Consider the following 87,148-nt stretch of genomic DNA (forward strand, 5'->3'; position numbering starts at 1 on the left):
GAGACGTATAGCAATGTTAGGTAAATGGCTTCCTGGTTTATTTGGTAGTAAAAATGACGGTATAGTTTCAACAGATTTAAGAGTGGGAGATGCTACCCAAATTGAGGGAAATCTACCTTCATCAATCCGCGATCGCTACACATTACCTGCTTACACTACAGCACAGCAAGTATTGGATGAGGCTGAGGTGGCTGGCACTTTGAAGGCACAGAAGTGGCTACATACAAAGTTCTCCCGGCACAAGCTCAAACAGTTGCAATCTTTGGCAGAAATGTATAAAAACCAATTGGCATTATTCCCAAGAAGCCATGAAGGTTATCGAAAAACTTTCACTATCGGGCTGATGCCTGGGGTGATATTTACGAGTGTGTTCTTAATGTTGGTTAATGCTGGTGTAGCATTGGGAGTCAGGTAAAATGACATTTGAATTAGAGCGCTTAAGTTCTAGCGCTGTGATTAATGCGGAGATTCCAAACCGAATGATGACACTCTTGGTAGTTCTAAAAATAATCAGCAATCCTCACAGCAGCAGATTGACTGGTATGAAGAAATTAGAAAATGGGCAATAGAATTAGGAAGAAAACCGCATTTCCAAGAAATCAAACAGAAGTGGCATGAATTAACAGGGCAAGAATTAAATGAAAAGGGGGTGACTCTATTACTAGAAAATCTCGGCTACCCAGACAATTAAACTGGAAAGCTCGATATGGTAATCCGAAAGAGTACAGAAAGCAAGTAGCGATCACTCACCGAAAAACTCACAATTATTGTGTGTTCAAATATACACGGTTCTTCGGCGATTGTTTAGCTCTTAAATACTTGATGGAGCTTTCGGCAGAATACTTTGGATTAATTGGAGTTGAATAAAATGTATAACGAATACGACGATTTGAGTTTTGAAGAACTCGTTAGAGATTGAACTACAGCATATCTCAGTATCTAAGCAGTCAACAGGGATAAGGCATCTCACCCGTTTGACAATAAAAATTAGTGGGCACAAAATGGACAACAGCGAATGGATACCGATGGTAAGCTAGAAAGTACATAACAGTTAAATCAATGATGTCCCATGAACGTTGTCACACCAAAACGATTTACTATTGACGAATATCATCGGCTGATTGAACTGGAATTTCTAAAGGAGAGCGATCGCATCGAGTTGATTCGCGGAGAACTAATTCAGATGGTAGCCAAGGGTACACCTCATACAGTCTGCGGTTCTATCTTATGCCGCCAATTGGATCGGTTGTTGGGCGATCGCGCCGTGATTCGCGGACAAGATCCGATTACTTTGCCAAATCAAAGTGAACCTGAACCAGATGCGGCGATCGCACGTGGTAAAGATGAAGATTATCTCGCCCATCATCCCTATCCCGAAGATATTTTTTTAGTAATTGAAATTTCGGACTCAACCCTAGATTACGACCAAACAACAAAGTTAAAAATCTACGCAGAAGCCGCAATTTCTGATTATTGGATTGTCAACTTAAATGTTCGCCAACTTGAGCGTTACAGCCAACACTATCAAAATGCTCAAGGTGAATTTAATTATCTCAGCAAGCAGATATCTTTACCACATCAGTCATTAGCAATTCCTGGATTTGAAGATGTTTTATTAGACTTGAATCGGATTTTTCCCACGGTTGTAAATGCCTAGAAATACGCAATTTCCCCTTTCGCACCCAACAGTAGAAACGTTACGAGGCAGCGTCTCTTAAGATCAAGCACAGAAGACCAACGATAATCAGGATTGCTTTCATACAACGAGTTAATCTTACATTGTTGTATTAAGAATCAAGTTTACTTTTGCTGTCTCTATACAAAGTTGTAGTCCCTTTCAACAGCTGCCAACAGCTTTGCCTGCAAGGATGACAGATACGGTTTAGCAAAATCCCCAACCCCTGCAACAGCCAATCCACAGCCTCGTCACGGCTGGCCACTTGATGCAACTGCCGTAACTTGAGGGGGCGACAAGAATAGTCAAAGTATTACACGGAGAGGCATTCAAGTAAGATATCCTCTCAAAAAAAAACGGTTCTTATGCCCCCTCAAGTTTTTGGTTCTTCTTGTGGCATTTCTTCGTTTTAAACTTACAAAAAAGAAAATTATTCATCTGTTGAAATCGCTATAATTAGCAATCTAATGTATTTTCTAGTTCCCAGGGAGTGATGTAGCTACTATATTCATTCCACTGTTGGTGCTTCAATTTTAAATAAGCTGTGATTAAACGTTCTCCGAGGCTGTGGGTAAGAACTGTGTTTGCTTTTAGGCAGCGTAATGCATCTAATAAGTTTGTTGGTAACTGTTTTACCCGATCTAAGGGAAGCGGATTTGTATAACTATTATTATCATAACGTGGCCCTGGATTGCGTTTTTGGGAAATTCCATCAAGTCCAGCAGCAATAAGTGAAGATTTTTATAAGTAATCGGACAGAAATATTTACACATGAGATTTTAGACTGGATAAGGGTTTCAGGTCAAAATTGTGTAATTAATTTTGTCTTACTACTTAATAAGAAAGGTATTATAAAATTAGTATAAAGCAATCAAGTTTTTATATGAAGGTTAGTTAAATTTTTGCTTAACTGTCTTAACTGTCCTTGCACGTTGTCCATAGCTATAAGAAGATATTTAGGTGTAAAAAGTGTAGTACCCCTACTGTTTATTTACTTATAGTTTCTAATACTACCTTGGCTTATTTGACTGTCTAACTTAATTAAACGAGTCTACTTAAAAAATAAAGAGCCATATAAGTTCTAATTTTTTGGCTTTGCTGATGTAAAAATAGGAGAATCAAATAATGGTTAGCGATTTTAAAAAACGCAAATTGGCAAACCTATTCAGAATGTACGATAGAGACAATAGCCAATTTTTAGAAGAAGAAGACTTTACTGAAGGTGCAGTACGCTATGCCCAACGAATAGGGATAGAACCTGAATCAGATCAAGGTAAAAAATTGCTTGAGATAGAACTGAGAGTTTGGAATAACATCAAGAGATTTGATAGAGATGGCGATGGTAAAGTAAACCTTGATGAATATGCTGAAGGTTATGAAGCTATAATCAACGAAGGAAAACTAACGGGAATTTTGCAAGGATTTGTTCAGATTCTTGTATCTAACTTAGATAAAGACCGCGATGGGAGATTATCTCAGCAAGAGTTTGAGTTATTGTTCGTCGCTGATGAAGGTTCAGAAGTTTTTGAAAAGCTCGATATTGAGGGGAAGAGTTCTCTGAGTAAGGACGAAATTTTGCATCACCTGACGGTGTTTTACACCAGTGAAAATCTCTCGGAACCTGGTAATTCCTTTTTTGGTACTGTAAAATAGCCCGTGGTAGCAGATAGCTTTCATCCAGAAATTTTGAAAGAGTATTTTTATAACCAGTAAGCTTTTCTGGGTTCGAGATTTAGAGGCAATATTTAAGCGCACCCTATTGTTAGATACAAAACCAGTACTAGTAGGAAGTTACAAGCGATTTAAATTTTAAAAATAGATTAAATTGTTGGGAAGCAATTTTGATAGCTAGTTGTTAATTCATCTCAACCCAGTTGGAGCATTGTTATATTTAGATGATATTATCTTTGTAGAAAGACTATTTCTTAACTAGTGAAAACTATTCTAATTTTAATTACAACATTTTTAAAAGAAGTAGGTTGATGTAAATTGGGAATTTTTTACTTAAAAAGACTATATCGGCACATGATGTATATTATTGCCAAGAATGTCAGGATTTTAAGGAATTATAATGGATAAAAATGTAGAAAAAGTTTACCCACTCTCTTCTGGACAAGAAGCAATGTGGTTTATCTACCAAATTGCTCCAGAGAGTGTTGCTTATAATATATTTATTACCGCAAAAATTAATTCATATTTAAATATTGCTGCTGTCAATCGTGTTTGGCAAAAGATTATTGAACACTATCCTATTCTCCGAACCACATATACTATTTATGAAGGCAAACCCGTTCAGCAAGTTAATCGACAACATAAATTTAATCTTGATGTAGCAGATGCCAGCAATTGGAATGAAAACCAATTAAAAGAGAAAATATTTGCTATAACTGACCGTCCTTTTAACTTAGAAAAAGATTTAGCTTTGAGGGTTAATTTATTTACTCGTTCAGCAGAAGAACACATTCTCTTGCTAACAATGCACCACATTGCAGGTGATATGTGGTCTTTTGATTTACTGCTGAGTGAATTTCAAGCTTTGTATGCTAAAGAAATTGAGCAAGATAGTCAAAAGCAGACAGAAACACAAGATTTTTTTACCAACAATAAATCTTATCTAGATTTTGTCAACTGGCAATCAGAAATGCTCTCTAGTTCCAAGGGAGAAAAACAGTGGCGATACTGGGAAAAGCAATTAGCTGGCGACTTACCAATTTTGAATTTGCTCCCAGATAAAAACCGCCCCCCAGTACAAACTTATCAAGGAGCTTCTTATATTAAACAGCTAGATGAACAGCTAAATCAAAAACTCAAACATCTAGCTGTAGCTTCTGGAACAAGCCCTTACCAGATTATGCTCACAGCATTTTACGTGCTACTTTATCGCTACACCAATCAACAAGACATCCTAGTAGGTAGTCCCATGAGAGGTCGATGGGGCAAAGAGTTTAAAGAGATTGTTGGCTACTTCGTCAACCTGACCGTTTTACGAGTTGCTATCAGGGAAAATGCTACATTCAGCGAACTTCTTGCCCAAGTCAGTAAAACAGTTAGAGAAGCTCAAAAGCATCAAGATTACCCTTTTTCTTTGTTAGCAGAACAACTCCAGCAACAGCGCGATCCTAGTCGTTCTCCTTTGTGTCAAGTTAGTTTTACTTGGCAAGCTCAAGGTTGGTGCGAACCAAAAGAGAATTCATTGCACATTCAAGAAGAAGTGCTTCAGATGGAGCCATACTTGCTTGGACAAAGAGGTGCAAACCAAGATTTGAGTTTAATGGTGAGAGAAGCTAAGGGAGTTGTCGAACCCTGTTGGCAATACAATACTGACTTGTTTGAGGCTATCACAATCAAGCGCATGGCAAGGCATTTTGAGACATTGCTGGAAGATATTGTTGCTAACCCACAGCAGCAAATTTCAAAATTACCTCTGCTGACAGAAGTTGAACAACATCAACTGTTAGTTGAGTGGAACAATACTCAGGCGAACTATCCGCTAGATAAGTGTATCCATCAATTGTTTGAGGAACAGGTAGAGAATACACCAAATGCAGTAGCGGTGGTATTTGAAAATCAACAACTTACCTACCGCCAGTTGAATACTCGCGCTAATCAATTGGCGCACTACTTGAAGTCTTTGGGTATAGGTACAGATGTGCTGGTAGGGTTGTGTGTGGAGCGATCGCTAGACACAATTATCGGCATATTAGGCATTGTCAAAGCTGGTGGTGCTTATGTTCCTCTCGACCCAGAGTATCCCCAAGAACGTCTAAGTTTCATGCTCGCAGACAGTCAGGCGCAGGTTTTATTGACCCAACGCCTACTAGTTGAGAAATTAGGCAAGCATGAGATACCTGTAGTTTATTTAGACTCTGACTGGCAGAAAATAGCTCAATTAGATGACAATAATCTAGAAAATACAACGACTGCCAACAATTTAATCTATGCGATCTTCACTTCTGGCTCAACTGGTAGAGCTAAAGGTGTGGCTATTGAACACAGGCAATTACTCAATTATCTTAATGGAATTCAGGAAAAACTGTTCTCGGAAGCAGGTGGACAATTTGCTTTAGTCTCTACATTTGCTGCTGATTTAGGGAATACCGTCATCTTTCCTTGTTTAACTAATGGTGGATGTCTGCACATTCTATCGGAAGCCAGAATATCTGACTCAAACGCCTTTTTAGAGTACTGCCAACAAAATCCTTTTGATTATCTCAAAATAGTTCCTTCACACTTAGCGGCTTTGTTATTTTCTGCTAAACCTGAAACGAGATTACCCTGGCGGCGATTAATTTTAGGTGGTGAAGCCACCAGTGGAAATTTAGTGGAGAAACTGCTAATTCATGCACCGCAATGTCAGATATTCAACCATTACGGGCCGACTGAAGCCACTGTTGGTGTACTCACTTTTAAAGTGGAGTCTCACCTAATATCTAATACAGCTTCTCCTACACAAACTGTTCCTTTAGGTCGTCCTTTAGCGAATACACAAATTTATCTCTTAGATCGCTATCTTCAACCAGTACCCATAGGTGTACCAGGAGAATTGCATATTGGTGGTGCATCTTTAGCACGAGGCTACCTCAATCATCCAGAGTTAACACAAGAAAAATTCATCTCTAACCCCTTTAGCACTGATCCTCATTCCCGTCTCTATAAAACTGGAGATTTAGCCCATTATTTGCCCGATGGCAATATCGAATACTTAGGACGCATAGATAATCAAGTAAAAATCCGGGGTTTTCGGATTGAATTGGGAGAAATCGAAGCAGTCTTAGGACAGAATCCTCATGTGCAAACCTCTTGTGTCATCGCTCGTGAAGATAACCCAGGAATTAAACGCTTATTTGCTTACATAGTGCCGCAAAAAGAGGTGACACCAACAACAGACGAACTGCGGCAATTTCTGAAAGCTAGGCTGCCGGAGTACATGATTCCTAGTGCTTTCGTCATCTTAGAAGCCCTACCTTTAACTCCCAATGGCAAAGTAAACCGCCGCGCATTACCTGCACCAGACTTGCGTGAGGGGCTAGAACTGAGTTTTGTTGCGCCGCGCACCCCGGAAGAAGAAATTTTAGCCCAGATTTGGTCTCAAGTTCTGCGAGTGGAGCAAGTAGGTATACATGATAACTTCTTTGAACTCGGTGGCGATTCCATTCTCACTATTCTAATCATCACTAGAGCAAGGCAAGCAGGATTGCAACTGACTCCCAAGCAATTATTTACTCATCAAACCATCGCCGAATTAGCGGCAGTGGCAGAAAAAATCAAAGAGGTACTAACAGAAGAAGAATTAGTCAATAATTTATCTTCTGATTCTAAAACTGATGGTTGTACTACCGAAGATTTTCCGTTATTACAACTGAACCAAACAGAACTAGATCAAATATTTGCAAATCTATGAAATCAGATATTAAAAACACAAACAGACAAAATATTGAAGAAATTTATCCCCTATCTCCGATGCAACAGGGGATGCTGTTTCATAGTTTGTACGATCCAGAATCAGGCGTATATTTTGCTCAGGTAAGTTGCACTTTGACGGGGAATTTGGATGTGCAAACCTTTGAGCAAGCTTGGGAGAAAATAGTAGCAAAGCATTCCATCTTCCGCACGGCTTTTGTTTGGGAATCTTTGAGCCAGCCTGTACAAGTAGTGTATCGGCAGGTGCAGGTTACTGTCGAAACCTATAACTGGCAGGAGTTATCTGTACAAGAACAGCAACAGCAATTAGAAATTTTCTTAGAATGTGACCGACAAAAGGGCTTGCAATTATCTCAAGCTCCATTGATGCGCCTACATCTGATCCAATTAAATAGAAATACTTACCAATTTGTTTGGAGTAGTCATCATTTATTACTAGATGGTTGGTCTTTACCATTAGTTTTTCAAGACCTGTTGAACTTCTATCAAGCAATTTCTCAGGGTGAAACTTTCCGTTATCAACCAACTGTCACCTACCGCAACTATATTGCTTGGCTACAAAAACAGGATCAAAAACAAGCTGAAAAGTTCTGGAAACAAAAACTCCAAGGGTTTACCGCACCCACTCATTTGACAGTGGAGAAACCCCTATCAGATAAATACGGTATCAGCTATGGTGAACAAAAAATTCAGTTCACAGCGTCGCTAACAACGGCACTCCAGTCTTTTGTACGCCAAAATCGCTTGACTCTTAATAATTTAGTACAAGCAACTTGGGCATTATTACTGTCTCGCTACAGCCAAGAAACAGATGTAGTTTTTGGTATGACTGTATCTGGTCGGGAGCCTTCTATTGTTGGAATCGAATCAATGGTGGGACTATTTATCAACACCATGCCCATACGAGTTCAAGTTGCAGCAGACACCCAAGTGCTGGCTTTATTGAAAGATTTACAAGTGCAGCAGGTAGAGTCTGAGCAATACTCCTATAGTTCATTAGCAGAGATTCAAGGGTGGAGTGAAATCCCTAGAGGAACACCTTTGTTTGATAGTATTGTTGTCTTTGAGAATTTTCATGTTGATGCTGCCCGAAAATCACACAATGATAGTTTCACTATAGAGAATATTCACTTATCTCAACATACTAATTATCCTCTAACAGTTGTTGCTTACCCTGGTCAGCAATTACAGATAAGGATGAGCTACAATACCAGCCAATTTGATGATGCAGCGATCGCCCGAATGTTGGGCCATTTCCAAACATTGATAGAAGGCATAATCGCCAACCCACAGCAGCGAGTTTCTCAATTGCCAATGCTAACAGCAGGTGAGCAACAGCAGTTATTAGTTGAGTGGAACAATACTCAGGCGGAGTATCCCCAGAATCAGTGTATCCATCAGTTGTTTGAGGAGCAGGTGCAGCGTACCCCCGATACAGTGGCGGTGACGTTTGGCAATCAACAACTGACTTATCAACAATTAAACACCCAAGCTAACCAATTGGCGCATTACTTAAAATCTTTGGGTGTAGGTGTAGATGTGCTGGTGGGGATTTGTGTAGAACGCTCACTAGAAATGATTGTGGGTATACTCGGCATTCTCAAGGCGGGTGGTGCGTATGTCCCGCTTGATCCAGAATATCCCCAAGAGCGTTTGAGCTTTATGTTAGAAGATGCTCAACTTCCCGTGCTGTTAACTCAACAGCATTTAGTAGAGTCTGTTTCTCAACATCAAGCGCGTGTCATCTGCATAGATACCGATTGGGAAAAAATTGCTCAAGAGTGCAAGACAAACCTGGAAAACACCGTAACACCTAATAATCTGGCTTATGTCATTTACACTTCAGGTTCTACAGGTAAGCCCAAAGGTGTTTTAGTCAATCACGCTAATGTAGTGCGTTTATTTGCAGCGACAGACTTTTGGTATCACTTCAACTCTCAAGATGTCTGGACACTGTTCCACTCTTATGCCTTCGACTTCTCTGTTTGGGAAATTTGGGGAGCTTTGTTCTATGGTGGACGACTGGTAGTAGTACCGTACTTAGTGACGCGATCGCCTGAATCATTTTATGAGTTATTGTGTCAAGAAAAAGTCACTGTTCTCAATCAAACACCTTCAGCCTTCCGCCAGTTAATTCAAGCCGAACAATCTATAGGAACTGCTAACGATTCAAGCTTACGCTTGGTAATTTTCGGTGGAGAAGCCTTAGAACTCCAGAGTTTGCAGCCTTGGTTTGACCGACATGGCGACTCCTCACCCCAGTTAGTGAATATGTACGGGATTACAGAAACTACCGTACACGTTACCTATCGTCCCTTGAGCAAAGCTGATTTGCATGATACGGCTAGTGTCATTGGATGCCTAATTCCTGACTTACAGGTATATCTGCTAGACCAAAATTTACAGCCAGTACCAATTGGTGTCAGGGGTGAGATGTACGTCGGTGGTGCTGGGGTGACTCGTGGCTATTTGAATCGTCCTGAATTGACTCAACAAAGGTTTATCTCTAATCCTTTTGCGGAGGTAGGAGGGAGTAGATTATATAGGACAGGTGACTTAGCTCGTTATTTACCTAATGGCGAGTTAGAGTATTTAGGGCGCATTGATAACCAAGTCAAGATTCGCGGCTTCCGTATTGAGTTGGGAGAAATTGAGGGATTGCTGGCGCAACACCCAGCCGTTTGGGAAAACGCGGTGGTAGTGCGAGAGGATGAACGGGGGGACAAACGTTTAGTTGCTTACATAGTGCCAAAGCCGGAACAATCTACCACAGTCCAAGAATTACGCCAGTTCTTGGGCAACCAACTGCCAAGCTACATGATACCCAATGCCTTCATGTTGCTGGAATCTTTACCTCTTACCTCTAACGGAAAAATTGATCGCCGCGCCCTACCAAAACCAGACTTAGACAGCACACAACTAGAAAAATTTGTTGCCCCACGTAGTCCTATTGAGGAAATGCTGGCACAAATTTGGGCGCAAGTGCTGAAAATAGAGCAGGTAGGGATTCATGATAACTTCTTTGAACTGGGGGGACATTCCCTACTAGCGACGCAATTGGTTTCCCGCATCCGCAATTTGTTCAAAGTGGAACTACCATTGCGTGAGTTGTTTACTAATGCCACAGTAGCTCAATTAGGGCGATCGCTCCAGCAGTTGCAACAACAAGATATCGCCCTGACTTCTGTACCCATCCTCAAGCGAACGGAGAATGCAGAATTACCACTGTCATTTGCCCAACAGCGTTTGTGGTTTTTAGACCAGTTAGAGCCGAACAGCCCCTTTTACAACACCCACATCGCTTTACGTCTAGTAGGAACTCTCAAAGTTGCCGCCTTAGAACAAAGCTTACAAGAAATAATTCATCGCCACGAAGCTTTACGCACCAACTTTATCACCGTTGACGGACAAGCAACACAAATCATTCAAACACAAACAAATTGGAAAATCTGTGTTGTTGATTTGCAACATCTGCCAGCAAGCGAAAAAGAAATAGCCACACAGCAATTAGCCCAACAACAAATTATTCAACCCTTTGACCTAGCAACACAAGCATTAGTCAGGGCAACATTAGTAGTATTGTCCGAGACAGAACAGGTGTTGTTAGTGTGTATGCACCACATTGTCTCTGATGGCTGGTCAATGGGTGTGTTTGTTCAAGAACTAACGGCGCTATACGATGCTTATTCTCAAGGTCAGTCTTCCACTTTAGCGCCACTATCGATTCAGTACGCAGATTTCGCCATTTGGCAAAGACAGTGGTTGCAAGGGGAAGTACTGCAAAGCCAATTGAGTTACTGGCTTCAACAATTGGCAAATGCACCAGCTTTATTGTCGCTTCCCACTGACCGACCCAGACCGCCTGTGCAAACCTTCGTTGGCGCACGTCAACAGTTTCCACTCTCCCTTGAACTCACTCTTCGGCTGACACAACTGAGTCAGCAACAAGGAGTGACTTTGTTCATGACGCTGTTGGCAGCTTATGATACATTACTTTACCGTTATACGGGTGTGGCAGATATTTTGGTGGGGACACCAATTGCTAACCGCAATCACAGTGAGACTGAAGGGTTGATTGGCTTTTTTGTCAACACTTTAGTGATGCGGACTGATTTATCTGAAAATCCTAGTTTCTCATCGTTACTCACTCGTGTTCGGGAAATGGCTTTGGGAGCATACGCTCATCAGGACTTGCCGTTTGAAATGCTGGTGGAAGCATTACAGCCAGAACGAAACCTCAGCCATACACCACTGTTCCAGGTGATGTTTGCGCTGGAGAATTCGCCCATATCTCAATTGGAGTTAACTGGGTTAACTGTCAATCAACTCAAGGTAAAAAGCCCAACTGCCAAGTTTGATTTGACGTTATCAATGGAGAACACTGCTACTGGACTGGTGGGAGTGTGGGAGTACAACACTGACTTGTTTGATACAGGCACTATTGAGCGGATGGCTCTTCATTTGGCGACATTGCTTGAAGGAATTGTGGCGAATCCACAGCAGTGCATTTCTCAATTGCCTTTGTTGACAAAAACTGAGCAACAACAGTTATTGATTGAGTGGAATGATACTCAAGTAGATTATCCCCAGGATAAATGCATCCATCAGTTGTTTGAGGAACAGGTTCAGCGTACTCCTCATGCAGTGGCGGTAGTCCGGGAAAATCAACAACTAACTTACTATGAATTGAACTGCCGTGCTAACCAGTTGGCGCACTACTTAAAGTCTTTGGGTGTGGGAGCCGATGTATTAGTCGGGTTGTGTGTAGAGCGATCGCCCTTAATGATTGTGGGATTACTTGGCATTCTGAAGGCGGGTGGCGCTTATGTCCCACTTGACCCTGAGTATCCCCAAGATCGCTTGAGCCTCATGGTCGAAGATGCCCAACTTTCCGTACTCTTGACTCAACAGCATTTAGTTGAAAAGCTACCTGAGCATCAAGCACAGCTTGTTTGTTTGGATACTAACTGGCAATCTATTTCTCAATCGAGTGATACTAATTTAGTTAATAGCACCAGCCGCGAAAATTTAGCTTATGTGATCTACACTTCTGGTTCTACAGGCAAACCCAAGGGAGTGATGATTCGACATCAATCCCTAGTGAATTTTACGCTGATGGCAATTGTTGAATATAAGTTAAGCAATTGCGATAGCGAAGCGCCACCGCAAAGCACAGATCGCATACTACAGTTTTCCTCTATTAGTTTCGATACGGCGGCAGAAGAAATCTACCCCTGCCTGAGCTGTGGTGCAATGCTAGTGCTGCGAACCGATAAGATGTTAAATTCCGTGGAGATGTTTGTCCAAAAATGCCGGGATTGGAATTTAACAGTGTTAAATTTACCAACAGCATACTGGCATCAGCTCGCTTTTGAATTAGCTAGTACCAATTTGCTATTGCCCGATGCCATCCGCTTGTTGATTATTGGCGGAGAGCAGGCGCTTGAGCAACGATTAAGAATGTGGCAGTGTCATATAGGTAACTACCCTCAGCTAATAAACACATATGGTCCCACTGAAGCGACTGTAGAAGCAACGCAATGCAAATTGCTGGATTCAGCCACAACAGAAATTGATAAGCAAAAGATAGCAATTGGACGACCCATTCATAATACTCAGATATACATCTTAGATCAATACCTACAACCAGTTCCCATTGGTGTAGCAGGAGAATTGCACATTGGCGGTGCGGGATTGGCAAGAGGCTACCTCAACCGTCCAGAGTTGACACAGGAAAAATTTATCCCCAATCCTTTTGAAAAGGCAGAAGGGAGTAGATTATATAAAACTGGGGATTTGGCACGCTATTTACCTGACGGTAATATAGAATACTTAGGACGCATTGACAATCAAGTTAAAATCCGTGGCTTCCGCATTGAATTGGGAGAAATTGAAACCGTCTTGAGCCAATATCCCCATGTGCAAGCTTGTTGTGTCATTGCCCGCGAAGATATCCCAGGAGAGAAGCGCCTAGTCGCCTACATAGTGCCGCGAAAAGAGGTGACACCCATAACTAGCGAACTGCGTCAGTTCCTTGCCAATAAAGTGCCTGGATACATGGTGCCTCAGGCGTTTGTAATGTTGGAGTTCTTGCCACTAACTCCTAATGATAAAGTAGACCGTCACGCCCTACCCGCACCGGATTTACAAAGCGACGCAGATAAATATATTGCCCCACACACCCCCACCGAAGAAATGCTGGTGCAAATTTGGGCGCAAGTGCTGAAAGTAGAGCAAGTAGGCATTCATGACAACTTCTTTGAACTGGGTGGACATTCGCTACTAGCAACGCAATTAGTTTCACGTATCCGCAAGATTTTCCAAGTAGAACTACCATTGCGTGAGTTGTTTGCCACAGCCACAGTTGGTGAATTAGCAAAATCAATTGAGCAATTGCAGAAACAGGAGTTAAAACTGGTCGCTCCATTAATCTTGCCAAGAGCAGAGAATGTAGAAATACCACTGTCATTTGCTCAACAGCGTTTATGGTTTTTAGACCAGTTCGATCCAAACAGTGCTTTATACAATATCCCCTTTGCGTTGCGCGTAGTAGGAACTTTGCATCAAGTTGCGCTACAACAAAGCTTGCAACAAATCATTCAGCGTCACGAAGCTTTATGCACCAACTTCATCGCTATTGATGGAGAAGCAAGGCAAATTATTAGGGAGCAGGAAGATATATCTTGGACGGTATCAATTGTTGATTTGCAACATCTGCCTGGAAACGAGCAAGAAATAGCTGTACAGGAATTAACGCAACAGCAAGCTTTGCAACCCTTTGACCTAGCAAACCAAGCATTAGTTAGGGTGACTTTACTGGTGCTGTCAGAGACAGAACACATCTTATTAATGTGTATGCACCACATTGTCTCAGATGGCTGGTCAATAGGTGTGTTTGTCCAAGAATTAACAGCTTTGTATAACGCTTACGCTCAAGGTCAGCCAACCACTTTAGCACGACTACCGATTCAGTATGCAGATTTCGCCATTTGGCAGAGACAGTGGTTGCAAGGCGATGTACTTCAAAGTCAATTGGATTACTGGCAAAAACAACTCAAAGACGCACCCACTTTATTACCGCTTCCCACAGACCGACCTAGAGGAGCAGTGCAGACATTTGCAGGCGCACATCAAGAGTTTGCACTCTCTGTTGAGTTAACTCAGAAACTGACCAAACTCAGTCAACAGAAAGGTTGTACCCTCTTCATGACCTTGTTGGCAGCATTTGATACATTACTTTACCGCTACACAGGTGTAGCGGATATTTTGGTGGGTACACCAATTGCTAACCGCGATCGCAGTGAAATAGAAGGGTTAATTGGCTTTTTTGTCAATACTTTAGTTTTGCGGACTGATTTATCAGGCAATCCCAGCTTTAACGAGTTACTGGGTCGTGTTCGGGAAATGGCAATGGATGCCTATGCTTATCAGGACTTGCCTTTTGAAATGCTGGTAGAAGCATTGCAGCCAGAACGAGACCTCAGCCATGCACCACTATTTCAGGTGGATTTTCTGCTGCAAAATGACCCCCTCTCAACCGTAGAGTTGACTGGGTTAACTGTCAGTTCGTTGCCAATAGAAACTGCAATGGCAAAATTCGATTTGACTCTAGCGATGCAGAATACTCCTACTGGATTGGTGGGCGTGTGGGAGTACAACACTGACTTGTTTGACCATAGCACCATCGAGCGGATGAGGAGTCATTTTGTGACTCTGCTGGAAGCGGTTGTGGCTAATCCCCAAGAGCGAATTGACCAATTGCCTTTGTTAACGGCAGTTGAGCAACAGCAGATACTATTTGAGTGGAATGACACTCAAGGTGATTACCCTGAAGATAAATGTCTCCATCAATTATTTGAGCAGCAAGCAGAACTCACACCTGATGCTGTTGCAGTGGTGTTTGATAATGAACAACTGACTTATCAGGAGTTAAACACCCAAGCGAATCAATTAGCACATTATCTACAATCTTTGGGCGTGGAACAAGAGGTTTTGGTGGGGATTTATTTAGAGCGATCGCTATCCATCATCGTGACATTGTTAGCTGTCCTCAAAGCTGGCGGCGGTTATGTTCCTCTAGACCCTGATTATCCCCAGCAGCGATTAGCTGATATATCCCAAGACTCACAAGTTGCTATACTAATCACCCAGCAGAAATTGCTTGATTCCTTGCCAGTCCAAGGGGTAAAAGTCATCGTCTTAGATGCGGAATCTGAGACACTTAACTCTCAAAGTCAAGAAAATTTGGTGAGTGGAGCAAAACCAGAAAACTTAGCTTGTCTGTTGTACACTTCTGGGTCTACTGGCAAACCTAAAGGCGTGACGTTGACTCATGCAGCTTTGGTGAATCATAGCAGTGCCATTAGCGAAGTATTTGGTCTGACTAGTAGCGATCGCGTCTTGCAATTTGCTTCCCTTGGCTTTGATGTGGCGGTAGAAGAAATCTTCCCCACTTGGTATAAAGGCGGAACCGTGGTCGTTCGACCAGTACAAATGTTCTCTGACTTTGCCAATCTTGCCAAATTTATTGAACAACAAAAGCTGACTGTCTTAAATATCACTCCAGCCTATTGGCATGAATGGACAGTGGCGGTAGCTCAATCCTATGCCACTGTGCCGCAATGTTTGCGCTTAGTGGCTGTGGGTGGGGATGCAGTGCTACCAGAAACTGTTACCATGTGGCGGGAGTTAGTACGCGATCGCATCACTTGTCTGAATGTCTACGGCCCCACTGAAGCATCAGTAACAGCCGTAGTCCACGATCTACTACATCCCGAATCAGGAAAAACTAATACAGTCCTCATTGGGCGTCCCATCGCCAATACACAAATCTACATCCTTGACCGTAATCTTCAGCCAGTACCCGTTGGTATCAGAGGCGAACTGCACATTGGGGGTGTGCGTTTAGCAAGAGGCTATTTCAACCGCCCAGAATTGACCCAGGAAAAATTTCTCCCCAACCAATTTAAAGATCCCAAATGCGATCGCATCTACAAAACTGGGGATTTGGCACGCTACTTACCCAATGGCAACATCGAGTGCTTTGGACGCATCGACAATCAGGTAAAAATACGAGGCTTCCGTATCGAGTTGGGAGAAATCGAAGCCGTACTCAACCAACATCCCGATGTGCAGACATCTTGTGTCATCCTCCGCGAAGATACTCCTGGGGATAAACGCCTAGTCGCATACATAGTACCTTATGCCCAAGAGATCCCCGCAATTAGCGAACTGCGCCAGTTCATTTCCAATCGTCTGCCGCTTTATATGGTTCCAAGCACTTTCGTGGCTCTGGAGTCACTACCACTCACAGCACACCGTAAAGTAGACCGCCGCGCCCTACCCGCACTAAATTTACAGAGCGAACAAATAGACAACTATGTTGCACCACGCACCCCCACTGAAGAAACGCTGGCAGAAATTTGGGCGCAAGTGCTGAAACTAGAGCAGGTAGGCATTCATGATAATTTCTTTGAACTAGGGGGACACTCCTTACTAGCAACACAATTGGTTTCCCGCATCCGCAACATTTTCAAAATAGAACTACCATTACGTAGCATTTTTGCAGCAGCAACAGTTGCCGCATTGGCGGATTTGATTGGGCAATTGCAGCCACAAAATTTAGAACTAACTTCTCCATCCATCTTGCCAAGGGCAAAAGATGCGGAATTATCACTGTCATTCGCTCAACAGCGTTTGTGGTTTTTAGAACAGTTACAGCCGAATAGTGCCTTATATAACATTCCTGAAGCTTTGCGTCTAGTAGGAACTCTGAATCAAGCTGCCTTAGAACAAAGCTTGCAAGAAATTATTCAGCGTCACGAAGCCTTACGCACTAACTTCATCGCCGTTGATGGACAAGCAAGGCAAATTATTCAAACACACACAGATTGGCAAGTTTCCGTTGTTGACTTACAACATCTGCCTGTAAACCAGCAAGAAATAACTGTACAGCAACTAGCGCAAGAACAAGCTTTGCAACCATTTGACCTAGCAACGCAACCATTAATCAGGGCGACGTTACTAGTGCTAAATGAGGCAGAACATATCTTGTTAGTGTGTATGCACCACATTATCTCTGATGACTGGTCAATGGGTGTGTTTGTCCAAGAATTAACAGCGTTGTACAATGCTTACGCTCAAGGTCAGCCAACCACTTTACCACTACTACCAATTCAGTATGCAGACTTTGCACTATGGCAGAGACAGTGGTTGCAAGGCGATGTACTGCAAAGCCAACTGGATTACTGGCAAGAGCAACTCAAAGATGCCCCAGCTTTATTAGCACTGCCCACAGACCGACTCAGAGGGGCAGTACAGACTTTCGCTGGCGCACACCAAAAGTTTGAACTTTCACCCCAGTTAACCGAAAGGCTGACACAACTCAGTCACCAGCAAGGGGCAACTTTGTTCATGACGCTGTTAGCAGCTTATGATACTTTGCTGTACCGCTACACAGGTGTAGCAGATATTTTGGTGGGTACACCAATTGCTAACCGTAATCGCAGCGAAATAGAAGGGTTAATTGGCTTTTTTGTCAATACCTTAGTGATGCGGACTGATTTATCTGCAAATCCCAGTTTTTGTGATTTACTGGGTCGTGTTCGGGAAGTAGCTTTAGGCGCATACGCTCATCAGGACTTGCCCTTTGAAATGCTGGTGGAAGCATTACAGCCAGAACGCAACCTCAGTCATACACCACTGTTCCAAATGGCGTTTATGCTTCAGAATGCACCCATGTCTGAAGTAGAAATGACGGGACTAACTATTACTCATCTGTCCACAGAAAGTGTAAATGCTAAGTTTGATTTGACTTTAGCAATGGGCAGCACTGATGAAGGATTAGTGGGTGTATGGGAATACAATACTGACTTATTTGATGCAAGCACGATCGCCCGGATGGCGGGTCATTTTGTCACATTGCTGGAAGCAATTGTGGCTAATCCCCAAGAGCGCATTTCCCAACTGCCTTTATTGACAACAGTTGAGCAGCAGCAGTTATTAATCGACTGGAATGACACACAGGTAGATTATCCCGCAGATAAATGTATCCATCAGTTGTTTGAGGAACAGGTAGAACGTACACCGGATGCAGTAGCGGTGGTGTATGAAAATGAACAACTCACCTACCATGAATTAAATTGTCGTGCCAACCAATTGGCGCGCTACCTGAAGTCCTTGGGTGTGGGAGCCGATGAGCTAGTGGGTATTTGTTTAGAGCGTACACCCTTGATGATGGTGGGACTAGTGGGTATTCTCAAAGCCGGTGGGGCATATGTGCCGCTTAACCATGAAGATCCCAAAGAACGCCTAGAATTTATGCTGGCAGACACTCAGGTAAAAGTGCTATTGACTCAAGACAAATTAGTAGAATCTCTTCCTCAACATCAAGCCCGTGTGGTCTGCTTAGATACTGACTGGCAAATTATTTACCAAGAAAATCAGGATAATCTCAACAGCACAGTCAGTGCAGAAAACCTAGCTTATGTAATTTACACCTCCGGTTCTACAGGCAGACCCAAGGGAGTAGTCGTCACACATCAAGCTGTAAATCGATTGGTCTTAAACACCAACTATATACAGTTAACACCCGATGACTGTATTGCTCAAGCGGCAAATATTGCTTTTGATGCTGCTACGTTCGAGATTTGGGGAGCATTGCTGCATGGAGCAAGACTAGTCATCATTACCAAGTCTGTATTACTTTCGCCTCAAGAATTTGCTGTGAATCTGCGCTCCCACAAAGTTAGCGTCTTATTCTTAACCACAGCTTTAGTCAATCAATTAGCAAATTTGTTACCGCAAGCATTTGCTTCTATACGATATCTGCTATTTGGAGGGGAAGCGGTTGACCCCAGATGGGTGCAGGAAGTCCTAGATAAAGGCGCACCACAGCACCTACTCCATGTCTATGGCCCTACAGAAAATACTACGTTTTCTACTTGGTATTTGATAGAGGAGTTAGTAGACACAGCCACAACTATTCCTATTGGTCAGGCAATTTCTAATACGAAAACCTACATCCTTGACCAAAACTTACAACCTGTACCTGTTGGTGTACCGGGAGAATTGTACCTTGGTGGTGTGGGATTGGCACGCGGCTATCTCAACCGACCAGAGTTAACCAATGAGAAATTCATCCCCAATCCTTTTGCGAAAGCAGGAGAGAGTAGATTATATAAAACGGGGGATTTGGCACGGTATTTACCAGATAGTAATATTGAATACTTAGGGCGCATTGATAACCAAGTAAAAATCCGGGGTTTCCGTATCGAGTTGGGAGAGATTGAAACTGTACTGAATCAACATGAAGATATACAGACATCTTGTGTAATTACCCGTGAAGATATCCTTGGACAGAAGCAGTTAGTCGCCTATGTAGTGCCGCAAAAACAGGTGACACCGACAAGCGACGAATTGCGGCAATTCTTAAAAGCTAAACTGCCAGACTACATGGTTCCCAATGCTTTCGTCATTCTGGAAGCTCTACCCCTGACTCCCAACGGTAAAGTAGACCGCCGCGCCCTGCCTGCACCAGATTTAGATACTGAAATAGCAGATAAATTTGTTGCGCCCCGCAACTCTATTGAGGAAAAAATTGCCCTGATTTGGTCGCAAGTGCTGAGGTTAGAGCGAGTAGGCATTGATGATAATTTCTTTGAAGTAGGAGGACATTCTCTACTAGCTACTCAGGTAATTTCTCGCTTACAAGAAGCCTTTGGAACTTCGTTACTGTTGCGTTATCTCTTTGAATCACCAACGATCGCTCAGTTAAGTGAAGTAATTTCCAGTCAGCTAGAAACTGGTTCTAATCTAACAGTAACGCCGATTGTACCTGTTTCCAGAAATGCAGATATACCCCTGTCATGGGCGCAGGAAAGGTTGTGGTTTGTCAATCAGTTAGAAGGTGAAAGTGGTGCTTACACAATAGATTTAGCTTTGCGTTTAGTGGGGCAACTCAATGTTAAAGCTTTGGAACAAGCTTTTGCGGCGATCGTGCAACGCCATGAACCTTTGCGGACTCGCTTTGGGATCAAGGATAATAAGCCAGTACAGGTAATAGACCCCTATACAACCTTCACGTTACCAGTGGTCGATTTACAGAATCTGCCAGACCCCATCAAACGAGTTGAGCAACTGGTGGCGGAAGAAGCCTGCAAACCATTCGATTTGGCTAATGGTTCTGTGCTACGAGTCAAGCTGTGGCAAGTTGCTCAAGACGAGTATGTATTGGCATTCGCAATTCACCATATTGCAGCTGATGGTTGGTCACTGGGTGTGCTGATCAGTGAATTATCAGCCTATTATCGAGCGATCGCCACAGGTAATCCTATAACGTTACCAGAGTTACCCATACAGTATGCCGACTTTGCTGTGTGGCAGCGTCAATGGCTGATAAATGAAGTGCTAGAGCGTCAGTTAAGCTACTGGAAGCAACAATTAACAGGTGCGCCACCTCTGTTAGAACTACCCACAGACCGTCTCCGCCCAGCTATACAGACTTTCCGAGGTGGTACAGAACGACTGCAATTAGATGCCAACCTAACGCAACAGCTGAAAAAGCTCTCTCAAGAGTCTGGAAGTACGCTGTTTATGACATTGCTAGCGGGTTTTGTAGCGTTAATGTCTCGCTACAGTGGACAAACAGATTTGGTAGTTGGTTCACCGATCGCCAATCGCAACCGCACAGAAATAGAAGGGTTAATTGGCTTTTTTGTCAATACCTTGGCACTGAGATTCGATTTATCCCAAGAACCAACTTTTGAAGCTTTACTGGCGCAGGTGCGACGGGTAACTCAAGAGGCTTACGACCATCAGGATTTGCCCTTCGAGATGTTAGTCGAAGAATTGCAAGTAGAGCGGAACTTAGATCGCAATCCTTTGGTACAGGTGGTATTTGCCCTCCAGAATGCTCCCTTTGCGCCTTTGGAACTACCTGGTTTAACAGTTGAAGGGATGGCTTCAGGACTTGACTCAGTTCGGCTTGACCTAGAAGTTTACTTATGGGATGCACCTGAAGGACTTGGGGGCTTCTGCTCTTACAACCGTGATTTATTTGATGCGGCAACGATCGCCCGGATGATGCAGCACTTCCAGATTTTACTAAAAGCGATGTCTGACGACAAGCCGCTGAGCGTCTACGCCGCAAATCCGCAGCAGCCAGTAGCATTACTCCCCTTACTCAGCGAGCCAGAACGCCATCAATTGTTGGTAGAGTGGAACTCGACTCAGGTGGGTTATCCTCAAGATAAGTGTATTCATCAGTTGTTTGAGGAGCAGGTAGCACGTACCCCTGATGCAGTGGCGGTAGTATTTGAGAATCAACAACTGACTTACCACCAATTGAATTGTCGAGCAAATCAGTTAGCCCATTACTTACGGTCTTTGGGTGTGGAAGCGGATGTACTAGTAGGGCTGTGTGTGGAGCGTACGCCCTTAATGGTCATAGGACTGTTGGCGATTCTCAAAGCTGGTGGTGCTTACGTACCCCTTGACCCAGAGTATCCTAGCGATCGCCTCAGCTTTATGTTAGAAGATACGCAAGTTAGAGTACTTCTGACCCAAGAGCGACTGCTAGATAAACTACCCCAACATCAAGCAAAACTGGTATTTTTAAATGAAGTTTGCTCACAAATTGATTCCAATAACCAAGATAACTTGACTATTGAAGTCACAGCTTCTCATCTAGCAAATGTAATCTATACTTCCGGTTCCACAGGTAAACCTAAAGGTGTGATGGTTGAGCATAGGGGATTGTATAACTTAGCTCTAACACAGATTCAGGCTTTTGGTGTGCAGTCTAATAATCGCGTTCTTCAGTTTGCCTCCTTTAGTTTTGATGCCTGCATATCCGAAATCTTGATGAGTTTGGGGTCAGGGGCAACACTTTACCTGGCAACAAAAGACTCAATCATGCCAGGTACGCCGTTAATTGAGCGATTACGTAATGATGGCATTACTCATGTCACCCTACCACCATCAGCCTTAGCAGTCGTACCAACTCAGGAACTTCCAGCACTGCAAGCGATTATTGTTGCTGGTGAAGCTTGTTCGCCTGAACTCGTCAAACTTTGGTCAGTGGGGAGAAACTTCTTCAACGCTTATGGACCGACAGAAGCCTCCGTCTGCGCCACAATTGCCAAATGCAATCCTGAAGATGAAAAAGTTACTATTGGTCGTCCCATTGCCAACACACAAATCTACATTTTAGATTCGCATTTACAACTAGTACCCGTTGGTGTACCAGGAGAAATACACATTGGTGGTGTGGGATTGGCACGAGGTTATATCAACCGTGTGGAATTAACACAAGAGAAATTTATCTCTAATCCCTTTAGCGATGAACCGCATTCCCGACTGTACAAAACTGGTGACTTAGCTCGTTATTTGCCAGATGGCAATATCGAATACTTGGGACGCATTGATAACCAAGTCAAGATTCGTGGTTTCCGTATTGAGTTAGGGGAAATTGAAGATGTTTTGACTCAACACCCCTTAATACAGGAAGGTGTCGTTGTTGCCAAAATTGATCGCACTGGTGATAAACAGCTAGTAGCTTACTTAGTACCTGCGCTGAAAAACAAAGTCTTACCCCAACAGTTAGCTCAATGGCAGAGTGAGTACGTCAGTGACTGGCAAATGCTCTATGAACAAGCTTACGGACAACCGCAAACAACCGCCGATGACCTGACTTTTAATATCAGTGGTTGGAACAGTTCGTACACCAAACAAGCCATCCCAGATTGGGAAATGCGCGAGTGGGTTGAGAATACAGTCAGCCGCATCCTGTCTCTGTCACCGCAGCGAGTATTAGAAATTGGTTGTGGTACGGGGTTACTCCTATCTCGCGTAGCTCCCAAAAGTAAGGAGTATTGGGGGATTGATTATTCCAGTGCCGCCCTACAACACGTTGATCAGATGTATAAAACATTATCAGGTTTAGATAATGTGCATTTGCTACAACGAACGGCAGATAACTTTGACGGTATCCCCCAAGGAGAGTTTGATACTATAGTGATCAACTCTGTCGTCCAGTACTTCCCCAGTGTGGACTATCTGTTGCAGGTAATCGAAGGCGCGATCGCCACGATCGCTCAACAAGGTAAAATCTTCATGGGTGATGTGCGCTCTTTGCCTCTGTTGGAAGCATTCCATGCCGCCGTGCAGTTGTCCCAAGCCTCAGAAGACAAAACAACTGAGCAATGGCAACAGCAGGTAAATTCTAGTGTGGCTGCTGAAGAAGAATTACTGATTGATCCTGGTTTCTTTATCGCCCTCCAAACACGTTTTCCCCAAATTACTTGGGTAGAAATTCAGCCCAAGCGCGGTAACGCCCAAAACGAGTTAACGCAATTCCGCTATGATGTTACCCTGCATATAAATACTGATGTCCAAACACCTGTACTGAGCGATCGCGTAGCGTCTCCTTTAGGAGAAGCCGAAGTGACGGTAGTTCCTTGGTTAAACTGGCAACTAGACGGGCTGTCATTAAAACAAATTGAAAATCAACTACTCACCCGACAGCCAGAAATTTTGGGAATTAGGGGTGTACCTAATAAACGGGTGCAGCCAGCACTACAGATTTGGCAATGGTGGGAAAATCCCCCAGCCGTCGAAACCGTGGGGCAACTACAGCAACTACTAGCACAACACTCCCCAGTTGGCATTAACCCCGAACAGTTTTACCAGTTGGGGCAGGAACTCGGCTACACAGTCCAACTCAGTTGGTGGGAAAGTAGTCAAGATGGTTCTTATGATGTGGTTTTCTGCCGCAATCAAGCATACAAAGCCGCCTTCTGGGATAGTTCGTCCATTACTGCTAAACCCTGGACTGAGTACACCAATAATCCCCTATATAGTAAGTTAGTTCAGAAATTAGTCCCGCAAGTGCGCTCTTTGATCCAACAGAAGCTACCTAACTATATGGTTCCCCAAGCTTTTGTTCTCCTTAAAGCCATGCCCTTGACACCCAATGGCAAAGTTGATCGTCGCGCCCTACCTGCACCGGATACGGCTACGAGAAATCTTGCTACTGGCTTTGTTTCACCCCGCACACCTCTGGAAGCTCAACTGGTGCAAATTTGGAGCGAAGTTTTAGGAACTGAACGCATTGGTGTTAAAGATAATTTCTTTGAACTAGGCGGACATTCCCTGTTAGCTACTCAAGTGGTGTCACGAATTAACTCAGCTTTGGGATTTGGTCTATCTGTGCAAAAGATGTTTGAGTTTCCCACAGTAGCCGGACTTGCATCTTACATGGAAGTAATGGATTGGGCAGCAGAAGGTTTAGCGGTTACAGAAGTCAGTGGCCAAATAGTGGAGTTTTGAGTAATGACTAATAGCACCTTTGAATTGCTTTGTCAACTAAGAAGTTTGAGTATTAACCTAGAGACAGATGGCGATCGCTTACGTTGTCATGCCCCTGATGGGGTGTTAACTCCAACCCTGCGCCAAGAAATAGCTGGGCGTAAAACTGAAATTATTTCCTTATTGCAAGAAGCCAAACAAGCTAAAGTCTCCGAGCAACTTGTCATTCAAGCCGTGCCACGGGATTGTGAGTTACCGCTATCCTTTGCCCAACAGCGACTCTGGTTTATCCAGCAGCTTTCACCAGACAATGATTCTTACAATATGTTGGAGGCACTGCGGCTACACGGTGCGCTCAATATAGCAGCACTAGAACAAAGCCTCAGTGAACTTGTCCGCCGCCATGAGATTTTAAGAACCACTTTTCCCACAGTAGAGGGGAAACCTATCCAGCGAATTGCCCCGGACACAGCCTTAACTTTACGCATCCATGATTTGCAAGAGTTGTCCACCGAAGAGCAAACTGCCCAAATTCGTCAAATAGCGGAGTCTCTTGCGTCTACGCTCTTCGATTTGGCTGTTGGGCCTTTAGTACAATTCACCCTACTCCAACTAAGTCCCAAAGAGTATGTACTGCTGTTGAAGATGCACCACATTATCTATGATGGTTGGTCTTTAAACATCTTCTTTGGTGAGTTATCTCAACTATACGCAGCCTTTATCCAAGGATTGCCCAACCCACTGCCCGAATTATCCATCCAGTATGCTGACTTTGCCTTTTGGCAGCGCCAGTGGTTAACCGGCGAAGTTCTAGAACGCCAACTTAATTACTGGCAAAAACAGTTAGCGGGTGTTCCTCCCGTACTAGAACTACCCACCGATAAACCGCGTCTCCCAATCCAGACTTTTCAGGGTGCAGCTAAGTCTTTTGTGCTAGATCGAGAACTCACGCAACGCCTCCAGCAATTAAGCCAGGAGTCAGACGCAACGTTGTTTATGACCTTACTGGCAGCGTTTTTGGTGTTAATTTCTCGTTATAGTGGTCAACCAGATATTATTGTTGGTTCGCCTATCGCCAACCGTACAAGCCCTCAAATAGAGCAGTTAATGGGATTTTTTGCTAACACCCTAGCATTAAGGGGCAATCTTTCTAACAATCCCAGCTTTGCTGAATTTTTGGCACAAGTGCGGCAAACAACCTTGTCAGCCTATGCTCACCAAGACCTACCTTTTGAAATGTTGGTAGAAAAGCTACAGCCTGAGCGGGATTTGAGCCGTAATCCTTTGGTACAGGTGATGTTTTCTCTGCAAAATGCGCCGCAGTCTTCTAAGAATTTGTCAGGATTAAATATTCAGAATATGCCCTTACCAATTGATATTAGGGCTAGGTTTGACTTGGAAGTAAACTACTGGGAAGTTCCTGGAGGTTTAGAGGGCGTTTGGTGTTACAACACTGATTTATTTGAGGCGAATACAATTACTCGTCTAGCCCAACATTTTCAAACTTTACTCCAAGCAATTGTAACCAATCCACAAGCGCGAATTTCTGAATTACCCTTGTTGAGTCCAGCACAGCGTCATCAATTGTTGGTGGAGTGGAACGATACTCTAGTAGAGTATCCCTATGATAAATGTATCCATCAGTTGTTTGAGGAGCAGGTAGAGCGTAACCCTGATGCAGTGGCGGTGGTGTTTAAAGATGAACAACTCACCTACCATGAATTAAATTGTCGTGCGAACCAATTGGCACACTACTTGCGGTCTTTGGGTGTGGGAGCCGATGTACTGGTTGGGTTGTGTGTCGGGCGTTCTTTAGAAATGCTAGTGGCGCTACTGGGTATTCTCAAAGCAGGTGGGACTTATGTGCCGCTTGACCCTGAGTATCCCCAAGAGCGTTTACAATTTATGCTCGAAGATGCTCAACTTGGCGTGCTGCTGACCCAAAAGCAACTCTTTGATAAACTAAATGGGTATCAAGGGCAGCTTGTCTGTTTAGATGAAATCTGGTCACAAATTGACGAAAACAACCAATATAATCTGACTGGAGTCGTGAGTGCTACTCATTTAGCTAATGTGATTTACACGAGCGGTTCCACAGGTAAACCTAAAGGAGTAATGGTTAAGCACACCGGATTGGTGAACTTAGCTCAAGCTCAGATTCAAACTTTTGGTTTGCATTCAGATAGTCGCATTCTCCAGTTTGCCTTCCTGAGTTTTGACGCTTCTATCTCGGAAATCATCATGGCTTTAGGGTCAGGTGCAACCCTTTACTTAGGTACAAAAGACTCCTTAGCACCTGGTACACCTTTAATTGAGCGATTACGTAACTATGGCATCACTCATGTCACTCTACCACCATCAGTATTGGCAGTCCTGCCTGCTGAGGAATTGCCTGCGTTGCAAACAATCATTGTCGCCGGAGAAGCTTGTTCTGTTGAACTGATAAAACAATGGTCTGTTGGGAGAAACTTCTTTAACGCTTATGGGCCAACGGAAACTACCGTCTGTGCTGCGATCGCCAAATGCACTAAAGATGATGAGAAAATATCTATCGGTCGCCCTATAGCCAACACACAAATCTACATCTTAGACTCATACTTACAACCAGTGCCGATTGGTGTACCAGGAGAACTGCACATTGCTGGAGTAGGATTAGCACGCGGCTATCTTAACCGCCCTGAGTTGACTAATGAGAAATTTGTCCCTAATCCTTTCCTAAGAAGCAGAGGGGCAGAGGTCTATGGCAGGAACCCCGTACACGGGACAGGTGGGCAGAGGGATAGAAGGGAAACAAAAGACCAATCCTCTAATTCCGAGCGGCTTTACAAAACAGGGGATTTAGCTCGTTATCTACCTGATGGCAACATTGAATACTTAGGGCGTATTGATAATCAAGTCAAAATTCGTGGCTTCCGCATTGAGTTGGGAGAAATTGAAACTGTACTGAGCCAACATAGCGAGGTGCAAGCATCTTGCGTCATTGTCCGCGAAGATACCCCTGGAGAGAAGCGGTTAGTCGCCTATGTAGTGCCGCAAAAACAGGGGACACTCACAACAGGCGAACTACGAGAGTTCCTGGCTAATAAACTGCCTGGGTACATGATGCCAAATGCTTTTGTCATTCTAGAAATCCTACCACTAACTCCTAACGGTAAAATAGACCGCCGCGCCTTGAAAGCTCCTGCTAACACTAGTGAGAAGAATAGATTTATCGAAGCGCGTAATCAATTAGAGTTGAAGCTCGTACAAATCTGGTCAAAAATTCTAAAAATTGACAAAATTGGGGTACAAGATAACTTTTTTGATTTGGGTGGTCATTCTCTGTTAGCACCCTACTTAATGACTCAAATTAAGCAGCAGATTGGTAAAGATATTCCTTTAACAGTCCTGTTTCAAAACCCCACAATTGAACAGTTAGCAACAATTATCCAAACAGAATCGGATGACTCTTTGCCATCTTGTTTGGTAGCAATTAAACCAAATGGTTCAAACTTACCTTTCTTCTGTGTTCCAGGTGCAGGAGGTAGACCGTTTTACTTCTATCACTTAGGACGTTATTTAGGAGACGATCAACCGTTATACGGTTTTGAAAATAATCTGTATCAGGAATTGGGTGAGATTACTCGTATTGAAGATATAGCGAGTCATTACATTGAAGCAATGCAAGCTGTTCAGCCACAAGGTCCATACTTTTTAGGAGGACATTCTTATGGGGGAAATTTGGCTTTTGAGATGGCTCAACAGTTGTGTCAAAAAGGATACAAAGTTGCTTTACTGGCAATATTTGATTCTTCAGCACCAACGTATAAAGATAAGCAAATACTTGTTGATTCTCTTAATTGGGAGCATTCGAGGTGGTTAGCTGAAGTAAGCCAAGGTCTGGAAATTTATTTAGAAAAGAATCTAGATGTTTCTTACGAAACCTTGCAATCTTTAACTGAGGAGGAGCAACTAAAATACGTTTTAAACTGTTTCAAAATTGCTAACATACTGCCTCCAAATGCTGAAACTATGCAACTGATAAATATCGTACAAGCTTATAGAAGCAGCTCTTTATGTCTGGTTGATTATGTACCAAAACATCTTTATCCGGGTAAAGTGACAATTCTCCGCGCCAACGAAGATATGACGGAAGACTCTAATAATGAGTTTGCTGAAGTTTCACAGGATTTATCCTTGGGCTGGAGTGAGTTTTCTACTGAACCAGTGGAGAGCCATTTTGTATTAGGCAATCACGTTTCAATTATGGCTGAACCCCATGTCCAGGTTTTAGCCCAACGGTTGAAAGCTTGCATCAAAGAAGCGCGGGAGGAAGTAGGGAGCGGGGAATAGAGAGAGACGAACTATTAGCTGTTAACTAATGACCAATAACTAATAAGGTAACTGTGGATAAAAACGAATTTCTTACTGTATTTGACAATTTAATTCTTGATCCTTTGACTAGAGATTACTACGGTCAAGAAGAGTTTTTCAATGTAGGCTATTGGCGCTCAGATACTCAAAATCAGCAGGAAGCCAGTTTTAACTTAATGGAAAAGCTGTTAGAAGCTATTCCAGATAAGCAGGGAAATATTCTTGATGTTGGCTGTGGCTTAGGAGCAACTACCAGTTATCTACTCAAGTATTATTTGCCTGGTGATGTTGTAGGCATCAATATTTCCCCTAAACAAATAGCCAGAAGTGCAGTTAATGCACCAAACTGTAAAATCATTTGTATGGATGCTGTGCAGATGGAATTTAAGGATGATACTTTTAATAACATCATCTGTGTGGAAGCAGCTTTCTACTTTAATACAAGGGAGAAGTTTATGAAAGAGGCTTGGCGTGTATTGAAGCCTGGAGGCAAGCTGATCCTCTCTGATCTTGTCTTTAACACTACAAAGTATTTCGGCGATCTCGTTGTTCCTCAAAATATTGTCCAAGATATTGAGGAGTATAAAGGTCTTTACCAACAGGCAGGATTCCAGCAGATAGAAGTTTTAGAAGCGACAGAGGAGTGCTGGAATACACACTCGCGAGATTTTAAATCTTGGATTGAAAAGGAATTTCAAGTAGGAGAGATAGATGAAGAAACCTATAAGGTAAATGTGACTGCTATAGATGATTTCCTAAGTTCATCATCACTGAATTATTTATTAGTTTCAGCAAAGAAGCCTGTCAAGTAATGTGATTTTTTTATCAAACAGAATTCAGGAGTCAGGAGCCAGAATTCAGAATTGAATTCTGAATCGATTTAGCGGATGAATAAGTGGGTTTAAGACCCCCGCTAAATCGTTCGCGCAGCGTCTCTGAAAGAGAAGATTTAGCGGTGCAACAATTCAGTGGCGGGTCAGAATGCCCCTGCCTTCTCCCCTCTGCCTTCTTCAACCAGCATAAGTATTAGTTATATAGGACAAAGATCCTAGTCAAAAATAGGACACTTGTACGATGCATTGATCAAGGCGATCGCTGTACAATCCATTACGCGAATGATTTAAGCAAAACTTTAGCGATGGTGTACCCGTTATGAATCGGTGGCGATCGCCAAAACTTTGCGATCAAAGCGCACAAGTGCAAAAGCTTATGCGCCAATACGGTTCAGTAGAAATGTTGCATTGCGTAAAGATGTTGTATCGCAATATCTCTACACAATGTATGGTTGAGAATACTTACAAAGTAACTAAATCTGGGTAATCAATTAACAAACAAAATGAACAAAATCTGCTCTGGCAATACTTTGTTGTTTAGTTCTGTTTTGGGTTGTACATTGCTTGCCACTCCTAATGTCGTTAGGGGTGACGACTTCTCCGTAGCAGAAACTAATGCTAATACATGCAAATAATAATGAGTCTCTTTGCAAATAATGTGAGCCGAAGTTTAATCTTATTTGTAATTAATTTGAGCCAACAATTTTCTTGTTTGCAAGCCGGAGCGTTTATGTTTGCGAGCCGCGACAATTAGGCGTAATTATACATAAGCAGCAATATTAGTTTTTTGTCATAGGTTTTATCTTAATAAGTGGAGAGCAAAAATGTTAGTAAATACTAGTGAACGTCAGATTCGTCGAGTTCGATGGGTACTTAGCATTGGCTGGTTAATCTTAATTTTTTCCCTCTTCTACGATCCCATAACATCTTGGCTAACTTATCCAGAAAATACTCTTAGCCCTCTAAAAATTAATTTAGAGAACTGTGTAATAGTTCAAGGAAGTTGTTTAGAAGAATTTCCCTATGCTTTGGGTGCGCCCATATTTTGGGGAATAATTATTCCTGCTAGTATTTTTATTTTACTAGTGTTTGGACACGAGTTTTGGCGGCGAATTTGCCCTTTATCTTTTATTTCTCAAATTCCGCGAGCTTTAGAATGGCAAAGACAAAAGAAAGCTGTTAATAATAAAGCAGACAAGGCAAGAACCGAAATAGTTAAAGTATCGAAAAATTCTTGGTTGTTTAAAAACGCTATTTATTTGCAATTTGGTCTGTTTTGTCTAGGATTATGTTCTCGGATTCTGTTTATCAATTCTAATCGTTTAGCTTTAGGAATTTTTCTGTTGGGGACTATTGTAGCGGCTATCGTAGTTGGTTATTTATATGGTGGTAAGTCTTGGTGTCACTACTTTTGTCCTATGGCTCCAGTACAGAAAATTTATAGTGAGCCTAGAGGATTATTAAATAGTACTGCTCATGAAGGCGATCAACAAAAAATCACCCAATCTATGTGTCGTACTATCAGTAGAGATGGTAAAGAACTAAGTGCTTGTGTAGCTTGTAGTAATCATTGCATGGATATTGATGCAGAACGTTCTTACTGGGAAAATATTACCCAACCAGATCGACAATGGCTATACTACGGCTATATGGGCATAGTTATTGGTTATTTTACCTATTACTATCTGTATGCGGGGAATTGGAATTATTATACTTCTGGAGCTTGGGCACATGAAGAAAACCAATGGGCAAATTTATTAAAACCAGGTTTCTATCTATTCGGAGAAGCAATTCCTATTCCTAAATTAGTCGCAGTTCCTTTAACTTTGGGAATATTTACATTAGGTGGATATTGGCTAGGTAAAAACATTGAAAAGCGTTATAAAGCATATCTATTAAGTAAAAAACAGCCTACAAATTCTGAAATTATTCGTCATCGAATCTTTACTCTCTCTACTTTCTTGATTTTTAACTTTTTCTTTATCTTTGCTGCCCGAAACTTTATCACATTATTACCAAATTCTCTCCAATATCTATTCCCTGTTCTGATTGCTGTTTGCAGCGCTATATGGTTACATCGAACTTGGGAACGTGGTCGAGACCTCTATTTAAGAGAGGGGTTAACCAATCGTTTGCGAAAACAATTACAAAAACTTAATTTGGACACCTCTCGCTTTTTAGAAGGGCGATCGCTAGATGAATTGAGTGCAGACGAAGTTTATGTTTTAGCAAAAGTTCTGCCTAGTTTTAATAAAGAGAAACGGTTACAAGCCTATAAAGGAATTTTAAGAGACGCTCTTGATGAGGGTTATGTAGATGTAGGGGAGAGCTTGACAAACTTTAAACAGATGCGCCTACAATTAGAAATTTCTGACCAAGAACACGAAATTATCATTACAGAATTAGTAACAGAATATCCTGAATTATTCTCTCCTACAAAAATTCATAGTAGGGAAAATCTCTTGCGGTTAGCGAGTTATCGAGAAACCCTTTTAGAAACAATACTCAGTTCTTGGCACGATCGACCAGATAAAGCAAAAATAGCAGAATTATTAAAAGCATTTACTGGAAATTTTTCCATAAAAGCTTTAGAAGATGTCTTGCAAACTTTATCTTCTGGAGATTTGAAAATTATCCATGCCATCAGACAACAATATAGTATTACTCCAGTGGAAGAAGCACATGCACTAAAACGCACCGAACCAGATCGACTCTGGAAAGCGATCGTCGAGCGACTAGGTTTATTAGACAATTTAGATTCAGAAGCAAAAATTTTAGAATTATTCCAAAATTTTGATGTGGATAATTCTGGTTACATTACTCTGGAGGAATTGAAACTATGTATCCGTAATATAGATTCTAATTTTACTGATATTCAAATCGAAGAAATGTTGAAATTAGCCGATACTAGCGGAGATAAACAAATAAGTTATGAAGAATTTTGTGAAATCCTATCAGTTATTGGTTGTTCGGTATTGAAGGAGGCAGGAGGCAGGAGGCAGGAGGCAGAAGTTTCAGAAGGAGTAAATCAGTAGGGGTCGAATCCCCTACTGATTTAGAGCCACTGAACTCTCGTTTGTTGTGTCCACTAGTGTTCCCGAACCTAGTCCGGCGATCGGAGTTTTAGCTATGAATGGGCTGGAATGTGTATATCTACTCAAACGTAAATTAATCAAAGTTCAAAATTATTGACTTTAAGTAGAAGAAGAATTCAGGTGTTGCTGAAACAGAGGAAACTGATAGGGCTACTATGCTGATGAAAATTTTAACAAGCAGTACGGCGATCGCCTGTATTCTGGGTTCAACAACAACTGCTGTAGCTCAAATAGCTGCTGATGACAGTTTGGGAGTCGAACGCTCTGTTGTTACACCTAATGTTCAAAGTCCCAAAGGTAACATTGATCGCATAGATGGGGGAGCGATTCGAGGTAGTAACCTATTCCACAGTTTTCAAGATTTTAATGTAGGTAATCAGCAACAGGTTTACTTTTCTAATCCTTCTGGAGTCGAAAATATCCTGAGTCGAGTTACAGGAAACCATGTTTCTAATATTTTCGGTAGACTCGGAATATTAGGAAATGCCAATCTCTACTTAATTAATCCTAACGGCATAATTTTCGGTACAAATGCGCGTTTGGATATCTCTGGTTCTTTCTTTGCTAGCACCAGCAACGCCCTTTTGTTCAAAAACGGTTATCAATTTACTACCCAAGATCCTAAAGCACCCCCCTTGTTGACTGTCAATGTTCCTCCGGGGTTAGAAAGTTGGTTAGCGCCCCAAGGTGCGATCGCTAACAGTGGGAATTTATCAGTTGGACAAAACTTGACTTTAGTTGGTACAAATCTTGACTTACAAGGGCAGTTGCAAGCAGGTAGCAATTTAACCTTGCAAGCTAGTAACACTCTAAAAGTGCGGGACAACCTAAATTACCCTTTCATTGCCTCAGCTAAACAGCAACTGTTAGCTGAAGGAAATAAGATAGATATTTTTGCCTTAAACGATCCCTCCAGTGGCTTCTTTTCTGATGAAAATATGGTTTTCCGTTCAGCCAATCCGATTAGTGGGGACACTCAATTTTTTAGTGGTGGTAATTTTAGCCTCGAACAAATTAACGGGCAAGAAGGAGATTTATTTAGCTTTAACGACCCAATTATTCGTTCAAGTGGAGATGTTAGTTTTAATAGTTATACAGGAGCTTCCATTCACATTTTTGCAGGTGGAAGTGTAAATATTAATAATATTAATGTTAACCGTTCAGACCAAACTAGTTTTATTAATGAAACCGTTACTCTTTCCGATGGATTAACGCAAGTTATCATTAATGGCAGCGCTCAACCTACTGTTGATATTAGAGCGGGAACTACTAATTTCAATCCAACTGGAATCAAAGGAGTAATCAATGCTTTTTCACCTACTCCTAGCACAGATGGTAAACCAACAAGCGCAGATATCACTATCAATCAAATTATCAATTCGGGAGGACTGGTTTTTTTAACCAATCAGTATCAACCTAATTCTTCTAAATCGGGCAATATTACAGTTAACTCTGTACTAAGCATATTTGATAGGGGTGCAGGGGGGGGAAATATTGTGATTGATTCACGGGGGAAAATTATTACTCCCCAATTTCTGACGAGTTTAGGAATTGATTTTTCTACATTTACATTTTCCAAACCCGGTGGAAATATCACACTTTTAGCTCAGGATGATATTATCATACGACCATCATCACAGATTCTTTCTTTCGGTACAGTTGGAGGTAACATTACTCTCAACAGTAAATCTGCAATTATTCAAGAACAAGCTCCACTTAGAGAGTCATTTATTGGCAGTTTTTCCTTTGGTGCTGGACAAGGCGGTGATGTAACGCTAAATGCACCATTGATTTCCTTGGGGAGAAGTATAACAAGGACAGATGGAAAGCTGATCATTACTACTAATTCTTTAGAAGCTAACCAAGCTAAATTATTCACCATAAGTAATCGTAATAATGCTAGTAATATCATTATTAATGCTGATTCAATTTTATTAAATAACTCAAATATAGGAAGCCAGAGTATAGGTGCAGGGAAAGCTGGTGATATAGAAATTAATACTAGCTCCTTTGTTGCTACTAATAATAGTCAGATATTTTCTCGAACAGAAGGTTTAGGAAATGTTGGCAATATAGTACTAAAAGCTACAAACAGAATTCTCTTGTCTGGTGCAAATACGGGTTTATTTGCTAATACAAGTTTAGGTTCTAGCGGTAACAACGGTAATATCTTCGTCGATTCCCAGCTTGTTGAGATTCGGGATGGTGCTGCTATTTCCACCGTTAGCCAAGGTAGTGGGATTGGTGGCAACATTGAGATCCAAGGAAACAAATTAACCCTCGATAATCAAGCTCTAATTTCCACAAAAACAGTCAGCACTGAAGGCGGTAATATTAATCTCCAGTTAGCAGATTCATTATCATTACGCGGTGGAAGTAGTATTTTGGCGATTGCAGGTAATGAAACTACAGGTGGAAATGGTGCTAACATCACTATCAACACAGATTTACTGTTTGCTGTTCCTGAAGAAAACAGTGATATTACAGCCAATGCGTTCTTAGGTAGTGGTGGCAATATTAATATTACTACCAGAGATATTGAAGGAATCGGGTTTGCTGATACACTTACCCCCTTCAGTAATATTACTTCTAGCGCCAAAAAAGTAGAAGTTCCTAGTCCTCCACCAGAAGTTCCTAGTCCTCCACCAGAAGTTCCTAGTCCTCCACCGGAGGTTCCTAGTCCTCCACCAGAAGTTCCTAGTCCTCCACCAGAAGTTCCTAGTCCTCCACCGGAGGTTCCTAGTCCTCCACCGGAGGTTCCTAGTCCTCCACCAGAAGTTCCTAGTCCTCCACCAGAAGTTCCTAATCCTCCACCAGAAGTTCCTAGTCCCCCACCAGAAGTTCCTAGTCCCCCACCAGAAGTTCCTAGTCCCCCACCAGAAGTTCCTAGTCCCCCACCAGAAGTTCCTAGTCCCCCACCAGAGGTTCCTAGTCCTCCACCGGAGGTTCCTAATCCTCCACCAGAAGTTCCTAGTCTTCCATTAGAAATTCCTAATCCTCCACCGGAAGTTCTTAATCCTGTGTTAGATTTTTCTAGCCTTGAATCAATTAATAAACCGGATGCAGCTCAAAGTTCAGCTTTGATAGGAGTACCAAACCCAGAGAGCGATCGCAATAATAAAATAGTTACTCCTAGTTGTGCATCCACGGAAGGTAATTCTTTTACTATAACAGGTAGAGGAGGTTTACCAGCAGACCCTACAGCAACCATTCGTGGTCAAACTATCTTGTCAGATACGCGAGATTTTATAACTGCACAAACGCAAAACAGTAATCAAGTAAATAGTTCTTCTGCAATTCCTCCAACAAGACAACAAATTGTCGAAGCCACAAGCTTAAGAATTAATTCCCAAGGACAAGTAGAATTAGTAGCGTCTTTACCTCAAGAGAGTTTATCTCAAAAGCATCTTAATTGTAGCGTTTTATAAATTTAAAAAAATTAATAAATTTTACATATAAAATAATCAAATAATTTATTAAAAATTTAACCTTAAAAATTGTAACTAATATGAGGAAAATATCTAGACGAAAGAGGTATAACTATTTAAACAAAAAAGAATTTTGGCGAACTTGGTTATTTTCAAATCTAAAAATCAATGTTGTCTGGCTTTTTTGCATTTGCCTAATATTAAGTCTGTTATTAGCTATTAAGAATATTCCTGCTGTTGCTAATCAATCCATATTATCAGATTCAAATCAGGAAATTCAACAACTATCAAATTCTTCAGAGTTGTTACAACAAGGTAAAAATTACTATCAAGCTGGACAATACACAGAAGCAGCTAGAGTTTGGGAAAATGCACTGAAGTTTTATCAATCACAAAAAGAAATAATTAGCCAAGTTCAAGTTCTTAATTATTTAGCATTAGCATATAAAGATTTAGGAAAAAATCCACAAGCACAAACTGCGATCGCCGAAAGTATCAATATCATCAAAAGCTTAAAAATTCCCGATACTAAAAGCAGTTTACTATTAGCGCAGGCATTAAACACCCAAGGAACGCTCCAAATACTACAAGGACAAACTGATACGGCTATAGATACTTGGAAACAAGCAGCAGTCACTTATGAGCGCTCAGGTGATAAAACAGGTAAACTCATCAGCCAAATTAATCAGGCGCAAGGTTTGCAAACACTGGGACAGTATCGCCGCGCCAAAACTTTGTTAGAAGAACTAGTGACAGAATTGCAAAATCAACCTGACAGTCTCTTAAAGGCTCAAGGATTGAGAAGTTTAGGCATTGCTCTGCAAACTGTTGGTGATTTAAAGCAATCTAAAACAATTCTCGATAAAAGTTGGGAAATTAGTAAACAATTCAACTCTCCAACTGATGTGAGTGCAGTTTTATTTAGTATTGGCAATGTTGCCAGAGACTTACAACAATATGATGTTGCTTGGACATACTACCAACAAGCAGTTAATTTATCTCCACAACTACAGGCTAAATTAGAAGCACAATTAAATCAATTGAGCTTGTTGGTTAAACTACAAAACTGGGAATCAGCACAGACAATAATTCCAGAAATAGAAACCAATCTTACCCAACTTCCTCCTAGTCGCCCTGCTATTTATGCCAAGATTAACTTTGCAGAAAGTTTGATGGATTTAAAGCCAGCAGGAGAAGGTAGAAAAGCAGTTTTGGACACCAACGCCGTCAAAATTTCCCACTTGCTAGCAACAGCTATTCAACAAGCTAAAGAAATCAAAGATCCGAGAGCCGAAGTTTATTCCCTTAACCAACTAGGTAAACTCTACCAACAAAACAACCAGTTAGCAGATGCGGCAACTTTGACACAACAAGCACTAACAATAGCTCAAGAAATAAATGCTATAGATTTAGTAGCTCGTGCGGCGGGACAGGTGGGTGCAATTGCTAAAGAACGAGGAGATAGTAATAGCGCCATCCCTGCTTATGAGATTGCTTTTAATAACTTGCAATCTCTACGTAGTGATTTAGTGGCAATTAACCGGGATGTACAGTTTAATTTTAAAGAAAGTGTTGAACCGATTTATCGAGATTACGTTAGCTTGTTGTTGCAAAAAGATAATCAAAGCAACCTTAAACAAGCTCTGCAAGTGATGGAAGCTTTGCAACTAGCGGAACTGGATAACTTTTTTCGGGATGCTTGCTTAGATAATAGCAATCCTGTAGTTTTAGAAAAAATTGACTTGCACGCAGCCGTTATTTATCCAATTATTTTAAGCGATCGCCTGGAAGTTATTCTTTCAGTTCCTAATCAATCTCTGCGTCACTACAGCACCCAACTACCAAAACAGCAAATAGAAACTATTTTAAAACAACTTTATTCTTCCCTATCCCCTGGTTATTCGAGTAAGGAGCGTTTGCGACTTTCCCAAGAAATTTATAACTGGCTGATTGCACCTGCTCAAGCAACACTCCAGAAAAGTAGTATCAAAACTTTAGTTTTCATTCCAGATAGTTTGTTGCGAAACTTGCCAATGGCTGTTCTGTATGATGGCAAACAGTATTTAATCGAAAATTATAGTGTTGTTCTCAGTCCTGGATTACAACTATTTCCTCAAGGACTGCAACGCCAAAAATTGAGCGTGTTAGCGGCTGGATTGACGGAAGCACGCCAAGGCTTCAATCCCTTACCTGGAGTTACAGAAGAAATTAAAGAAGTTACTACAGAAGTTAATTCACAAGTGTTGCTAGATCAGAAGTTTAGCAGAGACAGTTTAAAAGCGGCGATCGCTAATAAATCTTTCCCCATAGTTCACCTTGCAACTCACGGTCAATTCAGTTCCAACCCAGAAGAAACCTTTTTGTTGACCTGGGGCGATCGCATTTCCATTCAAGATTTTGATCTGTTGTTTAAAAACAGAAGTCAAACAAACATAGAACCGATTGAATTATTAGTGATGAGTGCTTGTCAAACAGCCGTAGGTGATAATCGTGCAACATTAGGTTTAGCTGGATTTGCTTTACGTTCTGGTGCTAAAAGTACTCTTGCTAGTTTATGGTCAGTAAGTGATGAGTCTACTTCCTCCTTGATGAAAGAATTTTATCACCAATTGAGTAATCCAAAACTAAACAAAGCTGAGGCATTGCAACAGGCACAAATCAAAATTATGGCTAATCCTTTATACAAACATCCTTATTTTTGGTCTTCTTTCGTTCTTGTCGGTAATTGGTTGTAAACATAGCAGAAGAGGTGAGCATGGTTAAGTTTAATTCTAAAATATTTTTATTTTTCACTATTAGCGGCACATTAATAGTTTTGACAGGCAATTCTACATTAGCAAGCCTTCTCCCTCAAGAGAATCCAACCGTTACCAATCAAGTTCTCATTAGTGTGGAATTTAAACTGCCCAAAGATGCAGCCCCCAAAACCAGCGTTGGCGGTGGCGTTCGCGGACAAGTGCAATTCGCCTTACCCGGAGGTTCAACACCTAGAACCAGTGTTGGCGGAGGTACAAGGGGTGATGTGCAGTTTGCTTTACCCGGAGGTTCAGCACCTAGAACCAGTGTTGGCGGTGGAACTAGGGGTGATGTGCAATTCGCTTTACCAGGAGGTTCAACACCTAAAACCAGCGTTGGCGGCGGAACTAGGGGTGATGTGCAATTGACTTTACCAGGAGGTTCAACACCTAAAACCAGCGTTGGCGGAGGTACAAGGGGTGATGTGCAATTGACTCTACCTAGTGGAAATTCAACCCCCAGAAGCAGTATTGGTGGTGGTACAAGGGGAAAAACTGCACCATTAACAGCATTAGTTCCTCCTACGAAACAGGGACGCACTGTATTAGCAAGCCCCACAATTTTTGTCTATTTGCCTCCAGTTGGCGCAGAAACCGTATTTTTCAGCCTCCAAGACGAAGACGGAAATCCTCATTATTCGACAATGCTAAAAGTTTCTCCCGATGGCGGTGTAGTTAGTATTACCTTACCTCCAACATCACCACCTTTAGTAATAGATAAAAATTACCTGTGGTATTTTGCACCTATTGAACCAGGCGGAATTCTCCGACCTGATAATTATTCTGTAACAGGGTGGATAAAACGAGTCAAGTCTACATTTAATGAGCAGGAGTTAGCCTCATCTCCTGTGGAATTAGCCACTAAATATGCTGAGGCTGGTGTATGGTATGATACCCTAAAAATTTTAGCGGCGGCAAAGCGATCGCAACCAAATAATAAAGCTTTTGCTACTGAATGGCACGATTTACTCAAGCAAGTTGGACTAGAAAATATTGCCTCTGAACCATTAACAGCAGCTTTTTAAAGAATGATGTGGCAAAAACTCAAAAAATCACTGAAAAAATGGCAAGGAACACTGATAATTACTCCCTGTGTTGCAGGATTAGTCATTGCTGGGAGTAATATCGGTATTTTTAGAATTTTAGAATGGGTGACTTTAGATCAATTATTTCGTATTCGTCCGCAAGAAGCTGTAGACAAACGAATTGTGATTGTCACAATTGACGAGCCAGATATTCAATATGTCAAGCAATGGCCGATGGCCGATCGCGTTATGGCGAAAATGATTCGCAATATCAAAGCACAACAACCAAGAGCGATCGCCATCGATATTTATCGGGATTTACCCGTAGAACCGGGACACGCAGAACTAGTCAAAGAATTTCAAAATACTCCCAATTTTATTGGCATTGAAAAAGTTGCCGGAAAACCAGTTGCACCACCACCGAATCTAGCTAAACAGGGTCAAGTAGCTGCTAATGACCTCCTCTTAGATACAGATGGCAAAATCCGACGCGGTATTATTTTATTAGGTAAACCTGATCAAAGTTTAGCTCAAGGGCTAGGAGTCAAACTAGCCTTAACATATTTGGAAAAAGAAGGCATTGAATTAAAAGCAATCAACGCAGATAAACAAATCTACGGTTTAGGCAAAGCTAAGTTTGTACCTCTATCTAGCAATGATGGGCAATACAACGAAGTTGATATGGGGGGATACCAAGTTTTAATTAATTATCGAGGTGGGCTAGAGAGCTTTGCTCATATTTCCATGACCGATGTTTTAGAAAATCGCATACCTGCTAATTTTATGCGCGATCGCCTAGTTTTGGTCGGTGCAAAAGCTCCCAGTTTAAATGATAGCTATAGTACCCCTTACAATAGCAATTTATTTTTTCCTACAGAGCTAGTCCCTGGAGTAGTAGTTCACGCAAATCTTACCAGTCAGATTCTCAGCGCCGCCATAGATGGCCGCCCAATGATGCGAGCTACCGTTAAACCTCTAAACTGGTTCTTAATCATCTTTTGGTCTGGATATAGTGCCACTCTTGGTGCAATTTACATTAAAAAACGTTGGCTGACCATAAGTGGTTTATTACTGGCTGTGGTGATTATTTTTAGCAGTGCTTACATTGCCTTTCTTGGTGGTTGGTTAATTCCTGTATTTACACCATTATTAACTGTTATCAGCGCATTAATAATTGGTCTTGTACAGGTTTTATGGAAAAATCTGATGCTTTCCTATCGGCAATTGGAAGATTATGCCCACAACCTAGAAATTAAAGTTCAAGAACGCACTGCTGAACTAGCCGAAGCTAATGAAGAAATTAATATTCTCAATGAAAAACTCAAAGGAGAAAACCTCCGCATGAGTGCCGAACTCGATATAATTCGGCGAATGCAACAAATGATTCTTCCAAAACCAGAAGAACTAGAAGCTATTGAAGGACTAGATATTGCTGGCTTTATGGAAGCTGCGGATGAAGTCGGCGGCGATTACTACGATGTACTGCACACCGACGGAGTAGTAACTCTTGGTATTGGAGACGTAACTGGACATGGCCTAGAAAGTGGATTGTTAATGTTAATGACACAAACAGCAGTTCGCCTCCTCAAAGAAATCCGCGAATCTGATTCAGTGCGCTTCTTTGACATACTCAACCGCACTATCTGCAAGAACGTGCAACGGATGAACTCTGAGAAGAACTTGACATTGGTGATTCTCAACTATGCTCAAGGGCAAATAAGTATCAGTGGACAGCACGAAGAAACAATTATCATCCGCAAAGGTGGGCAAATTGAGCTTATTGACACAATGGACTTGGGTTTCCCCATTGGTTTAGATGATGACATAACTGATTTTATTAGCGATATAACCCTGGAATTACAACCAGGTGATGGGGTTGTCCTCTACACCGATGGTATTACCGAAGCCAAAGACATCAATAAAAATCAATACGGCCTTGAACCGTTATGTGAAATAATCAGTCAAAACTGGCACAAATCAGCATCAGAAATTAAAGATGCAGTAATTTTAGATGTGCGACGACATATTGGTAAACAAAAAGTATTTGATGACATCACATTGCTAGTATTCAAGCGACAGGAAGAAGTTTATGAAAGTTAATATCGGCAAATATAAACAATGCTCTAGAATCCAAAATGAGTCATGAAAATCTCCGATTCTTCTCTCTGTGCATCTATGGTTAATTTATTTTTAAAATGATTTATAACTGCTATAGGAATCATATTTGATTTCTGAAAAAATCTCGGTAGTCTTGTAATGGGCTGTCATGGCTAAAATGATTGCAAAAAAATTGTAGGTTGGGTGGAGGCTTTGCGTAACCCAACATCCTGATATATGTTGGGTTGCGCTTTGCTCCACCCAACCTACGTCTAACGCACTATTTTGCGTAGACAGTCTACTACGTGCATTTCAAAAATCAAATACTAGTCCTATATACGATCATCGACTTAGATTTTTAGCTTATTGGGTATTGCATAATTGCGGTATTAAATCATTAAATTCAACTTTTAAAGTAAGAATTCAGCATCCAAAATTCAGTAGTCATAATTTATAAGAAATCTAGAATGCCTAGTATATTTATTTATCAAATTTTCTTCTGATTTTTTAACTATTCTGCCTCCTGAATTCTTACCTTTTAAAACTCTTCTTATTTGCGCTTAACCTGCATTTATGTACAATTATTTTGAGATTAAAAAACTATGATTCCAATATCTACAGTCTCTACTATAATCAAAACTGAATTATTTGGTGATTTGATCTCTGACTTTCCTCCAGAACATGATTCTCTTGAACTTTCTTTTACACCCACTTCTCGCTCAATCAAACAACGTTGGCGTAGCAATCGTCTTTCAGCACATTTTTTTGCAGACTACTTTACCAACTTTTTAGCGGTAGATGAAAATGAACCAAATCAAGAACAAATAATCAAAGAAAGTAAAAGTGCGGTTAGCTATGTTGCCAACGAACTTTTAGAAAATGCCATGAAGTTTAATGATGATAGTTCTAACTACAAAGTAAGATTTGGTATTCATTTATTGAATGACGCAGATAGTGTCACTGCCGTGATTTTTGCCAGCAATAGTATTAAACTAGAAACTGAAGCTAAATTGAGAGCAGTTATTAAAAAAATCTTAACTTCAAATACCCATGAAATGTATGTGCATCAAGTTGAAAAAAGTGCTGACGAAAATGGATCTTCTGGCTTAGGGCTGTTAACCATGATTAATGACTACTCAGCTAAAATTGGTTGGAAATTAGAAACTATTCAGCAAGAATCTATAATCATGGCTGTAACTACAATGGCGCAATTTAAGGTATAGTATTCATCGGTATCTGATTCAAATATTGTTTATTTAGGAAAAGAACATATTATGGTTTTGCAAGAGATTAAAGATGGAGATTACACTGTTGAAGCTTATACAGACTCTGCAATAGTTAACTTTAAAGGAGAATTGAGCCTTGGGGGATCGAGTGAATATGAACCAATTACCAATCTACTCAATAAAATTGCCGCAACCGATCCTGCAACGATGACTTTGAACTTAAGAGATTTAGCATTTCTCAACAGTTCCGGTATTAGTATGTTATCAAAATTTGTCCTGAGCTTGCGTAAGAAAAAAGGAATTCAGTTGCTTATCTTAGGTTCAAATACTATGCCTTGGCAAGGAAAATCATTGAAAAACCTAGAACGTTTACTCCCTGGTCTTAAACTCGAAATTGAATAATAAATATACTAAAAAGCTTAAAGCATTGCTACTGCTGGACGTTAGTTTTTTGGTTCTTCGGTACTTATTATGCTATAGCAATCCTAAATGAGTCGTGAAAAATATAAATAAGGAAACGAACCGCCAAGAACGCCAAGGACACAAAGGGAAGAAAGAAGAAAGAGATATAGAATTTTCACAAATGATTTAGGACTGCTATATGTAGCTTTGATAATATTTAAAGCCCTTATCTGATGAGGGTTTTAAATATTATCTTTTAATTTAAGACCGATTTCAGATGAAAGATAATTAAACAATTATAAATAGGAGCAATAAAACTACTACAATGCTAAACAAACTTTTACCATTTGAAACAAATACTTGGGCTTTCGTTCTAAGTAGCTTACTAATTACATTTGTTGGCGGCATTTTACTTTATGTCATTTTATTTTATGTATTGCGTTCCCTTTTTCGCAAATTTGAACGAGATATTGCCCTAGTTACCCTTAACGTTTCGGCTTATCCGGCTCTAGCTACTTTTGTGTTAGGTGTCCTCAAATTAACCTTCGAGAGTCTGCCTTCAGGTGCAGTGATTGACAGCTTTGAAAATCTCATAACAGCCGGAATAATCATATCAATTAGCTATTGGATAGTACAAGTTTTTATTGAAGTTTTTATTTATTACCTGAAGCAGTATACTCAACAAACAGAAGCCATGTGGGACGATGTGCTACTACCTCTCTTAGAAGCAGTAGTTCCTGCTGTAATTTACTTGATAGCTGCTTTTTTGGTTTTACGTTCCTTTGGAGTCGATCTTACTGGTATTTGGGTAGCTTTAGGTGGTGCAACATTCGTAATTGGTTTTGCAGATCAAGGCATCCTGGCAAACTTCTTTAGTGGTGTTGTGTTGTTGATTGATACACCCTTCCAGTTTGGTGATGTTTTGCGCCTTGAGGACGGTTCTATTGCCATACTAAGAAAAATTGGTGTGCGGGTTACGCAACTTTATGTACCTGACAAACATTATAATATTTACATTCCTAATAGTAATTTACAAAGCCAGAATATTATTAACCTCAGCCGTCCTACAGCTTATTACCATCACTCTAGTCAGGTAGAAATATTAGTCAAGTATGATATGTATGAAGCTAAACAGATGATAGTAAAAATTATTTTATCTCATCCAGATACGTTAGGAGATATTGGTAAAAAATTAGAAATAATTGATGATTACTATCAAATTGATGAACTAACAGAACAACAAAAAATAGGCAAATTGCGCTTAATTGCAGAACAGGAAGTTAACTATAAATTAGAAGAGATTCAAATAGGACTAGAAACACTAGTTGTTACACTCCAGTTTGCTGAAAAGGGTGGGTTAACGCAAGATGAAATTAATAATGTACAGCAGGAGTATAAGGATATACTAGCTTTGATTGGGTTAGAAGCAATTGCGGAAACTCAAAACAATCGTACTATTTTTGACTTGCAAGAAATCAGAGTTCAAGATTCGTTGATTGAGTTAGTTCGGGGATGGTATCGCATCTGGATTCGCGATCCAAATCTCTTGGATAATGATAGTTACATGGTTTCTGAAGAGTGGGAACGTAAACTTAATCTACTCAAGCGGAGATCGCAGCGTTTATACCAAAAAATTTCTAATCCCCAAACTGAAGAAACTCGGATTGATGATTATGTGATGGAATTAAATAAATGGGTTCGGGAACGATTCAAAGAACCGCGACAAAAGTGGCAAGAACCACAAGTTTTAATCAAAGGTACAAATCATAGCGATGATGGGATTACTTATGCTGAATTTAAGCTCAATTTCTTCGTTGATGATATCAAATTAGAGAATGGTAGAAGAGGTGATCGCGTTAGCAGTCAGATATATCAAGAGGTTTTGCAATATCTCAAGTCTAAAAGTGTGAATGATATTAATATCGTCTGAATTCTGCGAAGTAACCGAAAGATTTCTACAAGATCCGCAACCAACTCAGTGATAGTGGATTCGCCGACTATCTTGGCTGCTTGAGCAACAGCTATAGAATATTTACTCTTAGCTAACAACAAATATACTTTATAAGTCAACAGGACTTACGCAACTGGCACAAAATGCGGGCGGGGCGAAGCCCCGACACACGGGAATTTAAATTAGACCAAACACATATGAACGTCTGGACGTTTTAATTGCTGAATTAGATAATTAGATAGTAAGTTGTGCTTGATTTTATAAATAGTTTGGCCTGTTTGATAGGCTAAATTTTTCAGTCTCAGCCAAACCAACATAGCACAAGCAATATGATTTCTTTGCCGAAAGTATCATCAACTAAACGATTAGTTTTCAAAGGACAATAATAAACTTTATCTAAACCATCAATATAAAGCATTAAATTATTTACCGCATACCACGTATCCATTAAAACAGTATCAAAAGGGAGAAGCTTTTGATATACAAGACCTTGCAGCATATTTTTTACGTGGTCTATCTTAGTTAAACCATCATTATCAGGATTAAAAATACGATAATCAATTACCCAAAAGTTTTGAGTGTTAGGATTCACCAGCCCCGTTGGGGCGGGTATAGGGTGTGGGGTGTTGGGTTGCAGGTTATAAAGAAGCCCCAACAGCCCTAAAGTCAGAAGCGAGGCTTTTTCAAGGCGCTTGCATTGGGCGAGGTTGGAAGCCTCGTCCAATGCCGTATTCCCTACACCCGACACCCTATCCCCCACACCCTTCTTCTCACATATACACAACTGACTATTCCGATTCCTCTGACGATTCCATGTTCATTCCCACTATAATGTCTTCGTACTATTTCGATTTCTTCGGAAAATCTTTTATCTAAAACTGTATCATCAAATATAATACAAGCATCTTCGTCAGTGACAATTAAATTTTTCACATTATCCCAAAGTAGACGAGGAGTTAGCTTTTCATTTTTTAAATAATAATTAATTTTATCATGACTAATATTTTCTAAGTGTTCTGCTAAATTAGTAAGAGTGTAGTTTATTTGACTACTAAGTAAATATTGACAATAATCGAGTTTTGTAAATTTCATATTAAATCATCAATCAACACTTAAAAGATATTTATTATTTTTCCGCTCCAGAGAGGAGCATAAATATCTTATTACTTATGATGTTTGTAATTAAATGAAGCAACGAGTGCTTTAGATTTGCAAAATGAAGGAGCTTTGTATCAAAAATTACAATCTATGAAAACAACATTTATCAGTGTTGGGCATCGGGAAAGCCTGTTTGATTATCATCAATGGGTTTTGGAACTTTCACAAGATTCCAGTTGGCAACTTGTGACTGTGCAAGATTATCGAAATCAAAAAGCAATAAATATTCAAAGCGCGCCTAATAATGAGTTGCAAAATCAATCTCAAATATAGCTACGCGTAGCGTCTCGCAGAGAGCGTCTAGGGGTTTCCCCCATGAGTGACTGTCGGCGCAGAGGAAAGGGCAGAGGCACGCAGAGAATTCGCTACGAGATTAATGAAATCTTGTACTAAGCATCTCCGGTATTGTCCCAATAAAGACATTCCTGGGATGAGCTTAAACTCTTTATTCCCCGATCGCTTCTCCCCATTCCTTAATTACAGAAAATAGTGATGAGTAATCATCATCAGCAAATGACATTTTCACGGCTGTCTGCAAGATTTGCCGAACACCTTTAATACTGCTGAGATCCAAACTCAGAGATTTCGCTTCAGAGATAAACAATTCTGTATCTTTAAGCAAGTGTTTTGTAGGGAAATTGGGATGAGCATAATTGCTATCCAACATCCGTTGTAGCTTTTTGTCAAAGGTAGGTGCGTAGAGTGAACTGTCGCGCAATATTTGCATAAACACATCCACATCGACACCCTGACGCTGGACAAAAGCTAGGCTGAGAGCAAAGCTAGCTGTTAGAGAAGCTATTAGTTGATTTAGTGCCAATTTGAGCGCTGCCGCAGATCCTACTGGCCCGATAAGTAAAGGTTCTGTGCCAAAATTTTCGAGTAAGTCCAAGTGGCGTTCATATTGTTCTGGCTCGGCACCTACCATAACACTCAACTTGCCAGCTTTTGCTTCCGGGATGCTCCCTAATACGGGTGCTTCGAGATACTCACCGCCACCTGCAACAACTGCATCTCTAATTTCCTGGCTTTCTGTAGGAGTAATTGTTCCCATTTGGATGATAGTGCGCCCTTCCAGAGTTTGCCAAGCAGTATCTGAAAGTAACACGTTATAAATGGCCGAGGCATTAGTAAGCATGAGGATTACGCACTCAGCAGCACGAATGGCGTGGCGGGGATGTGTGACAATTTCAGCCCCAGCCGCTTGTAGTGGCGCTAATTTTTCTGGGGTGCGATTGTAGGCAACTAGTTGTATATCTGCGGCTAATAACCTTTGAGCCATTGGTAGTCCCATCAGTCCGGTTCCCAGAAATGCCACCTTCATTTTTCACGTTCCTTTGGTACAGTATCAAACGATTTTGGATTTTAGATTTTAGATTTTAGATTGGCCGCACCAATCAAGTCATTGGTTTTGTCATTTAAGTTTCTCTACTCTCTAACTCTGGTAATTAGCCACCTGCGGCAAAAGTCGCCATAATTATCACTGAAAGTAAAATACCTGGAGTAAGTAATGTTATTAACATTAACAGGTCGTGAGTAGTCATAATTATTACTTTGGTAGTGTGTTTAACTTTATAGTAATCACTGTAATGCTAGTCTAAATAGGACTGATAGTGCATTCTTAAATAGAGCTTTAACTTTTCTTTCTGTACGTTTACTCTGGCACAGTCAATCCTTTTAATGATTGAGAAATTTCTGTCTTGTCCAGACCTTTGCTCTGAACTAGGACTCCAAAACCACCTAGTCCTGTGGGATATAGAAGTTGCTGTAGTGCGTCCCGACGCTGTAGTAACTGCGAGAGGGGTTGTTGTTGATAAGAAAGGGCAGCAATCCGATCGCCTAATCCCAACGCCATCAAAAATAACCCCTGCTGGATAAAACCAATATTCTTTAAGTTGCACTTCTGGCCCCAACGTTCCAAAGCCGTAAAGTCAACATGGGCAGTGATATCTTGTCGCCCAATATTAACATAGGGGTTGTCATGGAAACGATGATGGTAATAGCACTGTAGCGTTCCTTGCGATCGCCTGGGATTATAGTAACGACTTGCGGGGTAGCCATAATCAATTGTTAACACATAGCCGCGCTGCAAGCGGTCTGCTACTATACTCAACCAATCTAAAGCAGCCAAATTAATTTCACTGCGATAACCATCTGGATATGCACTTTGGGCAAAGTCGATTTCCACTAAATCCAAATATTCAGCCAGTTGGGGCGTTGAAGGTTCCCCTATGACTTCCGTAAATGATGGGCATAAGGCATTGGTTTCTTTCTCATTCTTATCTGTGGTTACATAAATTTCTCGGAGTTCTCCCGTCTCCAGGATGAATTGATGCACGGGAAATGCATCTACTAACTCATTAGAAAAAAAGCAGCCTGCGATCGCATTCGGTGGTATATCCTCTAGATTGCACCAACGCACGGGTAAATCTTCCAAGCGTTGCTGCTGTTCTTGTCTTAAAGTTGGCGACTTTTCAACAATAATGTACTCCAGGGCAGTAAAAAAATCTGGGTAGCGTAGCTGATGATATTTAAGGATATGCAATGCCAGTAATCCTTGACCTGCTCCCATTTCTACCAGAGAAAAGGGTACAGGTTTTCCTAAAATCTCCCACATTTGCAAAAATTGTTCTGCAAGTAACTCGCCAAAGTCAGCACAGAGGTTGGGAGAGGTGAAAAAATCACCACCTTTAAAGCCAATTTTGACTGCATCGCTGGAATAGTAGCCGTGTTCAGGGTGGTATAGTACCATATCCATGAATTGGGCAAAAGTAATTCGCTGTTGGGGACTGGTGGTAATATGATTTGCGATCGCTGCACACAATGCTGGATTTGAATCCATAAAATTTGATATTTGAGAGTAGAGACAATAAATGCTTGCCAGCAGCACAATCAACTTAACCGAAGTGTAAAAATTCCATTGTCCTGTTAGCCTGCTGGTCACAATAAGCGGATAAACCCTTCTTGCTCGAAGTGCCGATCAGTAGACAATGCCTCTGTAATCCCACGCTGGCGCATTAGCACAAAGCTCAACGCATCACATAGAGAGTAAGTTTTATCCTTCCGTTCCATTAGGAGATCGACTGCTGCCCGGTGCAATGGCTCATCCACCCAAACTGTTTTTATGTCTGGGTTATCCAGCAAGTCAACCACAAAAGCAAGCACGGATGAACGGGGAAAACGCCTTGCAGTGCCTAACGCGACGTACTCAGCAATGATATAGCTGTGGGTTAATCGGATTGTTGCTCTCTTATAGGCAACACGAGCTTCAGTATGCAAAGGCTCAGTCTGATAGTGCAGACAAAGTAATCCAGAGGTATCGAGGAGCATTAACTTTCCTCGTGGTTACTGGCATACTCTCTCACCAAATCTAAATCAATGCTCTCATTGTTCAGATCAATCGGATGTTCCAGATTAAGTGTCCCAAAATGGCGTTCAAATCTGGCTCGTGCTGTCTCCTTTTCTGCTTCAGACAGCAACAATTTAAAAACTTGTCCAAACTGTTGCTCTAGCAACGTTGCAGCTAACCGTTCAGCAGGAACACCAATCGCCTGTGCCTGTCGCTGAATCGCAGTGAAAATGTGATCGTTCAGTTCCAGTGTTAGAAGATGGGTCATAAAAATATGCAACATAGCTAGAGGCTACGGTAATTATAGCTTTGCTTGTTTGATGCCCTCATCAATAAAACACTTGCGGGTTGCGTCTTGCTAAAAGACAATTTACTACCTAGCCACTCACCAACGACACCAGCACGCCATTGGGATCGCGGACGTGAGCAATTGTTTGTCCCCAAGGTTGTTTTTTAGGGGCATCTAATGCTTTTGCGCCTGCCCCTATTGCTTTCATATAAGCGGTACCAACATCAGGAGTAACAAATGATATCTGGATTAATGCTGGTGGTTGTGTCGCATCGTTTGCATGGAAGCCGCCGGGAAATAACTTCTGTGCTTCGCTACTAGAGGAGAAAGCTAATGTAGTATTTCCGGTTTCGATTTCCGCCCAGATAAACTGCCCCCTATCCTCAAGAGTGCGACGAACTAGACCAAAAGCTTTTTCGTAAAACTCAACCGTCTTAACTACATCCTCTACCCAGATGACCGTGTAACCAAATTTCAAAGTTTTTCTCCTTAATTACGAATTACGAATTACGAATTACAAATTACGAATTACGAATTATTTTAACTTTCTAGTATGTAAGGGGCTGTTGCAAGAGTTTGCGCCCCCGTTTGCATCATTTGTATATCTGATGGCGACCAATAATGAGTTCCTTGACAGTGATGTGCCGCTAGCAATCCCCATAATCCTCTAGGTATTAAGATTGGTACAACCAAGTTAGCCCGAACCTGCATATTGCTGAGGAAATCTCGGTGACAAGGCTGGATTGGCTCTAATTGAATATCAGCGATCGCCTTTACCCGTCCTGCTAAGTATAAAGCAGCATACTCATCATTAAAACAATCATCTGGGCCAGTGGAACCAAGGATTGAGAATTCTTTAGAACTTAAAGATTCAAAAGTCACCTGTCCTTGCCACTGTCCATAAAAATAATACAACACCACCCGATTAACCTGAAGCGATTCTCTGAGTTGATTCGTTGTTTGCCGGACTAACTCATCGCGCTCCATTGTTTTGACAAGGCGATCAAGCACTTTTTGCAACCCCTGTTCGCGGCGTAGCCCGCCGTAGGCATCGCTGCTTTGGTTAAAATCTGAATGAGAATGAATTTGCACGGTTATAAAATTATAACTAAGTAAATACTGCTGAATTTATATAGTAATTAATTAGACCTTATATAAACACATTCTTGCATTTATACCAGCAATTCATCTTAACCTAACATAAAACCGTACCCCGTCCTAACAAACATCCCTCTCCTTACTAAGGAGAGGGACAGGTTTTGCACAGCATAACCAGGGTGAGGTTTTCTTCCGCTATTAGATAGATGCTAATATTTTAGAGTTTCCAAACATTGGGGCAAAGTTACGGTAAGCTGACAATGCTGCTTCTTTAACCGTTGCACTAACAATCGGAAAAGTAGTGAGGATGTAGCTAAATTCATCTTCAGTTAACCCGTAAAGGTGTGCTACCATTCCATCGAGTTCAGCGCGTAACTTAGCGCGTTCTGTTTCATCGGTAACGCCTTGTTGATGGGAAACTAAACCGACTTCTTGCGCGAGTTCGTCAAATTCTGGTGTGGTGCAGATGAGTTTGGCGGCGCGTTGTACAATATCGTTGAAGTAGCGATCGTTTTTTGTTAAACGTGGAACGGGTAGTTGGTAAATGTAAAACATATTAAGGGTTGTAGTTACCTTTTGGCGTATCATCCAATCAAGCGTAAAGCTATTGGTAATAGCACAAAGAAACAACATTTGTTGATTAGTAATTCCAGTTTCAATAACTTTAAGTGTAGTACTGTTAACCTCAGTAAACACATTTTTCGGCGTTATATAACAAATTAATGTCCGTGAATCAGTGTTGCGAGCAATGCGCCGATGCACCCAACGATATCCTTGATAGTTCATTAACTGTCTTTTATCTTCAGTACGACCAATAAGAGCTTTTCTACCTTCATTTTCATTAATCCAATAAATAGGTTTTTCTCCTGTTTGCTCAAATTGGTTAAACAACTTTCCTGTAAAAAGTGGTAGCCTTCCTGGTTTGTACTCTTGGTAGAATAAATGACTATCATTAGTCATGTGAAATTCGTTACTAAGGACTAGATTCCACTTATCTTCAATCTTTTCACCCAGCAAGGGAAACTTACCCATTTTCTCAGCTATGCGAATATCTACCTCATTCTTAAACTCCATCACAGATAGCGAATCAGGCGATAGTTGACGAACCATATCAATATTAATCTGCAAGCTATCATCACTAGGAAACCTTTGAAGTTCCTGCACATCATGACGCATAAATGCAGATGGAAAATCTGTTGTTGTACTACCTTTAACAAAAGTAAGGACAACAAACTTAAAACTGCGATGAACCTCTTCAAAAATTGTCTTCCGGTTCTCAAAGCAGAATAAACCAGTAACTTTAGTTTGACTAAACAACATCTCCCGCAATTGCTTAGTCCCCAAGTCAGTGTAAATCCCGCTAGGAATTACAATTCCACACTCACCGCCTAAACGCAAAAGATTAAAACATTGTTCAGTAAACAGCTTATAGAGATTAATATCCGTACCAGCTTTTTTCCCATTTACTACAGAAATCTGATTTTTATACTGTTCAGATGAACGATAATAAGCGCTGACATAAGGATATTGACTTTGATATTCTAACCAAGTACTAGCAATTATGGGATTTTGTAAAAGTTTATCCTGTTCTTTCTCAAAATCCTTAATATCCATCTTATTCTTCGTCACCAAATCATTATGCTGTGCAAAGAACTCTTTAGCTTGAGGCTTAAATATTTCCCAAGGTGGATTAGTGATAATTGCATCAAAACCGCCGCGTTCTAAAACCTTGTCAAAATGATAACCCCAGTGAAACGGCTTCAAAGCTGCAATATCCTCAACCTTCAAAACACGCTTTTGTGATTTTCCAGTTAACTGAACCTCTTCATACTTGATACCTAAACGCTTACTAAACTCATCCAATAGCAAAACATTTAACTTTTCTTGCGATTGTTTGTTGAGTTTGTCAATGTCAGTGCGTAACATCTGCAACCGGGATTTTTGTTCGGTTCCCTCTATTTCGCCAGGAAGTTGTTCTTCTCCAGGAATAAAAGCGTGTTCTTTGTACAACTCAACAGATTTATTCTTATCTTCTAAAATCTTCTTATAATTATCTGCGGCTAAAGGCTGTAATAGATTTCCTTGTAGAGAATTTCCCACAGCATCAAAAGCAGTATCATCTACTTTAATTAAACCAATTAACGAATTACCCGCCATAATATTAAAATCAATATTAGGCAAAGGCTCTAACTCTTCCACATCATTAGCAGAAGAAACTAAGGCTAAAAAAAGACGCAATTTAGCAATTTCCGTTGCTTCCTCCATGATATCTATACCATAGAGGTTATCAGAAACAATCCGCTTTTTGATAAAATAAGGTAGTGATGGATGAAAATTTTCTATCTCTTCAAGTTTCTTTTTGAGAGTATCATCAGCAATCAATTTAATTGTCCCGAAAACCGCACTATAAACTTGGATTAGCGTTTTCATCGCCGCCACAAGAAAAGCACCAGAACCGCAAGCTGGGTCAAGAATAGATAAATTAGGAAGAATATCATCCATTAGTAGACGACAAACCTTTACATCCAACTTAATCAGAAGTTCGTTGATATCTTCAAATGGCTTATACTGATCAGATAGCGCATCATTTATGCGGTCTACGATTAACTTGTGGATAGTTCTATCACAAAGATATTCTGTAATTTGTGGTCTAGTATAATAGGCTCCAAAAGCCTTTTGATTAATATATTTCTCGAAAATATATCCTAAAACATCAGGATTTATCTCATCGTCTTTTCCTTCCGGCGTATCATCAAGATTCCAAGAATAACGCCCAAATAAATCTAGAACTTGCTCAAACGCCTCATCAACTATAGAAATATCATATTTATCTTCAATATGATGTTTGAGAAATAGTCCACCATTTAGGTATTTAACCTTTCCTACCAATTCTTGTACAGATAAATCGCGTTCAAACTCAGGTTTAGCAAAACTTTCAAAAAACAAAGCCTTGAGAAATTCATCATAAAAATGATTCTCAGATTTTTGCTTACTTTGCTCCAGCTTATTTTGCAGATAATTTAAATCCTTATTATCAATAAAACCCTTACGTTGGAGAAAATAAACAAACATCAGGCGATTCAGAATTACCGATGTATACCAACGTCTATCTGTCTCATTATTATCAATTCCTTTCACAAACTGCAAAAACTTCTGGTGTTGCTCTTGAAACTCCTTGTAAAACTTCTTAGTTACTGGCTCAACATCAAAACCGTGTTGTAATTTATAAGCAATTTCTACAACAGTCGGTTCCCCATGTTCCAATTCAGTAATATCAATAACTAAAGAACCAAGCTTGCTTAAAAATAAGTCTCCTGGTTGACCCTTCACATATAAATGGTCACGAGGAGAGGTTTTACTTCCTTCTCTTTTTACCCAATACCAAAGACTACGAGTGCGTTCTTCAGTAATAAAAATTAGAAGATTTTCGGCTATTAATTTAGTAATTTCTTGATGAATGGCAACTCTAACTTTAGCTTCTGGTATTTTTCCATCTGTTGCGGTGATTTCAAAGATTGCAACCCCTGATAGTTCAGCAATTTTATGGTATTGATACGTGTTGTTTTCAATCTTTAAGGTTACAGGTTTTTGTCTTGAAGGTTGCAACCAACCTAATTCTTTTATAAACAACTCATTAAATTGAAAGTTAGCAAGTAAATCGCGTGTTTGTTGAAAATTCAGTGACATAATTTACCCTAAATAGCTTGGAAAAAACCAAGCATGGTAAACTAGCCACTGAGAAAACAAATCAGTGGCTCTAAAAATAAAATCCGCCAGCGCGGACTTTAAGAAACCCTATTTATACGAGTTCAATTTTTAACCATGCTCTTTATATCTTTATAAATCCTTTATCTTTCATTACGGTTGAGCAATATTACCGAAAGTTATTAAGTTATTTGAGCGCCGACTTTATTTGTGCAGCCACAATTTTTTAATCTTCACGTATATTTGCTGATTACTTTATCAAAATGCCTAATTGCTTTATCAAAATACTTAATTACTTTCTCAAAATACCTGATTATTTACTCCAAATGGCATTTGATTTATTCAAACCCCAGTTTGCTTTCTCATTTTGGTGTATTCCGCAAGCAAAATAAGCTTTGACTTATTCAAACCCCAGTTTGCTTTCTCATTTCGGTGTTTCCCGCAAGTCAAATAAGCTTTGACTTAAGCAAAATAAGCTTTGACTTATTCAAACCCCAGTTTGCTTTCTCATTTCGGTGTTTTCCGCAAGCAAAATAAGCTTTGACTTACTCCAAATGGCTTATGACTGACTTATTCTTAATAAATAAGTCAGTGAAAATAAATCAAACTACAAAATTTAAGCCAAAACTCCTTTAAAACCTCGTTTCCAGACTCTGGCTGGAAATGCTCCTCATTGCGGCTCTGCCGCGAGTTAGGGAGGCGGAGCCTCAAAATAGGCATTCCCAGTCGGAGACTGGGAACGAGGTAAAACTCCTTTAAAACCTCGTTTCCAGACTCTGGCTGGAAATGCTCCTCATTGCGGCTCTGCCGCGAGTTAAGGAGGCGGAGCCTCAAAATAGGCATTCCCAGTCTCCGACTGGGAACTATGTATCAAGATTTTCGTGAATTGGTATTACCCAACAAACCTTGTAAAATGTTGGGTTTCGTTCCTCAACCCAACCCACACAGCAAAACCTACGCAGTATTGGTTTAAGTCCCTACTCCTCAAATAATCCCAAAGAGCAAATAATTTCAGGTTCTCGCTTCTCCATTTCCTCAGTCACAATACACAAGCGGTCATCTATCCGTAACGACACCACTAACTCAGCTAACTGCTGATTATTAATGCCGCTTCTTAGTTGACGGTTGAGAGTATCAATTGCTGACTGTCGCAAAGGATAACGGTAAATCTCATCAATTGCTTTTAAAAGTTCTTCACTGACAAATAGTGTTCCCTTCATATCTTGAACATAACCCTTAAGTCGTTCATAGCTGCGAAACCTTGCCCCTGATGGTCGTCCTAGTTGACCACCTGCACTTTTCTCTTCTTCAGCAATTAATTCAGCACCCTTTTTCACTAACTCGTGATGCTGTTTATCTCTGGGTATGGCTGGGGTAGATTCTTCACACGCCGCCACTCGCAGAACTGCTAATTGTGATTGAGTAACGCTATTTCCATTGCGGTCAACATAAATCAAAGAATCATTTCCCTCAGTGGTTTTCATATAAAGCAATACCCCCTCAGGTTGCACGAGTTGCGGAGTATGGGCGCGGGTAGAATAAACTACATTTTGCATTTCTTCAATGGTTTTTTTCAAACCCGGATTACCATCGGTGGCTTTCTTCCAAATTTGAAATGCTTCAGAAGTCAAATCAACTTCTGTATCTTCTTCCCCATCTAAAACTCCAGATTTCTCGTTGTAGAGGTCAAGAATTACCCGTGCATCATCATCTTCAAAAAAAGCTTCATCAGTTCCCACCACTTCAGCATTTTCTTGCAGCCGTTTGCGGAGTCGTCCCCGCAAATTAATAATCCGTTCTACTCCCTCGGCTGGTAAAAAAGAATAACAAAGAATTTGGTCAGAATTTTGGCCAATGCGGTCTACTCTTCCTGCACGTTGAATTAAACGAATAATTGCCCAAGGTAAATCCCAATTAACGATAATTGCACAGTCTTGCAAATTATGACCTTCACTCAAAACATCGGTAGCTATTAAAATCCGCAACTCATCTGATGATGAAATTTGCTCCCGTTTGCCATTACTCACAGGGCTAAATCTTCCCGTCATTACCGTCGGGTCTTTAGATTGACCTGTTACCCCAGCCACATTTGTAATATGACTTGACTGCAAATTGTCTGCAAGGTAACGAACTGTATCAGCAAACTGGGTGAAAATTAGTACTTTATCTTTGGGGTGAGTTTTTGTTAGCAGTTTGATTAAAGCAGAAAGTTTTTCATCTGTTTGAGGATTCCACTCGCCACACTGTTGCAGCACATTAATCAGTGCTCTGGCATCTGCTAACAAATCCCGTTTCAGTTTTTTAATGTCAAAAAGTGTAGAAGGCAGCCACTTAAATCGTCGTTGATATCGGGTTGTGTATTCTTGATAAATTGACTCTGCTCTTTGACGAAAAAGTTTTTCTGTTTTACATTCTTTGTCATCGTCGTTAGAAAAAGAAGTTTCATCTGTCTCTACTTGCAGCAAATTAATAGAGTCATCTTCCTCTATTTCCGTATCAAACAAAGCTGCTACCACAGAATCGGCATCTTCATCATTATTGCTTGTATCTAATAACTCAGCATCCTGAGTTCCAATGGGAATATCAAACCCTTGCTCTAAGGCATATAAATAAATGAAGTTCCGTAAAATATGGCGTTCAATTGATTGGATAAAAATAACGCCACTACTTTCTAGACGTTTAAACAAATTAGTACGCGAAAAACCCATTAACCTCCTACCGCCACGAAATAAGCTATTAATCAAACGTTGTTCGGTGTCTGTAGGCGGCTGGTTAGGTTTAGCAATAACGTAATTTCCTAGCCCATAACGAGGTAAATTAAGCTGATTAATTACTTCTACTACTAACTCCGAGTAAAGATGAGAATAAAAGTCAGTGTTAGAACCTTCTAAAGAAAACTTAAGATTCCGAGGTAGGCGCTGAGGAAAATAAGAATGTCTGCCATCAGCAAATTCTAAATATTTACGCCCTGTTTCATCTGTGTGGGCATAATTATCTTTAATAAAAGAGCGAGTCCGTCGCACCATGTAGCGTTTCATCAATTCTCGCCAGTCATCAGGATGTTCACTTTTTTCAAAGGCAGCTAAAGAACATACAGAACATTGATGCTTTCTAATAAACTCTAATTCTCCGATAGAACTGCCACCAAGTTCATTAATTAAAGCTTCTGGTCTTAACCCTAAATCTTCATGTTCTGGAACAAATAGCCGGAGTTGGGCTGAAAGGTCAAGATAACTTTTATTGTAAGGAGTAGCAGATAATAAAATACATTTGCTTTCGTTAGCTGCAATATATTCGGTAATGGCTCGATAACGTTTACCTTCGCGGTTACGTAAGTTGTGACTTTCATCAATTAACACAACTCGGTAACGGCGGAGTTTTGGTAGCTTATTTTGTACTTGACTAATTGACATAACTTCGGCCAGTAACCGATAGTTATTTACATATTCTTGCCACATTGAAACTAGGTTTTTCGGGCAAATAATCAGTGTTTCTAAATAACAATCTTCTTGTAATATCTTAGCTAGGGCGGTTCCAACTAAAGTTTTACCCAAACCAACGACATCGCCCACTAATACGCCACCACGCCTAGTTACATGACGCGCTGCTAGCTGCACGGCAGCTTTTTGGAACTCAAATAAATTGTTAAATTCGCGGGGGATACGAAATTCTGAAAGTCCAGCGATCGCTTCATGAGATAAGTGGTAAGCTATCTTCAGGTAGATGTAGTAAGGTGAGATTAACTCATTTCTCGCCCAACTTCGATCAATAATCTCTGCCAGTTCTTGAGATATATCTACACAACCGTAATCTTGCCAGCGATCGCTAAACCACTTTTGCAGTTTATTGCAAGCATCGTGGTCTAAAATATCAACATTTAACTCCCCTTGTTTCACCAATCCGGGAAGGGTTAAATTACTACTACCCAAGAATCCCACAGTTGGAGTATTGGGATCATTGCGATGCACAAGATATAACTTAGCGTGAAGGGGATAACCCACAGACAGTTTAATAATTAGTTTCTGAGTTTTTAGCTGATGACTTAACCGCCGCAACCCCGCTTCATCCTCATTAGTCGGCGCACCGATAGCCAACTGCTTACGAAATTCCGAAGCCATGCGTTTTTTCAACCGCACAATGGTACTGTTATCAATTCCTTCATTACCACGACTAAGGGTAAATGCCGCATGAACTTCATCACTGGGTAAGCTTTGCATCCCGATTAACAAACGGCAACAAGCCTTTTCACTACCAACATACTGTTCAATCAAATCATCAATTCTTCGCCAACCTCTGAGGTTAAAGTAGCCAACACAAAAATCTGCCCGATAAGAGACTTTGAGAGTGTCTCGCAAAATCGGTAACAGTTGTAAGTCAATGTTGTCAAAAATCCGGGGCATTATTCAAAACTCTTAAAAACAGAGCATTTATAAATATTTCGTACCTATGTTATATGAGTAAAAAACTTTTCTAGCCAGAGAAGGAGTAGTTCATTACTGCCTTAATGGTGCGATCGCCACCTACTATTATTGGTATAATCAAGTACATTAGATTAAGGCTTAACTCTTTGTCAAAGTCATTAGCATTTTTCATTGCAAAATATTGCTTTAGCTGTGGCTTATGAGGTGCGATCGCTCACTCTTCCACAAGAAGCGATCGCTTTGTTTTTGAAGTTTTCTACAAGGCGATCGCTCACTCTTCCACAAGAAGCGATCGCTTTGTTTTTGAAGTTTTCTACAAGGCGATCGCTCACTTTTCCACAAGAAGCGATCGCTTTGTTTTTGAGGTTTTCTACAAGGCGATCGCTCTTTTAGGTATATAAGCGTAAAATCAAAACATGACTGTTCAAAAAACAGATATGCTAAAAACGCTTTGGGCTACAGTTAGGGAAGGAAAAATCGAATTGCTACGGAAGTGCTGTATCCTGATTTTGAGACGCGATAATTATCGCGTCTCTGTAACTGTTCAAGTCTTGTTTAACAACTTATAAGTCAAAACTTTGGACTCATAAGTTGCTAACTAGGTTCTGTATCTCAGTTATTTGTTAGGAGGATTTTGGTAATAACCCTATTTATCTCCATCAAATGACCGAGCTTTGTCTGCGGCTGTTTTTGTTGCAGGATCAAAAAACTCTTTTGTAGCTTGAGGAGTTTTTTCATCCAAGTTTAGCTTTTCACGGATATTATCAGCAACGCTTTTTAATTTATTTTGGGCATTTTTCATTTGGGTATCATTTCTTATTTCACCTTCGTCTGGTGTTCCTTTGTAATAAGTACCCTCTGGAGTTTTAACGGTATCTGCTTGTGCTACATTAACGTAGCTGAAAGCCTGACCTAATAGAAACATAAATCCTACTAGAAAAACTACAAGGATTTGGGAAATACGAAGATTCCGCAGCGATGAAATTACTCGATTCATAAAAAACCTCAATTGCATTATGTTGGGTGTACAATTCAAAATACTGAATGACTATTCACCAAGCCCCGTTGGGGCGGGTTGCAGGTTTGGGGTGCAGGGTGCAGGGGAAGAAATAGCCCCAACAACCATCGGGTCAGAAGCCCCGCCTTTTTCAAAGCGCTTGCATTGGGCGAGGTTAGAAGCCTCGTCCAATGCCGTATTCCTACACCCGACACCCGACACCCTACACCCTTCTTTCTCACCATTCAGGGTTTAAGAACAACTTTGATGCAGTTGTCCTTTTGTTGTTGAAAAATGCGGTAGTCGTGGAGTGCAAACATCAAGGCTACGACCACCAATCATCTGTTTCAACGCTTTGCCAGGATTAACTATTAAGAAGTTAATTACTTCTGCTTTGGCAAACTTTTTCGCCATTTCTAGGCGTTCAGTAAAGCTATCAATAGCAACGTTCTACTAGACTGCTTTCATCGTTATTAGTTATCAGTCATTCGCTTTAGCAAAGAACAAACAGACAAGTCTGAGCGGAGGCATCAGAACTTTTCTTAAAGGAGACGCTGCGCGAATGGGAACAAATAACTACTTGCGTCCAGAAGGTTGACCTTCAGTGGTGGCAATTTCACCTGTTTCCATTAGCATCTTGAAGCGGTGCAATTCATCACCAATTTGCTGTTCTGGTTCTTCCCCAAAAAGTTTAGCTACGATAGATCCTAACGCTCCCCCTGGCGGATTATATTCTAGGACAACCTTGACTTCCGTGCCGCGATCGCCTGGTGCTTTTTGGAAGCGGACAAAACCAGAATTATCAATATCTGCACCTTCTACAGAAGCCCACGAAATAAACTCATTTTCCCGGTCTTCCAGAATATCTGCATCCCATTCCACGCTGTTACCCAAGGGTGCATTAGCTATCCAATGAGAACGTTTTTCGTTAGACACCCTCACAGATTTGAGATGTTTCATAAATGTGGGCAAATTTTCAAAGTTGTGCCAAAAGCGGTACAGTTCATCTGCCGATTTATTAATCGTTACCGTCTTCTCAACTTTGATAGGTTGGTTTATACCTATTGCTTCCTGCGCTTGCTGAATTGTGCTTTGTTTCGTTGCACTTTGATATATCAAACCGCCACCAGCTAAAGCCGTCAGCGCTCCCCGCAAAGAACCTTGCTTTAAACCCATCAGCACCATAGCACCCCCACCGATGAGAGATGCCCAACGCTCAACTTCACTGGCTTCACTCTGAGTAGGAGCCAATTTATCCCCTGGTGTTGAAGTCACTTTTTTATCTCTCCATTACAGTAAAATAAGTACAGAGGCGCAAGGAATGCAGAGAAAGTATTTCCGCCTCTGCGGTTTATTACATTGATACAGCAGCCCCCGTAGTCGGCTTGGCAGCTTGTACTATCCGTACCCGATATAGCTCTCCTAATCGTTGTTCGGATTTCAATAAATCTTTATAAATTTCTTTGAAAATAGCTGTTGCTACTGGGTCAGTTAACATTGCACACAAATTACCAATATCACCAAGACCCGTTTGTACATCACCTAAAGCGGAACGCAACTGATATATATCATCACTTCCGGTTAAGGCAGCTTTTACCTTGGCATATTGATTAGCGATGTTTGCCCCTAAAGAGGGTTTTTCGCCGAGCTTATGAAGATAAGTTTCTAGCTTTTCAATGTGGCGCTGTTTATTACCGATGATCTCTTGAAAAAGTGATTTTATTTCACTATCTGACTCTTTTTCAAAGTACTTTTGTAACGCTTCGAGCGAATAACGTTCACCAGCAAGGGCAGTATTTAAACCTTTGGTAATATCACCTTTAGTTGAGCCACCCCAAGCATCAGCTAGTTTCCACCATTCCGCACTTGTGTCTTTTTCATTTGGCAATGCAGCATCTTTGCCACCATAACCCAAACGGCTTAATATCGCTGTGGTGAAAATTGGTAAGTCTCCAGGTTCACGGGATGTAATCAAATTCCCGTCAACGACCAATGGCTCATCTAAATAATTTCCACCCGCATTAATGATGTCCTTGGCAATAGCATTAAAACCAGTAACTTGTTTACCTTTAAGCAAGTCGCCTTCAATCAAAAGTTGTGGGCCGTGGCAAACCGCAGCTACCAATTTTCCTTGTTGTATAACTTCTTGTACAAAGCGTACTGTGTTGGGGTTTTGTCGCATTTTGTCGGGAGCCATACCGCCAGGAATCACTACCGCATCGAATTCAGATGCGATCGCTTCTGTGGTAGTACCATCAGCTTGTATGCTAAGTTTGCCCTGTTTACCCTTGTATTTTTCATCCATCCGGGAACCAAGAACTACTACTTCCATTCCTGCTTGTTTTAGTGCATTATAAGGAACTGTAAATTCTGCATCCTCTACTCCCTGTTCAATCAGGATGGCAACTTTTTTCTGATGAGAATGATTGTTATGGTCAGTCATAAATGTTATTACCTGTTTATTTCTAGTATTTAACTAGCTATTTTTATTTTTGCTGAATAAAAAATAGTTATGAGTGAGAAGTTAGATATTGACTAACTTTCTATTTGATAACTCCTAACTAACAACTTCAATTGGCTTGACCATGAATTCATGTTTACAATTGTATGCCGCGATCGCTCGCTTAACTTCGTTCCAAGGGGATAGATTTTTTTATTTCTAAAGCTATACATCTCTAGTAATACAACTTGGTCACAGGAAAAGGTTATTGTAAGAATGCAAAAAATGACTAGGATCATGGCACAAAAAAATCATAATGACGAAATTAAAACTAATGATTTGCCGCAAGAAATTACTGAATCCTACGGTACTGGTGTGAAAGACTTGCCGGGATACAATATTGGCGGGCGAAGTATGGGCGAAGAAAGACGTGAGTATACAGAAACTAGCCCTGAACTCACTGGCGGGGATGTTGATGCTTATTGGCAAGATGCAGATGCAGTTGGAGATGAAGCTGTTGGTGGTAGTACTTCCACTCCCGATCAAAATGTAACTGAGGAGCTAGGAGCAGCAGTAGGGCTAGAAATGGATGATTCCGCGTTGCTTCGTACCAATGATATTTTAGAGGAACGTGACGGCGATCGCTGGGAGTTAGATCCGATGTCTTCTGAAGATTATCAAGATCGGCGAGAATAAGCTCAATAATTGTATAGCACAGGGAAAGGTAAGCGAGGCTTGCTTCTCCCTCTCACTTTTTGCACACTACCTACTAGAGAATCAGCGAATTTGCCCCTGATTATGGAGATAAGTTAAAACTTTTTCCACACACTCATTTATAGTTTCTTTGTGAGTTTTGAGAATCAAATCTGGATTTAAAGGTGGTTCGTATGGAGAGGAAATTCCAGTAAATTCAGCAATGTCTCCAGCTAGAGCTTTTTTATACAAACCTTTTACATCCCTTGTTATACAGACATCCAAAGGAGTATCAACATAAACTTCGATAAAATTGGGTATTTGAAGTTTGAGTTGTTCACGGGCATCTTGATACGGAGAAATTAAAGCCACAACGGTGTTTATGCCATGCTTATTTAAAAGTCGGCAAACATAGCCAACTCTGGCAACATTAATATTTCTATCTTCGCGAGAAAAACTTAAGCCTTTAGAAAGATTGGTGCGGATGACATCACCATCTAAATACTCACACGGAACTGATAATTGCTCTAATGCTCTAGTTACTTCTATCGCTATAGTAGACTTCCCTGCACCCGATAATCCAGTTAACCAGCAAGTGAAACCTGGTGATTTAAAGTTACTCATTATCTTTAATCAGCTAAATTTTCTATGTTGCACAAGGAGTAGATTGTTCTAGATCATCCTCCTCCTTCAATGCCCAATGTTCTACTTAACAAAAATATTTAATTTTCATTAGTTATAAATATCTAGATTTGCAAAACAACAATTTTTGTTGCATTTGTTTACATAAACGGTATTACTCTATTGAGGTTTGTAAATAATTTGTATTTCTACAAGGAATATTCCTTTAGACTGAATTTTAATTGGAAAATTTGCGGATAAACACAAATGCATTCGTTAAATATATTTTGCCACGAATTTGTAGTTGCTGTTTCCTTTGTAGCTTGCATTATTGGACTGGTGTTACTGTGGGACGGTAAGCAGCAAACAAATGATGTAGAAGAAACAGAGCGGATTCTGTTTAGAATGAGCTTTACTTATTGGCTGGTTTACTGTGTAGCCTTTGGGATCGAGAAAATAATTTTACCCGACTGGGAATCTGTTCTCATGAGTTTGAGAATAACTACGGCTTTGTCATATTTCTTAACTTTTTCTTGCGTTGTTAGCCTACCGCTACACAAATTTGCAGTACACCACGTTGAAGAATAGTGATTTGGGCATTGGGCATGATTAACATTTCATGGCGATCGCTAATGCCGTTTCGAGTTCTTCCTGTGCCAAAGTGGTGAGAATAAACACTTCTTGTACCGTCTTCCCCTGCCGGGCAATTACTTTATAGCCGCCGCGAATCGGTACAGACACGCGTAGTTGCATTTTCGGACAATGACCTTTAGATCGCCCAATCACTCCTGGCGTAACGGTTTGGATCTTATCCTGCTGACACAGACGTTCTAAAATTGGGATGAGACCAGAAAGGTGGGTCGAGTGATTCCAAACCAGTCTGCCAGCTTTTTGCGAAGCCGCTCGGAGGGGATCGACGGTGGGTTTGCCCATGATGATTAAGCTGCTTCTAGAGGTGCCATTGTCAAACCTGCTCGGCGCAGCTGCTGATGATAGAGTTCCGCAGGTTCTTGGGGGCCGACCCAGACGATCGCTTGACCTTCATAGTGTACCTGATTAGTCAAATCCCAGGCGCGATCGCCGCTCATCCCTGGAATATATTTCATTAAACATTCATACACATGTTGGAATGTATTAAAATCATCGTTTAATACAATCACTTTGTAATTCGGATAAAGCTTTGGGGAAACTTGATTAGACCGTTCAGGAGCTATAGTTGGTGCTGTGGCCATCCCGTAAACATCTGCTGAAAGTGTCGTAACCATAAAAAATTGGTTAATAATATTTTACAAAACTACATTATGGATAACTAGTTTAGTCTATTGTCATTGGTCATTTGTCATTTACAAGGGCAAAGGACAAATGACTAATAACTATCTATCGCCAATTATCCCAGTTTTCGTTAAAAATAGATGTATCTGGGAAAGCGGTAGGATTACCATTTTGTTGCAAAAGCCGTTTGAGTGCTTCTAGTTGTGGCTCTTGTTTGGGTAAGTCATCGACTAGTTGGTAAGGTGCGATCGCATTTTTGATCGCAAAACTAGCAACAGTTCCCGCAGCTGCGCCAGCCGACCATTCAAAGGAATGGACTCGATAAGCAGCAGCAGCAATATGACTAGTACCAATGCTTTTGCCTCCTACCAGCAAATTGTCAATTTTCTGGGGAATCATCGCCCTCAAAGCAATTTGGAAGGGATAAGCAAGGCCAGCACCACGCCTTTCGCCTGGACGTTCTATGTTACCAGGAGCTTCTGGGGGACTATTTACCATGCAAGGATGGAAATCTATGGCGTAGTGACCAATACCCACAGCATCGGGGAAGATAGTAGAACGAGTCCGTCGCATTGCTTTGTCTGGTGAAACTTTACCCGCAATTACAGATGTAGCTTCTAATCCTGCTAGCGCGGCTTTTAGATGCCGATACATATCTGCTGGCAGAGTCTTGCTGTAATATTCATCATTGTAATTTCGGCGAGAAATGTCAATTTCCCAAATAGTAAAACCTCCAGATTGTCCCCAACTGGGGCGGCCAATGATGCGGCGGCCTTCTCGCATATAGGGATATTTCGATAAACCGTGCACTGTCCCCATCGGCGACTTTAACCCCGAAACAAAGCGGTTATTGGTTTGCTGCTTTTTCACACCTTCCCCCAGTTGGGAATCTGTAGTCCCAGCGACTAACCAGTAATAATACGAGAGGGCATTTTCCTCAGCCTTGCGGAGGCTTTCTGTTCGCAGTCCCCCCATCCAGCCCCCTGGCTTTAACTGCCCAGTCCCTTGTAACTGTTGGCGACTGTAAATTAGGTTATCCTTGGCTGTACCGGGGCGGTAGTCGTTACCCCAAGTCCAGTTTTGCATGGAGATATCCCCTGGTGCAGCCGCATCAAAATTTACACCGCCGAATTTTGCTGGTTTTCCTTTGTTTGGACTCCAAATGCGACGATAGGTGAAAACCAAATCAAAGTTAGCCAGTCGCGTTAATTCATAGCTGAAATATGGCGCGTATTGTAAATAAAATGGGGGCATTGTCTGCGGTTGCGGTTCCTTGGTTGCCTCCATTCCAAAGGTGTAGGTAAAGCCTTGAGGACAATAAGGATCGTTGGTGGCGCTGGAAGCAGAAGGTTCCAGGTAGGAACGGGCATCAATACCTAATCGGTAAGGGACATCAGCAAGGGCGATAATTTCCCCGGTTTCGCTAGCGTCTACGACATACCATTTAGGAGTATCGCCTTTAGTTTCCTTGGGGATGAAACGGAGAATAGTTTTGGTAAACCGAGATGAGTTTTCGTAGCGATAGGCATCTTCAATGCTTTGAGATAAAGTAAAAGTATTAAGAGGTGGTGCGCCTTTTGGTGGTTGATGTTGAATAGCGATCGCGCTATTAATTATTTTGCCATTAGCAGCAATTTCCAAGTCCTTAATTACTGTGTTGGGAAACCATTGCAACTTCCCTTTCCCCTGCTTTTCGGCATCTTTGAGCATCTGAGCCAAAATGGTGTGAGCATCGCGGGGAAGAAAGCAGGAATCACTTACCCAGCAGTTACCGGGGTTAAGTTTACCGTATTTGCGCTCAATTCGGTTTCGCAATTCCAGATAGCCGCGAGAATAGAATTGGCGAGAGCGCTGGGTTGGTCGTTCATCCAATGCAGATGTTCCTTGAGCAGAAATTTGTCCTCCCAGCCAGTCGGTAATTTCGGTCAAGCAAACCGTTCGTCCTGCTAGTAACCCCTCGTAAGCTGTGGCGACGCCGGATAGTCCACCACCTACAACTAAAATTTCGCAATTAACACTTTTGTCTGGGGTTCTTGGTGGTGTGGCGTTCGCCCAATCAGGTGCAACTAAGCTAGATATGATGTTGAGACTGATCAGCGATGTCAAGCTATAAGCTACTTTGTGTCTACGCTTCATAGTTAAAGAAACCCCTTTAAATTCTGTTTCATTTTGTAGACGGTAGCATCTAGCAGTAGCTCTAGGAATTAGACCTCTTGCATAAATAATTTTTTGTCTCACGCAAAGGCAAGGCAGCGCGTTGCGGGGGTTCCCACGGCAGTCACTCATGGGGGAAACCCCCAAGACCGCGCTGCCTCCCCGTTGTAGCGACTGCCGCGCAAAGGCGCAAAGGAAAAAGCGAAAAGAAGGACTTTTGCAAGAGGTCTAATTTAGAGGGTAGAGGGCAGATTGCCATAATAAAATCCCCTCTCCCCAACTTATAGGGTTAGAGGGGATAACAGTGAGTAATTGTTAGTTTTCTGAAGTTTCCTGAGAAAACTTCTTGGAGATAGTTCTGGTGGATTCTCCATCAGCAGCTACCGTTATCAGATAGTCCATTAAACCATCGGAAAAGGGAAGACGTAAGTGGAAAGTACCATCTGGTTTGATTTTGATCGGATAACCACCAATAGTTACGGTTGTATTTGGTTGCGTTGCTCCGTGAATAATCAACTCAGCATCGGCCACAAACCAAAAATCTCCGTGGGAACGACTGAAGACATGAACATTAGCTGAACGAGCGATGAGTAACCACTGATTGCCATCAGCGATATAACCAATTTCAACCATGTAGTCGCGATCGCTCATGGGAATAGCCACAAAGCGATCATTTGCTACCTCTTCACATTCATACTGCTGGACAAGCTGGGGACTTTGATAACTCAGGTCAACATCTGTAACATCATAAAGCCGCACTACCAATTGGGAGCCGCCTTGTTGCCGCAGCGTTAACTTCTGAGTCTGGGAAATGTACCAAGAGACATAAGCCCACTTGGGAGTCCGAGGTGTGAGCACAATACTGCTCTCTTCATCTACATCTACCAAGCCAAAGGCTGTTTCGCTCGCTAACGCCACATCATCAACTATCGGATCAGTACCTACAGGGCTGAAGACATGAACGATCGCAGAACGGGCGATGAATACCCAACAATCCCCATCAGCAATATAGCCAATTTCAGCTATATAATCGCGATCGCTCACGGGAATCTCCACGAAGCGATCGTGTGCTACCTCTTCACATTCATACTGCTGGATAAACTGGGGACTTTGATAACTCAGGTCTATCCCAGTTACATCATACAGCCGCACTACTAATTGAGAGTTACCTTCTTGGCGTAGTGCTTCCTTGTGAGTTTCGGAAATCTCCCAAGAGACATCAGCCGATTCCCAAGTCCGGGGTGTGAGCCAAATATTGCTCTGTTCATCTGCATCTACCAAGCCAAAGGCTGTTTCGTTTGCTAACGCCACATCATCAACTATCGGATCAGTACCTACAGGACTGAAGACATGAACGATGGCAGAACGGGCGATGAATAACCAACGATTGTCATCAGCAATATAGCCAATTTCAGCTATATAGTCGCGATCGCTCACGGGAATTTCCACAAAGCGATCGTGTGCTACCTCTTCACATTCATACTGCTGGACAAACTGGGGACTTTGATAACTCAGGTCTATTCCAGTCACATCATACAGCCGCACTACCAGTTGATAGCCGCCTTCTTGGCGTAGCGCTTCCTTCTGAGTTTCGGAAATCTCCCAAGAGACATCAGCCCATTCCCAAGTGCGGGATGTGAGCACAATACTGCTCTCTTCATCTGCGTCTACAAATAAGCCAAAAGCTGTTTCGGCTGTTGCAGCTACGCTAACCGTAGGCTCAGTTTGTCCTTGGACATTTGATTCCAGAGTGGTCGCCCAGGCTCCAATCCCTGCGCCTGCTGCTAGTGCCGCAACACCTCCAATGTCTAAGGAGTCAGCTTCAGTAATATCTCCCCCTAGAGTCGGCTCTGCTTGAGATTCTTCCTCTAGCAAATCGTCAGTGGGTTCGGCTGCATCCGCTACCACATTCAATACCTCTTCTGGCAATTCTGGTAATTCGAGCAGTGAAGCTGTTTGTGCCGCAGACGGTTCCACATCAGCTACCACTTCGCCAGACTCCAATAAGGGTAATTCATCTAATGGGTCTATATCTTCAGTTGAGGTGATACTGTCTAGCCAGTCCAATTCTGCCTGAAGTTCATCCTCCATCACATCTTCAGTAACTGCTGTATCCCAATATTCAAGATCAGATGTTACTTCTGGCACATCCGGTAATTCCGGGAGTGAGGCTGTCACCTCAGATGAAGGCAGATCCACATTAGAAACTTCTTCTGGAATATTAGCCAGGTGAGGATATGAAGTATTTACTACAGCAGCCGGCGCTTCTATGTCCCATGCAACTTCATCGGATTCAGGAGCAGTTATTTCCGTAGAATTATTTAGTCGGACTGTCTCTTCAATCGCGTCTGTTTCTGTTCCTTTGTCGGCAAAGGCAGACCAGGTTGCCGCCCCGATGCCCGTTGCGAGAGTAGCACTACCGGTTAAAGCTGCGGCTCCAAAGTTGTTATTTTCTGATCCATTAACTACACCTGAAGTTGTGCCTTCAAAGGAGTTGGAACTGCCATTGGTTGTCTGTTGTCCCAAATTCGATGTCACCGAGGTAGCATTCTCTGTTAGCTCATTTGGTGTTTGAGCATAGACATGGAAAGGAGTGGCATCAGAAGTTTCCTGTTCTTGAAAGTGCGGCACTTGCTCCTCAAGCATCGCTTCGTTAACAGGGGCAGCAGTGCTGGTATTGAGCACTGCCATTTCTCGATCTTCTGTACTAGGTGGACGAGGATTTGATTCTGGTAAGTTGTCTGTTTTCTCAGTGGGCGATCGCCGTCTTCCAATGAACCACCATAGTAACGAGCCGCCTACAGTAGTAATAAACAAAGGTAGCAGCAACCAAAATGGTGTTTCCCTATTGACAATTGGACTATCTTGTGCAGCAGGAGCTACAAAGGGCTGTTCACCAAATACAGAAGTAGTTGCACTAGGGGAAGCTGTAGCAGTAGGTGTCGTTTGGACACTGGGGGAAGCTGTAGCAGTAGGTTGTTGTGATATGCTGAGTGCGATCGCATCTGCTTCGGCAGTTCTAGCTTGTTCTATAGCCTGCTGTCCTGCGGGTGCAAGGGTGAAGCCGAGAAAATCTACTGTGCTTAAGCTCGGATTTTTTTTGTAAACGTAAACTAAAGGTTGCGAAAAGGGATATTTAGCATCATCTGGCAAGGTTTGATGTAATTGCAGAACTCGCACCCCTGGCAACTTCGACACCTGATTAGCCAGCACATAACTGATGCCGTCTTTGCCCAATTGTTTGATAATTTCTGCGGTATTGTCCTCAGTTAGTTGGGTAGCATTGGGTCCTGTAGTAAAGTCAGCAGTCTTAAAGGCTGGGTAATCACGAAAAGTATTTCGAGTATCGCTCGTTTTCGGGCGATCGATTACCCGAATTTTTCCTTGAGATCCCCCTAGTTGCGACCAATTTGTAATTTGTCCCCGGAAAATCCGGGCGAATTGCCTACTGGTTAAGCTTTGCTTGAAAGGATTATCTGCACCAACTACGATCGCAATCTTCTCACGGCGCAAGCGGATTTGCTCAAGTCCTTGGGCTTTTTCTGCTGGTGTCAAACCACGCCCGATTGCTGCTATGTCGATTTTGCCATCTAGCAAATCTTTTAGTGCCGGATCAGTGCCATTAGCAGCAACTTCAATTTTTGTGCCCGAAAACTGTTTTTCAAAATTTTCTTTCAGGCCTTGGTTGATCGCAGCCAAGCTACTTGAACCATCAATCCGCACTGTCGTCCCGTTCTGCACTGTTTTCGGCAGTGGAAAAGCGGGAGTATCAGTCGCAGATTGTGCCAGCATGGGTGCAGACACCACCAGAGATGCTGCCATAGGGGTCGTAGCTAATGCAAGCCACAATACCAGACTGATTATTGAACTATCTTTTTTTGTTGTTGCCACATATGCCCCCTATCAAGGTAAAGGAAACAGAAAGTCGGCCGGCTTTAATCGTTATCTTTTTATGGATTATGCAGGAGACGCGCTAATTATACATCTCTGTTATCTTTCTTATCAGTCGCCGTAAACATTTGTGTCATTATATACTTCGTCTGAATTTAACTAGTCTTCAAATAATATTCATCGACTGTTTATTTTTTGAAAGTATTTTAAATCAGTGTTTAAACCTAGAGTGGAAGAGATTTTCATTCATTTTATTGCTTAGTTTAGGGTATAATTTTTCCAATTCCATTTTAGAGTTGGCTCTCAGTATTGTTGGAGTTAATTCAAATAATTCCAGAATCTTTAGCATAAAATTTTATACTTTATACTATTTAACTTCTTTTGAGATGATATGTTGAAATTGCCAGGCATTAGTCAGCAAAATTTACAAGATAAATCGACTTTGACAAGTACGCCTTGGGTAGTGTTAGAAATCATAGCAGTCTTGGCATTACTTTGTATCAGGCAATTGCTGGCTGATAACGTGGCAGGGAACGAAGTTGACTCTTTACCTTTAGCAAGACAGTTCGCTGACCCGACCTGGGTTCCGGGAGACTGGTCTGTTAATCAACCACCCATTTATCGAGTATTGTTCCAAACTTTATTTGGCTGGCTCATAGTAAGTTGGGGGTTTCTAGCGAGTTCAATAATAGGACGGTTATTTTGCTACAGCTTGATGGCTTCGGGGTTAGTACTCATCGGCCGGAAACTGGGATTGAATTTGCCTTTACAAATGTTGGCGGTTACAATATTTTTCACGGGAAACCAAGGTGTTGCTGCTGGAGAAAGGATTGTAGGAGTACTAGAAACGAAGATATTTGCTTATGCTATGGTCTTGTTGGCCATAGGGTTCATGCTCAGGAAAAGTTATCGTCTGATGGCTTTCCTGTTAGGGCTAGCAACTTCATTCCATGTTCTAGTCGGCGGTTATACGACTCTGTTCGTAATCGGGTGGCTCATTTTAAGACGAAAAACCCGTTTTCCAACTATGCAGGAATTTGGAGTCATGCTGCCGTTATACCTGGTAGGAGGTGCACTAGGTATAAAAGCGGTGATCGAACAATTGTTGACTCCGACCCCTACAGGTTCTATATCGCCTTCTTTTATATATGTTTTTCTCAGGTTGCCCCACCATCTGAATCCCTTATCCTGGCCTACATATTGGTGGATAATTCCTACATTTTACCTTGCGCTTCTTGTGAGCAGTGCTGGCGTTCTTTGGTTCAATCGTCCAACTAAAAAACTATCTGAAGAGTCTGAAGAATACGAAGCTCGTATAGGACTATTTGAGTTCACACTGATCAGTCTAATCCCTTATGTATTAGGAATAATCATCGCTCCATTCGATTCTCAAGGAAGCTTGCTACAGTATTACCTTTTCCGAGTTGGTGACGTAATGTTGCACCTCAACGCCGGTTTGTTGTTTGTCTGTGCTTTAGATAAAATCTTTACAGGTAAGAATAAACAAAGATTACTAGTACTGTTTTGTTGTCTGATAGTGAGTGCGAAATTTGTAATTTTATTTGATTACTTCCAGAAAAATTTTCAGTCTAGACTTCATTTTCCTGACAAAGTTCAAGAGGTAAACCCTCAATGGAAAGACATGGCTGCTTGGGTACGGAAAAATACACCAAAAAATGCCAAATTCGTATCTCCACCCGTTGAATTTGCCAACTTCATTTGGTTGACAGAGCGGCCAACCATTGCCAAATATAGACTAATGGCTCAGACCAAAAGTGCGACATTAGAGTGGTTTTCGCGGATGCGTGACTTGAGCGGTAACTTTAATGGACTTGATCCATTAAGTAACTTTAATCAGCAACTACTTACAGATGGCTACAACAACTTGACAACTGTCCAGGCTAAAGCCTTGATGGTGAAATATCAGGCATCTTATGTAGTAACTCGCATTCAACATCGGTTAGATTTGCCAGTGGCTTACCGTAACAAATCTTACATTCTTTATAAAAACTAGTAAGATTAAAACCATAAAAAATTTATAATTAATACATACTTGATAAGTATTAATTATGTTTTAAATGGAGATTTAAACCTACATGAAATAAGACTGCCTTCATTTTTAATTAAGAATTAGATTGACTGAGATAACAATGACAATCTGGCTTATCAATCAGTGACTCCACCAAGGCATTCAGAGCAGTAGCAGCTAAAGCACCACCTCCCAAAGTCCCTTCAACTGTAATAAAAGGTATCCCTTGTTGCATTAGTTGTTGCTTGGCTGCGGGAGCATGGCTAAAGCCAATGGGCATTCCAATGACTAATGCAGGCTGAATTTTTTGATTGGTAATTGCCTTACAAACTTCTAGAAGTACTGAAGGAGCATAACCAACTACCAGCACACAACCTTTACTTACTTGTTGCAACTTTGAGCGCCATTCTTGATACTGCCAAAAGGCAAGTTCCGCTTCTGTGGCGGTGGTAATATGGGGGTTATCAATTAAAGTTTCAATGTGACACTCCAAATGAAGTAATCGAGTTTGATCCAAAGCAGTAGCAACCGTTTGGGTGATGCCTACGGCGGCAAGCTACGCGCCCCAATAATCCTTCTAATGCTGATGCAGTTTGTCGCAGTTGAGAAATTTGTTGCATCACCGCCCGATATTGCTGCTGAAGTTGTCCCATCAGGTTTGTAGTTGTGTCAGCTTCTGGTTCCACCTCCAAAATATTGCGAATATGGTTTAGCTGAAACCCTTGCTGCTTGAGTGCGACAATCCGTTGCAAGCGAAGGACATCTTTTTTGGTGTAGAGACGGTAATTGCTAGGCGATCGCACTGGTTGCGGTAGCAGTCCCAATTGATGATAATGTCGTACCATGTGCGGAGTCAAACCGCCGCCCACTGCATCAGTGAGTTGTTTAATAGTGAAGCAACCAGCATTCATAAGTTATTTAATAAAGGTAAAAGTCTTTGTAACTCTTCACAAGCCGCCTGGAGAGATGGCGGCGCATTTTCATCTAAACTCCCTTGAGAACACTGGTTTGCTAATTGTTCAACACCGGGTTTACAAATTGCCTCATCTTTAGGGAATTTTGGATATTTTGATTTTTCTCCTTCTTCTTGAACAACTTCTCTTGTTCGTAAATAATGTACCCAAGTTTCGATATTTCTTTTTGGCACGAAGATTGCTATTCTCTCATCAGGCTTACGAAGTTCCTGTGAATTTTCTATCAGTGCATTATCTAAATCTTTCAGTGTTGCTTTTACTGTCTCAGTATCGGCATCAATCAACACTACTAGCATTCCTGAACGATAGTTTTTTCTCCGATATTCTCTAACCTCTGCTGGATAACGTTTTCTAACAAACTGCTCTCCTGCACCTTTACCTTTTGGAGAAGTCCTAATTGTGAGATTTTTTGGATCTATATTAAAGCCTCGCTTTTTCAAAAAATGATATGCAAAAACTTGCTGTTGCAGATCCTCACACAAAATTACTATCTGTACTCTATTCTGGGTCATACAGCCAGCCCCGTGCAATCAGTTCTGAAATTGGTAATCCAGAATTTTGAGTTTCTTCATTACTAATTGGTTTTACTCGTACAGGTGCATTACTTTGACGCTCAAACCAATAACCTATCGGTGAAGCTAGAAGATAATTAATTAATACAGGATGATGGGAAATTAGTAAAGCTTGTATTTTTCCGTCAATACAGAAATCATAAAGTTGAATTATCCAAGGTTGAATTTCCGGTAGGGCTAAGAAATTCTCTGGTTCATCAATGCAAAGTGTATAATCTTCAGATTCAGTGCAATAGAGAATGGTGTACAGAGCAATTACCACTTTTTGACCATCGGATAATTCACTAAAGCGATAATTAATAGTCTTTTTACTATCTTTATCTGTTGAAAATTTTAATTTTAGAGTTCGATAATTTTCACTGAACTGTTCAAATGTAAAACTTACAAACCCATCTAATATATCTTTCAAAACGTTGATAAGTTCAGCAACTTTACCCTGATCTTGGGAAATGTAGCGATACCAAGAAACAAAATTTTCCATTCTCGAAGTTAGATGAATTTCTTCCTTTTCACTCCCCTCAAGCATAAGACTAGGAATAATTTGTACAATAATGAATCGCTTCATACGTTTTGTGAACCAGGCCAACTTTGTGCTGTCACTATCTACCGTAAATAACCATAGTAAAGATCCTAATGGTGAAGGAAAAGGAGCTTTCATAACCTCTTCATAATCATCTCTAAAAAGTTTAACTTCGCCCCCCTCTGACTTAAGCAAAACTTGATTATTAAACCAGAGACGCTCATATTCAACATGACTTTTATCTTGATTATGTCTAATAGCAAATTCATATTTATAATTACCACCATTTCCAGCAATTTCTAGCTCAAAACGTTGAATTGGCAAAGTCTGCCAGCGAGTGCAATCAATAGATTTAAAAATTCCCTCTACTTTAGAATCACCGCTAACAAAAGTTTGAATTTTTCGCAGGACTTCAAAAACAGTTGATTTACCCGTTCCGTTACCACCAAGAAACAAATTAATCGAGTCAAAATTCATCTCAAAATTTACCAAGCCGCGAAAGTTATCAATATATATTCGCTTTAGCATAGATTTTTCCTCCTAGTGTAGTTTTAAAGCTAACAGTTAAATCGTCCCATTTACCCACAATCCGCTTTTAAAAAATACTCCCAGAACACAGACAAAAATTTAACTTTGCGTACCTTTGCGCTTCCCTCAGCGCCCCTTTGCGTTTCAAAATTATTCTTCCGAACTAATGTGGTTTGCGTAGCCCACCGTAGGCATCGCAATTCCTTTGGGCAAAATACTTAGATAGATGCCCTACAACAATTCCAGTTTTATTATAAGTATTTAACCGAGCTTAATATTAGATGTAGAACAGATTATGACATCTTCTCAAGAACCTCATCAGTCATCTTAATTTGGTTTTTTCCTATATTACGCTTCAACAAAAAAATACCCGCATCATGTGCTTGCTGTCCACCTTGACTAAAGCAAGCATCCTCGATAATCACTGGTTCAATACCACGCTCAAAAGAGTCAATTGCTGTCTTCAAAATACAGCTATCAGTTTCAACTCCACAAAGATATATTTTGCTGATTTTATTAAGAGAAATAAAAGTTGAAAATTTTTCCGTAAATGCCGAGTAATAATGTTTATCAAAAATATTATTTATATATGGCTGAAGTTCATCAATAATCCTCGTTTCTGGTTCTTGTATCAACCTTGACCAATGAATTAGTTTTACATAATTGCTGTCAGCAGTATTGATAAATCTTGTGAATTCAACGAATTTTCCAGCCGCTAAAAATCGCTCAATTAGTTTAATAACAGTAGGAATAATATGTCTGCATTTCTCAGACATAAAACCGTTTTGCATATCTACTACAAGAAGTATTTCGCTCATTTGTGTCAGAATTTGTTTAGATTAAGAGTTATAAGGTTAAATAAAACAATATTACAATACCTTTGCCAATTTACGAGGGTGAGTTGATATCTGAACTCCCTTTTCTCTGAGGCTTGGCAAAAACAATAAGTCCTAAAAATTCCTTCAAGGTTTCCCACAAGGTTTTTTAACGTATTGTCCGTAGTATCAAGGGTTTGATATTCCAAGCTACCTTATAAGCTAAACGCTTATGTATGGGTCATTTTGCCATTTTTGCCCAAATTTTTGTTGGCTCTTATTTTGGCAAAGGTATTGATATTATAAACTTAATTTTTTGGTAGTACCCTAGAAGTAGTGGTGATCCTAATTTATCACCTCCTATGTCTATTTGGTGTATTTCCCTTACCCTGCATAGGTTTGAAGCTTGTTTCTCCCTCAAAAATGTTTAATAAAAAAAGGGGGTCTGATTGAATAGAGTCCCCCTTGTGCAGAAACTGAGATAAGATTGCTAACATCAAAGCAGATATTCTTACCAAGGGCCTGATATAGCAAATGTAATTCCTGGTGTTTGCATATTTACAAACATAATTTGTCCATTGGGTGAGAAACAGACTCCAGCAAACTCATTTGTGTTCAACACATTACGGGCAAATTTATAGAGTGCGCCATTGGAAGTTATTCCTACAATAAAATCAGTACCTGCGCCATCCTCACATATAAACAAATCACCATTGGGGGCAACAACAATATTATCGGGAGATTCTAGAATACCCGCATTGTTAGGTTGTATATAAAGCTGAAGCGTTTCGGTAGCAGGAGTATAGCGCCAAATCTGTCCTAATCCAGAACTACCACCACTCGTACAGCAGAAATAGATATCTCCATTGCCATAAAAAATACCTTCGCCACGAGCAAACCTAGCAGCTCCTAGATTAAAGCCTGCAACCCTTACTGTATCAGCAGAAGGATCGGGGTTAGTAATCAAAACCCAATTCACTGTGAAGGCTTGACCTACTGTAAATCCTGTGGTGGTGTTTGCTTGCGGTCTTGAGGTAATTCTTAAAGCATATAAGCTACCTCCTGCACTCAAATTATTGGGTGTGTTGGGTACAAAGCGATAAAATAAGCTATCGCTCCGGTCTTCGGTCATATACACATAACCTGTATTCGGGTCTACTGCGGCTGCTTCGTGATTGAAGCGACCCATCGCTACAAGAGGTACAGGTGTTACAAAGCCAGTGGCACTACTAGGTACTTCAAACACATAACCATGCTTTTTGTTACCTGTTTCAAAACTCTCTTCGCAACTCAGCCAAGATCCCCAAGGGGTTGGGCCACCAGCACAATTGCGGTAAGTACCAGCCAAAGAACCGTAGTGACTGATTAAAGTAAGATTAGGGCTGACTACTAAAGTTGTTGTGCCACCTCTTCCTTGAGTATCGTATTTCTTGGAATTAGGTGCGCTGACACCATTACTTGATGTTGGACTAAGTTCGTGGTTGCGGATTAGAATTGTATTGCCATTTGCTCCAGCAAAGGCTGCCATACCGTCGTGTCCGCCCGGAACTCTAAAGCCATCAGTCATTGTTTGCCCTGTTTCAGATAATCTGACATAAGAAAACCCCGCAGGCAAATCCAGAACACCTCTAGGGTCAGATATCAGAGAACCGTAGGGGCCTGCTGCTAAAGTCCGTTTAGCATAGAAAGCTTCCAATGAAGATAAGAGCATAGCACCAGCAGTTCCGGTACCCGCTAGGGTGAAAAATTTACGCCGCGATAATGTCACTACATCTTCCTCAATTTTGAATAAAATCTACCAACAAATTAATCGATAGCATCTATTATGAAGAAGATTTGAATTATTTGAGTTAAGAAAATATTAAAGTAAGCTTATATAGCGCTAGAGACACAGAATTGGAGTCAAAGAAGAAGTTTTTCAGGAGTATTTCATTTAGCAAAGTAGTCTGGTAAGTAAACAGTCTTTCCCAGATACTAATTTTTCGCCAGTATTTCCTTGGGGGTAATTTCGGCATATTGTTCTGGAGTCAAAAAGCCATCTCTTACATTTACCTTTTTAGGTATGAGTCCCAAGCTATACCATTTCTCAGCAACTTCTTGTTGTTTATTAATGATTACTTCGGTAATTGGTATAAGCGTGAAATCATACTTTTTGTGCATAATTTCTAATGTAGGTGGATCAAGTTGAGTTGTTGCAGAGAGCAACTTGGCAATTTCTTTAGGGTTATTTTTAGACCAATTTTGGGCTTTTTGTACTTCTTCTAGAAAGACTTTGATGACTTCTCGATTTTCTTCATAGAATTTACGGTTTGTGGATAAAAAGTTGTTAGTATCTCGCAAACCATTACCACCGTCTACCAGGACTCTTCCTGTCCCATTTTGGACATTTCTCGTAACAAATGGTTCCCAGATAAACCAAGCATCTACTCTCCCTTGACTAAATGCCACATTAGCATCTGGAGGTGGAAGGGAAACCGATTCTATATCACTAAGCTTTAAACCTTCTTTTTCTACAGCTCTGACTATAAGATAATGACCGATTGATGCTTTTTGAAAAGCTACTTTTTTACCTTTTAAATCTTTGACACTTTTAATAGGAGAGTTTTTAGGAACTAACAGTGAAACTGCTTGTCCATCAGAAGAATTAGCCGCTAAATAGACAAGAGGTGCACCGGCTGCTTGAGAGAAAACAGGAGGAGATTCGGCTGTCAAAGCAATATCAAGTGCGCCTGCATTTAAAGCTTCTAATTGTTGTAGACCGGCAGCAAATTCTGGCCACTCTACCCTATATCCTAAAGCTTTTAATCGTTCTGCTAGAATACCTTTTTGTTCTAAGACGGCTAGGGCAGTAAGTTGTTTAGAGCGGACAATTCTAATTACTTTATCAGCAGTAGTATTACTACCACTAGCTGCATTAGAAGCCGATGAAGCAGCTTGTTGCTGAGAATTATCTGGGGAATTACTGCAACTAAACAGTGTAGTAGATAATACTAAACTGTAACCAAAAGCAAATAAAGCGTGACGACGAGTGATGCGTTGGTTTTTCCAGAATGCAAATTGTTTTTTGAAATCTTTCATGAATTCATCCACATTTAATTATTAAACAAGTTGTCAAACAAAAGATTTAAAATGTGACTTTCGTACTATCAAATTTTGTGAATGTGAAGTCCTCAAGATACCAGGTGTAACAAAAAATAACGTCTACTAGCTGCACTTACAATAACCTTAGATTTTCTCTGATTTATAACTGTATATCTCTGCGCTTTTGCGTCTACTTTTTGCTAATGCTACCTCGGTAAGCGCAGCCATCTTTACGAGAACGCCTAACGGCGAATGTGTGAGATTTGGTCTTTGACTTAACTACATCCGCAATTAATTAAAAAAAGGAAGTAAGGTGGTTTTACCCACCTTAAACGACTGATTAGAGGTTTACTGTGGCGGAAACTTTGTAGTGAGTATGGATGAGGAAATGGGAATTGGAACATGGTGAAAGCAGGATTCCGCTGCGATACGGAGAGGTATAGTTCGCCCAATTCCCAAGATTTAATCCTTGACATTTAGGAAAAGATAAAATTCTTTTGACTACCAAAAAGCTTTTCTAGACAGCAACAGGGGTAGCAAATCTAGCATATCGCTCTATGTAGAACTCTTTGCTATTAGCGATCGCTACTACAGAATCAAGTTGTTTTAAAGCCTTTTTCCACTGACGTAGACGAGTAAATTGCTCTGGTATCGCCAAGCCTCGATAGTGCTTCAATGCAGGCCAACGCTCAAACCAGGGGTAAAAGGTGAAATCAACCAGACTAATGGATTCACCAAACCAGTAGGGGCCGTCTTCTGATAACTTCCCAAAAGCTTCATTCTCGATAAATTCCAGATGTTTATATAGTTCTTGTTTAGCTGCTTCTTGTTGTTGAATATCGGGACTACGCAAGAGAGTAGAAAAAGCCGGAACGAATCGAGTATTAGCAAAATCAATCCAGATGCGAGCCTGGGCTTTAGCAATGGCACTACTGGGTAAAAGCGGCGGATTTGGAAATACCTCATTGAGATATTCGTTAATTACTGCCGATTCCCAAACTCGGTTATGATTATGTGCGATCGCAGGCACTTTTCCATAAGGAGAAATATCTGTAAATCCCTCCGGCTTATTCTGCAAATCAATCTCAATCAAATCAAAATCGATACCTTTTTCTTGCAATACCAAACGCGAACGGTGAGCATAAGGGCAAACAACCGCGCTATATATCTTGATTTCAGCCATGTTGATGTTCCTGTATAAATAGGATTGGTTTATTAGCTTTGGCAATTAATTCAATTCAATCCAAAATCCAAAATTGAACTAGAGCCAAGGCACTTCTTCAGGTGCATAACGAAAGGCACGGAAGACTGAATTTTGCTCCCCACGAGCTACTGGTGATTTCTCACCAAGATTCCGAACCGCAAAGTAAGGATTGACATATTCCCAAACAATTTCTCCTGTAGCTGTCACCTCAAATATGCGGCCGAAACCACCTTCTGTAATTAAAGTGTTGCCATTCGCTAGACGCTGCGCGCCTGATATATACGAACTGAAGAAATTTTGAGGTGGGTTGTCAGTGTACTCCCAAACTATTTCTTTAGTTTGACGGCTTACTTCAATCACACGAGAGAAATTGAGCGCAGTGTGACGACGATGTGCGCCATTATCGAAAATTAGGATATTGCCGTTAGCTAATTCGTTAGGAAAGTGCTGCTGTGCTAATATGTCATCTCCGAGTGTCCAGATAATCTCTCCTGTTTGGTGATCAATAATTACGACGGTAGAGATATTACGAAAGCTGACTATAATATTGCCGTCAGCGAGTTCGCCTACAGTATTACCATGAGTCCATTCGTGTCGTTGATCTTGGGGAGTAATAGTAAAAATATCTGGATTTAGATGTTCGTGGGCGTGCCAAGTCCAAACAATCTCACCCCCAGGAGTAACTTCGTAAAGCACATCAGCATAGATATTACCATCTGCTTCCGTTTCCGGTACACCGCCTTTAATCCGGGGAATCAAAGACTGAGGTATCTTTTCAATGGCTAATAAAATCGTGTTGCCGTTGCGTAATCTGCGCCCATCATGATGATGGTATGGATGCTTATACTCCCAAATAATATTGCTCTTGGGATCTGCTTCTAAGACAACCCCACCTTTAAAGGCAGCCCATAAAGGAAAATGTGGCGGAATATCTAGCGTTTTACCATTATAAAAAAGGTTGCCGTTGGGTAAAAGATAACCATATAAACCCGGTGAATATGGCAGATTCCATTGATGTACTATTTCTCCTTCTAGATTCAGAAGATATACTTTTCCATTACCTGTAAGTGGTGTAAAAAGTGTATAACCTTTGAATACCTTGTCAGGATTATAAGCTCTTAAACCAGTACCACGGCGACGAATAGTATTTTGGTCAACTGATGCTGTTGCGATCGTCATAATTTTAAGTTGCTATCATGAATTTTGTAAATAAGGGATTAGGGATTAAGAGCTAAAGAGCAATACGGTTCGGATAAGATTTGATCCCCCCAACCCCCCTTAAAAAGGGGGACTAAGAATGGCTCTATTTCCCCCTTTTTAAGGGGGACTAAGGAGGATCTTTAAGGACTATGCACCTTAACTGAACCGTATTGGGCTAGAGACTGTTTTCAAACCCAAAATTTGTGTTGCTTTGTTGGGTTGCGCTGCGCTTAACCCAACCTACTTTTCTGCACTCAAAACTCAGCACTCAGCACTCTTCTCTTATGGTGCTGGATTCGGATATTGAGTATGAACTGAATCTAATTCAGCCAAAATATCTTTATCAAGAACTACATTGATGCTTTCTATATTCTCTTTGAGTTGTTCTAGTGTAGTAGCACCAATAATTGTACTAGCAACAAACCAACGACTTCGCACGAATGCGATCGCTAATTGTGCAGGACTTAGTTGATAACGTTTAGCAATTTCTACATAAGCTGCTACTGCTTGGCTAACATTTGGTTTTAAATATCGCTGACCAAAGTTTTCAAACAAAGTAACTCTTGCTTTCTCTGGTTTTCCGTTGAGGTATTTACCAGTTAAATAGCCAAATCCTAAAGGGCTGTAAGCTAGTAAAGGAACGTTTTCGTAATAAACTGCTTCTGCAAGTGCGCCATCAAAAACTCGATTGAGTAAATTATAGGCATTTTGAATCGAGACGACTTTAGGTAATCCTAATTGTTTAGCTGCTTGACTAAATTGTGCAACACCCCAAGGAGTTTCATTACTTAAGCCGATATAGCGAATTTTACCTGCATTAATGACATCAGCAAAAACTTCTAGTTGTTCAGTGATAGGAACTGTTTCCCCTACCTTATCTGAGTCGAAAACTGTTTGCCCAAAACGCGGTACATAACGATCCGGCCAATGGATTTGATATAAATCAATATAGTCTGTCTGCAATCTTTTCAGACTATCATCTACAGCTTGTTTGATATTATCCCGATCAAGGGCTTCCGCTCCATCACGTAACCATTTAAAGCCGCGACCAGGCCCTGCAATTTTAGTAGCAACTATTACTTGATCTCGTTGCTGATGTTTTAACCATTCTCCAATGTAAGTTTCGGTTAAGCCATAGGTTTCGGCACTGGCTGGTACTGGGTATATCTCAGCCGCATCAATAAAGTTAATTCCCTGTTTAATCGCATAATCTAACTGCTGATGGGCTTCTTCTATAGTATTTTGCTGCCCATAGGTCATTGTGCCAAGGCAAATTTCGGAAATTTTTAGGTCACTATTACCCAGTTGATTATACCGCATATTTATGAATTATGTTTGTTCTTAAATTAACAAGATTTTTACTTACTTGATATTAGACAATAAATTACTCCTTGTTCAGTAAATTATTGTTGTTTGCAGAAAGAATGAGAATTATTTAGATAATACTACGGTATTTGCATCAAATTACCGGATTTAAATAAAATTTACAAATTTCTACTCTTTGTCTAAATACTTGACTAAGGCTAGCGATCGCCATAACCAACATTATGGTTATCGATATAATTTTCTGTGTAGTCTAGTTATTAGTCCACGCACAACTAGGAGAACCTGAGCATGACAATCTTACAAGTCGTAGACAAAGAGTTTTCACAAGTTCCCGTCATTGATATTAGTGTGCTGGTTTCTCAAACTAGCAACTATTCTGATATAATTGCAGACCAAATTAGACAAGCTCTCCATGATTACGGTTTCTTTTATATCGTTGGACATGGAGTTGATGAACAACTACAAGAGCAATTAGAATATCTCAGTCAACAATTTTTCGCGCAGAATATAGAAACTAAACTGAAGATTCCTATGGCTCTTGGTGGTAGAGCATGGCGAGGATATTTCCCCGTGGGGAACGAGTTAACATCAGGTAAACCAGACTTAAAAGAAGGTATTTACTTCGGTGCAGAACTAGAAGAAAACCACCCACTGGTGAAAGCTGGTGTACCAATGCACGGTCGCAATCTTTTTGCATCCGACATTCCCCATTTTAAGGAAACAGTACTAGATTATATAGACTCAATGACCAAACTCGGACATATCCTAATGGCTGGTATTGCTCTTAGTTTGGGACTAAAAGAATCATATTTTGCAGACCGTTATACAAAAGACCCATTGATATTATTTCGGATTTTCAATTACCCTCCTAATTCATCATTATCTAAATCTAAATGGGGCGTTGGCGAACATACAGATTATGGAGTATTAACTATACTTAAACAAGATAATGTCGGTGGATTACAAATCAAATCAAAGTCTGGTTGGATAGATGCACCTCCTATACCTGGCTCGTTTATATGCAACATTGGGGATATGCTCGATCGCATGACACGAGGACTGTATCGTTCAACACCCCACCGTGTTCAGAACCTATCAACAAGTAATCGCCTGTCATTTCCATTCTTCTTTGATCCCAATTTCAACGTTGAAGTCAAACCCATTGAATTGAAGGATGTAGTAGTGAATGATGATCAAAGCGATCGCTGGGATAAAGCCAGTGTTCACGAATTTGATGGGACTTATGGCGATTATCTTTTGAATAAAGTCTCCAAAGTATTTCCAGAACTACGTCAAAAAGTGCTTTAGAGAGTCCAAATTAACTTTGATAAGGACGCGGTAGTTGGCGCAGTTTATGAGCCGTATCCAATTCACTATTGTTTTTTCTGCCATATCCCCAACCCAAAAGGCGACGATATTCACCCATGATGTCACTTTCAATTAAATCATCCTCATTGACTTCAATATCGGTATGAGATTGCGGTGCAACATAGAGCGCATCCGCAGGGCAATATGCCTCACATATAAAACAAGTTTGACAGTCTTCCTTGCGGGCGATCGCAGGTGGTTGGTTAGGTACGGAGTCAAAGACATTGGTAGGACAAACTTGGACGCACAAATTGCAATTGATACAGAGTTTATGGCTGACAAGCTCAATCATGATCCTGCTCCTGTTACAACTTTGATACAGTAGGTGTGGTTTGAGTGGTTTGTACTGGTGGTGTAGCGATCGCATCCGTAATCCAATCACGCCTCACCCAAAGCTTATCTAAGCCGCCTGTCGCTTGGTAATAACGCTGATTTGGATCGGTTTCGGGATAGTCTACACGAATATGTTCGCTGCGCGTTTCCTTGCGATGTAACGCGCTAAAATATGCCCATCGTGCTACAGCAGTCAAAGCAGCCGCTCGACGAGAAAATTCCACATCACGCACTGTATCTTGTTTCGGGTTCCCTTGTACTTGCTGCCACAGCGTTTCTAATTTGGCGAGAGAATCCAAAAGTCCCTGCTCAGAACGCAAGTAATTCTTCTCCAACGGGAACATCTGGGCTTGTACACCGCGCACGATCGCCTCACTATCGAATGTTTCAGAAGTGGGAGAGGATGGCGATGGGCTACGCCCCGCCAAAGGCGATCGCAATCCCACTTGACCAGCAGGACGCGCAACCCGTTCATTTGCATGAGCGCCCAGACTCTTGGCAAAGTCGGCTGCCCCAACTCCAGCCCATTGCCCTGTGGAGATTGCCCAAGCTGCATTGGGGCCACCACCCCCAGAAGCTAAACCGGCTAAAAACTCCCGCGATGCAGCATCACCGGCGGCGTAGAGTCCAGGAACCTTTGTACCGCAACTATCATCGGTCAAACGGATTCCACCTGTACCACGGACTGTACCCTCTAAAATAAGTGTCACAGGCACTCGTTCTGTATAGGGGTCAATACCAGCTTTTGTATAGGGTAGAAAAGCGATGAAATGAGACTTTTCAATCACTTCTTTAACTTCCGGTGTAGCTCGATCTAAACGAGCATAAACGGGGCCTTTCAGGAGGGCATTAGGAAGGAAAGATGCATCACGACGACCATTGATATAGCCACCAAGATCATTGCCTGCTTCATCGGTATAACTAGCCCAACCGAAAGGAACACCCCTAGTTACAGTGGCATTGAAAGCCGTTGAAATGGCATAGTGATTAGAAGCTTCCATACTAGAAAGTTCCCCACCAGCTTCCACTGCCATCAGCAGTCCATCACCTGTATTGGTATTGCAACCTAATGCGGGAGCAATGCGATTTTGTGAGGTCGGACAAAAAAAGTGCGATCGCTAAAAATTATATTCAAGTACGGAGTGATTTTATTTACAAATAAAATATTGATTCGCAGGAGAATTCATCTTGATGAGATATCTCAAAAAGATTGCTAGTAAGTCATTTGACGATTATTTCCCAAAATATCTGTAACAAGCCTTTGATATTTAGTATCAATTACAGCAACCAATAGCTAAAGATGAGAACGCAAGTATAAAATTAATCAAGCAGTTTGAGGTTTAATAAAGGAATTAAAGATAGAAATACAAAAATTATCCCAACTTCCAGCTATCCATTGACAGCGCAGATGTAATATAATTTCTGCATTGTCTTTCAACCAAAATTTACTGTTTCCTTTGATTCTTAAATTGACAACTTGGCGGATTAAACTCTCAATTGCA

50 protein-coding genes and 7 pseudogenes are annotated in these 87,148 nt (G+C 41.1%); 23 read left to right on the top strand and 34 right to left on the bottom strand.

What is annotated here, in order from left to right:
• The 3 genes and pseudogenes from F8S12_RS05630 to F8S12_RS05640 form a co-directional block, all read left to right on the top strand.
• Positions 1-415, top strand: a pseudogene (locus F8S12_RS05630) (hypothetical protein); the annotation flags it as partial.
• A 1-nt stretch (position 416) separates the two neighbouring features.
• Positions 417-569, top strand: coding sequence for a hypothetical protein (locus tag F8S12_RS05635; protein ID WP_196515361.1), 153 nt, complete (start codon positions 417-419; stop codon positions 567-569).
• 500 nt (positions 570-1,069) lie between these two features.
• Complete coding sequence (locus tag F8S12_RS05640) at positions 1,070-1,657, top strand: Uma2 family endonuclease (protein WP_196515362.1); 588 nt, start codon at positions 1,070-1,072, stop codon at positions 1,655-1,657.
• A 474-nt stretch (positions 1,658-2,131) separates the two neighbouring features.
• Here the strand turns inward: F8S12_RS05640 and F8S12_RS05645 are convergent, their stop codons facing one another.
• Entirely contained in the window at positions 2,132-2,404 is a 273-nt protein-coding gene (locus F8S12_RS05645; protein ID WP_331001353.1) for a hypothetical protein, read from the bottom strand.
• A 396-nt stretch (positions 2,405-2,800) separates the two neighbouring features.
• On the opposite strand from F8S12_RS05645, the gene F8S12_RS05650 reads away from it, so the two are divergent.
• The 14 genes and pseudogenes from F8S12_RS05650 (at position 2,801) to F8S12_RS05710 (ending at position 45,587) form a co-directional block, all read left to right on the top strand.
• Positions 2,801-3,328 (top strand): EF-hand domain-containing protein, encoded by a 528-nt coding sequence (locus F8S12_RS05650; protein ID WP_196515363.1) that lies wholly within the window; start codon positions 2,801-2,803, stop codon positions 3,326-3,328.
• A 64-nt stretch (positions 3,329-3,392) separates the two neighbouring features.
• Positions 3,393-3,482, top strand: a pseudogene (locus F8S12_RS42240) (IS982 family transposase); the annotation flags it as partial.
• 264 nt (positions 3,483-3,746) lie between these two features.
• Positions 3,747-7,076, top strand: a complete 3,330-nt coding sequence (locus tag F8S12_RS05655) for a non-ribosomal peptide synthetase (RefSeq protein WP_196515364.1) — start codon at positions 3,747-3,749, stop codon at positions 7,074-7,076.
• Positions 7,073-24,424, top strand: a complete 17,352-nt coding sequence (locus tag F8S12_RS05660) for a non-ribosomal peptide synthase/polyketide synthase (RefSeq protein WP_196515365.1) — start codon at positions 7,073-7,075, stop codon at positions 24,422-24,424. The genes F8S12_RS05655 and F8S12_RS05660 overlap by 4 nt, the downstream gene beginning before the upstream one ends.
• A 3-nt stretch (positions 24,425-24,427) precedes the next feature.
• The gene (locus tag F8S12_RS05665) at positions 24,428-28,735 is read left to right on the top strand and encodes a non-ribosomal peptide synthetase (protein WP_196515366.1); all 4,308 of its coding nucleotides are present in this window, start codon (positions 24,428-24,430) and stop codon (positions 28,733-28,735) included.
• A gap of 53 nt (positions 28,736-28,788) precedes the next feature.
• Positions 28,789-29,568, top strand: coding sequence for a class I SAM-dependent methyltransferase (locus F8S12_RS05670; protein WP_196515367.1), 780 nt, complete (start codon positions 28,789-28,791; stop codon positions 29,566-29,568).
• 845 nt (positions 29,569-30,413) lie between these two features.
• Entirely contained in the window at positions 30,414-32,624 is a 2,211-nt protein-coding gene (locus F8S12_RS05675) for an EF-hand domain-containing protein (protein WP_196515368.1), read from the top strand.
• A 221-nt stretch (positions 32,625-32,845) separates the two neighbouring features.
• A complete protein-coding gene (locus F8S12_RS05680; protein ID WP_196515369.1) occupies positions 32,846-36,112 on the top strand; it encodes a two-partner secretion domain-containing protein in 3,267 nt (1,088 codons plus the stop codon).
• A gap of 80 nt (positions 36,113-36,192) precedes the next feature.
• Positions 36,193-38,847 (top strand): CHAT domain-containing protein, encoded by a 2,655-nt coding sequence (locus F8S12_RS05685; protein WP_196515370.1) that lies wholly within the window; start codon positions 36,193-36,195, stop codon positions 38,845-38,847.
• Positions 38,848-38,867: 20 nt separating this feature from the next.
• On the top strand, positions 38,868-39,932 hold the full coding sequence (locus tag F8S12_RS05690; protein WP_196515371.1) for a DUF928 domain-containing protein: 1,065 nt from the start codon (positions 38,868-38,870) through the stop codon (positions 39,930-39,932).
• A gap of 3 nt (positions 39,933-39,935) precedes the next feature.
• On the top strand, positions 39,936-42,032 hold the full coding sequence (locus F8S12_RS40340) for a CHASE2 domain-containing protein (RefSeq protein WP_230967819.1): 2,097 nt from the start codon (positions 39,936-39,938) through the stop codon (positions 42,030-42,032).
• A 599-nt stretch (positions 42,033-42,631) separates the two neighbouring features.
• Positions 42,632-43,252, top strand: coding sequence for a DUF6272 family protein (locus tag F8S12_RS05700; protein WP_196515372.1), 621 nt, complete (start codon positions 42,632-42,634; stop codon positions 43,250-43,252).
• 51 nt (positions 43,253-43,303) lie between these two features.
• Positions 43,304-43,657, top strand: coding sequence for a slr1659 superfamily regulator (locus F8S12_RS05705; RefSeq protein ID WP_196515373.1), 354 nt, complete (start codon positions 43,304-43,306; stop codon positions 43,655-43,657).
• A 325-nt stretch (positions 43,658-43,982) separates the two neighbouring features.
• A complete protein-coding gene (locus F8S12_RS05710; protein ID WP_196515374.1) occupies positions 43,983-45,587 on the top strand; it encodes a mechanosensitive ion channel family protein in 1,605 nt (534 codons plus the stop codon).
• Between the two features lie 203 nt (positions 45,588-45,790).
• On the opposite strand, the pseudogene F8S12_RS05715 reads toward F8S12_RS05710, so the two are convergent.
• Positions 45,791-46,200, bottom strand: a pseudogene (locus F8S12_RS05715) (IS701 family transposase); the annotation flags it as partial.
• A gap of 146 nt (positions 46,201-46,346) precedes the next feature.
• Positions 46,347-46,700: pseudogene (locus F8S12_RS05720) on the bottom strand (IS701 family transposase); the annotation flags it as partial.
• A 90-nt stretch (positions 46,701-46,790) separates the two neighbouring features.
• Here F8S12_RS05720 and F8S12_RS05725 point away from each other — a divergent pair.
• Positions 46,791-47,039, top strand: a pseudogene (locus F8S12_RS05725) (ABC transporter ATP-binding protein/permease); the annotation flags it as partial.
• Positions 47,040-47,211: 172 nt separating this feature from the next.
• Here the strand turns inward: F8S12_RS05725 and F8S12_RS05730 are convergent.
• From F8S12_RS05730 to F8S12_RS41545, 9 genes are all read right to left on the bottom strand, one after another.
• The gene (locus F8S12_RS05730; protein ID WP_196515375.1) at positions 47,212-48,090 is read right to left on the bottom strand and encodes an NAD(P)-dependent oxidoreductase; all 879 of its coding nucleotides are present in this window, start codon (positions 48,088-48,090) and stop codon (positions 47,212-47,214) included.
• Positions 48,091-48,420: 330 nt separating this feature from the next.
• Positions 48,421-49,608, bottom strand: a complete 1,188-nt coding sequence (locus F8S12_RS05735; RefSeq protein WP_196515376.1) for a class I SAM-dependent methyltransferase — start codon at positions 49,606-49,608, stop codon at positions 48,421-48,423.
• A 98-nt stretch (positions 49,609-49,706) separates the two neighbouring features.
• A complete protein-coding gene (locus F8S12_RS05740; RefSeq protein ID WP_196515377.1) occupies positions 49,707-50,096 on the bottom strand; it encodes a type II toxin-antitoxin system VapC family toxin in 390 nt (129 codons plus the stop codon).
• Entirely contained in the window at positions 50,096-50,383 is a 288-nt protein-coding gene (locus F8S12_RS05745; RefSeq protein ID WP_196515378.1) for a hypothetical protein, read from the bottom strand. The genes F8S12_RS05740 and F8S12_RS05745 overlap by 1 nt, the downstream gene beginning before the upstream one ends.
• A gap of 109 nt (positions 50,384-50,492) precedes the next feature.
• Complete coding sequence (locus tag F8S12_RS05750; protein ID WP_196515379.1) at positions 50,493-50,882, bottom strand: VOC family protein; 390 nt, start codon at positions 50,880-50,882, stop codon at positions 50,493-50,495.
• 62 nt (positions 50,883-50,944) lie between these two features.
• On the bottom strand, positions 50,945-51,496 hold the full coding sequence (locus tag F8S12_RS05755) for a GAF domain-containing protein (RefSeq protein ID WP_196515380.1): 552 nt from the start codon (positions 51,494-51,496) through the stop codon (positions 50,945-50,947).
• A gap of 204 nt (positions 51,497-51,700) precedes the next feature.
• Positions 51,701-55,189 (bottom strand): Eco57I restriction-modification methylase domain-containing protein, encoded by a 3,489-nt coding sequence (locus F8S12_RS05760; protein WP_196515381.1) that lies wholly within the window; start codon positions 55,187-55,189, stop codon positions 51,701-51,703.
• 995 nt (positions 55,190-56,184) lie between these two features.
• Positions 56,185-59,607 (bottom strand): helicase-related protein, encoded by a 3,423-nt coding sequence (locus F8S12_RS05765; RefSeq protein ID WP_196515382.1) that lies wholly within the window; start codon positions 59,605-59,607, stop codon positions 56,185-56,187.
• A 70-nt stretch (positions 59,608-59,677) separates the two neighbouring features.
• Positions 59,678-59,800 (bottom strand): hypothetical protein, encoded by a 123-nt coding sequence (locus F8S12_RS41545; protein WP_269144773.1) that lies wholly within the window; start codon positions 59,798-59,800, stop codon positions 59,678-59,680.
• Here F8S12_RS41545 and F8S12_RS05770 point away from each other — a divergent pair.
• Positions 59,800-60,021: a hypothetical protein gene (locus F8S12_RS05770; RefSeq protein WP_196515383.1), complete on the top strand. Its 222-nt coding sequence runs from the start codon at positions 59,800-59,802 to the stop codon at positions 60,019-60,021. The genes F8S12_RS41545 and F8S12_RS05770 overlap by 1 nt on opposite strands.
• Positions 60,022-60,274: 253 nt before the next feature.
• On the opposite strand, the gene F8S12_RS05775 is transcribed toward F8S12_RS05770, so the two are convergent.
• The 5 genes from F8S12_RS05775 to F8S12_RS05795 all read right to left on the bottom strand — a co-directional run bounded on the left by F8S12_RS05775 (position 60,275) and on the right by F8S12_RS05795 (position 63,068).
• Positions 60,275-60,625 carry a hypothetical protein gene (locus tag F8S12_RS05775; protein ID WP_196515384.1) on the bottom strand — a complete coding sequence of 117 codons (351 nt, stop codon included), beginning with the start codon at positions 60,623-60,625 and terminating at the stop codon, positions 60,275-60,277.
• Positions 60,626-60,676: 51 nt separating this feature from the next.
• Positions 60,677-60,817 carry a hypothetical protein gene (locus tag F8S12_RS05780; protein ID WP_196515385.1) on the bottom strand — a complete coding sequence of 47 codons (141 nt, stop codon included), beginning with the start codon at positions 60,815-60,817 and terminating at the stop codon, positions 60,677-60,679.
• 60 nt (positions 60,818-60,877) lie between these two features.
• Positions 60,878-61,039 carry a hypothetical protein gene (locus tag F8S12_RS40345; RefSeq protein WP_230967822.1) on the bottom strand — a complete coding sequence of 54 codons (162 nt, stop codon included), beginning with the start codon at positions 61,037-61,039 and terminating at the stop codon, positions 60,878-60,880.
• 162 nt (positions 61,040-61,201) lie between these two features.
• Entirely contained in the window at positions 61,202-61,900 is a 699-nt protein-coding gene (locus F8S12_RS05790; RefSeq protein ID WP_196515386.1) for an SRPBCC family protein, read from the bottom strand.
• A 79-nt stretch (positions 61,901-61,979) separates the two neighbouring features.
• Positions 61,980-63,068 (bottom strand): DJ-1/PfpI/YhbO family deglycase/protease, encoded by a 1,089-nt coding sequence (locus tag F8S12_RS05795; RefSeq protein WP_196515387.1) that lies wholly within the window; start codon positions 63,066-63,068, stop codon positions 61,980-61,982.
• Positions 63,069-63,362: 294 nt separating this feature from the next.
• On the opposite strand from F8S12_RS05795, the gene F8S12_RS05800 reads away from it, so the two are divergent.
• Positions 63,363-63,761 (top strand): DUF6335 family protein, encoded by a 399-nt coding sequence (locus F8S12_RS05800; RefSeq protein ID WP_196515388.1) that lies wholly within the window; start codon positions 63,363-63,365, stop codon positions 63,759-63,761.
• 81 nt (positions 63,762-63,842) lie between these two features.
• Here F8S12_RS05800 and cysC read toward each other — a convergent pair whose 3' ends face one another.
• Positions 63,843-64,382, bottom strand: a complete 540-nt coding sequence (gene cysC / locus F8S12_RS05805; protein ID WP_196515389.1) for an adenylyl-sulfate kinase — start codon at positions 64,380-64,382, stop codon at positions 63,843-63,845.
• 264 nt (positions 64,383-64,646) lie between these two features.
• Here cysC and F8S12_RS05810 point away from each other — a divergent pair, with 264 nt between their 5' ends.
• Complete coding sequence (locus F8S12_RS05810; protein WP_196515390.1) at positions 64,647-64,967, top strand: hypothetical protein; 321 nt, start codon at positions 64,647-64,649, stop codon at positions 64,965-64,967.
• Between the two features lie 21 nt (positions 64,968-64,988).
• Here F8S12_RS05810 and F8S12_RS05815 read toward each other — a convergent pair whose 3' ends face one another.
• The 4 genes from F8S12_RS05815 to F8S12_RS40350 all read right to left on the bottom strand — a co-directional run bounded on the left by F8S12_RS05815 (position 64,989) and on the right by F8S12_RS40350 (position 71,696).
• A complete protein-coding gene (locus F8S12_RS05815; protein ID WP_196515391.1) occupies positions 64,989-65,312 on the bottom strand; it encodes a DUF2103 domain-containing protein in 324 nt (107 codons plus the stop codon).
• Positions 65,313-65,317: 5 nt separating this feature from the next.
• The gene (clpS, locus tag F8S12_RS05820) at positions 65,318-65,644 is read right to left on the bottom strand and encodes an ATP-dependent Clp protease adapter ClpS (protein WP_196515392.1); all 327 of its coding nucleotides are present in this window, start codon (positions 65,642-65,644) and stop codon (positions 65,318-65,320) included.
• 112 nt (positions 65,645-65,756) lie between these two features.
• A complete protein-coding gene (locus tag F8S12_RS05825) occupies positions 65,757-67,787 on the bottom strand; it encodes an FAD-dependent oxidoreductase (RefSeq protein ID WP_196515393.1) in 2,031 nt (676 codons plus the stop codon).
• Between the two features lie 333 nt (positions 67,788-68,120).
• Entirely contained in the window at positions 68,121-71,696 is a 3,576-nt protein-coding gene (locus F8S12_RS40350) for a DUF4912 domain-containing protein (RefSeq protein ID WP_331001352.1), read from the bottom strand.
• A gap of 391 nt (positions 71,697-72,087) precedes the next feature.
• On the opposite strand from F8S12_RS40350, the gene F8S12_RS05845 reads away from it, so the two are divergent.
• Entirely contained in the window at positions 72,088-73,710 is a 1,623-nt protein-coding gene (locus tag F8S12_RS05845; protein ID WP_196515394.1) for a DUF6798 domain-containing protein, read from the top strand.
• A 109-nt stretch (positions 73,711-73,819) separates the two neighbouring features.
• Here the strand turns inward: F8S12_RS05845 and F8S12_RS05850 are convergent.
• From F8S12_RS05850 to F8S12_RS05890, 9 genes and pseudogenes are all read right to left on the bottom strand, one after another.
• A pseudogene (locus F8S12_RS05850) lies at positions 73,820-74,636 on the bottom strand (precorrin-8X methylmutase).
• A complete protein-coding gene (locus tag F8S12_RS05855) occupies positions 74,633-75,211 on the bottom strand; it encodes a hypothetical protein (protein ID WP_196515395.1) in 579 nt (192 codons plus the stop codon). The pseudogene F8S12_RS05850 and the gene F8S12_RS05855 overlap by 4 nt, the downstream one beginning before the upstream one ends.
• On the bottom strand, positions 75,198-76,319 hold the full coding sequence (locus tag F8S12_RS05860) for an AAA family ATPase (protein WP_196515396.1): 1,122 nt from the start codon (positions 76,317-76,319) through the stop codon (positions 75,198-75,200). The genes F8S12_RS05855 and F8S12_RS05860 overlap by 14 nt, the downstream gene beginning before the upstream one ends.
• Positions 76,320-76,612: 293 nt before the next feature.
• Positions 76,613-77,137, bottom strand: a complete 525-nt coding sequence (locus F8S12_RS05865; RefSeq protein ID WP_196515397.1) for an isochorismatase family cysteine hydrolase — start codon at positions 77,135-77,137, stop codon at positions 76,613-76,615.
• A 508-nt stretch (positions 77,138-77,645) separates the two neighbouring features.
• Positions 77,646-78,902 carry an alkaline phosphatase PhoX gene (locus tag F8S12_RS05870; protein ID WP_196515398.1) on the bottom strand — a complete coding sequence of 419 codons (1,257 nt, stop codon included), beginning with the start codon at positions 78,900-78,902 and terminating at the stop codon, positions 77,646-77,648.
• A 206-nt stretch (positions 78,903-79,108) separates the two neighbouring features.
• Positions 79,109-80,212, bottom strand: a complete 1,104-nt coding sequence (locus F8S12_RS05875) for an aliphatic sulfonate ABC transporter substrate-binding protein (protein ID WP_196515399.1) — start codon at positions 80,210-80,212, stop codon at positions 79,109-79,111.
• A gap of 520 nt (positions 80,213-80,732) precedes the next feature.
• A complete protein-coding gene (locus F8S12_RS05880) occupies positions 80,733-81,398 on the bottom strand; it encodes a glutathione S-transferase family protein (RefSeq protein ID WP_196515400.1) in 666 nt (221 codons plus the stop codon).
• A gap of 78 nt (positions 81,399-81,476) precedes the next feature.
• Positions 81,477-82,598, bottom strand: a complete 1,122-nt coding sequence (locus F8S12_RS05885; protein WP_196515401.1) for an aryl-sulfate sulfotransferase — start codon at positions 82,596-82,598, stop codon at positions 81,477-81,479.
• Between the two features lie 303 nt (positions 82,599-82,901).
• Positions 82,902-83,939 (bottom strand): NADP(H)-dependent aldo-keto reductase, encoded by a 1,038-nt coding sequence (locus F8S12_RS05890; protein ID WP_196515402.1) that lies wholly within the window; start codon positions 83,937-83,939, stop codon positions 82,902-82,904.
• A gap of 294 nt (positions 83,940-84,233) precedes the next feature.
• Here F8S12_RS05890 and F8S12_RS05895 point away from each other — a divergent pair, with 294 nt between their 5' ends.
• On the top strand, positions 84,234-85,253 hold the full coding sequence (locus tag F8S12_RS05895; protein ID WP_196515403.1) for an isopenicillin N synthase family dioxygenase: 1,020 nt from the start codon (positions 84,234-84,236) through the stop codon (positions 85,251-85,253).
• Between the two features lie 10 nt (positions 85,254-85,263).
• On the opposite strand, the gene F8S12_RS05900 is transcribed toward F8S12_RS05895, so the two are convergent.
• The 3 genes and pseudogenes from F8S12_RS05900 to F8S12_RS05910 all read right to left on the bottom strand — a co-directional run.
• Positions 85,264-85,605 (bottom strand): 4Fe-4S binding protein, encoded by a 342-nt coding sequence (locus F8S12_RS05900; RefSeq protein WP_196515404.1) that lies wholly within the window; start codon positions 85,603-85,605, stop codon positions 85,264-85,266.
• 13 nt (positions 85,606-85,618) lie between these two features.
• Positions 85,619-86,680: an FAD-binding protein gene (locus tag F8S12_RS05905; RefSeq protein WP_230967823.1), complete on the bottom strand. Its 1,062-nt coding sequence runs from the start codon at positions 86,678-86,680 to the stop codon at positions 85,619-85,621.
• Between the two features lie 290 nt (positions 86,681-86,970).
• Positions 86,971-87,148: pseudogene (locus F8S12_RS05910) on the bottom strand (ISLre2 family transposase); the annotation flags it as partial.

The organism is Nostoc sp. WHI (assembly GCF_015714725.1).
GTDB lineage: Bacteria > Cyanobacteriota > Cyanobacteriia > Cyanobacteriales > Nostocaceae > Nostoc.

Bases quoted from the DNA above. Each gene is read 5' to 3' on its own strand.
- F8S12_RS05745 (WP_196515378.1), bottom strand. From the start codon at position 50,383: ATGACCCATCTTCTAACACTGGAACTGAACGATCACATTTTCACTGCG.
- F8S12_RS05765 (WP_196515382.1), bottom strand. From the start codon at position 59,607: ATGCCCCGGATTTTTGACAACATTGACTTACAACTGTTACCGATTTTG.
- F8S12_RS05855 (WP_196515395.1), bottom strand. From the start codon at position 75,211: ATGACCCAGAATAGAGTACAGATAGTAATTTTGTGTGAGGATCTGCAA.
- F8S12_RS05885 (WP_196515401.1), bottom strand. From the start codon at position 82,598: ATGACGATCGCAACAGCATCAGTTGACCAAAATACTATTCGTCGCCGT.
- F8S12_RS05860 (WP_196515396.1), bottom strand. From the start codon at position 76,319: ATGCTAAAGCGAATATATATTGATAACTTTCGCGGCTTGGTAAATTTT.
- F8S12_RS05795 (WP_196515387.1), bottom strand. From the start codon at position 63,068: ATGACTGACCATAACAATCATTCTCATCAGAAAAAAGTTGCCATCCTG.
- F8S12_RS05865 (WP_196515397.1), bottom strand. From the start codon at position 77,137: ATGAGCGAAATACTTCTTGTAGTAGATATGCAAAACGGTTTTATGTCT.
- F8S12_RS05810 (WP_196515390.1), top strand. From the start codon at position 64,647: ATGCATTCGTTAAATATATTTTGCCACGAATTTGTAGTTGCTGTTTCC.
- F8S12_RS05880 (WP_196515400.1), bottom strand. From the start codon at position 81,398: ATGGCTGAAATCAAGATATATAGCGCGGTTGTTTGCCCTTATGCTCAC.
- F8S12_RS05800 (WP_196515388.1), top strand. From the start codon at position 63,363: ATGGCACAAAAAAATCATAATGACGAAATTAAAACTAATGATTTGCCG.
- F8S12_RS05760 (WP_196515381.1), bottom strand. From the start codon at position 55,189: ATGTCACTGAATTTTCAACAAACACGCGATTTACTTGCTAACTTTCAA.
- F8S12_RS05705 (WP_196515373.1), top strand. From the start codon at position 43,304: ATGGTTTTGCAAGAGATTAAAGATGGAGATTACACTGTTGAAGCTTAT.
- F8S12_RS41545 (WP_269144773.1), bottom strand. From the start codon at position 59,800: ATGAAAAATGCTAATGACTTTGACAAAGAGTTAAGCCTTAATCTAATG.
- F8S12_RS05640 (WP_196515362.1), top strand. From the start codon at position 1,070: ATGAACGTTGTCACACCAAAACGATTTACTATTGACGAATATCATCGG.
- F8S12_RS05700 (WP_196515372.1), top strand. From the start codon at position 42,632: ATGATTCCAATATCTACAGTCTCTACTATAATCAAAACTGAATTATTT.
- F8S12_RS05710 (WP_196515374.1), top strand. From the start codon at position 43,983: ATGCTAAACAAACTTTTACCATTTGAAACAAATACTTGGGCTTTCGTT.
- F8S12_RS40340 (WP_230967819.1), top strand. From the start codon at position 39,936: ATGATGTGGCAAAAACTCAAAAAATCACTGAAAAAATGGCAAGGAACA.
- cysC (WP_196515389.1), bottom strand. From the start codon at position 64,382: ATGAGTAACTTTAAATCACCAGGTTTCACTTGCTGGTTAACTGGATTA.
- F8S12_RS05675 (WP_196515368.1), top strand. From the start codon at position 30,414: ATGTTAGTAAATACTAGTGAACGTCAGATTCGTCGAGTTCGATGGGTA.
- F8S12_RS05650 (WP_196515363.1), top strand. From the start codon at position 2,801: ATGGTTAGCGATTTTAAAAAACGCAAATTGGCAAACCTATTCAGAATG.
- F8S12_RS05900 (WP_196515404.1), bottom strand. From the start codon at position 85,605: ATGATTGAGCTTGTCAGCCATAAACTCTGTATCAATTGCAATTTGTGC.
- F8S12_RS05875 (WP_196515399.1), bottom strand. From the start codon at position 80,212: ATGAAAGATTTCAAAAAACAATTTGCATTCTGGAAAAACCAACGCATC.
- F8S12_RS05895 (WP_196515403.1), top strand. From the start codon at position 84,234: ATGACAATCTTACAAGTCGTAGACAAAGAGTTTTCACAAGTTCCCGTC.
- F8S12_RS05815 (WP_196515391.1), bottom strand. From the start codon at position 65,312: ATGGGCAAACCCACCGTCGATCCCCTCCGAGCGGCTTCGCAAAAAGCT.
- clpS (WP_196515392.1), bottom strand. From the start codon at position 65,644: ATGGTTACGACACTTTCAGCAGATGTTTACGGGATGGCCACAGCACCA.
- F8S12_RS05845 (WP_196515394.1), top strand. From the start codon at position 72,088: ATGTTGAAATTGCCAGGCATTAGTCAGCAAAATTTACAAGATAAATCG.
- F8S12_RS05635 (WP_196515361.1), top strand. From the start codon at position 417: ATGACATTTGAATTAGAGCGCTTAAGTTCTAGCGCTGTGATTAATGCG.
- F8S12_RS05690 (WP_196515371.1), top strand. From the start codon at position 38,868: ATGGTTAAGTTTAATTCTAAAATATTTTTATTTTTCACTATTAGCGGC.
- F8S12_RS05775 (WP_196515384.1), bottom strand. From the start codon at position 60,625: ATGAATCGAGTAATTTCATCGCTGCGGAATCTTCGTATTTCCCAAATC.
- F8S12_RS05740 (WP_196515377.1), bottom strand. From the start codon at position 50,096: ATGCTCCTCGATACCTCTGGATTACTTTGTCTGCACTATCAGACTGAG.
- F8S12_RS05825 (WP_196515393.1), bottom strand. From the start codon at position 67,787: ATGAAGCGTAGACACAAAGTAGCTTATAGCTTGACATCGCTGATCAGT.
- F8S12_RS05665 (WP_196515366.1), top strand. From the start codon at position 24,428: ATGACTAATAGCACCTTTGAATTGCTTTGTCAACTAAGAAGTTTGAGT.
- F8S12_RS05890 (WP_196515402.1), bottom strand. From the start codon at position 83,939: ATGCGGTATAATCAACTGGGTAATAGTGACCTAAAAATTTCCGAAATT.
- F8S12_RS05685 (WP_196515370.1), top strand. From the start codon at position 36,193: ATGAGGAAAATATCTAGACGAAAGAGGTATAACTATTTAAACAAAAAA.
- F8S12_RS05660 (WP_196515365.1), top strand. From the start codon at position 7,073: ATGAAATCAGATATTAAAAACACAAACAGACAAAATATTGAAGAAATT.
- F8S12_RS05655 (WP_196515364.1), top strand. From the start codon at position 3,747: ATGGATAAAAATGTAGAAAAAGTTTACCCACTCTCTTCTGGACAAGAA.
- F8S12_RS40345 (WP_230967822.1), bottom strand. From the start codon at position 61,039: ATGGCGAAAAAGTTTGCCAAAGCAGAAGTAATTAACTTCTTAATAGTT.
- F8S12_RS05735 (WP_196515376.1), bottom strand. From the start codon at position 49,608: ATGGATTCAAATCCAGCATTGTGTGCAGCGATCGCAAATCATATTACC.
- F8S12_RS05730 (WP_196515375.1), bottom strand. From the start codon at position 48,090: ATGAAGGTGGCATTTCTGGGAACCGGACTGATGGGACTACCAATGGCT.
- F8S12_RS05905 (WP_230967823.1), bottom strand. From the start codon at position 86,680: ATGGCAGTGGAAGCTGGTGGGGAACTTTCTAGTATGGAAGCTTCTAAT.
- F8S12_RS05680 (WP_196515369.1), top strand. From the start codon at position 32,846: ATGAAAATTTTAACAAGCAGTACGGCGATCGCCTGTATTCTGGGTTCA.